This window comes from Cohnella faecalis (assembly GCF_003570905.1).
In the GTDB taxonomy this organism is placed as follows: Bacteria; Bacillota; Bacilli; order Paenibacillales; family Paenibacillaceae; genus Cohnella; species Cohnella faecalis.
Genome location: NZ_QXJM01000036.1, coordinates 1 through 98378, shown reverse-complemented (window position 1 = coordinate 98378; position 98378 = coordinate 1). Strand labels below are relative to the sequence as shown.

The 98378-nt window shown below is 54.2% G+C and carries 65 protein-coding genes, 2 rRNA genes, 9 pseudogenes, 1 riboswitch and 1 other annotated feature; of the genes and pseudogenes, 21 read left to right on the top strand and 55 right to left on the bottom strand.

The features are described 5' to 3' along the window. A pseudogene (locus D3H35_RS11180) lies at positions 1 to 803 on the top strand (toprim domain-containing protein); the annotation flags it as partial. Between the two features lie 41 nt (positions 804 to 844). Here D3H35_RS11180 and D3H35_RS34120 read toward each other — a convergent pair. After that, positions 845 to 1611: pseudogene (locus D3H35_RS34120) on the bottom strand (YheC/YheD family protein). 146 nt (positions 1612 to 1757) lie between these two features. On the opposite strand from D3H35_RS34120, the gene gyrA reads away from it, so the two are divergent. The 4 genes from gyrA to D3H35_RS11155 all read left to right on the top strand — a co-directional run bounded on the left by gyrA (position 1758) and on the right by D3H35_RS11155 (position 10464). Further along, on the top strand, positions 1758 to 4232 hold the full coding sequence (gyrA, locus tag D3H35_RS11170; RefSeq protein WP_119149320.1) for a DNA gyrase subunit A: 2475 nt from the start codon (positions 1758 to 1760) through the stop codon (positions 4230 to 4232). A gap of 10 nt (positions 4233 to 4242) precedes the next feature. Continuing rightward, positions 4243 to 5322: an HD-GYP domain-containing protein gene (locus D3H35_RS11165; protein ID WP_119149318.1), complete on the top strand. Its 1080-nt coding sequence runs from the start codon at positions 4243 to 4245 to the stop codon at positions 5320 to 5322. 412 nt (positions 5323 to 5734) lie between these two features. Then, positions 5735 to 7286, top strand: a 16S ribosomal RNA gene (locus tag D3H35_RS11160). Positions 7287 to 7541: 255 nt separating this feature from the next. Beyond that, positions 7542 to 10464, top strand: a 23S ribosomal RNA gene (locus tag D3H35_RS11155). Together the 16S and 23S rRNA genes form the textbook arrangement of a ribosomal RNA operon. A gap of 1032 nt (positions 10465 to 11496) precedes the next feature. Here the strand turns inward: D3H35_RS11155 and D3H35_RS30740 are convergent. Next, on the bottom strand, positions 11497 to 11661 hold the full coding sequence (locus D3H35_RS30740; RefSeq protein WP_158594071.1) for a hypothetical protein: 165 nt from the start codon (positions 11659 to 11661) through the stop codon (positions 11497 to 11499). Between the two features lie 264 nt (positions 11662 to 11925). On the opposite strand from D3H35_RS30740, the gene D3H35_RS34115 reads away from it, so the two are divergent. Beyond that, the gene (locus tag D3H35_RS34115; RefSeq protein WP_325050049.1) at positions 11926 to 12009 is read left to right on the top strand and encodes a hypothetical protein; all 84 of its coding nucleotides are present in this window, start codon (positions 11926 to 11928) and stop codon (positions 12007 to 12009) included. 605 nt (positions 12010 to 12614) lie between these two features. Here D3H35_RS34115 and D3H35_RS33465 read toward each other — a convergent pair. The 9 genes from D3H35_RS33465 to D3H35_RS11100 all read right to left on the bottom strand — a co-directional run bounded on the left by D3H35_RS33465 (position 12615) and on the right by D3H35_RS11100 (position 22526). Beyond that, positions 12615 to 12740, bottom strand: coding sequence for a hypothetical protein (locus D3H35_RS33465; RefSeq protein ID WP_267901377.1), 126 nt, complete (start codon positions 12738 to 12740; stop codon positions 12615 to 12617). A 23-nt stretch (positions 12741 to 12763) separates the two neighbouring features. Next, positions 12764 to 13195 carry a hypothetical protein gene (locus tag D3H35_RS11140; RefSeq protein WP_119149315.1) on the bottom strand — a complete coding sequence of 144 codons (432 nt, stop codon included), beginning with the start codon at positions 13193 to 13195 and terminating at the stop codon, positions 12764 to 12766. A 1-nt stretch (position 13196) separates the two neighbouring features. Further along, positions 13197 to 13532 (bottom strand): RHS repeat-associated core domain-containing protein, encoded by a 336-nt coding sequence (locus tag D3H35_RS34790; RefSeq protein WP_158594070.1) that lies wholly within the window; start codon positions 13530 to 13532, stop codon positions 13197 to 13199. Further along, positions 13450 to 18183 carry an RHS repeat domain-containing protein gene (locus tag D3H35_RS11130; RefSeq protein WP_158594069.1) on the bottom strand — a complete coding sequence of 1578 codons (4734 nt, stop codon included), beginning with the start codon at positions 18181 to 18183 and terminating at the stop codon, positions 13450 to 13452. The genes D3H35_RS34790 and D3H35_RS11130 overlap by 83 nt, the downstream gene beginning before the upstream one ends. A 236-nt stretch (positions 18184 to 18419) precedes the next feature. Beyond that, positions 18420 to 19514, bottom strand: coding sequence for a GntR family transcriptional regulator (locus tag D3H35_RS11125; protein WP_119149309.1), 1095 nt, complete (start codon positions 19512 to 19514; stop codon positions 18420 to 18422). Between the two features lie 486 nt (positions 19515 to 20000). Further along, complete coding sequence (locus tag D3H35_RS11115; RefSeq protein ID WP_233567870.1) at positions 20001 to 20642, bottom strand: LysE family translocator; 642 nt, start codon at positions 20640 to 20642, stop codon at positions 20001 to 20003. Then, complete coding sequence (locus tag D3H35_RS11110) at positions 20639 to 21316, bottom strand: HAD family hydrolase (protein ID WP_119149305.1); 678 nt, start codon at positions 21314 to 21316, stop codon at positions 20639 to 20641. The genes D3H35_RS11115 and D3H35_RS11110 overlap by 4 nt, the downstream gene beginning before the upstream one ends. Positions 21317 to 21400: 84 nt before the next feature. Continuing rightward, the gene (locus D3H35_RS11105; protein WP_119149303.1) at positions 21401 to 21823 is read right to left on the bottom strand and encodes a hypothetical protein; all 423 of its coding nucleotides are present in this window, start codon (positions 21821 to 21823) and stop codon (positions 21401 to 21403) included. A gap of 148 nt (positions 21824 to 21971) precedes the next feature. Beyond that, complete coding sequence (locus D3H35_RS11100) at positions 21972 to 22526, bottom strand: chromate transporter (protein WP_119149301.1); 555 nt, start codon at positions 22524 to 22526, stop codon at positions 21972 to 21974. A gap of 248 nt (positions 22527 to 22774) precedes the next feature. Here D3H35_RS11100 and D3H35_RS11090 point away from each other — a divergent pair, with 248 nt between their 5' ends. Next, entirely contained in the window at positions 22775 to 24721 is a 1947-nt protein-coding gene (locus D3H35_RS11090) for a hypothetical protein (RefSeq protein ID WP_119149297.1), read from the top strand. 301 nt (positions 24722 to 25022) lie between these two features. On the opposite strand, the gene D3H35_RS11085 is transcribed toward D3H35_RS11090, so the two are convergent. The 5 genes from D3H35_RS11085 to corA form a co-directional block, all read right to left on the bottom strand. Then, positions 25023 to 25883, bottom strand: a complete 861-nt coding sequence (locus tag D3H35_RS11085) for an ABC transporter ATP-binding protein (protein ID WP_119149295.1) — start codon at positions 25881 to 25883, stop codon at positions 25023 to 25025. 22 nt (positions 25884 to 25905) lie between these two features. Further along, positions 25906 to 26952: a taurine ABC transporter substrate-binding protein gene (locus D3H35_RS11080; protein WP_119149336.1), complete on the bottom strand. Its 1047-nt coding sequence runs from the start codon at positions 26950 to 26952 to the stop codon at positions 25906 to 25908. A gap of 33 nt (positions 26953 to 26985) precedes the next feature. Beyond that, positions 26986 to 27753 carry an ABC transporter permease gene (locus tag D3H35_RS11075; protein ID WP_119149293.1) on the bottom strand — a complete coding sequence of 256 codons (768 nt, stop codon included), beginning with the start codon at positions 27751 to 27753 and terminating at the stop codon, positions 26986 to 26988. Beyond that, positions 27743 to 27880: a hypothetical protein gene (locus D3H35_RS30735; RefSeq protein WP_158594068.1), complete on the bottom strand. Its 138-nt coding sequence runs from the start codon at positions 27878 to 27880 to the stop codon at positions 27743 to 27745. Before D3H35_RS30735 ends, D3H35_RS11075 begins: the two co-directional genes overlap by 11 nt. A 163-nt stretch (positions 27881 to 28043) precedes the next feature. Continuing rightward, entirely contained in the window at positions 28044 to 28997 is a 954-nt protein-coding gene (gene corA, locus D3H35_RS11070) for a magnesium/cobalt transporter CorA (RefSeq protein WP_119149291.1), read from the bottom strand. 141 nt (positions 28998 to 29138) lie between these two features. Here corA and D3H35_RS11065 point away from each other — a divergent pair, with 141 nt between their 5' ends. Together D3H35_RS11065 and D3H35_RS11060 are read left to right on the top strand one after the other, a co-directional pair. Beyond that, positions 29139 to 30182, top strand: coding sequence for a permease (locus D3H35_RS11065; RefSeq protein ID WP_119149289.1), 1044 nt, complete (start codon positions 29139 to 29141; stop codon positions 30180 to 30182). Positions 30183 to 30197: 15 nt separating this feature from the next. Then, positions 30198 to 31169, top strand: coding sequence for a TIGR03943 family putative permease subunit (locus tag D3H35_RS11060; protein WP_119149287.1), 972 nt, complete (start codon positions 30198 to 30200; stop codon positions 31167 to 31169). Between the two features lie 121 nt (positions 31170 to 31290). Here D3H35_RS11060 and D3H35_RS11055 read toward each other — a convergent pair. The 5 genes and pseudogenes from D3H35_RS11055 to D3H35_RS11035 all read right to left on the bottom strand — a co-directional run bounded on the left by D3H35_RS11055 (position 31291) and on the right by D3H35_RS11035 (position 37758). Then, positions 31291 to 32362 (bottom strand): annotated as a pseudogene (locus tag D3H35_RS11055) (ABC transporter substrate-binding protein). Then, positions 32359 to 33168, bottom strand: a complete 810-nt coding sequence (locus D3H35_RS11050) for an ABC transporter permease (protein WP_119149285.1) — start codon at positions 33166 to 33168, stop codon at positions 32359 to 32361. Before D3H35_RS11050 ends, D3H35_RS11055 begins: the two are co-directional and overlap by 4 nt. After that, the gene (locus tag D3H35_RS11045; protein WP_119149283.1) at positions 33165 to 33968 is read right to left on the bottom strand and encodes an ABC transporter permease; all 804 of its coding nucleotides are present in this window, start codon (positions 33966 to 33968) and stop codon (positions 33165 to 33167) included. Before D3H35_RS11045 ends, D3H35_RS11050 begins: the two co-directional genes overlap by 4 nt. Next, a complete protein-coding gene (locus tag D3H35_RS11040; protein ID WP_233567869.1) occupies positions 33958 to 35205 on the bottom strand; it encodes an ABC transporter ATP-binding protein in 1248 nt (415 codons plus the stop codon). Before D3H35_RS11040 ends, D3H35_RS11045 begins: the two co-directional genes overlap by 11 nt. Before the next feature lie 1431 nt (positions 35206 to 36636). Continuing rightward, positions 36637 to 37758, bottom strand: a complete 1122-nt coding sequence (locus D3H35_RS11035) for a P-loop NTPase family protein (protein ID WP_119149279.1) — start codon at positions 37756 to 37758, stop codon at positions 36637 to 36639. Positions 37759 to 37830: 72 nt separating this feature from the next. Here D3H35_RS11035 and D3H35_RS11030 point away from each other — a divergent pair, with 72 nt between their 5' ends. Next, complete coding sequence (locus tag D3H35_RS11030) at positions 37831 to 38385, top strand: hypothetical protein (protein WP_119149278.1); 555 nt, start codon at positions 37831 to 37833, stop codon at positions 38383 to 38385. A gap of 22 nt (positions 38386 to 38407) precedes the next feature. After that, positions 38408 to 39289, top strand: a complete 882-nt coding sequence (locus tag D3H35_RS11025) for a hypothetical protein (protein WP_119149276.1) — start codon at positions 38408 to 38410, stop codon at positions 39287 to 39289. Between the two features lie 77 nt (positions 39290 to 39366). On the opposite strand, the gene D3H35_RS11020 is transcribed toward D3H35_RS11025, so the two are convergent. The 10 genes and pseudogenes from D3H35_RS11020 to D3H35_RS10980 form a co-directional block, all read right to left on the bottom strand. Beyond that, positions 39367 to 40854, bottom strand: a complete 1488-nt coding sequence (locus tag D3H35_RS11020) for a peptidoglycan-binding domain-containing protein (protein WP_119149274.1) — start codon at positions 40852 to 40854, stop codon at positions 39367 to 39369. Between the two features lie 14 nt (positions 40855 to 40868). Then, positions 40869 to 41282 (bottom strand): hypothetical protein, encoded by a 414-nt coding sequence (locus D3H35_RS11015; protein WP_119149273.1) that lies wholly within the window; start codon positions 41280 to 41282, stop codon positions 40869 to 40871. Then, entirely contained in the window at positions 41279 to 45142 is a 3864-nt protein-coding gene (locus D3H35_RS11010; protein ID WP_119149271.1) for a S8 family peptidase, read from the bottom strand. The genes D3H35_RS11015 and D3H35_RS11010 overlap by 4 nt, the downstream gene beginning before the upstream one ends. Positions 45143 to 45478: 336 nt before the next feature. Further along, positions 45479 to 45853: pseudogene (locus D3H35_RS11005) on the bottom strand (allophanate hydrolase-related protein); the annotation flags it as partial. Positions 45854 to 45911: 58 nt separating this feature from the next. Then, positions 45912 to 46385 (bottom strand): GNAT family N-acetyltransferase, encoded by a 474-nt coding sequence (locus D3H35_RS11000; protein WP_119149269.1) that lies wholly within the window; start codon positions 46383 to 46385, stop codon positions 45912 to 45914. A gap of 29 nt (positions 46386 to 46414) precedes the next feature. Then, positions 46415 to 47764 (bottom strand): annotated as a pseudogene (locus D3H35_RS10995) (allophanate hydrolase); the annotation flags it as partial. A gap of 24 nt (positions 47765 to 47788) precedes the next feature. Beyond that, the gene (locus D3H35_RS10990; protein ID WP_411675144.1) at positions 47789 to 50383 is read right to left on the bottom strand and encodes a 5-oxoprolinase/urea amidolyase family protein; all 2595 of its coding nucleotides are present in this window, start codon (positions 50381 to 50383) and stop codon (positions 47789 to 47791) included. Continuing rightward, complete coding sequence (locus D3H35_RS34785; protein ID WP_411675143.1) at positions 50293 to 51414, bottom strand: ATP-binding protein; 1122 nt, start codon at positions 51412 to 51414, stop codon at positions 50293 to 50295. The genes D3H35_RS10990 and D3H35_RS34785 overlap by 91 nt, the downstream gene beginning before the upstream one ends. A gap of 18 nt (positions 51415 to 51432) precedes the next feature. Beyond that, the gene (locus D3H35_RS10985) at positions 51433 to 52089 is read right to left on the bottom strand and encodes an urea amidolyase associated protein UAAP2 (protein ID WP_119149265.1); all 657 of its coding nucleotides are present in this window, start codon (positions 52087 to 52089) and stop codon (positions 51433 to 51435) included. 83 nt (positions 52090 to 52172) lie between these two features. Continuing rightward, positions 52173 to 52901, bottom strand: a complete 729-nt coding sequence (locus D3H35_RS10980; RefSeq protein WP_119149334.1) for an urea amidolyase associated protein UAAP1 — start codon at positions 52899 to 52901, stop codon at positions 52173 to 52175. 84 nt (positions 52902 to 52985) lie between these two features. Next, positions 52986 to 53090, bottom strand: a riboswitch (guanidine-I (ykkC/yxkD leader). 1372 nt (positions 53091 to 54462) lie between these two features. Here D3H35_RS10980 and D3H35_RS10975 point away from each other — a divergent pair. After that, entirely contained in the window at positions 54463 to 54969 is a 507-nt protein-coding gene (locus D3H35_RS10975; protein ID WP_119149263.1) for a TlpA family protein disulfide reductase, read from the top strand. A 495-nt stretch (positions 54970 to 55464) separates the two neighbouring features. Here the strand turns inward: D3H35_RS10975 and D3H35_RS10970 are convergent, their stop codons facing one another. From D3H35_RS10970 to D3H35_RS34775, 10 genes and pseudogenes are all read right to left on the bottom strand, one after another. After that, the gene (locus D3H35_RS10970) at positions 55465 to 56796 is read right to left on the bottom strand and encodes an ABC transporter permease (protein WP_233567868.1); all 1332 of its coding nucleotides are present in this window, start codon (positions 56794 to 56796) and stop codon (positions 55465 to 55467) included. A 3-nt stretch (positions 56797 to 56799) separates the two neighbouring features. Next, entirely contained in the window at positions 56800 to 57477 is a 678-nt protein-coding gene (locus tag D3H35_RS10965; RefSeq protein ID WP_119149261.1) for an ABC transporter ATP-binding protein, read from the bottom strand. Beyond that, a complete protein-coding gene (locus D3H35_RS31320) occupies positions 57477 to 58436 on the bottom strand; it encodes a hypothetical protein (RefSeq protein ID WP_199728506.1) in 960 nt (319 codons plus the stop codon). Before D3H35_RS31320 ends, D3H35_RS10965 begins: the two co-directional genes overlap by 1 nt. A gap of 28 nt (positions 58437 to 58464) precedes the next feature. Continuing rightward, entirely contained in the window at positions 58465 to 60525 is a 2061-nt protein-coding gene (locus D3H35_RS10955) for an alkaline phosphatase (protein WP_233567867.1), read from the bottom strand. Between the two features lie 118 nt (positions 60526 to 60643). Further along, positions 60644 to 61516 carry a glycerophosphodiester phosphodiesterase gene (locus D3H35_RS10950; RefSeq protein ID WP_158594067.1) on the bottom strand — a complete coding sequence of 291 codons (873 nt, stop codon included), beginning with the start codon at positions 61514 to 61516 and terminating at the stop codon, positions 60644 to 60646. 223 nt (positions 61517 to 61739) lie between these two features. Next, entirely contained in the window at positions 61740 to 62486 is a 747-nt protein-coding gene (locus D3H35_RS10945) for a hydroxypyruvate isomerase family protein (RefSeq protein ID WP_119149257.1), read from the bottom strand. A gap of 17 nt (positions 62487 to 62503) precedes the next feature. Beyond that, positions 62504 to 63115, bottom strand: coding sequence for a fumarylacetoacetate hydrolase family protein (locus D3H35_RS10940; RefSeq protein ID WP_233567866.1), 612 nt, complete (start codon positions 63113 to 63115; stop codon positions 62504 to 62506). 356 nt (positions 63116 to 63471) lie between these two features. Further along, positions 63472 to 63615: pseudogene (locus D3H35_RS34780) on the bottom strand (sugar phosphate nucleotidyltransferase); the annotation flags it as partial. Between the two features lie 6 nt (positions 63616 to 63621). After that, the gene (locus D3H35_RS10930) at positions 63622 to 64581 is read right to left on the bottom strand and encodes a glycosyltransferase family 2 protein (protein WP_119149254.1); all 960 of its coding nucleotides are present in this window, start codon (positions 64579 to 64581) and stop codon (positions 63622 to 63624) included. Between the two features lie 3 nt (positions 64582 to 64584). Next, a pseudogene (locus D3H35_RS34775) lies at positions 64585 to 66830 on the bottom strand (glycosyltransferase family 39 protein). A 250-nt stretch (positions 66831 to 67080) separates the two neighbouring features. On the opposite strand from D3H35_RS34775, the gene D3H35_RS10920 reads away from it, so the two are divergent. From D3H35_RS10920 to D3H35_RS10915, 3 genes and pseudogenes are all read left to right on the top strand, one after another. Beyond that, a complete protein-coding gene (locus tag D3H35_RS10920) occupies positions 67081 to 67617 on the top strand; it encodes an MBL fold metallo-hydrolase (RefSeq protein WP_233567865.1) in 537 nt (178 codons plus the stop codon). Between the two features lie 14 nt (positions 67618 to 67631). Further along, positions 67632 to 67823 (top strand): MBL fold metallo-hydrolase, encoded by a 192-nt coding sequence (locus D3H35_RS32260; RefSeq protein ID WP_233567864.1) that lies wholly within the window; start codon positions 67632 to 67634, stop codon positions 67821 to 67823. 37 nt (positions 67824 to 67860) lie between these two features. Beyond that, positions 67861 to 68948: pseudogene (locus D3H35_RS10915) on the top strand (AbrB family transcriptional regulator). Between the two features lie 153 nt (positions 68949 to 69101). On the opposite strand, the gene D3H35_RS10910 reads toward D3H35_RS10915, so the two are convergent. Next, entirely contained in the window at positions 69102 to 69977 is an 876-nt protein-coding gene (locus tag D3H35_RS10910) for an AraC family transcriptional regulator (protein ID WP_119149252.1), read from the bottom strand. A 152-nt stretch (positions 69978 to 70129) separates the two neighbouring features. Between D3H35_RS10910 and D3H35_RS10905 the strand changes: the two genes are divergently transcribed. Then, positions 70130 to 71512 (top strand): MATE family efflux transporter, encoded by a 1383-nt coding sequence (locus D3H35_RS10905; protein ID WP_119149250.1) that lies wholly within the window; start codon positions 70130 to 70132, stop codon positions 71510 to 71512. Between the two features lie 537 nt (positions 71513 to 72049). On the opposite strand, the pseudogene D3H35_RS10900 reads toward D3H35_RS10905, so the two are convergent. The 4 genes and pseudogenes from D3H35_RS10900 to D3H35_RS10885 form a co-directional block, all read right to left on the bottom strand. Further along, positions 72050 to 72781: pseudogene (locus D3H35_RS10900) on the bottom strand (GTP pyrophosphokinase); the annotation flags it as partial. A gap of 185 nt (positions 72782 to 72966) precedes the next feature. Next, positions 72967 to 73902: a S66 peptidase family protein gene (locus D3H35_RS10895; protein ID WP_119149248.1), complete on the bottom strand. Its 936-nt coding sequence runs from the start codon at positions 73900 to 73902 to the stop codon at positions 72967 to 72969. Positions 73903 to 74000: 98 nt separating this feature from the next. Beyond that, positions 74001 to 76289, bottom strand: coding sequence for a carbohydrate binding domain-containing protein (locus D3H35_RS10890; protein ID WP_119149247.1), 2289 nt, complete (start codon positions 76287 to 76289; stop codon positions 74001 to 74003). 104 nt (positions 76290 to 76393) lie between these two features. After that, the gene (locus tag D3H35_RS10885) at positions 76394 to 77290 is read right to left on the bottom strand and encodes a LysR family transcriptional regulator (RefSeq protein WP_119149245.1); all 897 of its coding nucleotides are present in this window, start codon (positions 77288 to 77290) and stop codon (positions 76394 to 76396) included. Positions 77291 to 77415: 125 nt separating this feature from the next. Between D3H35_RS10885 and D3H35_RS10880 the strand changes: the two genes are divergently transcribed. Both D3H35_RS10880 and D3H35_RS10875 read left to right on the top strand, forming a co-directional pair. Then, on the top strand, positions 77416 to 78387 hold the full coding sequence (locus tag D3H35_RS10880) for a metallophosphoesterase family protein (RefSeq protein ID WP_119149243.1): 972 nt from the start codon (positions 77416 to 77418) through the stop codon (positions 78385 to 78387). 3 nt (positions 78388 to 78390) lie between these two features. Next, complete coding sequence (locus tag D3H35_RS10875; RefSeq protein ID WP_119149241.1) at positions 78391 to 79638, top strand: MFS transporter; 1248 nt, start codon at positions 78391 to 78393, stop codon at positions 79636 to 79638. Here the strand turns inward: D3H35_RS10875 and D3H35_RS10870 are convergent. From D3H35_RS10870 to D3H35_RS10840, 7 genes are all read right to left on the bottom strand, one after another. Then, a complete protein-coding gene (locus D3H35_RS10870) occupies positions 79583 to 80323 on the bottom strand; it encodes an alpha/beta fold hydrolase (protein WP_119149239.1) in 741 nt (246 codons plus the stop codon). The two genes, D3H35_RS10875 and D3H35_RS10870, sit on opposite strands and share 56 nt — an antisense overlap. Further along, positions 80316 to 81587 carry a M48 family metallopeptidase gene (locus tag D3H35_RS10865; RefSeq protein WP_233567862.1) on the bottom strand — a complete coding sequence of 424 codons (1272 nt, stop codon included), beginning with the start codon at positions 81585 to 81587 and terminating at the stop codon, positions 80316 to 80318. Before D3H35_RS10865 ends, D3H35_RS10870 begins: the two co-directional genes overlap by 8 nt. Positions 81588 to 81755: 168 nt before the next feature. After that, positions 81756 to 82985, bottom strand: a complete 1230-nt coding sequence (gntC, locus tag D3H35_RS10860) for a guanitoxin biosynthesis PLP-dependent (S)-gamma-hydroxy-L-arginine cyclodehydratase GntC (RefSeq protein ID WP_119149237.1) — start codon at positions 82983 to 82985, stop codon at positions 81756 to 81758. A gap of 42 nt (positions 82986 to 83027) precedes the next feature. Then, positions 83028 to 83268, bottom strand: a binding site (T-box leader). Between the two features lie 316 nt (positions 83269 to 83584). Next, on the bottom strand, positions 83585 to 85609 hold the full coding sequence (locus tag D3H35_RS10855) for a serine hydrolase (RefSeq protein WP_233567873.1): 2025 nt from the start codon (positions 85607 to 85609) through the stop codon (positions 83585 to 83587). Positions 85610 to 85718: 109 nt separating this feature from the next. Continuing rightward, entirely contained in the window at positions 85719 to 87968 is a 2250-nt protein-coding gene (locus D3H35_RS10850; RefSeq protein WP_119149322.1) for an ATP-dependent helicase, read from the bottom strand. A 145-nt stretch (positions 87969 to 88113) separates the two neighbouring features. Next, positions 88114 to 88590 (bottom strand): C40 family peptidase, encoded by a 477-nt coding sequence (locus D3H35_RS10845; RefSeq protein ID WP_119149234.1) that lies wholly within the window; start codon positions 88588 to 88590, stop codon positions 88114 to 88116. A gap of 307 nt (positions 88591 to 88897) precedes the next feature. Further along, on the bottom strand, positions 88898 to 89569 hold the full coding sequence (locus D3H35_RS10840) for a phosphodiester glycosidase family protein (RefSeq protein WP_119149232.1): 672 nt from the start codon (positions 89567 to 89569) through the stop codon (positions 88898 to 88900). Positions 89570 to 89863: 294 nt separating this feature from the next. On the opposite strand from D3H35_RS10840, the gene D3H35_RS10835 reads away from it, so the two are divergent. From D3H35_RS10835 to D3H35_RS10825, 3 genes are all read left to right on the top strand, one after another. Further along, entirely contained in the window at positions 89864 to 91120 is a 1257-nt protein-coding gene (locus tag D3H35_RS10835) for a ParB/RepB/Spo0J family partition protein (protein WP_119149230.1), read from the top strand. Between the two features lie 128 nt (positions 91121 to 91248). Then, complete coding sequence (gene trhO, locus D3H35_RS10830; protein WP_119149228.1) at positions 91249 to 92139, top strand: oxygen-dependent tRNA uridine(34) hydroxylase TrhO; 891 nt, start codon at positions 91249 to 91251, stop codon at positions 92137 to 92139. A gap of 235 nt (positions 92140 to 92374) precedes the next feature. After that, positions 92375 to 96292 (top strand): COG1361 family protein, encoded by a 3918-nt coding sequence (locus tag D3H35_RS10825; protein WP_119149226.1) that lies wholly within the window; start codon positions 92375 to 92377, stop codon positions 96290 to 96292. A gap of 534 nt (positions 96293 to 96826) precedes the next feature. Here the strand turns inward: D3H35_RS10825 and D3H35_RS10820 are convergent. Continuing rightward, a complete protein-coding gene (locus D3H35_RS10820) occupies positions 96827 to 98131 on the bottom strand; it encodes a hypothetical protein (RefSeq protein ID WP_119149224.1) in 1305 nt (434 codons plus the stop codon). Positions 98132 to 98133: 2 nt separating this feature from the next. Continuing rightward, the coding region (locus D3H35_RS30730; RefSeq protein ID WP_158594065.1) for a hypothetical protein at positions 98134 to 98378 on the bottom strand (245 nt) is incomplete at its 5' end.

Sequence of the window (98378 nt, the reverse complement as noted above, 5' to 3'; positions counted from 1 at the left end):
TCGCAAGGTAGTCGAGAAATCGCAGCAAGCCGCTCGTGCGCGGGAAGCGGCGAAAGAAGGCTCGCGAATTGACTCGCCGCAAAAGCGCTCTCGAAGTCAGCTCTCTGCCGGGCAAGCTGGCCGATTGCTCCTCGAAGGACGCGTTCCATCAGCGAATTGTACATCGTCGAAGGGGACTCCGCAGGCGATCGGCCAAGCAAGGACGGGATCGGCATTTCCAAGCGATTCTTCCTTTGCGGGGAAAAATTTTGAACGTCGAGAAGGCTCGTCTGGACAAAATATTGTCCAATCTCGAAATTCGGGCGATCATTACGGCGCTCGGAACGGGGATTAGCGACGATTTCGATATTACGAAAGCCCGTTATCACAAAATTTGCATCATGACCGATGCCGATGTCGACGGAGCTCATATACGTACGCTCTTGCTGACGTTCTTCTACCGGTACATGCGCAAGCTGATCGAGGAAGGCTACGTCTACATCGCTCAGCCGCCGCTGTTCAAGATCGAGCGCAACAAGGTCATTCGCTACGCCCAGTCCGAGAAGGAGCGCGACGAGATTATCGCTCAATTCGGAGAAGGCGTGAAGTTGAGTATCCAGCGCTACAAAGGTCTCGGAGAGATGAATGCGTCGCAGCTGTGGGAGACGACAATGGATCCGGACAGCCGGACGATGCTGCAAGTGCGGATCGAAGACGCCATGCATGCGGACCTTATTTTCGACACGTTGATGGGCGACAACGTCGAGCCAAGACGCGAGTTTATTCAACAACACGCTAAGATGGTCAAGAACCTGGACGTATAGACAAATTGGGGGGTATCTCTTCTGGAGATACCCCCTGCGGATTAACGGCGCTTTCGCCGGAATCGACCGTATGCGACACAGTAGCTGTAAATACGCTTAAATACGCTTCGGGACGGCAATTTTTTGAAGATGTACGGATCGGGCAACGTGTTGACTTCGAGTATCCATGGCTTTAATTGCTCGTCGATGGCGAAGTCGATTCCGATTTCCTTAATCCTCGGATATCTCTTCTCCAACGATGCAGCCACTTGAACGCTGAGCTTGCGAATCCCGTTGAGATAGGAAGGGAGCACGTGGTCCGGAACATGCGTTGCAAGTAGCCGTTCAATTGGCAGAGGGGTTCCTCCGCTATGATAGTTGGTTACGATTTTGCGAGGATGGCCCAGCCTGCCGATCAACCCCGTCGTTTCCCAGCGATTTGCGGGTTTTTTTGAACCATGGAGCGCAGATCGAATCGGCGGCCCTTGTGCTTAAGTAGCGGAATTCCTTGCTGGGCTAGGTAGCTTCGTTTGCGCTTCACGGCTACTAGCCGATCGTACATTTCATCGAATGAAAGGAACTCATACTTTTTTTCGCCGGATTGAAAAAAGTATGGTGCCGCTCCTTCCGTTCTCTTTTCCAACCGGATGACGCCCTTGCCGAAAGTGCCTTGTACCGGCTTCACGTAAATCATCTCGAAACGGTCGAGAAGCTCCTTCACGGTTAGGCGGTTAAAGTGGCTTGTGACGGGGACGTATTCGGCTACCGCCGGGTCTTTTAGAAGCGTCTCGGTTTTCGCCCATTTGCTGAGGACGCGCTGGATTCGCATGATGGGTTCATCCAACCTTTCCCTCGACATTATGCTATAATGGAATTATTCGTGCTTTTTAGTTTATGACGGAATATGCCGTGCCGTGTGTCGATTTAACGGCGCTCGTGCGAGTTGAAATTCGTATTTGACGTAGGAGGATCTACATGGCTGAAGAGCAACGCTTCCAAGTCCGCGACCGCGATATAGGGGTCGAGATGCGGGAATCGTTCATGGACTATGCAATGAGCATCATTGTAAGCCGGGCGCTTCCGGACGTGCGCGACGGTCTGAAGCCGGTTCATAGGCGTATTCTATATGCCATGTCCGAGCTTGGAATGGCACCGGACAAGCCGTATAAGAAATCCGCCAGGATCGTCGGCGAAGTAATCGGCAAATACCATCCTCACGGGGATTCATCGATTTATGAAGCCATGGTGCGGATGGCGCAAGACTTCTCGCTTCGTTACATGCTTGTCGACGGTCATGGCAACTTTGGCTCGATCGACGGCGATTTTGCTGCCGCTATGCGATATACCGAAGCGCGGATGTCCAAGATCGCATTGGAGATGCTGCGGGACATCAACAAGGAAACCGTCGATTTTATTCCGAACTACGACGGCGAAGAGCAAGAGCCGTCCGTACTTCCGGCTCGATATCCGAATTTACTTGTTAACGGCAATACCGGTATTGCCGTTGGGATGGCGACGAATATCCCGCCGCATAATTTGCGCGAAGTCATTAACGGCACGCAGGCGCTGATTCGCAACCCGGAATTGACCGCTGCCGATTTGATGGAGTTTATTTCGGGTCCGGATTTTCCGACGGCCGGCCTCATACTCGGTCGCCAAGGAATTCGTCAAGCTTACACGACAGGTCGAGGCTCCGTCACGATGAGAGCCCGCGCCGAGATCGAAGAGGTTGGCGGCAAAGCCCGGATTATCGTTCACGAGCTTCCTTACCAAGTAATCAAAGCCCGGCTTGTCGAGAAGATCGCCGAGCTCGTTCGGGATAAGAAGCTTGAAGGCATTACCGACCTGCGCGATGAATCCGACCGCAACGGAATGCGGGTCGTCATCGAGCTTCGGCGCGATGCCAATCCGAGCGTTGTGCTGAACAATCTATACAAACAAACAGCGATGCAATCCACGTTCGGCGTTAACATGCTTGCGATCGTGAACAAGGAGCCAAAGCTGCTTAACTTGCGCGATGCGTTGTATTACTACATCGAGCATCAGATCGAAGTTATCCGCAGACGGACCGAGTTCGATCTGAAGAAAGCCGAAGCGCGCGCGCATATCCTGCAAGGGTTGCGGATCGCGCTTGATCATCTGGACGAGGTTATCGCCTTGATCCGCGCATCCCAAACCGCTGAAATTGCCCGCGAAGGCTTGATTACCCGATTCGGTCTGTCGCATGATCAAGCGCAAGCCATTCTTGATATGCGGCTTCAGCGTCTGACCGGACTGGAACGCGACAAGATCGAGCAGGAATATGCCGAGTTGATGCAGAAGATCGCCGAATACAAAGCGATTCTCGGAGATGAGGCGCTCGTGCTGGACATCATTTACGACGAGCTCGAAGAGATCAAGCTCAAGTTCGGAGACGAGAGACGTACGGAAATTACGCATAGCGACGAAGAGATTCTGGACGAAGACTTGATACCGCGCGATGACGTCGTTATTACGATGAGCCATTCCGGTTATATCAAGCGTCTTCCGGTTTCGACGTATCGCAGCCAGAAGAGGGGCGGACGGGGCGTAACGGGAATGGGAACGAAGGACGAGGATTTCGTCGAGAACCTATTCATTTCCAATACGCACCATTACTTGTTGTTCTTTACGAACAAAGGCCGCGTGTTCCGTCTGAAGGCTTACGAAATTCCGGATCTTAGCCGTACGGCCAAGGGAACGCCGATCATTAACCTGATTCAGATCGAACAGGGAGAGACGATCAACGCGGTCATTCCGGTCGAAGCGTTCGAGCCGAACAAATACTTGTTCTTCGCTACCCGTAACGGGATTGTGAAGAAAACGCCGCTCGACGATTATTCCAACATCCGAAGAGTCGGTCTGATCGCCATTTCCTTGCGCGAAGACGACGATCTGATCGGAGTTAAGCTGACGGACGGCGAGCAAGAGATCATTATGGGAACGCGTCAAGGGATGTCCATTCGTTTCCCTGAGAAGGATGTCCGCTCGATGGGACGTTCCGCTACGGGCGTCAAGGGCATTCAGCTTGACGATGACGATAACGTTATCGATATGGACGTCGTCGAACCGAACGAGGATGTGCTGATCGTAACCGCCAAAGGCTACGGCAAGCGGACTCCGATGACCGAATACCGCATCCAAACGCGCGGCGGCAAAGGCATTAAGACGTTGAACGTGACGGAGAAGAACGGCGATATCGTCAGCCTGAAGGTCGTTCATGACGATGAGGATTTGATGATTATGACGACCTCCGGAACGCTTATTCGGACAAGCATGTCCGGCATTAACTCGATGGGACGTATCACGCAAGGCGTGAAGCTCATTAATATTCGCGACGAGGATGCCGTGGCAACGGTCACTCGCGCGCCTCGCAGCGAAGACGACGACCAAGACGAATCGGAAGACAGCATCGAAGGAGAGACGGAATAGGAGGGATAGCATGCCAATCATCCCCACTTCCCAGGTTCAGGCCGGAGATCGGCTTGGGAGCGATGTTCAAACGGCTTTGGGCAGCATCCTTCTGCAAAAAGGAAGGGCGCTGTCCGAGCGCGATCTGGAAATCTTGCAAGCGTACCTCATCGCTAGCGTGGAGGTATCACGGAGCGGTCTGGATGAGAACGAAATGGACCTGCCTGCGGACGAGCTTGCAGCGAACGCTTCGGACATCAAGCAGACTCCGCTTCAGCAACAATTCGTTCATATGGAGCTGTTGCTGAAACGAGTGTTCTCCATGGTCCAGTCCGGCTTGAAAATCCCGGTCCTGGACGTGCGCAACGGGCTCAGCGCTCTGCTCAGCCGAATAGACGAGTATAATATACTGACCTTCTACCTTCCGCCATCGGAAGGAAAGACGGACGTCCTCATTCGGAATAGCGTGTTGTGCGCGATGACTTCCTACACGCTTGCCAAGTGGAACAAGTTCCCGGAGAAGGACTTGTTTCCGATTGCTATGGCCGGCTTGCTTCACGACATCGGCAATACCAAGGTCGATTCCGCAGTTCTGCACAAGCCGTCTCGTTTGACCAACGACGAGATGCTTGAAATGAGGCAGCATACCCTTCACGGCTTCCGACTGCTTGAGAACGTAACTTCTCTCAATCAAGGCATCTGGCTATCGGCGCTTCAGCATCACGAGCGGATCGACGGCAGCGGCTATCCGATGAAGCTTAAGGGCGATAAGATTCACCCCTACGCCAAAATCGTCGCCATCGCCGATATGTATCACGCTATGACGTCCAACCGTCACTATCGAAAAGCCGAGTCGCCTTATCTCGTACTCGAAGAGCTGCATGCCGGTTCTTTTGGAAAATTGGATCCGGTATACGTGCAGACTTTCATCGAGAGGACGACCCAGTTCCATAACGGATTGTTCGTTAGGCTGAACGACGGTCGTTTGGGCGAGATCGTCTTTAGCGATCGGAATCATCCGACGAGGCCGATGGTGTCGATTCACGGACAGATCGTGAATTTGGCTCAAGACCGAAAGTTGTTTATCTGCGAAGTATTTACTTCGAATTAAGAGGCATATCTTTAGACCGAATCAGGCGGGTCATAGCGCTTGATTCGGTCTTTTCTTTTCTATAGGAATTCCTTTAACTACTTTCGTTACAAGTCGACATACTCACAGATTTCTTCTTTGTGTACTAGTGCGGACGGGCGGTCAATAGGGTATAGTAAGCGGCTAGAAAAAAGAATTCAAAATAAGTTAAAAAAACAGTTGCATTCGATATCTGAGCGTGATATATTATTTAAGTCGCCGCTGAGCGATACGAAAAAAAGCGAGGCTGAGAAGCCAAGCGATTGCTCCTTGAAAACTGAACATCGAGCGTAATACGGATCCCTGAAGACAAGGCTTAGGCCGAGTCGGAAGGACCAAAAAGTAAGACCAGCTTTGAAAGAGCCATCGAGGTTCTTCAATAAAGTGTAACACTTTAATGGAGAGTTTGATCCTGGCTCAGGACGAACGCTGGCGGCGTGCCTAATACATGCAAGTCGAGCGGATCTTGGAGGGAGCTTGCTCCCGATAAGGTTAGCGGCGGACGGGTGAGTAACACGTAGGCAACCTGCCCCTAAGACTGGGATAACATTCGGAAACGAATGCTAAGACCGGATACGCAAGCTTGTCGCATGACGGGCTTGGGAAACACGGAGCAATCTGTGGTTTAGGGATGGGCCTGCGGCGCATTAGCTAGTTGGTGGGGTAACGGCTCACCAAGGCGACGATGCGTAGCCGACCTGAGAGGGTGAACGGCCACACTGGGACTGAGACACGGCCCAGACTCCTACGGGAGGCAGCAGTAGGGAATCTTCCACAATGGGCGCAAGCCTGATGGAGCAACGCCGCGTGAGTGAGGAAGGCTTTCGGGTCGTAAAGCTCTGTTGCCAGGGAAGAATAAGGGTGTGTTAACTGCACATTCGATGACGGTACCTGAGAAGAAAGCCCCGGCTAACTACGTGCCAGCAGCCGCGGTAATACGTAGGGGGCAAGCGTTGTCCGGAATTATTGGGCGTAAAGCGCGCGCAGGCGGTCTTTTAAGTCTGGTGTCTAAGTGCGGGGCTCAACCCCGTGATGCACTGGAAACTGGGAGACTTGAGTGCAGAAGAGGAGAGCGGAATTCCACGTGTAGCGGTGAAATGCGTAGAGATGTGGAGGAACACCAGTGGCGAAGGCGGCTCTCTGGACTGTAACTGACGCTGAGGCGCGAAAGCGTGGGGAGCAAACAGGATTAGATACCCTGGTAGTCCACGCCGTAAACGATGAGTGCTAGGTGTTGGGGGGGTCCACCCCTCGGTGCCGAAGTTAACACATTAAGCACTCCGCCTGGGGAGTACGGTCGCAAGACTGAAACTCAAAGGAATTGACGGGGACCCGCACAAGCAGTGGAGTATGTGGTTTAATTCGAAGCAACGCGAAGAACCTTACCAGGTCTTGACATCCCTCTGACCGGTACAGAGATGTACCTTTCCTTCGGACAGAGGAGACAGGTGGTGCATGGTTGTCGTCAGCTCGTGTCGTGAGATGTTGGGTTAAGTCCCGCAACGAGCGCAACCCTTGAACTTAGTTGCCAGCACGTTAAGGTGGGCACTCTAGGTTGACTGCCGGTGACAAACCGGAGGAAGGCGGGGATGACGTCAAATCATCATGCCCCTTATGACCTGGGCTACACACGTACTACAATGGCCGGTACAACGGGCTGCGAAGGAGCGATCCGGAGCCAATCCCAGCAAAGCCGGTCTCAGTTCGGATTGTAGGCTGCAACTCGCCTGCATGAAGTCGGAATTGCTAGTAATCGCGGATCAGCATGCCGCGGTGAATACGTTCCCGGGTCTTGTACACACCGCCCGTCACACCACGAGAGTTTACAACACCCGAAGTCGGTGGGGTAACCCGCAAGGGAGCCAGCCGCCGAAGGTGGGGTAGATGATTGGGTGAAGTCGTAACAAGGTAGCCGTATCGGAAGGTGCGGCTGGATCACCTCCTTTCTAAGGAGCCCGCAAGGGCTAACAAAGTCCACAGCTCGCGTCAGCGAGGTGGCAATCCGTATTGCGCTCGAGTTCAGTTTTGAAGGATCAATTCCTTCAATTAGGTATCATCTTGTACCTTGAAAACCGGATAGCGAAAACGAAATGCGCGAAAGACATCATTCGCCTTACTTGCTGTTGGTTTGCAACGGAAGTTGTGAATCAAGAAGTTGACAACGGAGCATTAGCCTTTGGCTAACGCTAACAGTTGCAACAGGTTAAGCTAATAAGGGCGCACGGAGGATGCCTAGGCGCCAGGAGCCGAAGAAGGACGCGACGAACAGCGATATGCCTCGGGGAGCCGTAAGTGGGCTTTGATCCGGGGATTTCCGAATGGGGAAACCCAGCTGCGGTAATGCGCAGTTACCCTTGACTGAATACATAGGTCATTGGAGGCATACCCGGGGAACTGAAACATCTAAGTACCCGGAGGAGAAGAAAACAAGAGTGATTCCGTCAGTAGCGGCGAGCGAAAGCGGATTAGCCCAAACCTAAGAGCTTGCTCTTAGGGGTTGTGGGACGTCTCACATGGAGTTACAAAGGAGCAGGGTAGACGAAGAGGACTGGAAAGTCCCGTCAAAGAAGGTAACAACCCTGTAGTCGAAAGTCTGCTCCCTCCGAGACGGATCCCGAGTACCGCGGACACGAGAAAACCCGTGGGAATCCGGCAGGACCATCTGCCAAGGCTAAATACTCCCTGGCGACCGATAGTGAACCAGTACCGTGAGGGAAAGGTGAAAAGCACCGCGGGAGCGGAGTGAAAAAGAACCTGAAACCGTGCGCTTACAAGAAGTCAGAGCCCGATCTAGGGGTGATGGCGTGCCTTTTGTAGAATGAACCGGCGAGTTACGTTCACGTGCAAGGTTAAGCTGAAGAGGCGGAGCCGAAGGGAAACCAAGTCTGAATAGGGCGAATAAGTACGTGGTCGTAGACCCGAAACCGTGTGATCTACCCCTGTGCAGGGTGAAGGTGCGGTAACACGCACTGGAGCCCGAACTCGTGAGCGTTGAAAAGCTCTGGGATGACGTGGGGTAGGGGAGAAATTCCAATCGAACTCGGAGATAGCTGGTTCTCCCCGAAATAGCTTTAGGGCTAGCCTCGAGGTTAAGCATCATGGAGGTAGAGCACTGATTGGGTGCGGGGCCCGCCAAGGGTTACCAAGTCCAGTCAAACTCCGAATGCCATGTATGTATACTCGGGAGTCAGACGGCGAGTGCTAAGATCCGTCGTCAAGAGGGAAAGAGCCCAGATCATCAGCTAAGGTCCCCAAGTGTGTGTTAAGTGGGAAAGGATGTGGAGTTGCGAAGACAACCAGGATGTTGGCTTAGAAGCAGCCACCATTTAGAGTAGTAAGTGCGTAATAGCTCACTGGTCGAGTGACTCTGCGCCGAAAATGTAACGGGGCTAAACACACCACCGAAGCTATGGCATGTACAGCAATGTACTTGGGTAGGGGAGCGTTGTATGCGGGTAGAAGTCAGACCGTAAGGACTGGTGGACTGCATAGAAGTGAGAATGCCGGTATGAGTAACGAAAAGATCAGTGAGAATCTGATCCGCCGAAAACCTAAGGGTTCCTGGGGAAGGTTCGTCCGCCCAGGGTAAGTCGGGACCTAAGGCGAGGCCGAAAGGCGTAGTCGAAGGACAACAGGTTGAAATTCCTGTACCACCGTAAATCGTTACGAGCGATGGGGGACGCAGGAGGCAAGGACGCGAGCGGATGGAAGAGCTCGTCCAAGCAGCAAGAGGTAGCATAGGCAAATCCGTGCTACGTAACCTCAAGCTGTGATGGGGAGGGAAATTGCAGTACCGAAGGTCCCGTGCTCACGCTGCCAAGAAAAGCCTCTAGCCAGATGAAGGTGCCCGTACCGTAAACCGACACAGGTGGGTGAGATGAATAGTCTAAGGCGCGCGAAAGAACTCTCGTTAAGGAACTCGGCAAAATGACCCCGTAACTTCGGGAGAAGGGGTGCCCCGGTAGTGTGAATAGCACGAGGGGCCGCAGTGAAGAGGCCCAAGCGACTGTTTAGCAAAAACACAGGTCTGTGCGAAGCCGTAAGGCGAAGTATACGGGCTGACGCCTGCCCGGTGCTGGAAGGTTAAGGGGAGCGGTTAGGGGCAACCCGAAGCTGTGAACCGAAGCCCCAGTAAACGGCGGCCGTAACTATAACGGTCCTAAGGTAGCGAAATTCCTTGTCAGGTAAATTCTGACCCGCACGAATGGCGTAACGATCTTGGGCGCTGTCTCAACGAGAGATCCGGTGAAATTTTAGTACCTGTGAAGATGCAGGTTACCCGCGACGTGACGGAAAGACCCCATGGAGCTTTACTGGAGCTTGATATTGAACTTTGGTACGGTCTGTACAGGATAGGTGGGAGCCTTGGAAGCCTGAGCGCCAGCTTAGGTGGAGGCGCCGTTGGGATACCACCCTGATCGTATCGGAGTTCTAACCTGCCACCCTTATCGGGTGGAGGGACCGTGTCAGGCGGCCAGTTTGACTGGGGCGGTCGCCTCCTAAAGAGTAACGGAGGCGCCCCAAGGTTCCCTCAGCGCGGTTGGAAATCGCGCGAAGAGTGCAAAGGCATAAGGGAGCTTGACTGCGAGACCTACAAGTCGAGCAGGGACGAAAGTCGGGCTTAGTGATCCGGTGGTACCGAATGGAAGGGCCATCGCTCAACGGATAAAAGCTACCCTGGGGATAACAGGCTTATCTCCCCCAAGAGTCCACATCGACGGGGAGGTTTGGCACCTCGATGTCGGCTCATCGCATCCTGGGGCTGAAGTAGGTCCCAAGGGTTGGGCTGTTCGCCCATTAAAGCGGTACGCGAGCTGGGTTCAGAACGTCGTGAGACAGTTCGGTCCCTATCTGTCGCGGGCGTAGGAAATTTGAGAGGGCTGTCCTTAGTACGAGAGGACCGGGATGGACGCGCCGCTGTGCGTTGTTGTGCCAGTACCAGTTGTTCCGCCAGAAGCAAGCTGGTAGCCAAGCGCGCTGGAGCATCTAAGCGCTGAAGCCCGCCTCAAGACGAAGATTTCCCAGTATGTAAGACCCCTGGAAGAACACCAGGTTGATAGGCTCGGGTGGAAGCGCGGCAACGTGTGCAGCTGACGAGTACTAATCGGTCGAGGGCTTATCCTAACAAACACAGGTAAGACGATGTTAATCGCTCATTTCGTTTTCGCATCCGGTTTTCAGGGCGCAAGCCTTGAAACAACGCACGACTGCAACGTATAGCACAGCTATACAGCCTGCAGCCATGCGGCTCGTGACGACTTCGTCGCACGATCGGTCTGGTGAGATGAGAGCGGACTCGCGTACGCGTACCCATCACAACGACCGTAAGCCAGCCAGCAGCCAATGTACTTGGACCCAGGGTCCTGGGAGAGTAGGACGTCGCCAGGCAAACGAAAAGACACCTTCTTAGGAGGGTGTCTTTTTCTATATACAATGTTTGTTAGTGATTTCGCCGAGAGTATCCTCGTTAACCGGGAATCAGCCGGTTACGCGGGCGTAAAGAAGATATGCAAAGCCCAATAGCCATGCCTCAGCCGGTTGCGCGAGCGGAACGAGAGTGTGGAAGCCCAATAGCCGTGCCTCGAACGGTTACGTGGGGCAGAATGAGAGTATGGAAGCCCAATAGCCATGCGTCAGCCGGTTATGCGAGAGGAGCGAAAGTGTGGAAGCTCAATAGCCATGCCTCAGCCGGTTACGTAAGCGGAATGAGAGTGTGGAAGCTCAATAGCCGTGCGTCGAACGGTTACGTGAGCGGAAAAAAGGGTCAAAGAAGCGCAAAGGGGCGCTTACCTGTGGTAGTAGTATATTTCGTGTCCATCCAGACGGATGACGCCGTCTCCTTTTTCGCGTCTTAGCGACCACAATAGACGGACTCGCGGGGGGAGAGCAGCCAGAAGTGCCAGTACAACAAGGCAATTACCCACGCGGATGACGCCCAAGGATAGAACAGCCCGGTTACGCAGCAGCCTACGAGGATCAAATGAAAGTGAAGCCGCCGAAACAATCCGAGGTTCGAATCGAGGATGGGGAGCGGCCCGATCCAGGGCCAATCGCTTCGGAAGGTCCATTTTTTTTCGGAGGGCTCGTCGACTCTTCTCAAGGTTAGTCTAAGTACGATAGCGTGCACTACCAGCATAATAACGGAGGACGCGGCCGCTACGGCCAAGCCGAATTGCCGTAGACTACGGTTAAAGCGGCGGTGCCGAGCAAGGCGGTTGCCATATAGCTATATTTGGACTCGGGCCGGAGTGTAATTTTGCGAATGAGTCTATAATGGTAGATAGTCGGCTCGCTAACGACGGAAGGCGAGCTTGGAGACATGGACGTTCACTCCCTTGTTAAGTAGGGGTTCTTCTGAATTTACTATCGGCTTGATAAGCCTAGAATGTTATGGGGAGATTTGCTCAATAAAGCTATGAAAGACGTATTTTTTCATAGAATATGGGCAGACTGATAGCTATCATACTTAAAGGCTGGGATGTCCATGGAGCCGATCGAACGGAAAACCTGCATCATATGCGGAGAACAAAAAGAAGAAGGCATTAAGTTGTAACGGAATTTATATGCGTCTCCTGTGAGAGGGAGATGGTAAGCACGAAGGTGGAAGATCGCAAATATCCGTTTTTCGTTCAGCAATTGAAGCAAGTGTGGGTTCGTTTCCACGTATGAGACCAGCGAATGACAGATCAGGCCGGAGCCAGGAGGTTTCGGTTTTTTTGTATCTTGGTTTGGCATAAGTAGGGACGGTTGGTAAAATGGGAGAATAATCGAATTAATGGATCTACATCGCCATGCCCATTGTACGAATAGTACCCTTTTTGATATGTTGCATTGTCTTTCCTGAGAGCAGCTCGATGGGTGGCTAAAAAAGCCCCTACCAGTTTAAATTCTCTTTCAAAGCCCAGTTTACAGTGCTTTTGGACGGAAGAACGCAAATCGATCTCAAAATGAAATTAGCCGAAACTTGTCCCGATCAAAACGAAGGGCTTGGTAACCCCACCTCACTTATCCCGATTACGATGCCGGAACATCGAAGGAAGATGAAGTAGTGGATCCAATGCCCTGATTCCGTTCATAGGCCGTTTCGGCCCTTTCATTTCGACCAAAAACAAGTTATTCAGTTAATTCAACATAAGTAGTTTCTTTACATACACAACAACATTCACGCATTAAAGGCTCAAGTTCAAGTAAATCTGAAGTTCTTTTTTCCCATATCGGGTTTGACCAGTCTAACTGTCTAATCAACATTAATGCAAATTCATTTCCATACCACCCTAAGTCAGTACATACATGTCTTCATTGTATGAAACCTGAAATAGATCTTCTTCATGCAAATAGTTTGGGTTTTGTGTTTCATTGTAAGTTACTAAGCCTGGGCTAAAATCAATTCCTTCAAACATGTTATCCCTCCTTTACGATTTTTTCAATAGGCTTTAGCTTCTTCTTCGCTAATAGGATGTATGTATTTACCCCCACTTTCTTTTACCACCACATATTTTGTTTCTTTACCGAGATAAGCACCTACAATGTCATCGAACTCTAGTATTTTCCACGTAGATCCGTTACTATCTTTTACTATTTTACCTTGATCCCATGTAATTCTTTCTAGCATTCGTTTCGATCCCAGGCTTATACTTCGCTGAACCAGTTTTGTACTTTGAATAGCCTTTTTGTCCCACTTCACTTTACTATCCAAAGTATGTTTGTTTTTATATGGGCTCCAAGTAATGTCTTGTGTTTTCTTAAGTTTATTGTAGTAGGATGTAGCTTCCTCGCCGCTTTTAAACGTTATTTTACCTACTTTTAGCACATATGAACCTGGGCAAAAGGTATAATTGTTGCCGCAATATCCCAAGCTAAGAACCCTGCATTACTCCAACTAGGTCATTCCATAAATCAACGGCACTCCATCCGATACTCATTACATCTACAATAGTTTCCCAAAAATGTCCTGATGGGTCTGAATATATTAATGGATTATTGCCCACATACGTATACAAGTTCAACGTCAGCGGATTATCAATCTGCCCCTCATAGCTATCCTCATTAATGAACCTTCCAATACTTGGATCATAATACCTGGCTCGTAAATAAATCAAGCCCGATTCGTCATCCTGGATCTCGCCGGTATATTTGAAAGGTTGGACATCCCTTCCGTTTGGCTTGTGATATTCCCCAAATGTCGTAGTCATAGGAATTAATGGCCGTTCCGGCAGCATCGGTTATCCGGACTACATCGCCATGCCCATTGTACGAATAGTACCCTTTTTGATTTGTTGCATTGTCTTTTCTGAAAATCAGCTCATTGCCCCATATATTTCGAGCTTTGCTGTTTCCGTTGGAATCTAGTTCATCGATCACACGTCCATTCAAGTAGACAAATCGAGTTAATACGCCGTTTACCTTCTTGGTTGCCCTCAACCCGTCTCCATAATAAGTATACAACGCCTGATTGGTTCCGTTAGTGAACGTCTTTAATTGATCAAGAGAATTATAAGTATATGTGTCACTATTGGCGGTAAGTCTGTTTCCACGATTATCATAAGTGAAATTAATCGTATTCGATGGCAACGCTGCTTGAGTTAGTCTGTTCGAATTATCATAGGCAAAGGAATACGTTTGACCGTTTTGCTCAAAGGATTGAATGTTGCCCCGATCATCATAATGATATTCCTTTTGTGATGAAACATCCGTGGATATGCGATTCAGTCCGTCATACAAATAGTTAAATATTTGTCCGTTGCGATTAATGGTTTCAATATTGCCAAATGAGTCAAACCCGAAGCTCTCCGTCCATTCGGGAGCAGATGACGAGCGGGAATGGGTTACCGAGACAAGCTCGTCGAAGCCGTCGATCAATTTCTCCTGCACAAGTCCATTAGGATAAGTGACGGTATATTTATTGGCGTTCTGGCTTACATTGTATCCGTAGCTCACGACACCCATGTCAGGATAAGATACGGTTGAAATTCGATTTAAGGCATCATACGAATAGTTGACGGCCGCATTGTCAGGGTATACAACGGTGGATAAGCGGTCAAAAGCATCGTAAGCAAATGAATATTTTTTCCCGGCAACCGTCTGTTGATCAAGGTGCTTCCAGCTGTCGTAACGATACGTCAAAGTCTCGTTTTCACTGTTGGTTATTCCCGTTACGAGCCTTGACGTCGGATCGAATGTATTTTGAAGCCAATACAGCTCCGTCCCCGTTGCATTTTTAACGGAAAGCCGTTCCTGCTCATTATACGGGGTATACGAATAATTAGAGATTTGCCCCTCTTCGTCAATAACCTTCTCGACCAGACCGTTAGTTCTGTACTGATAGTTTTTAGCTTGTCCGTTTGCATTTGTGCTTTTTAGAAGCCATCCAAGCTCATTATATTGCTTCTGGTTTTGCAATACACCGTTAATTGAAATGCTTTCAAGCTGATTCGACGAGTTGTAGGTATACTTGTACTGTTGACCTTTCTCATCTCTAACATAAATCAAATTTCCTACTGCATCGTATTCAAACCAGGTTGTTTGGAGCTGACCGTTTGAAATAACTTGCCTCTTGGTAACTTGACCCGCGCCATTGTAATCTTGCAGCGTTGTTCTAGTTTTGCTGCCGCTTTTTTCTACTTGCTTGACCACTCTTCCCGCTCGATCGGCATAGCTCCATGTTTCCTTCCCGTCCTGATCGACCGTTTTCGATGTCATTTGCGGCAGCGAGAGCGATCCATCCGTGGCTGTGACGGAATTCGAGTAGTAATAATTTGAACTTTGTCCCAGTGCGTTTGTGACAGTCTGAATTTGACCGTCCTCGCCGTAACTGTAATACTCGCCTTTAGTTGGATCGTTATATGGCAGCGTTGCTTTAACAACCATCCCTGTAGAGTCGAATATCTTGGTTTGAATTACTTTGGTATTCGATCCGATTGCTCGTTGTATTTTTTCTTCTGTACCGTAAGGTGTGTACGTTGAGATGATCTTCTCGCCATCCGGCAATATCTTAGTTATCGTTCTATTCGAGTCATCGTACGTATATTGGATCGTTCTTGTTCCCCCTCCGGTAGAAGGGATGAACGATTCGCTCAGTTTCCTGTTCAGCGAATCGTACGTGTATACAACTTTGCTTCCGTCCGGATAGGTCTGTGATGTAACTCTATTCAATGAATCATAAGTATAACTATTTGATACTTCCGTTTTTAATGTCCCGTCCGATAATTTAACGGAAACAGTTTCTTTGATTACCAGAAACCCTCTCGTATCGTACAAGTAATTAATGACTTGCGTGGATCCATCCGCTGTAACGATCACTTGCGTAGGCATCTTCCTGACATTGTAAGACACATATTCCTCTGTCGAGCTTTTAACAACAGGCAACTGTGTCGCAGGATCGTTATAGGTTTGTTTTGTAGTTATTTTTTTTATAGTCGAGTCTGTGTTATATTCAAACGTATTTTCGGTTTTCGATTTCCCATCCGCCGAAACGATAGACTGATAGCTGACTTGATGTTTAATCCCATCGTATTGCGCCGTCATCTTATTGCCAAGCGTGTCTTCTTTATAAATCACATCGCCGTAGTCGTTATACTCCAGCTTCTGGATATTCGCAAAATTAGCAATGTTGCCAGGCAGACTTCTCCCGAAGTCATTGACCAGATTGCCTTGTCCCCCGTTCAATGACTTAATGAGATAAGGCTTGTTCGTTCCTTCGTCATATTGATAAGCGGTTATATTCTCAGTCGAATACGAAATGTTATTAGAACCGTCAGTTACATTCAAATTGTTCTGGGGCAGCTGGTTGATTTGCTTTTCCCAAAGCAATTTGAACGTTCCTTTGCTGGTAACCCTGAACTCCCGCTTAGCGCTGGTCGAAAAACCCTCGTAAATTTGAGTCATTGAGCTGCTCTGAATATCGCCATTCCGATAACTCGATGCATTAACAAGCCGATGAGCAGGCAAATACGTCGTAGCTGGAGTTACACTCTTGGGCCGATTCCATATTTCCTGGGCTCTGCTGTAATCTCGTTGATAATTGTTAGTGTAAATTTTGGTTTGACCGTTTGCATCTGTATACGAATAAAAAACATTGACTACCGGTAGATAGCCTATGTACTGCAACAAGTTCAAATCGCCGTAACTTCTAATAGTTCCTCGTTTCTGCTCGCTTTCTTCGTAATCGGTATATTGAGGCCAGCTTCTATCGTAGGTCGAATATTGAACTGTCGTCTTGAATCCGGTGTAATCTGTAATTTCCTTTAACAGCAGATAAGCAACCTCGCCGTAATAACCCTTATTTAACCTAACGACTTCTGCCGACTCTACGCCATTCCCGTTGCGATCTTTGACATCAAGAATATAGTTGCCGTTTTGATCGATAAAATATTTCCAGTCGTCCTCTAAATTAAAGTCGGCAAGCGTCTGAGTAGGGTTGTAGTACGTATACGCTTTTAATGTTTTATTCTGAAGGACATCTACTACGCTTTCTAGCTGGTAATAAGCCAAGCCTGCCGCTATTGTAGTTTCCCTTGTCAATTTGCGTATGGTCAGAGGCGTAGTTGTAGTAGTTCGCGGCACATTGTATTTCACATGCTTGATCAGCGTATTCGTTCGATCGAATACTTGAAACCCGGATACTTTTTTTCCGCTAAGCAGTATATCCACGTAAAACGGTTGACCCAAAGGATCGATAGTCAATTTTTCAAGCGTAGATGTGCTGGGATAGTTTTTGAAGGTATAGGTGACGAAATTTCCCTTTTTATTTCTTTTCATTTTAATCCGCATAGTCGCTCTATCAAAATAATAGGAAACATTATCGTCTACAGTAATGACATAATCGTCTTTTGTCTCCGAGTATGTCACGTTTTTATATGTGCTGTTTAACAGAGTGCTCGAAGCAAACGTATATGTGTTTCCATCATCCAATTGAAATCTACTATAGCCAACGTTGTACCCATAAAATGTTGTAAATTCATATTTTGAATTGTTTGTTTCTTTTTTATAAATACCATACTTATCAAAATAACCAATAGTCATTATTGGAATGTTTAATTCCCATCCAGGTGCAATTTCGTTAACCCCATAGGATGCAGGCTGCGCGCTTGTTGTATTGTTCAGATCCGCATCTTGAACAAAATCATATGGTTGATTTGAGTCGCAGCAACTTACGACCGGACGAGAAAAAAACGAAGACGACGAGTTGTAGCTTCTTTCCAAAACGATGTCTAAACCTACGTCACCTTTCAAAAATAAATCGATGTCGCTTTGATTAAAAGATTTCGAAACGGGGTCGACATCTCCCTCGAAAGACTGCTGATAATTAAAGCCGGCGTCTTTGGGAGAATAAGAGTACTCGGTAGAGGCTGCTGCAGCCGTTGCGTTAATCGATGTCGATGCCTTGGAATTTCCGTTTAGGCTTCTTTCCGTTGCTTCGCTTTGAATGTTTTTACTTACTTGAGGAACGAGATATTGTTTGACGAGCGGGACTAGTCGTTCAAGATTGGCTTGCTGGTCCTGAGATAATTGTAAATACATTTTTTTTAGCTTTGCATCGTCCAGGGAAAGAAAAATCGTTAATTCTTCTTGGCTTAACGAGCTGACAAGCTCGGGGTAATAATAGGCTGAAAGCAAACGCATCTCCGAAGTAAAGCGTTCTTTGATAGATTTAAGCTGCTGATCTGAAAAAACACTGTTGATACCGGACTCGTCGTTATTTACGGTGCCATTCTGCACTTCCGACCTTACGCTATTTGTCTGCGAAGCAACAGCTTCCGGCACGGTCTGCTCCGCATCGGCTATTTGAAACGAAGACAACATTATTGCAAATGACAATACAATTGCGCTTAACCTTTTCTTCATGCCTGATTCATTCTCCTCATTTTTGTAATTCTCAATAAAAAAATTCATTTTTTAATGTCATCTGTAATTATGTTGAAAAAATTGGAATTTTGCAATACGAGAACATAAAAAACTATTAACTTGATGTTTCATCGAATATTCTGGCAATCGATATATACGGTGGGCTCATTAAAAAATCCCTGAAGTCTGAGAGACTTCAGGGCTTCAAAGCAATTAATACCAAAGGTAGACGAATATTACTCATTCGAGGTTGTGGATTGACGGATAATGAGCTTCGGAGGGTATACAGCCCCTTGGTTGCCCGGACGTCCTTCTTTTTCGAGAATGGACATAAGAAGATTCGCCGCCTGTTCTCCCATTGCGGTTTGCGGATGCTCGATCGTCGTCAATTTGATTTCCGTTGCGGTCGCAAGGAACGAATCGTCGCAGCCGACCATTGACAGGTCTTCGGGCACGCGGAGACCCGTTTCTCTTATAACGTCCATTAGGGCAACTGCCAATTGATCGTTATAGCAGACGATAGCGGTAGGCCGTTCGGGGGAATTCAGCATTTGTTTGAGCGCTTCTGCTGGTCTGTTTTCTTTGTCCTCGGTCGTATAGCGAACGAGTAGCTCGGCTTCGACCGTAAGCCGCTGCTCCCGATGGGCGCGGACAAACCCTTTCATCCGATTGACCCCTTGCAGGTCGTCCGTCTTAAAGAAGCCCGCAATTCGCCGGTGGCCAAGAGCGAGCAAATGATTCGCCGCCGTGTGGCCGGCGCCTTCGTCATCCATTTTGACGCAAGGACATTCGATGTCGGAGTACCGTTCGTTGATCATAACAAGCGGGATGCCGTGATTTTCGAGCGCCATGTAGCTGTCGAAGTTCGGATTTCCTTCCGCGCTTTTGGTCGGCTCTACGATAAGACCGCTGACTGCTTGCCCCAGCATCATCTCGATGCTTTCGCGCTCCCGATCCTTCCGGTTATCCGTGCTGGACAGCAGCAACCGGTAACCGCGATCCTTGAGCGCAGCTTCGACTCCCCGGACGATCGACGGGAAAATGTAGTCGGAAATATAAGTCGTGATCAAGCCGACGGTCCGCGTGCCGCCGGTTACCCGTCGGTCGGCAGATAGGCGGGTAACGAACGTCCCTTTGCCCTGCTCTCTCGCGAGCCACCCATCCTGCACAAGCTCGCCGATCGATTGGCGCACCGTTTGGCGGCTGAGGCTGAACTGCTCGGCGAGCTCATTCTCCGAAGGCAGCTTGTCCCCCGGGCGAAAGCGTCCTCCCGCGATCCAGGACAATATTTGCTCTTTCAATTGCATGTATTTAGGAGATCGCGAAGACATAATTAGCACCTCATGGCGAGCTATTTTTCGAAAATAGGATGCCGCTATTATAACATACTCATGACTTGTACGTACCTTGCATGAGCGAGGGCAAACAAGCTTGAATGTCTCGTAGTAACTTGCTGGCGCATGGCTATTTTTCCTCGCACCCTCTCCTCGCGCGCCGTAACCCGCTGGCACATGGCTATTTCTCCTCGCATCCTCTCCTCGCGCTCCGTAACCCGCTGGCGCATGGCTATTTATCCTCGCACCCTCTCCACGCGCGCCGTAACCCGCTGGCACATGGCTATTTATCCTCGCATCCTCTCCTCGCGCTCCGTAACCCGCTGGTGCATGGCTATTTCTCCTCGCACCCTCTCCACGTGCGCCGTAACCCGCTGGCGCATGGCTATTTATCCTCGCACCCTCTCCACTCGACCGCATCCACCACCCGCGAAAAATAAAAAGATCGGATAACGGCCCTCGCCGAATCCGATCTTTCTTAATTTACCCGCCAAGCAGAAGCCATGCCGCCAAGCTCGCGTAAAGCGCGCCTTCCACCCTGCTCGCCCATCGTCTCATCCCGCCGCTTTGCAAAAATCGGCTGCCGATCCGATTGGCCAATACGGCGACCAAAGTAAACACAACGAGCGCCTGCAGCAAGAACACTAAACCAAGCGTCAGCATTTGAAGAGGAACCGATTCCCCTTCCGACACGACGAAAGAGGGGAGGAAAGCGACAAAAAACAGCGACACCTTCGGATTGAGAACGTTCATCCATATCCCTCGCCGATAGAGTCTCCCGAAGGACCGCTCGACAGCCTCGCCGCCTTCCGCGCCGTTACCGCCGTCGCCGCTTCCATCGGATGGCTTCCAGCACAGCCAAGCCAAGTACAGCAAATACAAAGCTCCTGCCGCTTTCACAAGATGGAGCGCCCAAGGCAAACTGTACACAACCGCGGAAATGCCAAGCGCGGCAGCGGTAATATGAACGAGCAGCCCCGAGCATAAGCCGAGCGCGACGGCAACGCCATCCCTTTTGGAGCCTGCGGCGCTCAGCCCGACAACGAAAAGAATATCCGGTCCCGGCATCAAAGTAAGAAGTACCGACGTGCCTAGAAAACCGGCCAGCATTCCAGCCTCTATCATATTGCGGAAATCCGGCCTTCCACTTGCTCGATCAGTTGCGCCAACGATTGATTTTCCAGTGTGCGAACGACCAGACTAGCTTCGGAAAAATCCATGTGCCGCGTCACCGCGTTCGGGACTACGATAGCGTGCAATCCCGCGTTCAGAGCGCCGAGCATGCCGTTTCGCGAATCCTCGACAGCGACCGCCTCTTCCGGAAGAACGCCTAAATCGGCTGCAGCCATCCGGTACAAAGCCGGATCGGGCTTCACCTTCTCCACATCGTCGCTCGAACGAATCGTTTCGAAATAGTGACGGATTCCCTGGTTGTTCAAATGAGTCTCGATCCAGCTCCGATCCGAGCTCGAAGCCAGACCGATCTTGAGCCCTCTCGCGCGAGCTTCCTCCAACGCTTCTTTAACGCCGGGAAGAAGAGCCGCTTCCCGAAGCAGCGCCAAGTGGCCCGTCTCGAATTTCTTTTTGAGCTCTTCGCGATCCAGCGCTAGTCCCGTCAGGCCGGACAACTCCTCGTAAGGATCGAACGGTCCGTTGTGCGTCCCGATGAGCAAGGCCCACTTTTCCAACGCGAGCTTGTGCCCGTATTCCTCGTATATGCCGCAAAAAGCCTCGTAAGCGTATTTTTCCGTATCCATTAATGTGCCGTCGAAATCGAACACTACCGCCTTGATTGTCACCGCTTTTCTCCTCCGCCTCTATTCAATCTGCGTATGAGCTCCGTTAGAAGCGACGCCTCCATAATGAACCCAGTATAACACGCTTCAACGATAAAGGGCTCCTCCCGAAGATGCCAAAAACACAAGCAAAAACGCCTTCAGCGTCCTCTGGACGGAGAAAGGCGTTTTTTTCGTAGACAGGCTGCCCTTATGGTCGTGTAACAATAGGACGCCTTCCCACTCTTTCGGCGAATTTGTTGTGTAGACGCTCATCAATGGGACGCCTTCCCACTCTTTTGGCGAATTTGTTGTGTAGACGCTCATCAATGGGACGCCTTCCCACTCTTTTGGCGAGTTTGTTGTGTAGACGCTCATCAATGGGACGCCTTCCCACTCTTTTGGCGAATTTGTTGTGTAGACGCTCATCAATGGGACGCCTTCCCACTCTTTTGGCGAATTTGTTGTGTAGACGCTCATCAATGGGACGCCTTCCCACTCTTTCGGCGAATTTGTTGTGTAGACGCTCATCAATGGGACGCCTTCCCACTCTTTTGGCGAATTTGTTGTGTAGACGCTGAAATAGGGTAGTGATTTTATACTTTCTTAATATGACGAAAAAATCACCCTTAGGGTGATCGGAAAAGAATATGCGCCTTTCAAGCGTCGGGGATAGGAGTTAGCCCGCATCCCTCATGAACAGCGCGCCGACGACAAGCGAGCCTGCGATACCCCAGACGGCATTCAGCTTCAAATACTGCACGCACACGAAAAAAACGGCAGCCAAGGCGAACGGCAAAAAGGCGATCGGACCGCCGCTCCGTTGAAAAGCGAATTTGGCGAAATCATAAGCCAGCATCGCGAGCATGACGAAGATGACCGGCTGTACCCCCTTGATCATGCCTTTGATATAAGCGTTGTTCTGAAGCTTGGACATCACGCCGACTAACAGTACCATTAGAAGCGCAGTCGGCAAGACGACCGCCGTAACCGCCGCGAACGCTCCCGCCCATCCGGCCACCTTATATCCGATATACGCAGCGAGCTTCGTTGCGATCGGACCGGGGAGCGTATTGCCGAACGCCAGCGCCTGTCCGAACTCCTCGGTATTCATCCAATGATAACGATTGACGACTTCGTTCTGATAGAAAGGGATAATGGAGGGGCCTCCTCCGTAGCCGAACATCGTCGAACGGCCAAAAGCCACGAACAGATCGAAAATTTCTTTGAACATGCAGCACCTTTCCTCTCCAAGCGCGCTTTTCGTTACCCTGTTCACGTTAATTAAGATTACATTCATCATAATGCGGGTTATTTGGATTGTCACTCTCCCTTCGCGCTTCACTCGCACCGTGCATAAAAATAAGCTCTTTTATTGGTTTTGCGATACAAAAGCCGGCTCGTCGGCTGAGACAACCATTATTGCGAAAATAGTCGAAACAGCGTACGATGGAAGTATCTTGAAAGATGGAGACGATAGACATGCCTAGAGCCCGCAGCAACGCCGTTTCCGGAAGCAATGCCCCATTCATCGGCGCACGGCCAAGCGGCGGAGCGCAACGGGGGCCCTTGTCTATCGGATCTCAGCGGCAGCAACAACCAGCTTTGCAAATGCAAGAGGAAATCGGCAATCAAGCTACGATGGATGCGATGACCGCTCCAGCAAGCGACGGCTACGTTGATTTTCCGCCGGCCGCGCCGTCGGCTGGCCCGGATTCCGCTCCTGCGGCCCCGGCGGCTTCGCCTAGCGCGGCCGCTCCTTTGCCTCCCGGCTACGTCGACTACTTGCCGCTCGGCGGCTCAGCTTCCGCCCCGGCGGCTCCGGCGGCTTCGCCTAGCGCGGCTGCTCCTTTGCCTTCCGGCTACGCCGACTACTTGCCGCTAGGCGGCTCAGCTTCCGCCCCTGCGGCTCCGGCGGCTTCGCCTAGCGCAGCCGCTCCTTTGCCTTCCGGCTACGCCGACTACTTGCCGCTGGGCGGCTCAGCTTCCGCCCCGGCGGCTTCGCCTAGCGCAGCCGCTCCTTTGCCTCCCGGCTACGCCGACTACTTGCCGCTAGGCGGCTCAGCTTCCGCCCCGGCGGCTCCGGCGGCTTCGCCTAGCGCGGCCGCTCCTTTGCCTCCCGGCTACGTCGACTACTTGCCGCTAGGCGGCTCGGCTTCCGCCCCGGCGGCTCCGGCGGCTTCGCCTAGCGCGGCTGCTCCTTTGCCTCCCGGCTACGTCGACTACTTGCCGCTAGGCGGCGGCGCGGCTTCCGCCCCCGCCGCTCCTGCGGCTCCGGCTCCGCAAGCGTCCGTCGCTGCAGCGCCGCAATCGCCCGTTCAATCCGCCCCGGCTCCGGCCGAAGGCTTCAAAATGAAAGAAATGGAAGCGTCCATGCCCGCTTTCGATAGCCAATTATTCCCGCCTCACCCTCACATGCATACGGCTCTGCCGTCCACGACCTTCTATGCGGACGACCAAGAGCTAGCTCCTTACGCTAGAGGATTCGATGCGCAAGGAAAGATGATTAATGCAGACGGAAGCGGTCCTCTGAGCACGATTGGAGCCGAACGACCTGCCGCGTTGGGCGCCAAAGGAGATCGTCACATTTTCACTATGGACGAGGGCGGAAGCTTCCATACCGCCGACGCGATCAAGGAGAACAAGACTCGTTCGTCAGAGGCGTTAGCGGCTGGACAAAGCGAGATGGAACGGTTCCATCATTCCAGCTTTCATTCCGGCAACGATGTGGCCGGGGCGGGAGAGCTGCAAATAAGAGACGGTCAAGTCGAGATGGTATCCGACGCTAGCGGGCACTACCGGCCCGGCAGCGAGCAAATGATGCAAACCGTCCAGCAGCTGGGCAGAAACAACGTCTCCATGGAACGGCTCGGAGTCGAATTCATCGGCAAGCAGAGGAGCCAGGATGAGAACGGGGCTTGGAAGACGGAGAAAAACTTGCAAGCGTCCGCCATGGAAATGCTCGGGTACGAAAACCATGCCAGCGTGAAAGATACCGAACGAAACATGCGCGCCGCTCACGCCAAGAAAGACGGCGTTATGCAGGAACTGCTCTCCAAAGCCGCGAGCAGCCCCGACGGGCACAGTCTGAAGCCATCGGACATCAAGCCGAAGCCGCGTCCGGAGGAAGCCGCTTCACCTATGCCGTCGGCGCCGGTCGCCTCCGAGGCTCCGACCCCTCAGCAATCGGCTCCCGTCGAAGATCACGTGTACGACTCCCCTGACTCGGAGAGCTACATCGCGTATAACAACATCGAAGCGGAAGCCCGAGAGAATGAAGCCGAGCAAGCGCCCGACAACCATACTTACGACGTAGTCGAGGAGAATCCTTACAACAACGTCTACGAATCTCCGGCACAAGAAGTCGAAGCCGAGGAAATGCCCGGCAGTCCCGTCTATGACTTGATTGAGGAACACACCTACAATTAAACGATAACCCTGCCCGGTTGCAGCTGCATGACCACAAGAAGCTATTTCACAAGATCTGAACAGATCCGTGAAATAGCTTTTTTAGCGAAGCTGCCTTCCGCAACCCAGTTCCGTGCCGCAGCATTCAAAAACGGTTCTCGAAGTGGGCAAATTCGGACTACAGCATTTTCCCGTGCTGACGCCTATAGCGAGCAGCCAAAAAGCAAGCCTCCATCTCCGCCGGTCAACGCGCGGGGATGGAGGCTTTTTCGTTCGAGCTTGGCCCTATTTTCGACGTTCTGCCTTACCGAAGCCGCCCGGCTTAGGACTCCAGCCGCTTAAGCAGGTGATCGCGCGCAGCCGCATAATCCTTGTGACTGCGCAGGCGAGTCACGCTGTCCTCCCGCTCGAACAAGGGATTGGCGATATCCGTGCCTATTTGGCCGGGAGAACCGTTCAGCACGACGATTCTCGACCCTAGATAGAGCGCTTCATCCACATCGTGAGTGATGAAAAATACGGTCAGCCCCGTTGTGCGCCAGATCGATTTGACCAGCGTTTGCAAGTTTTCGCGAGTAATCGCGTCGAGCGCCCCGAACGGCTCGTCCATGAGAAGAATTCGCGGCTCCGAGGCGAGCGATCTCGCGATCGCCCCGCGCTGCTTCATTCCTCCCGACAGTTGATAAGGCAAATAATCGGCGGCGGCGCTCAGTCCGACCTGCGACAGATAGCCGCTCGCCAGCCGTTTGCGCTCCGCCCGGCCGACCCGCTTCATCTTGAGTCCGAATTCCACATTGCGCTGAATCGTGAGCCACGGGAACAGATTGGCGTGCTGGAACACGACGCCGACTTCGGCGCTTGGCCCCGAGGATGGGCGTCCGAGCACTTCGACCGCCCCCGACGTCGGACGCTCGTAGCCGGCCAGCAAGCGAAGGAGCGACGTCTTGCCGCAGCCCGACGCTCCGAGCACGACGACGAATTCGCCTTCCCTGATGTCCAGCGACAAGCCGTCCAGTACCGTCTTGCCCGGTTTGCCGCGCCCGTTGCTGTAAGCGAGCGTCAGATTGTCCACGGAAATAAGCCGCTCTCCCCATGGAACGTCCGCCTCGGATGGATAAGCCTCCTCCGGCCCCCGTCCCCATTCCAGCTCCGCCGAGCCGCTTCGCGCGAAGTTCAGCGCCATGTTTACCGCCTCCCGATGATTTTTATTGCTTCAACGCTTCCTGATTGATTGCCGACTGGTAATCGGACAGCGACGGAGCTGACGGGATCTGCTTTTGGTCGACGAGGAACTTGCCCGTCTCCAGAAGAACGTCCGCGAAGCCGCTCTCTTCCTTCTTGCTGCCCAAATATTTGGCGTCCTGCTGCTCCTTCGACGTCAGCCACACAAGCTGCTTCGTCTGGGCAAGCGCATCGGCCTCGTCCGTGCTAAGCAGCGGAGCGAGAGCTTTCGCCGCTTCCTCCGGCTTGTCGCGATACAGCTTCACCGCTTCGTCCAGAACGGACACGTAGCCTTTGACGAAATCCGGATAATCGTCGGCGAAAGCTTTGCGCACGACACCGACGTCTGCCGTAATCGCGCCTTTCTCAGACAGCTGCTGCGCGGATACGAGTACGGAGCCTTCCTCCGCGAGCAGCTTCGCCAGAACGGGATTCCATACGAATGCGCCGTCGATATCCTTGCGCTGCCAAGCGGCCAGAATGTCTTGCGGCTGAAGATCCAATATCGTTACGGAAGCCGGATCGACGCCTTCCAGCTTCAGAGCGGACAGAAGGCTGAAATGAGCGGTCGAGCCGAACGGCGCAGCGACCTTCTTGCCCGCGAGGTCTTTCACGCTCTTAATATTCGAGGCGTTGCGAACCGCGAGCGATTCCGCATCGCCGATAATATCGTGCAGGAAGTACACTTGGTACGGCAGCTTGTTCGCAACTCCGATCGACACCGGCACGGAGCCTGCCAAGCCGAGATCGATGCCGCCTGCCGCAATGGCTGTATTCACGTCGCGGCCGGAATCGAACGGCTTCCAATTGATTTTTGTGTCGGGGAATTTCTTCTCCGCGAGCTGCTTCGCCTTAACGAGAAGCTCGGCGTTCGGAATGACCTGGAAGCCAATCGTCACTTCCTTCGGCAGCTTGCCGCTTCCTTCCGATTTGTTCGAGCCGCAAGCCGTGAGGACCAGCGACAACATCAAAACTAGCGCGAGTACGGACCATAACGCTTTTCTGTTTCTGTTTCTGTTTTTGTTTTTCATGACCAACCAACCTCTCCTCTGAATGAGTGAATATTATTCCTTGCCGTTCCATGGAACGCGGCTTCTCTCCAGCAATCGGATCGATCCGTCGATCAGAACGGCGATTAAACCCATCAGTATGATGCCGACGAAGATGACATCGCTGCGAAGAAACTTGCTCGCGTCCAGCACCATCCACCCCATCCCGGACACCGCCGCAACCATCTCGGCCGCTACCAGCGTCGTGTAAGTAACTCCGAGCGAGGTGCGAATCCCCGTAAAAATATCGGGAAGACACGAGGGGAAAATAATATGCGTGAAAATGTCCAGCCGCTTCGCGCCGAGCGAACGAGCCCCGTTGATCCGATCCTGCGGCACCCGAACGACGCCCGCTACGACGGCGATATACAGTGGCGCGAATGCCGCCAGCGCGAGCAGCGCGATTTTCGACGAATTGCCGATCCCTAGCCACAGCACAAGCAGCGTATAGTACGCCAACGGGGGCAGCGGCCGGTAAAATTCGATGAACGGATCGACGATCGCCCTCGCCTTGGCGAAGTGGCCGCTGATGAGTCCTAGCGGGATAGCCGTCGCCAGCGCGATAGCGAACGCAATACCGAGCCGAAGAAGACTTGCTCCGATATGCGTCATCAGCGGGCTGCCTTTGTAGCCGTCGCGGCATATTTCGACGAATGCCTTCCATACGGCCTGAGGCGACGGGACGAAAAGCGGATTGATCCAGCCAGCGGCGGTCACCGCCCACCAGGCCGCAAAAGCGATCAGTACGGCTGCGAGAGACAACCATCCGTTCTTAACGACCATCTCGTCCGCCCGCCCCTTCGCTGCGGATGACACGATCAAGCTCGCGTTCGCGTCGGCTTCGCCTGCCGCGAATCGTTCCGATGTGCCGTTCGTCGCCGTATGTCGGGATGAACCAAAACAGCCCCATCGTAATCCTCCTTTTTTTGCGAATCCGCCGCCTATCGAAATAAAAAAGAGACTCAACCCCTAAGCGCATGAAAGCGAGGGATTGAATCTCCGGCGGTCCAGTCGATTCATTCTGAACCGATCTTACTGCATAATACCAACTAAGTCAATCGGATTTTGTCAATTTAATCGAACCAACCCTTTTTCCGAAACCAGGCATACATTCCCCATGCGAGCGCACCCATAGCTCCAAGCACGGCAAAATAGCCCCAATGCCATTCCAGCTCCGGCATAAACCGAAAGTTCATTCCGTAAATTCCGGCGATTAACGTCAGCGGCATGAAAATCGTCGTAATGACCGTCAGCCTCTTCATGATCGCGTTCATCCGGTTGTTTTGGCGAGAGTTGTAGCTGTCGCGCAAATCGGCGGTCATCTCGCGGTTCGACTCGATCATCTCCGCCAGCTTCAGCAGGTGATCGTACACATCGGTGAAGTAAGCGTGGTGCTCCTTCACTCCCGTTATTTTGTCCGAATTGATGATTCGATAGAGCAAATCTCTCATGGGAATAACCGTCTTGCGCAGCCGCAGCAGAGCCGACCGGATATCGTACACCTGATCGATCTCCAGCCTTACTCTCGCTTCGCTGCCTGCGTCGTCCAGCTCGTTCAGCTGGTCTTCGATCCGGTAAAGCATCGGAAAATAATTGTCCACGAGCTTGTCCAATATCAAATAAGCCACATAGTTGTGGTCGTACTTCGAGTAAAAGTCGGGGCTTGCCATTTGGCGCCACGCGTCTTCGATTTCAGCAGACGGCTCCAAATGAATCGTCACGATCCCTCTCGGCCCGAGGAAGAAGTTGATCTCTCCCACCTTCGCGGAATCGCCCGGCTCGATGCCGTGCAGCACGAAAAAGTGAGTGTCTCCGTAATGATCCACCTTAGGCCGCTGAAGCAAATGCAAGGAATCCTCAATAGCGAGCGGATGAAAATGGAAGTAGCTGTCCAGAAGCTTGGTCTCTTCCTCCGTCGGTTTGTCGAAGTCGACCCAGAACCATTTGACGTCTTTGTCCGTCAATCGTTCGATCTCGATATTTTCCAATACCTGCAAATCTTCCGTCATGGCTAATATATGAAGCAAAGCCTATCACCCCTACCGTCATTATGCGCAGATGAGGACGAAGATGACAACCGTTCGGCTGCGGAACGAAAAAGTCTTCTATGTCGCCCCAGACAAGCATACGCTATACTAATAGTAATATTTCCGATTGGAGGTTCGACCTTGCCAAGCTCGATGTTTCGATGGAGCATCCATCTCTTGACGATCGGCTGCCTCTTCATGCTGTATCTCATCTTTACCGGACAGAAGATCGGCTCCTTGACGCCGCTGCCTTCCATATCGGCCGACCAATGGCAAAGCTTGAAAACCGTCTTCGTCAGCATCTTTCTGGAGGCGCTGCCTTTCATTCTGCTCGGCGTGCTGGTGTCTTCCGCGTTAAATCTATTCGTTTCGGAGGACGCTCTGCGCCGGGTAATGCCCAAAAATCCGGTTCTTGCCATCGTCGTCGCCTGCCTGTTCGGCATTCTTCTTCCGGTGTGCGAATGCGGCATGATTCCGATCGTCCGAAGACTGATTCGCAAAGGAATGCCCGTCTATGTAGGAATAGCCTACATCCTGGCGGCGCCGATTATTAACCCCGTCACGTTCTTCGCGACTTACACCGCTTTTCGCGGGCAGCCGGACATGGCATGGGAACGGGTGGCTGTCGGATTCGCCGTCGCCTTGTCCCTTGGACTCATCCTGTACAAGTCGGTCAAGAAAAACCCGTTGCGCGTCGATGCCCACCACCATCACGATCACAGGGACGAGCACGCGCACGTACATAATCACAATCACGACCATGGCCGCAAGGGCAGCCGTCTGCTGGACGTGTTCACCCACGCCTCGGACGAATTTTTCGAGATGGGCAAATTTCTGCTGATCGGCGCTTTCCTGACCGCCGTCATCCAGACGTTCGTCAGCCGCGCGGATCTCGTCGATCTCGGCGGCGGGGCTCTGGGCCCTCATCTGCTCATGATGGGCTTCGCTTACCTCATCTCCTTGTGCTCCACCTCCGACGCTTTTATCGCTTCGTCCTTCAATGGCATGTTCCCAAAAAGCGCGCTGCTGACGTTCCTCGTCTTCGGCCCCATGCTCGATTTCAAAAACACGCTGATGATGCTCGCGGCATTCCGAACGCGCTTCGTCCTGAAGCTGTCGCTGCTGATCGTCGTTGCGGTGCCCGTCGCCTCCATCGTTTTGTCGCGTACGCTCTTTCATTCTTGATTGCGGGAGGACTCCATGAAAAATCAAAGCTCCGAGCGCGCATTAGCGGCGCATCACCTGATCCGGGCGCTCATATTGGGCGGTATCGCCTTCTACATTATTCATCTGAACAACGGCGACCGGCTGACACTCTATATGGCCCCTCGCATGATTATTTATGTGAAAATAGCGGCGCTGGCTCTCTATGCGGTTGCCGCCGTTCAGCTCTATCACGCGGTCAGAGCGTTCACGAAACAGGCGGAGCCTGCTTGCGATTGCGGCCACGACCATGCTGCTTCCGCCTCGCCGCTGAAAAACACGCTCGTTTACGGCTTGTTCGTCGTCCCCCTCGTCGTCTTGTTCGCGACTTCCGACACGACGATCGGAAGCGCGATGGCTGCCAACAAAGGAATGAATTTGTCCACGTCCTCCGCGATCAAAAAGCAGGATACGGCGGCCCACCCCCCGGAGGCCGCTCCGACCGCAGCGAACGAAGCGCAGCCTTCGCCGGAGACGGCGGCTCCTTCTTCCGCGGATAAGGCTTCGCCCGCCGCGAATGGCGACCAGCCCCGGTTCCCGTCCGATCCTTTCACCGAGATGTATGCCAAGTTCGCCGAGAAGCTCTATGACGAGCCTGTCATCGAGGTCAAGGAGAAGGATTACATCGAGACGCTGACTACGCTCGATCTCTATCTCGACCAATTCGTCGGCAAGCAAGTGTCGATCGGCGGCTTCGTCTACCGGGAAGAAGGCATGAAGGCCAGCCAATTCATTCTCGGTCGGTTCGCCGTTCAATGCTGCACGGCCGACGCTCTTCCGTACGGAGTCATCGCCGATTATCCTCGCGCTTCCGATTACGGCAAGGATGAGTGGATTAAGATAACGGGCGTATTGGGCAAAACCGAGTATAAAGGCGTCACGGTCATGAAGCTGGAAGTCGCCAAAATTCAAAAAATCGAAGCGGCGGCAGACCCCTACGTTTACCCGGACATGGATTTCGGCATCTAGGTGTGCGGTTAAGCGAAGCGATTCGAGAAAATTCGAGCCGCGCTGAAAAAAGAAGCCTCCACCCCGCTTCGACAGCGGTTTTGGAGGCTTTCCGTTTGTATATGACGCTGGATCCTTTTGGTTATTTGCGATGCATCTTGAATTCCAGGAACAGCTCGTTGTAGTGGGCCAGCATCTTTTTCCCCAGATTGTCGTACACTTCCAGCTTGCGGGTCAGCTCGGACGAAGGGTAGAAACGCTCGTCTCCGGAAATATCCTCGGGGAGCAGTGCGAGCGCGTCCTTGTTCGGAGTGGAGTAGCCGACGTATTCCGTGTTTCTCGCCGCATGCTCGGGATCGAGCATAAAATTGATGAACCGATGGGCACCGTCCACGTTGCGGGCCGTCTTCGGAATGACCATATTGTCGAACCAAAGGTTGGAGCCTTCGTCCGGAACGACGTAATCCAGTTCCTCGTTTTCGTCCATAATTTCCGAGGCGTCCCCGACCAGACGAGACCGACCGCCGCCTCCTCGTTCGCGAGCAGCATCTTGATTTCGTCCCAACGATCGCTTTGACGTTAGGCGTTAGCTCGGTGAGCTTCTTTTTCGCTGCCTGCAGGTGCTCCTCGTTCGTATCGTTCAACGAATAGCCGAGACTGTTCAGCCCCATTCCCATTACTTCGCGGGCTCCGTCGACGAGCAGAATTTGGTTGTGCAGACGAGGGTCCCACAGATCGTTCCAGCTGTGGAATTCGAGACCGTCCACAAGCGCCGGATTGTAGACGATTCCGACCGTTCCCCAGAAGTAAGGAACCGAATATTCATTGCCCGGATCGAACGACAGGTTCATGAACTGCGGGTCGATATGCGACAAATTCGCCAGCTTCGCATGGTCGATTGGGAGAAGCAGCTCTTCCGCTTTCATTTTGCTGATTGCGTATTCCGAAGGGACGGCCACGTCGAACGTCGTGCCGCCCTGCTCGATCTTCGTCATCATCGCTTCGTTGGAATCGAACGTCTGGTAGATGACCTTGATGCCGCTCTCCTCTTCGAATTCCGCGATTAAATCCGGATCGATGTAATCGCCCCAGTTGTAGACGGTCAGCGTACGGCCTCCCGAGTACCCTTCCGACGAATTCAAGTACGAGGTTAAATACATTAAGGCAAAAGCTGCGACTAGAACGAGGACGAACATTCTGACGAGCGACTTCATGGCCGTCCCTCCAATGGCCCCGCCGCAGCCTTGCCGTTGCGACGATTGATCCAATAATAGCCGACGACGAGCAAGAGCGTGAGGAGAAACAACAGCGTCGACAAAGCGTTGATGGACAAGGATACCCCTTGTCTTGCGCGAGAGTAAATTTCCACGGACAGCGTCGAGAAGCCGTTGCCCGTCACGAAGAAAGTAACCGCGAAATCGTCGAGCGAGTACGTTAACGCCATGAAAAACCCGGCGAATATGCCTGGCTTGATGAACGGAAGGACGACCTTCGCGAGCACATCCCAGCCGCCCGCGCCCAGATCGCGAGCCGCGTCGAGCAGCGTCGGATTCATCTCCTGCAGCTTAGGCAGCACCATAATGACGACGATCGGCACGCTGAATGCGATGTGCGACAGCAGCACCGAGCCGAAGCCGAGCTTGACGCCGGCTAAAGTGAACAAAATCAGGAACGAAGCGCCGATGACAACGTCCGAGCTGACGATGAGCACATTGTTGAGCGCCAGCAGCGCGTTGCGGTTGCGGCTGCGCCGCACACGGTGGACGGCCAACGCTCCGATCACGCCGAGAATCGTCGAGATGACCGCGGACAGCAACGCGACGACGAGAGTGTTCAGCACGATAATAAGCAGCCGGGTGTCCGCGAACACTTCCTTGTACCAGTCGAGAGTGAAGCCGTCAAAGCCGCGCATCGTGCCGCCGCTATTGAACGAGTAGGAGACGAGATAGACAATCGGCGCATACAGAATGGCGAAGACAGCGACAAGATACAGCTTGGCGCTCCAACGATTTCTTTTCACCGGCTCACCTTCTTCCGCTGTCCCGTCACGATCATCATGGCGACCATGACGATGACGAGGAATACCGAAATAGTAGCTCCCATTCCCCAGTCCTGCGTAACGAGAAAATGCTGCTCAATCGCCGTCCCGAGCGTAATGACGCGATTGCCCGCGATTAGGCGAGTGATCATGAAGAGCGAGAGCGCCGGGATGAAGACGGCCTGGCAGCCCGATTTCACCCCGTCTATCGTGAGCGGGAAGACGATTCGCCGAAACGTCGTCCACGGGGAAGCGCCGAGATCGCGCGCCGCATGTACAAGCGACGGATTAAGCTCCTCCAACGAGTTGAAAATCGGCAGGATCATGAACGGGATGAAAATATAAACCGACACGAACAAAAAGCTGAAATCGGTAAACAAAATTTGCTGCCGTCCGATGCCGATCGAATCGAAGATCGCGTTCACGAAGCCGTAGGTGCCGAATATGCCGATGAACGCGTACGTTTTGAGCAACAGGTTAATCCAGCTCGGCAAAATGACAAGCAGAAGCCAAAGCCGCTTATGCTTCGTCTTGGTCAGGAGATATGCGGTCGGATAAGCGAACAGCAGCGAGAATGCGGTAATGAGCAGCGCGTACCAGAACGAGCTGAGCGCCATGCGCAAATAGACCGGCGTGAAAAAATGAGAGTAATTGCCGAGCGACCATCCGCCTTCGATATCCTGGAACGAATAGTAAAGGACGAGCGCGATCGGAGCGATGACGAACAACGCGATCCACGCCCCATACGGAATTAGAAAAAGGTTGCGGGACTTAGCGCGCATGGTGTCCTCCCGAGTGTCCGTTCGGAGCTTTCTCTGCGATCGTATCCGCAGTCTTCTTCGATGCTGTCTCCGGCCCGATCCCCTTGGCAGCCTCCCCTTTGACCGCCTTCCCTTCGTCTGCTATTTCCGCCTCCTCTTCCGTATCCGAGTAAGCCTCAAGCCGCTTGTCGAACTCCTCTTCCGTTTCGCCCAGCCGCATAATATGGATCGCTTCCGGCTCGAAGGCGAGACCGATTTCCTCGCCGACGGACACTTTGCGGGTCGAGTGAACGAGCCACTTGTTGCCCGTCTTGTCGGTACCTCCGATTTCGTAATGGACGCCGCGGAACAGTTGGGAATCGACGCGGATTCGAAGCTGGCCGCTTCCCGGAGCCGTAATTTCGAGATCCTCCGGGCGAATGACGATGTCGACGGTTTCGTTGTCGTTGAAGCCTCCGTCCACGCACTCGAACGTTTGACCGCCGAATTCCACCAGATAGTCCCGGATCATTCGGCCCGCAAGCAAATTGGATTCGCCGATGAAGTCGGCCACGAACCGGTTGATCGGCTCGTCGTAGATGTCCGTCGGCGTTCCGCTCTGCTCGATCTTCCCTTTGTTCAGGACGATGATCTCGTCCGACATGGCGAGCGCTTCCTCCTGGTCGTGCGTGACGAAGACGAACGTAATGCCCAGGCGGCGCTGAAGCTCGCGAAGCTCCACCTGCATCTCCGTGCGAAGCTTCAAGTCGAGCGCGGACAGAGGCTCGTCGAGCAGCAAAATTTCCGGCTCGTTAATAATGGCCCTCGCAATCGCGACTCTCTGCCGCTGTCCACCCGACATTTCGCTTATTTCGCGATTTTCGTAATCGGCGAGGCCGACAAACCGAAGCGCTTCCTTCACCTTTGCTTCGACTTGATCGTTTTTCAGCTTTCGAATGCGCAGACCGAACGCTACGTTCTCGAACACGTTCAGATGGGGAAACAGCGCGTAGTCTTGAAACACCGTATTCACTTGGCGCTTATTCGGCGGCACATCGTTGATTTTTTTGCCGTGAAAATAAATGCTGCCCTCGGAAGGCTCGGCAAAGCCGGCTATGAGACGAAGAATCGTCGTTTTGCCGCAGCCGGACGGGCCGAGCAGCGTGTAGAACTTGCCGTGCTCGATTTCGAAGCTGACGTCGTGAAGAACGACGCCGCTGTCGTACCGCTGAGTAACGTTGTCAAACCGGATAATCGCGTTCGAATTTACGACGGCCACCCTCTTTCGTTCCATCGGACTATTTTATCTTCATTATACAAAAAGGATGTAAGCGGAGGGTAAATTTGAGCATATTTCGCCTGTCGCAAAGCATACTACTTCCATTCCGGGTAGAAACGAGGTGGATTCTCCGATGTCCAAGCAGCAGGGGCACGCGCGAAAAAACACGCAGTCCAAATCATCCGACAAAAAAGGCAATTCCTCCGGCAATAATCATTGAGGCTAGGCGCGAGTCGGAAGGGAAGCTGTTTGTGAAGTGGCGGGACGCGAGTCAGAAAGGAAGCTGTTTGTGAAGTAGCGGGGCGCGAAATGGCAGTCGGTTGAGCAGCGGTTCGCAAAATGCAGTCGGCTGAGCAGCGGTTCGCAGAATGGCGGGGTGTGGAGCAGCGAATCACGGTGTGTGGCGAGGGGTTGAGCGGGATCCATTCCCTCTCGGCCCTTTTTTCGTATTGAAATGTAGAGCACGGTCGAATACGTTTGCTCAACTCAAGAAACAACTAGCACGATCACCACGTACAAAGCTCCTTAAACCAACTAGGTTTGTAACTAAAAGCACCACATCTCCAGAGCTTTCCTGGCGATGTGGTGAAATTGTGTTCGTTTGCGTCACTTCTCACGCGGTTTCCCGGCTACATGACGGAATTGTGCTCAATTGCGTCACTTCTCACGCGGTTTCCGGGGCGACGTCGCGGAATTGTGCTCAGTTGCGTCACTTCTCACGCGGTTTCCGGGGCGACGTCGCGGAATTGTGCTCCGTTGCGTCACATCTCACGCGGTTTCCGGGGCGACGCGGCGGAATTGTGTTCGGTTGCGTCACATCTCACGTGGTGTCCGGGGCGGCGTGGCGGAATTGTGTTCTTTTGCGTCACATCTCACGCGGTGTCCGGGTGACGCGGCGGAATTGTGTTCGGTTGCGTCACTTCTCACGCGGTTTCCGGGGCGACGCGGCGGAATTGTGTTCGTTTGCGTCACTTCTCACGCAGTTTCCGGGCGACGCGGCGGAATTGTGTTCTTTTGCGTCACATCTCACGCGGTGTCCGGGTGACGCGGCGGAATTGTGTTCGGTTGCGTCACTTCTCACGCGGTTTCCCGGCTACATGACGGAATTGTGCTCAATTGCGTCACTTCTCACGCGGTTTCCGGGGCGACGCGGCGGAATTGTGCTCAGTTGCGCCACATCTCACGCGGTTTCCGGGGCGACATCGCCGAATTGTGTTCGGTTGCGTCACATCTCACGTGGTGTCCGGGGCGACGCGGCGGAATTGTGTTCGGTTGCGTCACTTCTCACGCGGTTTCCCGGCTACATGACGGAATTGTGCTCAGTTGCGTCACTTCTCACGCGGTTTCCGGGGCGACGTCGCCGAATTGTGTTCGGTTGCGTCACTTCTCACGCAGTTTCCGGGCGACGCGGCGGAATTGTGTTCGTTTGCGTCACTGTCCCCGAGGTTTCCAGTCGCGGTTCTTCGCAAAAACCAGCCCCGTCTCCGTCCAACGATTGTTAAGGCTGGCGCCGCTTATGACTATTTGATTTTTCACGCTCGTATCGAGCAGAACCGGTAAATCGCGGATATAAAATTCCTTGGAGGATCGCGGATGCAGTTGGCGTTCGTTGCCTTCTGGGTCTGTCAGAAGCCACGCCCCTTCAACCTGCTTTATTTGAAGGGAAATTCCCAGAGCATCGTTGAAAAACTCCCCTCCCTCAAACTCCTCTTGCAAATCCGAAATAGGCGTCAGATCGAAAAAAGCAAGCAACCGCCGCTCGTATTCCTTCCAGTCCCCAGCCGTCACTTCGATCCCTAGCTTGGGACAAGGCGCTTTTTCGAACAACTCTTGCGCGGTCCGGTTATAATCATTCAAAAACTCGAAATAGGTTTCAACGCTATCCGCCCGCGCCTTATAGTAAGGTCTGGATCGGTCCCTCTCCCAAATATGCCGAAAAAACCGTGCTCCCCGCGCCGCCCTCAGATGGTCGATCGCATCGGCTACGGAATTGCGATACAAATAGACCAAACGGGGCTGAAGCGGAGACACAATATCCCATAACGCTTGCACAAAGCGATTAAGCTCCTCAGCCGGAGCGTTCTCCAATTGGAAGCTAAAAATCTGATATTGAAAAATACAGCTGTCGAGCAGAACGACTTGCTCCGGTTTTTCCGCTAGCTTCTCGGCAAAGCTCCTCCACTTTTCCAATGCAACGTCCATGTATTCTTCAAGCGAAAAATTCCATACGTCTTTTTCCCGAAGCTCTGCGAATGCCGTTTCAGAGACCCTATCCGAATAATTCCACTCAAGCTCAAGAAGATCGATTCCGACAGTTACGTCGCGGAACCGAACCATTTCGTCCAGTACCGTAAGCTCCCCGCCATGCCGATGCTTCCAGCTTCGATATTCATCCTTCTTCAAGCACGCTTCATGAAAAAACAAGACGGGATGCGGACGGTCAAATTCATGCACCCAACTTGTCGCGAATCCATTGCGTTCAAATTGGCGATACAGCAAGCCGGTATTAGTCGATTTGCCGACTCCGGGCAGGCCTTCCAAAAAAATAAGCATGGAACCCTCCTGCACTCTTAGCTCGATTTTTGCGCAAGAAACATAGCCTGGAAGGAATCCCGAGGCGCTTCGTTGAATCCTAGAGCAAAGGAATTTTTTCGAGAGGATGATTTTTTGGCTGGGAATTTGTTATATATGCCTTACACTTTCTTAATGATTATAGGTCTAATTATTCTATTTGTAATTATTATGTTAAAAAAAGGGAAACGGGCTGTCAAAGTTTTTTTGAGCATATCGGTACCGGTCCTTATTTTATTTCAATTTTACTTTTGGAATTTGGAATTTAATAACTATGTAAAAAGCTACTTGTTCCCCAGCAAAGCTTTCAAATGCGCAGACATAGAAGAACTGAAAAGCCTATCCATCCCTCTTCCCGAACGAACTGTATTTAAAGGAAAAGAAGATGGCTGTTCTCCGTTTTATTTAACCTATGTGAATGTTAATGGCTTTAAATCCTATTATCAGAAAGAGTTACAAACGCTGAAAGATACAGGGAAAATCCAAAATTATAGGTACGAAAATAAGGGATATCTCGTTGAACTGTCATCGGGTTCGAAGATCGATATTTTTTTTCACAGAAGAGAAGGCGAATCCGGGTTAATTTCAATCGATTATAATTCAAAATAACAGTTTTAGAGGAGGGAAACCGTTGCACTACAGCTTTTCAAAAGCGATAGTCATGAACGTGACGACCTACGACACATTAAACGATAAAGGCGAACCGCTTATTTTTTTGTTAAAAACCATATTTGCCGAATTTTTAACCTACACGGCCGCCGAACTGGTCGTCGAAATCGAGAAAATGAACGGGCGTTCCCTAAGATCGGTGCTCGACGACAAAAGCGTAAAAAAAATGTTCGAGCTGCTGCTGAAGGGAGAGGTTCGTTTTGTCGAAATTCGAGACAGCTATAAGATGGACGAGGATCCCTTCGGCGACGAGGACGAGATCAAACATTATCCGCCCGATTTTTCGCTCGCTATCATGTGCAACCATGCCGTCGATTACGCTCCGGAAGCTCAACGGAAATTTATTTTTCCGAACGGCCTCAGCCTTGCCTTAAACGACAGACTATTCCAAGGCTCGATTCCGTTAAATATTCAGGATACTTTTGTCGGAATTTTTCGAAGAACCCTTCAGAGCATCGGCGGAGTAATGGGGTACGTCACGTACGAAACCTCCTCCGCTTTCGTCGGCGGAGGATCGGCGTTCGAAAATTACCATCGGATAAACACCTCGCTGAAGCCCGGTTACCTTGATTTTATCGGAGGATATTTCTGGCTGAACTATTTGAACGACAATCATATTGCCCGGCTCGGAGGACCGGAATTCGTTCGCTCGCACGCCCCTTGCGAAGTCGTCGAGCCCCCTGGCTCCGGCTTGCTCCTGCGGCTTACCGAAAACATCAATCATTATTCCGACGACAGCCTTCGAGACTTGCGGGCGTTTCTTGCCCCTTTATTCCCTCCCGATACGGGAAAGAACGAGCCTCTGAAATTCGAGGAAGGTTATTTGCTTAGATTGGTCGAATAGCGGAAGAGAAAAAAGCCTCGCACTCCACATTGACGCTTGGAGCTGCGAGGCCTTTTCATAGCGTTCGGAACAATACGTTACGGCGCCAGAATGATAGCTACGCCTAGCGGACCGGTTTCCGGAATCAGGAGGACTCCGATAATAAATTTGCCAACCCGGTAAGCTCCGTAGCCTGCCGCGACAGCGCCTGCCGATACGGCCAGCGTTTGGGCATCGGGAGCCGTTTGTTTCTGTCTGGACTCTTTCGGACTTGGGGCCGTTACCGGCTGTCTCTTCGTCTTAACGTTCGTTTTGTAATAAATCATACCGCTTTGGAACTGCGCTTTGGGACCGACGGTTCTTCCCGCACGAACGGAAATGTATTCCGTAGCCGACCAGTTGACAGAGAATGGAGCAATTGCATAGCCCGTAATTAACGGAAAATAAGACCTCTGGGTATTCCCGCTCGCGATGATATACTTCTCAAGCTGAGCGGCACCGCCTCGATTGATGGAGGAGTTTTCATCCCATCTGCCGTTATCCGGCTTGACCTCCCAGACGTAACGTCTGTTCGTATCTACAATATCCGCATACCCGGCGCCGCCGAGCCTCCCTCCGTTAGGCACATATATCTCTTTGCAAATCCCGGAAGTTTTATCGGAGTTGCAAGGAGGCATGCCCGCATTGGCTTGGATTTGATAGACCGACGCTTGCTGGACTAATGCATGCTTCAGTCTAAAAATGTTGATCTGATTTAAGTTCCATAAATTTCTTACTCCGTTTGAAGTAGTCGCGAATATCGATGCGTAGGTTTGAGAGCCTACGATTCCGTCAGGAGTGTTCCCGGATAAACTTTGATAGGTTCTGACCGCGTCTTCAACCTCTGGTCCGTATACGCCGTAATTCAAATTGTCCGGCAATTCGATTAAATCGTTTAACTGCAAAGCTCTTTGAATAACGAGAACATCCAATCCGGTCATCGGACTGCTTGCATTATAAGATAAGTTGCGGCTCAGCGGAAAGCTCTTGCTGCTTCCTCCGAGCTTGATCTTCGCGTAGGCCGAATTCGGGTTCATTATGATATAGTCGGCTCTGGCGAGGTCGGCTTGAAAATGGAGCTCGTTCTGTATGGCGTTTTTCTCGGCCAATGTGCGAACTCCCCGCTGATATTCGGACTCCGCCAGGTCGTATGCAGTCGATACGGCACTGATTTTATCCTTAATGCTTTGGTCATAAATATAGACATCTTGCGGTTCTCCCTGCATAGTTACACCGTTATCGGGTACTGCAGGCTGATCGGAAGCAATCGTCTCCGTGCTTTTTACAACCGATCCGTCAGGCAGATAGACGTAACTGGTAATTTCTTTGGAGCCATCCTTATAATCCGTGTATTCTTTCGATATTTTTCCATCCTGTACCTCGTATCTCGTCGCCGAAGGCTGGTTATGGTTAATTGAAGCCTCGACGACCGGAGAACCAGCCTGTCCCTGCTCTTGGCCCGGTTCGGCCATAACGCTGCCGGCAGTAAAGATTAAACAGGCGATCAGCGTGCATAACAGAGCTTTAACGAATCGATTGTTCACCATATCATCACTTTCCTTTACTGGACTATTAGGGTGTAGGAGGCGTTATATAAATTCGAGTTGTAGGCTTTGACTCGGATGTAATAGGTTTGATTAGCCGTAAGAGTATAGGCGATGGAAAAATTAAGATCCGTCGAATCGTCGTTATCCGCGAAAGGATCATTGTTGGAATCGCTCAGCACGCCAACCGTATCCGTACTTCCGGTCGTCTTAATGACGTACGAGCGCGTCGTGCTTGGAGTAAACACAAATACGTCTTGATCGCCCGCATAATTGATAAGTCGAGTAATAGGACTGTTGAGGACAAGCGTATCTCCGGCTATGTTGTCGTCGTTTTGAACGACTCTAAGCCCATAATTGCCTGTTCCCGCTTCGTCATAGTGGAACACCTTTACGTAGTAGACTTGCCCGCCGTACAGCTCGCTCGTCACGTTAGAAGTATCGGCCCCAAATAATCGTCGCTGTATCCTAATAGAATTTGCTTTTGATCGTACACTTCGACTACGGTATCCGTGCCGCCTGTCGTATCAATACTATAAACTCCGTTAGAAGCAGGCTGGAAACGGAAGAAGTCAACATCCCCCGCATAGTTTATGGAAGCGGTCGTAGAGCTTCCGAGGCTTATTGGATATGCGCTGCCAAAGTCGTTGCCATGATCGTTAACGGCCAGCAATCTGGCATGCACAGCGATACTGCTGCTGTATGGCGCAAGCTTCAGGTAATAAGTGACCCCCGCTGACAGCGTTGCGCTTAATCTGGAAAATCCGCTTCCGTTCGAATCGTCGTCGAAAGCGATCTGAGAAGCCAGAGCCGCATCCGAATACAAAGTGAGCGTCGTATCGTTCGCCCCCGTCGCGGCTCCACCGTAAGGACCTGTAGTCAGAAGATACGGACCGGAGACCGTCGGTGTGAATTGATACGTTTGTGATACCCCAGCTGCCAAATCGACATCCGTAGGAGTGTTTCCAGCTAAAATTGCGTACGCAGCCGTTACCGCATTGGCCGTTAACCTCGCGTGAACTGCCCCGCTGCCATATCCGGCAATCTTCACGTAATACGATACTCCCGCGCTCATAGACATAACGATTTGCGAAAAGGTAGAGCCGTTAGAATCGTCGTTATATGCGAGTTGGTTAGTGAGATTGGCATCCGAATAAACGTATAGCAGCGTATCGTTGCTTCCGCCGGACGACGTGCCTCCGAAGTAGCCGGTAAACAGCTTGTACTGGCCGCTGCTGGAAGGAGTAAACTTATACACCTTATAGGTGCCGGAAGCCGAATCGACATCATAGCCGACATTAAGACTCATCGTGATTGGAGCAGGCGGCGCCACTACTGCTGACAATCTCGCATGTACGGCCGTGGAGCCGTAGCCCCGAAGCTTCACGTAATAGGTTGTTCCTCCCGTGAGATTCCAATTGATCTCCGAAAACGTCGTCCCGTTGGAATCGTCATTGGAGGTAATCGAGCTAGTTAAAGAGGAATTGGAATAGAGCTCAAGCACCGTATCGTTGCTTGTTCCGACTCCTCCATATGGCCCTGTAAATATTTTGTAGGTGCCGGTAGAGCTTGGGGTGAATGCATAAGCTTGATAGGCTCCGGAAGCCAAATCGACGTCAACGGACGAGTTCAGCGTCAAATTCGGCATTGAGACGGCCTTTGTCGCAACGGAGCTCGTCGAGAAAAGACTGGAGCCCGAACCGTTGACTGCCGCCACTCCTACGGTATAAGTCGTGTTGGCCGCCAAGCCCGAGAAGGTGTAAGAGGTGCTCGCGGTTGTCGTAACCGTTGTACCGTTTAATTGCAGCGTGTATGAAGTCGCGCCTGATACGGCAAGCCACGAAAGCGTTATGTTGTTGCTCGTGCTGGAAGCGGACAACCCGCTCGGTGCTGCCGGTGCGCCGCTGCCCGATTGCGTTGAGACCGTCATTGAACTGACGGCGCTTGAACCGCTTGCGTTGTTGGTCGAGACGCCAACCGAGTAACTGGTTCCACCCGCCAAGCCCGAGTAGGTATAGGAGGTTGAAGTCGTAGTCGTGACTAATGATCCGTTCCGATACAGAGAGTAGGATGCAGCTCCGCTTACCGGTGACCAAGATAATGTGATGCTGCTTGTCGTACTGCTGGCCGACAGGCCGGAAGGAGCGCCCGGGGCAGAAGATAGAGTAGTTGCCGAAATGGTGGAGTAAGAGCTGCTCCCGCTGGCGTTTTTGGCCCGCACGCCAAGAGAGTAGCCGGTGCCTGACGAGAGACTGCTAAACGTATAGGATGTGCCGGTTACATTGGCGAGGTACGTACCGTTGAGTGAAACGTCGTAGGACGTCGCGCCGCTAACGCCGGACCAGTATAACGTCAAGCTGCTCGATGTTGCCGAAGACGAGAGCCCGCCAGGCGCCGAAGGAGCCGGCAACGGATCGACGTAAATATAGAAGTAGTCCGGAGTAATAACAGAATCGTAGTAATATTTGATTTTATACAACCCGGTCGGCGTAGAGCTCGAACTATACCACGTATAGCTAACGGCAGCATTCGCGGCGACGTTGTAAAAAATCGTTCCGTCTATTTTCGTATCGCTCGGATTCATCACCCCGATTGTGACGGAAGGCTTGGCCGACGATACTTTCAAAGACACCGTCGCGGATTGCCCGGGATAAATATGCTGATTGTTTCCAACGATATCGTAAGCGGAGATGCCGACATCGCTTTGATCGGAAACCGCTGTGAAGCCCGGCAGAAGCTGGGCATAGGAGCTCGCGGCTTCTTTCATTGCCTCTTCGAGCTTGGAAAAATCAAGCTCTTTTTGCTTGAAGTAAACGTTCTCGTTCGCAAACTTCGTAACGACATCTTCCTTGCGAATGGAACTTAACTCAATCGGCAGAATATGGAGCTCTTTGTTTTTCAAGAGAAAGGCTTGATAGTCGTCTTCGATACGCTTCGCCAGCTCCCGCTTGCCTTCGCGCGCGGCTTCCTCCTTGAGAGCAAGCAATTCATTGCTTAAGGCCAGCAACTTGTCGTCGATAGCGTTAATGTTGAAGCCCGTCTGGGGCTGCTCGACAACGGGCGGTTCTTCAATCGGAAGGGAAGGAACGACAGGCTCCTCAACCGGTGGAATGGCAGATCTTACAATACCGAGCGCCTTGGCCAGATTCACCAAGCCATGCCCATATTGATTGGCAGACCCAAGCGGTGTCGCTGAAGAATACAGAGTCTTTTTAAGCTGCTCCACGGACATTTTCTTGTTTTTCGACAATAGAGCCGCGACTGCGCCCGTTACATGGGGAGCCGCCATCGATGTGCCCGACATCACGACATAATCGCCGTCTTTCGAAGTGCTTACAATTTCCTGACCCGGCGCAACTAGATCGATTTCCGATCCCATGCTGGAAAAGCTGGCCAGCCGGTGGGATTTAGTTACGGCACCTACAGATATCGTCTCTTCAAAGCGGGCGGGATACGTTTCGGTTTCTTCTCCATAACCGCCATTGCCCGCCGCCGCGACAACAACAATTCCGTTGTCCGTGGCCGCTTTAACCGCCATGTGCAGTGCTTCGCTGTACGGGTCTCCTCCAAAGCTCATGGAAATGACGTCCATCTTATTTTGAATCGCCCATTCAATTCCCTGAATAACCTGACCGTACGTTCCGGCTCCGTCTTTGTCCAACACTTTGACGGAATAAATATCGGCTTCTGGAGCTGCGCCTAGAACTCCGATACGGTTATCCTTGGCAGCGACAATTCCCGCAACGTGCGTACCATGTCCATTGTCATCCAAGTAGGAGGCAACTGAAGGCACAAAGGATATTCCGCCAACAACCTTGAGATCGGGATGCGCGGATATTCCTGTGTCGAGAATGGCTATTTTCGTATTTTTACCGGCTATATTCTTGCTGTTGGATAAGTCCGCTCCGATGGAATGGATTCCCCATGGCACGTTCTGATCGCTCTTCTTCATGTTGTCGATGAAAGGGTGACGCTTTTCGCCCTTTCCCCTGGATTCGGCGAATACGGGAGCGTCGCTTTCAACGAACGCAATCTCGGAATCTTTTAACAATTCTTTATAATCCGAGTAGCTCAAGTCAACCGAGATAATATTTAACGAATCTGTTTTTTTAGGTTTTTTGCCTTGAAGCTTTCTCTTCGAGATAAAAGCATCCGCATTGGCATTGTTCTTCAATTTGATGATAAACCCGTTCGGTTTGGCCGACTCTGCCGATGTTAGCGAAGGGTGAACCGTTGAAATAATAAGCAATAACGCCGTAATCAAGCATAGGAACCGGATAAGTCCTTTCACTAGACAAACCTCCTCGTCGCATTTTCTTAATGGCAAACCGACTTTCTTTTTTCTTCACCCCGGCAAACGCAACGGCCCCCAATCATTGAAGAAATGTACGAAAATAGACTGCACCCAATATCCTAGATGAAGGTACCCGATTTTGATAGAGTATTTTTTGTAATTATTTGTCGAATTTCCTTAAATATACTCTAAATCTACTCCCGGTATTTTTTTGATCTTTCTCTTTCCATTAACCGCAATAATGCAAAAAAGCCCGCTCGAAGGAGCAGACTTCTTGGCATAAGCACGGACAAACGAATTAAACATCCCCTAGCCTTCTCGCGACCACGTTCTCTATCTCAAATTCCGCCAGCCGCCCAAGCTCGAAATATCTTCCGCGCCCGCCAGCTCGGACGCATACCCTTCGCAAATGAAGCCGCATACTTCGGAGCCGTCGGCCAGCTCGACCTTTCCAATGCCTAGCGGAGCCGGAATTAAAGCGACGAAGGAACCAAACGCTTCGACGGGCATCTCCCATACTTCGACCGCGATCGGCGCGCCGCCCGAAATCCGCTTGATCAATCCCGGCTTCGCAGGCGTCGTCGGCAGCTTGAGCAACCGATACTTAGGAGCCGTTTCCGTCTCTCGGACAAAAATCGCACCGCGATCCAGCAGTTGTTTTTCGAGCGGATAGCCTCGCATATGCAGGCCGCAAACCGCGACTAACGTTTTTTCGGAGCTCATGTTTTCTTGCCGCCTTTCTAAATAGAATAGAAGCTCGGAACCGCTATGGCTGCAAAACCTTCTTCATGACGTACCACGCGTCCGTCTTGTTCGGGTACTCTAGCATTTCCACAACCTCGTAGCCTCTTTTTTCATAAAAAGCAATGTTGCCCGGCAGCGACAGCCTCACTTCAATCCGCGCTTCCGAGACTTGTCGATTTCGGGCCATATTCTCCAAGCAGGTCATGAGCTCCTGCCCGATTCCTCGCCCGCGCGCTTTGCCGCTGACAGACACTCGCCCGATGTACATGTAACTCTCTTCATAATAATATTGTGCCGAACCCAAAGGTTCTTTACCGTCCCAAGCAATCACGGCTCCGCCGCGGCCGGCTATTTTATTTCTAATATCCTCTACCTCTTCGCGCAGCGCTCCGGACGGAGGATTGAGTCTATCGCGGTACTCCTCGAACGCCTCGCGCATGAGCCGATGCACGAGAATAAGCTCATGGTCCTCGGCCGTTCGGATAAGGCAGCTCACAAGCGAGCACCCCCGGTCAACAAGGAGTCTGCGAAAGCTCCTGCCGCGCCCCGGATCAAATCTTCTCTTTCCGCCATGGCAAAAAAGGTAATTCCGAAGGGCAGATCGTCTGCCGCGTCGCCGGACGGAACTGCAACAGCGCACATATCCAGCAGGTTGCAATGGTTCGTGTATTTTCCCATATCGCGGTTCGTCGCAACGGGATCTTGCCTTACCTGCTCGCGTGTCCATGTACCTCCCGCAGTAGGCAGAACAAGAACCGCATCCTTCAACCGCTTCCGCGCTTCGAGCTTGAACGCCTGAAGCTTGTGCATCGCTTTGAACAGAGCTGCGGCCGTATGCCGCGAATCGGCTCCCGATCGCAAAATTCGCTCGGTGACCGGGAACACGTCTCCCGCCCCGGACTCGACGAACTCGGCAAGTCCCGCCCATCTCTCCGCGACCCACGGCCCTTCGTACAAGACGGCGGCGGCCTCGCCGTAAAGCGAGATATCGGTCTCTTCCACGGTAATACCGAGCCCCTTCAGCTTGAGGAGCGCAGCTTCCCAAGCCTGCTCGTAGTCCGCTGCGAACGGGCCGTAGAATTCAACCGTTCCGGGCGCGGGAACGCAAATTCGGGAAGGCAGCGCCGACGGTACGGGCAAGGGTAGCTCCCGCGACCACGGATCTTCGTCGTGCGGGCCGCGAACGACCCGATCAACAGCCGTGGCATCTTCCAGATTCCATGCGAAGACGGTTACGCAATCAAGGCTTTCGCAAGCGGGAACGACTCCCTTGACCGGCCATGCCCCCATACTCGGCTTATAGCCGACAAGCCGGTTCAAATGCGCCGGAACCCGGCCGGAACCAGCCGTATCTGTACCGAGGGAGAACGCCGCCTGCCCTCTCGCCACCGCAACTGCCGAACCTCCGCTGGAGCCGCCGCTAATGAGCTCGGGCCGCAGCGAGTTATGCGTTTCGCCGTAAGGGCTGCGAGAGCCGACCAGCCCCGTTGCGAACTGATCGAGATTCGTCTTGCCGAGCGGAATCGCCCCGGCGGCGATCAGCCGCTCGACGACAGCCGCATCCTCCGAAGGAGCGTAGGCGAAAGCCGGACAAGCCGCCGTCGTCGGCGCAGCCGTCCAATCGATATTATCCTTGATGGCAAACGGGATGCCCCACAGAGGAGCGTCTCCCGGATCAACCTCGCCCAGCTTGCGCAAATAAGGCTCGATCCGGCTCAGCTCGGGAGGAGTGATCCAAATGTTCATCTCTTCGTCCTCTTGGGAACGTCGGATGATTTCAACCACGACTTCCGTCGGTGTCGTTCCCCCGTTCCGATACAGCTCCCTGAGTCCTTCGATTGTGAGAGTATTCGGCAATACGGCCGTCTTTTTCATAGGTTCGCTCATCCTCCCCGTCTATCATCTGATGATGCTAACGATTAGCTGCCCGGAATGAACCGATTCGCCGGGTTCTACGAATACCGAGCCGACGATTCCGTCGCAAGGCGCCTGCTGGGCGAACTCCATCTTCATGCTCTCCTGAATGATAAGCGTATCGCCCTTCTTGACCGCTTGCCCGGCGGAAGCAAGCACCTTCCAAACGCTGCCCGGCATCGGACTTCTCACCGCGACGGCTCCGGCCGGCAATTCGTCCTCCTCCGCCGGCTTTGCCGCTTCCTGCTCCGACACATACTCGGCAAGGCCAAGCCGCTTCCAGCTCTCGCGCTCCTCTTGAAAAGCTTTTAGCTGAAGGCTGCGAAAAGCATCCGCGCTTTCCTTAATCGAATCGAGGAATTGCAAATAGTCCCCGAGATCGAACGTCGTCTCCGTAATGTCCGCTTCATATCGGCCGCGCAAAAAATCTTCCCGAAGAACGAGCAGCTCGTCGGCATCGACCGAGTAAAATTGAATTTGATCAAAAAATCTCAGCAGCCAAGGCTGCCCCGGCTTGAAGCTTTCGGTCGATCGGAGCCTGTTCCACATCTGCACCGTACGACCGACGAATTGATAACCGCCCGGCCCTTCCATTCCGTAGACGCACATGTACGCTCCGCCGATTCCGACCGCGTTTTCCGGCGTCCACGTGCGGGCCGGATTGTACTTGGTCGTCACGAGGCGGTGGCGAGGATCGGTCGGCGTTGCGACAGGCGCGCCCAGGTACACATCGCCCAGACCGAGCACCAAATAATTCGCCTCGAAAACGATTCGTTTCACTTCTTCGGTGTTGCTCAATCCGTTAACGCGGCGGATGAACTCGATGTTGCTCGGGCACCACGGCGCGTCGGGGCGAACGTTCTGCTGGTAACGGTCGATAGCGACTCTCGTCGCCGGATCGTCCCAGGAAAGCGGCAGCCGCACGATTCGCGAAGGTACGCGAATCGATTCCAGCGGCGGCAAGGACCGTTCGATTTCGACGATTCGCCGGCACGCTTCCGTTATCGTCATTTTGGCTGGGTCGATATGAACTTGCAGCGAGCGGATGCCCGGCGTCAAATCGAGCGCCGGAATGCTCCCGGCTTCCTTGATGGCTTGCATCAGGGCGTGAGCTTGAAACCGCAGCATCAAGTCAAGCTCCAGCCGCCCGTATTCCACCAGCAAATATTGATCGCCGCTGCAGCGGATTGCGAGCGGGTAGCGGCGCCCCTCTTCCATCCGGTACAAGATCGGATAATCGGAGCGGAAATCGGATGCCGCGGACGAAGGAAGAACGACCGGCTCCAGCTCCTCGCACTCTCCCGCTCCGATAGCTTGCAGATTCCTTTCCTGCGCCACGCGCAAAGCATCAGCTTCTTGCAAGGTGAGGAGCCGGAAGCGAAGCTTATCTCCCGGATGAAGCTGGCCCAGCTTCCACAGCTCTGCGGTCGCCGTCGTCACCGGGCAGACGAACCCGCCGAGGCTCGGACCGTCCGGCCCCAGAAGAATCGGCATGTCTCCCGTCAAATCCAGCGTCCCGACCGCATAGGCATTGTCGTGAATATTCGAAGGGTGAAGCCCCGCTTCCCCGCCGTCTTCCCTTGTCCAGAGCGGCGCGGGCCCGATCAGCCGGATTCCGGTGCGCGAGCTGTTATAGTGAACCTCCCAATCCGTCTCCGTCAATTGGGTCAAATAGTCCGGCAGCAAAAACTCTTCCGTGCAATGCGGTCCCGGAATGACGCCGATCGTCCAAGCTTTCGTCATCTCTGGACGATGCGCGACGGCCAAGGAGCTATCGTCGCCGGCCGAAGCGCCGACTCCCGCATTTGCGTTCACGTTCAGAACGTCTCCCGTGCGGATCGCCCGTCCGCCGTGACCGCCGAAGTTGCCCAGCGTGAACGTCGACGAGCTGCCCAATACGTCCGGAATATCGAACCCGCCGCCGATGAGCAGATATGCGCGCATCCCTTCTTTTGCCTCGCCGAACGTCAGCACTTGCCCTCTGCGGGCATGAACCGGCCGATACGCCGGAACCGGCTCATCGTCAAGCGCAGGCTGCATGTCAGCGCCCGTCACGCAGAAAATCATGTCGCTGCGGAACCGGAACGAACCGCCTCTCAGCGTCATTTCCAGCCCGGATGCGTTGTTGTCGTTGCCAAGCAGCTTATTGCCTATCCGGAACGACAACGGGTCCATCGGCCCGCAAGGCGGAACGCCGACATCCCAGTAGCCGACCCGGCCCGGATAATCTTGAACCGTCGTCTGAACGCCGCCGTCAAGCACCTCAAGCGCACGCTCGGCCGGCTCGAACCCGTTCAGCAATTGCGTATACACGTTGCCGGATACGCAATCTTCATTCGCAAGCAGCTGCTGCAAATATTGCAAATTCGTCGTAATGCCGTAAAACCGTGACTGCGAGAGCGCATCCGCAAGCTTGCGAATCGCTTCCTCGCGGTTGTCTCCCCGTACGATGATTTTCGCCAGCATCGGATCGTACAGCGTCGTTACCGTCAGCCCGTCCCGTACCCACGTTTCGTTGCGGGCGTCGTCCGAGAACAGCGCTTTATCCAGCTGACCGGCGCTGGGCCGGAAGCCTTGCAAGCAGTCCTCCGCATAGATGCGCGCTTGAATGCTGTGCCCTTGCGGCCGGGCGCAAGAGCTGCCAGCCCCGTCAATTCGTCCGCCGCCTCTCTCACCATCCACTCGACGAGATCGATTCCAAGCACCTCTTCGGTAACGCCGTGCTCGACTTGGAGCCTTGTGTTGACCTCCAGGAAGTAGTACTCGCACGTTTTTGGATCGTACAAATATTCCACCGTTCCCGCACTGCGGTAGCCGACCTCGGCCGCAAGCCTGCGTGCCGACTCCAGCATGGCGGCGCGCACTTCTACCGGCAAGTTCGGAGCGGGAGTTTCTTCGATTACCTTCTGGTTTCGCCGCTGAATGGAGCAGTCCCTTTCGCCCAGCGCAACGACTTCGCCGAATCGATTACCGAAAATCTGCACTTCGACATGGCGCGCCTTCGCAATATATTTCTCCAGGAAGACGCCGCCGTTCTTGAAGTTCGTCTCCGCCAAATGCCGGACCGATTCGAAAGCCGAGCCGAGAGCTTCCGCATCCGCACATACACGCATCCCGATGCCGCCGCCTCCCGCCGTGCTTTTCAGGATGACCGGATAACCGATTTTCGCCGCTTGCAGAATCGCTTCCGCCGGATCGACGATCAGCCCCGTCCCGGGCAGCATCGGAACCCCGGCGCGTTTGGCCGCTTCGCGGGCGGAATGCTTCAGCCCGAACGTCTCCATCTGCTCCGGCGTCGGCCCGATGAACGCAATGCCGCGTTCCCGGCAAGCCCGGGCGAATTCTGCGTTCTCGCTCAGAAAGCCATAACCGGGATGAATGGCCTGAGCTCCAGCCTCCTCCGCCGTCCGCAAAATCAGCTCCGCGTCAAGATAGCTGTCTTTGGCCGGACCTTCGCCGATCAGAACGGCCTCGTCCGCCATATCGACATGCAAGCTGTCTTGATCCGCTTTCGTATAGACGGCCACGGAGCCGATGCCAAGCTTGCGCAGCGTCCGCTCGATACGAACGGCTATGGCGCCGCGGTTGGCGATAACAATTTTGGTGAACATGGCGACCACTCCCCCCGATCAATCGTTCCAAATAAGAACCCGAATAGGCGTCGGGTTATAGGCGTTGCATGGATTGTTAAGCTGCGGACAGTTGCTGATCAGCGCCATCGTGCGGCCATGCGATTTCAACTCGACATAAGCGCCCGGAGAGGATACGCCGTCTGCGAAAGTGAGTCCGCCCTCCGGTGTAACCGGCACGTTCATGAAAAAGTTGATGTTCGGAGCGAGGTCGCGCTTCGAGTATTTGCCGCCATCTTCGTGCATAGCCAATTGGAGCATGAACGTGTCGCGGCAATTGTGCATGTGCAGCTTCTCGTGGGCGTAACGAACCGTGTTGCTCTGCGCGGAGCAAGAGCCCCCGAGCGTATCGTGACGGCCGCACGTATCGGCGACGATCGTCAGCAGCTCCTTGCCCGATTCCGCGCGCAGCACCGAGCCTGTCGACAAGTAAATGTTGCGCTGCCCCGCAATCGTCCGCACCGCGCTGTAATGATCCTCCGGATTGTCGGCGTCGTAGAACAACGTATCCGCCGCTTGATTGCCTTCCAAATCGACGATGCGAAGAACCTGTCCCGGTGCAAGCTCCCGCATCCATCCGTCCCCGGCAAGAACGATCTCGTCGTAGACGGCGGATTCGGATTGACGCGGGCTTTCGACTTTATTAAATAAGGCCATGGCTGAATTCCTCCCGATTAAAAATGATAGGGCTGCCCGTCACCGGCTTTGCAGCGAGTAATATTGCCACATGTTTTCGTACGTCACCGGCTTTGAAGCGAGTAGTACTCCCATGTATTTTCGTACGCCCGCCGATTTTCCGGTCGGAAGCTCACACAATAATCTTGATCGTTCGCCAATTCGGCCTCGGTCGCCGTTCGCACTTCCAGCTTCACCGGAACCGAAGGATAGGCCGTCCTCGGATCAAGCGGATTCGGCGTATTCGAAAGCACGATGACGACGTCCATCTCGGTGCGCAGCGTGACGGTCGCGCCTGCCGAACAATGCTTTGTATCGTAACGCATCTCTCCCGCATGGTCGCAGATCACCTTCGAAAATAGATTCACGTTCGGAGCAAGATCGCGAACGCCGAGACCGCATCGCACAAGCTCGACCGCAAAATTTTCCCGCCCGCTCCTCAGCCATTCGTTGCGATTCTCTTGATAGCGAGACAGGCCGTATTTGGCATCCGTCTCCTCCCGCGTCGTGTAGGCGGATATCGTATCGTGCCATCCGAGACTGTCTTCCACGATCCCCGCGAGCACCCGGCCGTTGTCGCTCATCAGCGTATGCCCGCGAGTCAGATGGGCCGTGTGCTGAGCCTTCAGCGTATCCGGCATGTTGTATCGCTCCGTCAGATCGTCCGCGTTATACAGCAGGAGCGACACGTTAGCCCCCGCCTCCAAAGCGGTAAAACGCAGCAGCTTGCCCCGGCCGATCTTGCCCGACCATTTGCCCCCCGGACGGATCGTTGCGCTCCATTCGTCGTTCATCATGTCGATTCGCTCCTTTTTCGGTTTGTACAGGTTCGTGGGTAAACAAAAAGGGAGACATCTCAAGACGGGTGTCTTGATGATATCTCCCAGGTTTTTATCCTTCCGTGTCGTCCCCCTCGTGCTCGGGAACGGTTTACTCTTGGACCAGACCCGACATGCGCCGACGGAACCCTAGTAAACTAAAGTATGCAGTTGTGTAACTAAACATAACATACCATCGTGCTAAGGAACCGTCAACCCCACTTCGAAAGAAGAAATAGCGCTGACACTCGTCAATTCTCGTCTTTCGAGTTATATTACCTAACACTTCAATGACAATAGCCCAATTATAGCCGGTTACTCCAACCATTCGTGCTCTCTCCAGACGAGTAGCCCAACTATAGCCAGTTACTCCAACCATTCGTGCTTCGTCCAGTCCAGTAGCCCAACTACAGCCGGTTACTCCAACCATTCGTGCTCTCTCCAGACGAGTAGCCCAACTACAGCCGGTTACTCCAACCATTCGCGCCCTCTCCAGACCAGTAGCCCAACTACAGCCGGTTACTCCAACCATTCGCGCCCTCTCCAGACCAGTAGCCCAACTATAGCCGGTTACTCCAACCATTCGTGCTCTCTCCAGACGAGTAGCCCAACTACAGCCGGTTACTCCCACCAATCGTGCTTCTTCCAGCCCAGTAGCCCAACTACAGCCGGTTACTCCAACCATTCGTGCTCTCTCCAGACGAGTAGCCCAACTATAGCCGGTTACTCCAACCATTCGCGCCCTCTCCAGACCAGTAGCCCAACTATAACCGGTTACTCCAACCATTCGTGCTTCTTCCAGCCCAGTAGCCCAACTACAGCCGGTTACTCCAACCATTCGCGCTCTCTCCAGACCAGTAGCCCAACTACAGCCGGTTACTCCCACCAATCGTGCTTCTTCCAGCCCAGTACCCCAACTACAGCCGGTTACTCCAACCATTCGCGCTTCTTCCAGCCCAGTAGCCCAACTACAGCCGGTTACTCCCTCCATTCGCGCTCCTTCCAGATCAGCAGCCCAACCACAGCCGGTTACTCCAACCATTCGTGCTCTCTCCAGACGAGTAGCCCAACTACAGCCGGTTACTCCAACCATTCGCGCTCTCTCCAGACCAATAGCCCAACTACAGCCGGTTACTCCAACCATTCGTGCTCTCTCCAGACGAGTAGTCCAACTATGGCCGGTTACTCCAACCATTCGTGCTCACTCTAGACCAATAGCCCAACTACAGCCGGTTACTCTCTCCATTCGTGCTGCCTCCAGACCAGTAACCCAACTACAGCCGGTTACTCCAACCATTCGTGCTCACTCCAGACCAATAGCCCAACTACAGCCGGTTACTCTCCATTCTCTGAGCGGAGGGGATAATGGTATAAATTTCGAAAAGCACATTTGTTTTCTAAGACGTCGCAGAGCCAAGAAGCCTGGAATAGTCCAGTACATAGAGAAATGGTTTCCTCTTCTTGCGCAACGCTTAATTAATACAGCGATAATAGTGCGGCTCTATGCTAATAAAAAAGGTTGGGGCGGCGATATAGCGTGAAAATTCGATATTTGTACGTGGGAGCGCTTATGCTGGCATTGTTGATCTACGCCGTGTGGCCTCAGCCAGCGGAGGAAGCGGAAGCGACGATCGGCGAGTCCGCCCCTCGGATCGAGCTGACTTCCTTAGACGGCCTGACATATGCGCTTCGTCCCTCTTCCGACGATAAACTGTTAGTCGTCAATTTTTGGGCTACCTGGTGCGAACCATGCAAGAAGGAGGCTCGGGAGCTTCAGGCGTTCTATGAAAAGCACCGCGATAAAGTCGAATTGGTTGCTGTTAATTTGACCTCGAAGGACAAAGAGGCCGACGTTCGAACGTTCGCAACGAAATACGACCTCCGCCTCCCTGTCCTGTTGGACGAAAAGTCGAAAGCCGCGGATGCTTATCATATTGCCGGCTTGCCGACGACCTACTGGATCGATTCGTCAGGCATTGTCGCCGGACGCAAGGTGGGCCCGGTCGACCGGCTCTTTTTGGAAGGGTTGTTGCCGGAGGAGTAACCTTCGCCGGTTGTTCGTAAAGGTTCATCGGAGTTGTGGCCGTTACAGTCACATTTCTCTCGTCACTTCGAATATCCGCCAGCGTTTTGTCCAATACGGTCACAATTCGCTCGCTTAGCCGGGGTTTCGCCGGAGTTGTGGCCATTACAGTCACATTTCTCTCGCCACTTCGAATTTCTGCTAGCGTTTTGTCCAATACGGTCACACTCTGCTCGCTTAGCCGGGGCTTCGCTGGAGTTGTGGCCGTTACAGTCACATTTCTCTCGCCACTTCGAATATCCGTCAGCGTTTTGTCCAATACGGTCACATTTCGCTCGCTTAGCCAGGGTTTCGCCGGAGTTGTGGCCGTTACAGTCACATTTCTCTCGCCACTTCGAATTTCCTCCAGCGTTGTGTCCAATACGGTCACATTTTGCTCGCTTCGACGGTGGCTCGCCGGAGTTGTGTTCATTTTCGTCACAACTCCAGCACGTTACTCTAGCAAACCGCGAATAACTAAGCGTTCAAGTACCTCGCCGTTTCGGTTCGATAGGCGCTAAACGCGGGAAAAAGGCCTGCCGCGATACCGAGAAGCGCAACTCCTCCGATAAACGACAGCCACTCCCATTCGAAAGCAGTCGGAATAGCGATGGACACTTGCGTGCCGATGTAGCGGGTAAGCAGCTCCGTCAAGCCATACCCCGCCGCCGTTCCGAGCGCGCACCCGATTACCATAACGAGTGCGGATTCGAGCAGCACGATCGTCATGACCGATAGACGGCCCGCTCCGATCGCACGGAGAATGGCGACGGTCCGCCTCCGCTCGACCGTGGATCCGTACAGCGCCAGCGCAACGGTAAGAGCCGCCATCCCAAGCACCACGTAGCCGACGTCCCGAAGTACCCGTTCTCCTCCGCCCATCATATCGAACAGCTTGGCAAGCACTTGCCCCGGCAATACCGCCTGCGCATCCTTACCCGCGTTGATCTCCTGATACAGCTTCAACAAGCCGACATAGCTTTTGGGCTTGATGAGAGCAGCCGTTACGCCGCGGTTTTCTTCGTCGGAACCGCCGACAGGATGTTCGCCGCTAATCTCCCCGTTTTCGGAATGAGCCGCTTCCGAGCCTTTGTCGTCTGCGTCGGCGCTCCCCGATCCGTTTTTTGCGCCTGCGCTCGCCGTCGCGCCGTCAGCCGTTTCTTCCTCATGCTCATGGGCAATCCAGTAGCTATCGATGCTGACATAGATGCCCTGATCGGACGGAGCCGATACGGCGTCGAGAACTCCGACGACCGTGTACGGATGCTCGGCGTGCTCCTCCGGTTCGGCGGCTGCGGCGACTCCATGCGCCCCGGCAAACCGATCGCCAAGCTTCAAGCCTGTTTGCCGAGCGACGTCGGATCCGATGATCGCCTCGAAGGAGCGCTCGAAAAGACGTCCCGACGATAAACGGAAGTAAGGGGGATCGACAGGTCTTCCTTTTAAGCCGAAAAACGATACGTCCGTCCCGACAACCCGAAACCCTCGATAGTTGTCTCCCAGCGCAAACGGTACCGCGAGACTGACCCTCTCGTCCTTCGACAGCTTCTCGTAAAAAGCTTGATCGATGTTAGCCAGAGGATTGTCCATCAAAAAAATCGTATTAAAAACAAGCTGGTTCGCGCTCCCCTTCGATCCGACGATCATCCCGTACGGCTCGCTGGCGCGGACGATTCCTTGCTTGATCCCGCCGGACAGCATCATGATGGACAGCGTTACGGCCACTCCTATCACGACTACCAGAATCGTTATGATTGTCTGAACCTTGCGGTTAGCCAAATTGCGCCAAGCCATGGAAATCAGAGACACCCGCTACGCCCCCTCTCTGGACAATTCCCGTATGCGGACGATCCGGTCCATTCGGCCCGCCAATTCGGAATCGTGCGTACAGAGCAAGAGCGCCGCCCCCTCCTCCTTGCATGCGTTCGCAAGCAGTTCGAACACGTTGCCGGCATTGGCCGCGTCCAGACTGGCGGTCGGCTCGTCCGCCAGCACGAGCGCAGGCCGGTTCGCCAGCGCTCTCGCGATCGATACGCGCTGCTGCTCACCCTGGCTAAGCTGCGCCGGCCGATGACGGAGCCGATGGCCCAAGCCGACTTGGTCGAGCAGTTCGGCGGCCCGCTCCTTCTTTTCCTTGCCGGTTAACGCGCTGCTTCCGAACTGCATAGCCGCAAGAACGTTCTCGATTGCCGTGAAGCCCGGCAACAAGTTAAAGCTTTGGAACACGTACCCGATATGACAGGCCCGGAACCGATCGAGCTCGGCTTCCGCGAGAGTCTCCAACCGACGGTCGAGCAGCCGGATCGTCCCTTCGGTCGGACGGATAATTCCGGATAGGAGATGCAGCAGCGTGCTTTTGCCGGAGCCGCTCGGACCGACCAGAGCGGCCTTCTCTCCGGCCGCCATGCCGAAGCTCCGAATGTCCAATACTCGCACCTGCCGCTTTCCTTCCACGGTGTAGGATTTGACTACATTTTCAAGCTGAAGCATTATTTCAGCACCTCGGTTTTATCCGCCATGATCCGAATCAAGCTGACGAAGCCCGTCTCGTCATCCGTCTGGGAGCCGACGCTAAGCGTGCCCGTTACTTTGACCTGGTGCTCGGTAGGCGTGAGCTCCTTGCCGTCCGGCATGAACACGACGACAATGTCGGTCGGCCAATCCGCATCCGTCGAGCAGAACGGGCATATCGCCAACGCTACCTTGGTCAATACGAAAAAACGTACGGTCGCGCTAAGAGGCGGGGCCATAAAGCCGGTCATTTCCACTTGTTGCCCGTTCAGCCGATTCACTTTGTCCGACAGCTTCATTCCTCTTACGGTCATTTCTCCATACAGCTCGGAAAATTTGAGCGTCTCCCGTTCGCCGTTCTTCTTCGGCGGTATCGAAGCTTGCGGAGAAGGGGATGCATTCTCAGCAGTCGAAGCAGCGCGATCCTCGCTCGGAGAGCCGATCGGACCCGACGGCGGCGTTTTCGGCCGGACGTTGGTCAACCCATCGGGCTTCGATGGAGAGGCCTTAACGCCGACTGACGCTTCAGACGGCATCTCAGCCTGAGCCTTAGCACCGCCGGATGCATCGGTCGACGAAGCGGCCTCGGCACCGCTCGAAGAATGAGGCGGCGAAGCGGCGGACTGCGTATCTGTCGACGTATCGGGCGGAGAAGATTCCCGAGCAGCGCTCGAAGTACCGGATGGAGAATAAACCGACGGATCGTTGACCGTCTCATCGGACGATGTTGGAGCCGACTGATCGGCGGCAGACGTATCGGATCGTGGCGAAGCTGTCTGAGTATCGGTCGCCGGTGTACCAGCCGCGCCTTCCTCCACGGACAAATCAACCGTCCCTTCCTTGTCGGGAAGAGACGGTTGACCGCATCCGGTAACGAGGAGAGCGACGGTTATGAAGCAGGCGGCCCAGACGGCAATCCGTTTGGGTACAAGCATCATTCGCAACGCCTCCGAATATGAATTTGGTTTACTTAGCGAGCGCGGCCAGCAAGGAGTTGCTCGTCACGACCGTTTTGCCCTGGCTGATTTTGAATTCAAGAGCGACGGCTTTACCGTTCTTCGTAGCCGTACGCTTAGCCAGATTCAGCACCAGGGTGCTGCCGTTCGCTTTTACGGTCGTGGTGTTTTTCGCGCTGTCATATTTCGCGCTGCCGCCGATTACGTTCAGGAACTCGGTCAACGATACCCATGTTTTCCCGTCCGGCTTCGCGCCGGTGAGACTCAAGCCGAGCGAGTTCACGATGCCGAAGAATACTTCGGTATTGTCCAGCGTCCCTTTGAAATAGCTAGCTCCCGGCCCGTAAGCCATCAGAGGAACGTCGTCGGCCGTATGGACCTCCGTCGAATCCACTTTTGGATCGAGTGTCCCGGTATGAAGGAATCGGTCCTTGTTTGGATCGTCCGGATTCGCGAGAGTGGCCGGGTTAGCCACGTACTTGCCGTCCGAGTTCACGGCCGGAGCTTGCGGAATAGCATTGAATTTGTAATCCTCGTAGTAGTCGGGCGTTGCGCCGAATACGACCGCAAGCTTGCGATCCGGGTTCGGGCTGTCCGGGAAGCCGTCTTTGTTCGCATCCGTGTAGGTCGGGAATTTGGCGGCCTCGTACGTACGGATCGCTTCGCGGCCGGATTTGCCGTCGCCTTCCCAATAGGTGCCTGCAATGCTGGCGGAATGGTTGTGATCGGCCGTGGCTACGATGAGCGTGTCGCCGTTCTGTTCCGCGAACTTTCTCGCGACGCCAATCGCTTTGTCCAGCTCGATCTCGTCATAGGCCGAACGCTCCCAATCCATTGCGTGAAGCTGCTTGTCGACGCTGGCGCCCTCTACCATCAGGAAGAAGCCGTTCTCGTTCTTGCTGAGCACGTCGATCGCTTTTTGCGTCATGTCCCACAGGTTCGGCTGATCGGTGAACGATTTGAGAGCTTCCTTATTGTTCGTGGAACGGTCGTAATAGACGTTCATATCGCCCGTATGGAACAAACCGAGCAGCTTGGACGGCGATTTGGCGGCCTTCAGCTGAGTAGCGTTCTCCGCGAACGTGTAGCCCGACTTTTCGAAATCGGCGATCAAATCCTTCTCGTCTTTGCGCTTGGAACCAGCTACCGATTTGGGCAGGAAGTAGGCCGAGCCGCCGCCGAGCACAACTTCCGGTTGGAGCTTCAACAGCATTTCCGCGATTTCCGGCTTGTCGGAGCGGCGGCGGGTATGGGAGACGACGGCTGCGGGAGTCGCATCCTCGATTTCCGAAGTCGTAACGACGCCGACGGACATGCCGCGCGTGCGCTTCAGCATTTCGGCCAGCGTCTCGACTTTAGGGTCGTCCAGAGAGCTTTCCGTATTGTCCGGATAGATGCCCAGACCGTTAACGGCCGATTTGTGTCCGGTGTTATAAGCGCTGGCGCTGTTCGCCGAGTCGGTTACGAGGGAGTCCATGCCCGACGTCGTCACAATCGCGCGCTGATCGAACTTGTCCATCTGAAGCAAGTCGTTGTATTTGCCTTCCGTCAGCCCCTTGGACATGATCCGGGCCATCGTAACGCTGGAAATGCCCATGCCGTCGCCGATGAAAAGAATGACGTTTTTCGCTTTTTTGCCGGCAACGTCGGCGGTTACGGCTTCGTATTTGACCGATTTCGATAGGGAGCCTGCTTTGACGGAGACGGTGTAAGTGCCGGCTTTGCCAATCGTGACGTCCCGAATCGTGAATTCGCGGGATTTGGCGGTGCTCGTCTTTTCGAATGCTTTGCCAAAAAACGCCGAAGCTTCCTTGCCGTTAACCGTAATGGCAACGTTGCCGGGATCTCCCGTCAAGTCGTTCAGCTCCACGCGGAAATCGAACTTGCTGCCCGCCAGGAATTTCGCTCTGTCGATCGGAGCGATATAGACGGATGGCTTCGCGACCGCCGTTGCGGCCGCCTGCTCGGCGGCGTTCGCTGTTTGCGGATACGTCGGCAACCCCGTTGCGCTGACGATGGCTCCGGAAGCGAGCAGTACTCCTAGCGTAACTTTGACCGCATTCATTTTCATACTGAATCGAGCACCTCCACATAATATGTATCTGTGCTCATATTAGGCGGGCAGTGTCATCGAAAATAGTAGATTTGATTAACCGATTATAAAATCTATCATCGGAATGTCTGCGGGGTCATCTCCATCCGTTGCGCGCCGATGTCACAACGTCCGGATAGTCGGTAATGAGGCCGTCCACCCCGTCGGCTATAAGTCCATTTACGTACTTGCGCTTGCGAATCGGCCATACGAAGGCGCTCATTCCTCTGGCGTGGATTCTATCAATCAGGCTTTCGTTAACCAGATTTCGAACGGGATTTACGAATCGAACCAGCTTCGCGAACTCGTCGAGCCTTCTATCGGTCGAATCGGAAGCTCGGGAGATGAGGAGGCCGAGGGGAACAAACGGAAGCAAAGTGTGAAAATGTCGAAGCGCCCGCAGATCGAACGACTGCACGATGACGCTGTCGCCGTCCGGAGCGTGCATTCCTCGAGCGGCGAGCTCGCCCGCTATTTTTTCTTCGATTCCCGGATACAGCTCCGGCTGCTTGATTTCGATCACCATACCGATTCGGCCGCGGTAGCGATCGAGTATTTCGCCAAAGGCCGGAATGCGCTCGCCCGCAAAAAACGGATCGAACCACATCCCCGCATCCAAGCTGCGGAGCTGGTCGAACGTCAGGTTTTTCACCTTTCCTTCTCCGTCCGTCGTTCGGTTCACCATCGTGTCGTGAATAACTACCAAATGCCCGTCCTTGCTCATCTGAACGTCCAGCTCCAAATAATCCGCCTTAAGCCTGACGGCCAGATCGAATGCCGACAGCGTGTTTTCCGGAGCGAAGCCCGAAGCTCCGCGGTGCGCTAGCGAGAGAACGTATTTGTTCGATTCGGAGGGGGGCGCAACGGCTTCGTACTCGGGGGAATGCGCAACGGCTTCGAACAGAGTGCTTTGAACGGCGAAAATGCAGCAGACTAACGCGATTATTCGGATTTGCCGTTTTTGTTTCATCGGTACCCCCGCTCTCATCTGTAGAAAGGCTCGGCAGCGGGTTGCTGCTTCGCGAACAAAAAGCCGCCTTCCGGCAGGATTCGCTCCGAAAGGCGGCATTATTCATATTCCGTTCATTTTTCTCGCATGCGCAAGCCGATTACTTCGATTCCGATAGCCGCGCGGCCCTTTCCCCGGTTGAGCCGCGGGTAATATCCGACCCAGACACACGGTACATTTACGCTTATAACCGCAGCTTCCGCAATCCAGCGGACGGCTCGTCTAACGGAAAATATTCAAGGCCCACATAGCCGTTGAAGCCCGTCTCCTTAATGGCCTTAAAGATGTACTCGTAATTCAGCTCACCGACGTCCAGCTCGTGCCGGCCCGGATTGCCCGCGGCGTGGAAATGCCCGATATAGCCGATGTTCTCAACAATCGCAGCAATCAGATTACCCTCGGTTATCTGCTGATGGTAAATGTCGTAAAGCACCTTCACCCGGGGACTTCCGACCTGACGAACAATCTCGAATGCTTCCGCGGAGGAGGACAAATAATAGCCATTGTGATTGACTTTCGTATTGAGCGGCTCGACGAGCAAAGTGACATTTTCCCGTTCAAGTATCGGCGCGCACGCCTTCAATCCGTCGACGATGGATTGCCGCTGCTCGTCATTGGACACGCCCGCGAGCGCTTGTCCGACCTGGGATATCAAGCTTCCGCATTTCAATTGCTTCGCCGCCGCAATCGATTCCTCCAGCCCATGGATGTACTCTCCTCGTTTAAGAGGATCGACCAGACTGACGAATTTGGTGCAGAACGTCGCAACTTTTACGCCTGCTTCCTCTACCGCGCGCCTCACCATGTCCAGATCCTTGTCCCACCACGTCCAAAATTCAATCGTGTCGTATCCGGCCGACTTGACGTCCTTGACGCTTTCGGTGAAATCCTTGCCCCGATAGACCGCATCCACGCAAACGGACAGCTTCATGCGCATCGCCTCCTAAGCTACCTTCTGTGTATGATGTGCTTGTAATAGCCCAGTTCGGGACTCGACAGCTCGATGACGTCCCCGTCGTTGCACGGCCTCGGGTTGGCCGGCGTTCCCGTCAGTAGGACATCGCCTTCGCGCAGCGTCATCATGCTCGATATGTGCGCAATCTGCCATGGCACGGAAAAAAGCATCCGGGACGTGTGATCGCGTTGGACGAGCTCGCCGTTTACCCGCATTTCCAGCGTCACATCCATCGGATCGATGCCGGACACGAACGGGCCTATCGGCGTCGTTCGATCGAACAGCTTGAACCGCCCATCGTGAAAATGAGCGCTGGCAGTCATATCATTGGCCAGCGCGTAGCCGGCAACGACGTCCAACGCCTGCTCCTCGGTCAAATTCGCGGCTTCCTTGCCAATGATGACCGCCATCTCCACCTCGCAAATGAATTCCGTCAGCCTGGTCGGCAATTCAATGCGTTCGCCTGTGACCAAGCTTTCCGGCGACTTCAGAAACAGCGTCGAATCCGTCGAATCCGCCAATCCCTTTTCCGCGCGAAACGCTTTGAAATTGGGGCCGATTCCGACAACCTTGCGCGTCTTCGCTATCCATTGCTCGATCGACAATCCTGCGCCTCCTTGCATGCATCGATGATGCCTTCTACTCTAAAACGCCGGGTTGCCTCTGTCAATGCAAGCGAAACCCGGCAGCAAGCGCTGCCGGGCGGATGTAAGCCAATCTTATCCTCTAAGAGGGAATGCCTCTGGATGCCAGCTCCCGCAAATACGGAAGAAGCTCGGGCCTCAAGTCTTCTCGCCTCAACCCGATTTCCAGTACGGCCTTCAAATAACCGAGGCGGTCGCCAATGTCGTACCTGCGGCCTTCCAGCTCAAGCGCAAGTAGCCCCTCCGTACCGCATAGCGCGTGCAGCGCGTCGGTCAGTTGATATTCGCCGCCCGCTCCCTTCTCCAGCTTTTCGAGCGCCGGAGGCGACCGCCTCTTCTACGATATATTGAATCGCCGGCTTGTCGACGATCGGCAGCATTTCCTTCGGCTGCGCTTTGGTCGCGGGAAGAAACCGCGTGCCGAGGCCGGCTGCCGGAATGACGGCTTTTCTTATTTTCATGACGGTTCACTCCTTCATGGCGCCCGGCGCGCCCCCGGTGAAATTTCTCACGATATACAGCGGACGCCCTTTCGTCTCGTCGTAAATTCGGCCGATGTATTCACCCATGATGCCCAGCATGAGAAGCACGAACCCGTTGAAAATGAGCATAATCGCAATGAGAGAAGGCCACCCTTTATTAGTTGCGTCGGTGAACAACGCCAAGTACAGCACGTACAGAAGGTACAAAAATCCCGCTCCGGATAGAAGAGCGCCCGCATAGCCCGCCAGCTTTAGCGGCTTGTAGGAGAATGACATGATTCCGTCCAGACACAGCTTGATCATCCTCTTCAGCGGATATTTCGTCTCCCCCGCCAGCCGCTCGTCGCGCTCGTACTCGACTGCCGTCTGTCGGAAGCCGACCCAGCTGACTAGCCCGCGGACGAACCGGTTATTTTCCGGCAGCCGCTTCATCTGGTCGCATACTTTGCGGTCCATGAGGCGAAAATCGCCCGTATCGACAGGAATCGCAACATCGGTGGATGCCCGCAGCACGCGATAGAAGAGACTGGCCGACCATTTTTTGAACCGCGTTTCCCCGTTGCGCTTCACTCGCTTGGCGTAGACGACCTCGAAGCCATCTTTCCAGAGCTCTATCATGGACAATATCAGCTCGGGCGGGTCCTGCAGATCCGCATCGATAATAATAACGGCGTCGCCCGAAGCGTAGTCCATTCCCGCCGTAATCGCGATCTGATGCCCGAAATTGCGGGAAAAATCGATCAGCTTCACCGACTCGTCCCATTCGCCGTATTGGCGAACGATATCGGCGCACCGGTCGCGGCTGCCGTCGTTGACGAACAGAAGCTCGTACGTCTCGCCCGTTCGGCTCATGACGCTCTTCAGCCGCCTGTACGTTTCTTCGATGACTTCCTCCTCGTTGTACATCGGGATAATAACGGAATAGCGGATTTCGTTCTCATTCATGTCTTAACCCCCTTGCTGCAAACTCACTTCATACAGCGTCGCGCGTCCGCCGAAGCCGCCGCTATTGCCGTCGTCGGCCGTTCCGTTCGTCTGCCATTCCGAAGAGGAGACGGCGGTTCCGTGCTCCTGAATCCATTGCGTGAGCTCGGAATTTCCGCCGCCGCGCCCGCCGCCCATGCCGCCGCTCGATAGCAGGAAATACTTCACTTCGCCCCGCGCCACCAAAGCTTCGAGAGACGCGGTCGTATAAACTTGATCGGAGCTGTTGAAGCCGTTCAAAATGACGACCTGCTCGCCTTTGTCGATCATATAAGGCGCCGCCGTTCCATAATCGGTTGCGGCAACCAAATAACGTTCGCCTGTATTGTTCTGCTTCAGATATGTCCAAAGCGCTTCGTCTATTCCCGAGCTTGAGCCGGGTCCTTGTCCTTGTCCTTGTCCGCGGCCCATTGCGAAACCGCCCGGCATACCGCCCCCGCCTCTGTCATCCGATGAGCCTGGCCCGACAATCGGCGTCATGCTGCTGATGCCGTAAGCGATCGGAGTCGTCGCCCAATAAGCGGGACCAATAAGAAGGACCAGCACGCCTCCAACAGCGAAAATGCGAACGAGCTTGCCCGATTTTCCCATCGAGCGCCAAGCGATCAGTGCAGCCGATACGATCAATCCGGCAAGAGCGACGCCTTTGGACCAACCGCCGCCAATCGTTCCGTCGTAGGGATGCATGATATACCATTGGAACGTCGTCGTGACGAGTACGGCCGCGGGAAGCAGCCAAGACGTCCAGCCCGTTCGGTCGCGGTACGCTTGCCACATCTCCGAGAACCCGGCGCCCGCCAAAGCCGCGATCGGAGGCGCGAGCATAATCAGGTAATACTGATGGAAAAAGCCCGCGATGCTGAAGAAGCCCATTACCGGAAGCAGCCAAGCGAGCCAGAACAGCGTTTCCCGCTGCTTGGCGGTCCAGTTCCTCCGGCGCAAGCCTGCCAGCAGCCCGACCGCTCCGATAAGCGCGAACGGTATGAGCCAGCTCGCTTGATCGGATAAGCTCGACTGGAACAAGCGAAGCGGGCCCTTCGTTCCCGTGCCGAACATGCCCCCGCTTCTGCCGCCGTTCGGACCACCGCCTCCGTTGCCGTCTCCTCCGAAGCCGCCGTTCGGACCTCCCCGTCAAAGCCGCCATTGCCACGGCCTCCGTTGCCGTCTTGACGGAAATTACCGTCCGGCGCAGCCGCTGCGTTGCCGTCGCTGCCGGGAGTGCCGACGTTGCCGCCGTTATCGTTCGTGCCTCCGCCATCATCGGGTTGCCGCCCGTCACTTTGAACTGCGCCGGAAGGCTGTCCCCCTCCATCGGCTTGCCCGTCCATGCCGTATTGTCCGCCCTGCCCGACTTGACCCATGAACCCTCCCGGAGCGCCGGAGAACCCGCCGTCGCGAGCTCCGCCTCCGCCCGTCGAGCGGTCTCCCGTCAGCCGCGATACGCCGTTATAGCCGAACGCGAGATTCAACACCGAGTTCGTTCCGCTGCTGCCGATGTAAGGCCGCTTATCCGCCGGAATCGAATCGACGACGACCGCCCACGACAAAGACACCACTAGCAGTACCGCCGTAGCTCCAGCCAGAATACCCGTTTTCTTTTTCCATCCCCACTTGGCGGCCAGCAGGTAGAACAGATAGAACGCCGGCAGCACCATGAACGCTTGAAGCATCTTCATATTGAATCCGACGCCTACCATCGCGAACGCGCCCAACACGCTCCATATGCTTCCTTTGCGCACTCCGCGAAACAGCAAGGCGACTCCGACCAGCAGCGCGAACACGAGCATGCTGTCGATGTTATTCGTACGGCTCACCGCCGCCGCGATCGGAGTGCACGCCATTGCCAGAGCGCCGATCCGGGCCGCCGCGAGCCCGAAGGTCGGCTTGACGAGCTTGTAGACGAGCAGCACGGACCCGACGCCAGCCAGCGCTTGAGGCAAAATAACGCTCCAGCCGTGAAGCCCGAACAAGTCCGCGCTCAGCGTCTGAATCCAGAACGTCACGGGCGGCTTGTCGACCGTCACCGAACCGGCGGAGTCAAGCGAAGCAAAAAAGAAGTTGTGCCAGCTCTGCATCATGGCCGCGACCGCCGTCGTGTAGTAAGTATTAACGTATTTGTCCGTCCAAATATCGTAGCCGTTCAAGAATGCCGCCAGCAATGCGATGAACGTCAACGGAATATCCAGCTTGTATTTCGCAAGCAATTTCATCGAACCACTCCCTATCTCTATCGCTGTGTCCATTGTGACTTGCGAATCTGAACCTGATATGAGAAGTAGCTGAAAATTTTCTGAAAGTATTCGCGCAAAAAAAAGCATGGCCCCGATTACGACAGCCATGCTCCGTTCGTGGCCAAGAACGAAGACGAAAAATTGACGAACCTGTCGCCGCAGGCGTATCGTAAGGAGCGACGGTTGTGAACTGGTTTTTCGAAAATAAGATTATGAAGGAGTGGAATACATGGCGAAAATCGCGGAAAATATCGAAGTGCTGGAGCTGAAGCGGCCCTTCGGCGGATTGCTTAACTTGACGGTCGTGCACGACTCCGATTCCGTAGTTCTCGTTGATACGGGGCTTCCCGGCCAATACGAAGACGTTATGGGACTGATCCGGCAAGCCGGAATTGCTGCAGACGGACCAAGCTCCATCATTCTGACTCATCAGGACATCGATCATATCGGCAGCTTGCCTTCTTTTTTGACGGTATACGGGCTGCCGGTCGACGTGTATGCGCACGAAGCGGACAAGCCCGTCATCGATGGGAACGAGCCGTTCCTCAAAGTACCGGCCGAACGATTAGCTTCGATCCTCGGACAGCTGCCGGAGGAGCAGCGGCGCCAGTTCGAAATGATTTTCTCGGCTGCCTCTCCTCCGAACGTGGATCGCTTGCTGTCGGACGGGGAAACCTTGCCCTTCGGAGGCGGATTAACCGTTATTCATACTCCGGGTCACACCCCGGTCATATCAGCTTGTACCACGCGGCGAGCCAAACGTTAATCGCGGGCGACGCCATGACCGTCCACGAGGGGGAGCTGCGCGGACCGAATCCGGACTTCACCCCGGATATGCCGCTGGCGATTCGTTCGCTTGGCAAGTTTTCCAAGTACGATATCCGTACGGTTATTTGCTACCATGGAGGCGTCTACACCCTCAATCCGAACGAGCGTATAGCGGAATTGGCGTCGCAACGGTCGGAAGACTGACGCTTTATCGCTGACGAAAGGCGGTTCTAAGCTTGTTATGAACAAGATTTTCGCAAGCAGGCAGGCCCGAACGACCTGGACCTTATTCGTCGCCATCGTCTCCGGCCTGCTGTTCGACCTCATTCATATGCCGATCCCCTGGCTGCTTGGACCGATGCTCGGCACGCTGGCCGTATCCAAAGGAATCAAATCCATTCCAATGTTCTGGCCGGGATCGGTTCGCAACGCCGGACTCATTATCGTCGGTTATTCGATCGGCATCTCGTTTACGTTGGAAACGCTGAAGGAAATCGGCCGACAGCTGCCCGCAATGGCGCTAATGACGCTGCTCTTGCTGCTCCTGTGTCTCCTTATCGCAATCTTGGCAGCCCGTCTGACGGATATTCCGTTTCCGACCGTGCTGACCGGCTGCATTCCCGGCGGATTAACCCAAATCGTCTCGTTAGCCGAGGAAACGAAAGGCATCGACGTTACGATCGTCACTTTTTTGCAGGTGACGAGGCTTATGATGATCGTCGTCTTCATTCCGATTCTCGCGTTCGGCCCGCTGTTCGGGAGCGTCGCAGAGGCCGGGGCCGGAATCGGCGCGTCGGCTGTCGATACGGTTTCGAGCGCCTCAAGCGCGCTTTTTCCCGAAATCGCGGTATACGCCGTCGTCTGCACCGGCTGCGCGTTAATCGGCCAAAAAATAAGATTCCCGACCGCCTTCCTATTGGGACCGATGATAGCGGCCGCGGTTCTGCATATCTCGGGGTGCAAGGGCAGCCTCTCCCTTCGGTCGTTATGGCGGCGTCTCAATTGATGATCGGCTGTTATGTCGGGCTGCTGTTAAAGCCGGAGAAGGTGAAGAATAAAACCCGGCTGGCCGTGACGGCGATCGGCAGCGGAATCGTTCTTGTGCTAGGCGCCTGCGGATTCAGCTTCCTGCTCTCCAAGCTGCATGCCGTGTCCGCGACGACCGCCCTGCTAAGTCTGGCTCCCGGCGGGCTGGATCAGATGGGCATCATCGCCCACGCACTCGGCGCAGACGTTATTACCGTCACTTGCTATCAGCTGTTTCGGACGTTTTTTATTTTTTTTGCGGTGCCTCCGCTGCTTCGCGCGATTTTTGCAAGGTTCGCCTAAGGAACCTGTCGGGGGGATTTTACCTGACGGCGAAACAGCTCGCTTTCGCATAACCTCGACTCTGCATCCCGCCCCCAGTTCCGTCACAGCTCCGTTTTATAAGAAACGGTCTCCTATCTCGCTCTGGCTTCCGCCCCGGCTCCAAGTATACGGCTACGAGAAACGCTGCCGGTATTGGCGCGGAGAGATTCCCTCCGTCTTATGGAAGCATGAGCTGAAATAAGCGGCTTGGCTGAAGCCGACCTCCTCGGCGATGCGAGCGACCGTGTAATCCGTCTGCATCAGCAGCAGCTTGCTCTGCTCGATTCGGTATCGCAGCAAATATTCCATCGGCGAGCATCCGTACTCCTTGTTCATGCAGCGGGCGATGTATACCGGGTGAAAATTGAGGCTCTCGCCCATCTCCCGCGCGGTAATCTCTTCCCGATACCGGCTGCGCAAATAGGCGGCGGCTTGTTCGGCGCATACGGTTGAAGGAGTGGAACGTTCCGTTACGACGCTGGCTGAAAGCTGTCGAACCGCTTCCTGAAACAAAATTTGCTGCTTGAACCGGGATGCGCTCCTATGGCCTTCCGGCCCAAGCGCGGCGATCTGCTCCAGAAGCTCCTCCAGCTTGCCGATCTGCAGGAGCTTGACGTATTGGGGAAGCGCCACCGTAAACGGGCGGATGTCGAAAACATGAGAGTCGGTCCCTTCTTCGTATGGCTCGGGCTCATGTCTGGCGGAGTCTTCGCTCGCAGCCGTCCAGCTTCCGGTCGTATGAAAATGCAGCCAATAGTATTCTGTTTTCTCCTTGCAGTCTTCCGTTCCGTAGTGGTGACAGTCCGGACGAAGAAGAAGCGCGCTTCCCGCCGAAACCTCGTATTTTCGATCTTCCTCCCCGATATAGAGACACCCTCGGCGCACGACCAGTAAATCGAACACCCTAATGTTGCGCCTAGCCATATGACGATCCCCGACAGCAAATTCCGTGTATCCGCTTGCAATGTAATGAAGAAGCGGAGGTACGGTAAATTCCAGCAGCTCCATCCCCGTCACCTCCCATCGAAGTTTGAAAAATGAAAATTCCGGTTGGAATACTGACACACGTCCATCCTTATTCCCACTATAATTTGTTTTGCGTTAGAAGTCTAAACCGATGACTCAAACCTTTACACCATGAACATATCGGAGTTGGAAATATGAAATCGCTTGATTCAAGCAAAGATAAATACGGCTTGTGGACGTTAGCTTGGCCGATCTTTATCGAAGTTTTTTTGCAGACGCTGCTCGGTACAGTCGATACGATTATGGTCAGTCGGATTTCCGACGATGCCGTCGGCGTCGTCGGACTGGCGGGTCAGCTGTTCGGAGCGCTGACGACGCTGTTCATGACAATTGCCGGAGGCGCGGGCATTCTGATCGCGCAGAAGCTCGGCTCCAAACGCGGAGAAGACGCCCGTACGATCGGCATTATGGGCGTGACCGCGAGCACCGCGATCGGAGCAGCGATCAGCGTTCTGTTAGCCGCGCAGCCTGCCTTCTTCGGGCGATTGCTGAATCTGTCGGACGAGCTGCTTCCGCTATGGAACGTCTACGTCTCCAACATCGGCGGAGGGCTGTTCCTCACCGCCATGATCGCTGCGCTCGGCACGGCTGTACGCAACACGGGCAACACGAAAGCCCCGATGTTTACCGGCATCGGGATGAACGCGCTTCATATCGCGTTGAATTATTTGCTTATTTTCGGAGCGTTCGGATTTCCCGAGTGGGGACTGTTCGGGGTTACCGTGTCGGGTAATATAAGCCGTCTAATCGCCGCTGCCGTGCTGCTCTACGTATTTCTGTATTCGTTCGATCGCCCGATCAGGCTCGCCGATTTCCGGGTCTTCGACCGAAAGCTGTTCTCGGAAATTTTTCAAATTGGCTGGCCTCTCGGCGTCAATATGTCCGGCTGGGTATTTTCTCAACTGGCGATTTACGCGTTCCTCGCCATGCTTGGAGCACAGGAGCTGGCCGCCCGAACGTATATGAACACGCTGGAATCGTTCTGCTTTATGCTGGGCTACGCCTTCGCGCTGGCCTGCCAGATCCGGACCGCCCACCTGTTCGGAGCGGCAAGAACGAAGGAAGCTTACTCCGGCGCGTTCCGCGCTCTTTACATCGGACTTGCGGTCGTGACGGGCAACGCCTTGCTCTTGTTCGCTGTCGGCAAACAGCTTCTCGGCTTTTTCACTTCCGACCCGGCTATCGTCTCCATGGGAGTGTCGCTTCTGGCGCTCAACCTGCTGCTCCAGCCGGCCAAGATGCTCAATATGGCGCTCGGCGACGCTCTCAACGCGGTCGGGGACACCCGGTTTACCATGTATATTGCGATCTTCTCCATGTCCATTATCGCAACCGGCTGCTCTTACTGGCTCGGCATACACGCGGGCTGGGGTTTGATCGGCATTTACTGCTGCATGATTGCGGACGAGCTCGTTCGCGGCTTCCTCGTCCTCCAGAGATGGAGGGGACGGAAATATTTGCTCAAAGCGGAACGGACGCGGCAGCTCGAAACAACGGAAGCCGCGCTGTCGGTGTGAAGGCTCTTGTTGGTGTTACGGCGCTTGGTGGTGTTACGTCGCTTGATGGTGTTACGTCACTTGATGGTGTTACGGAGCTTGGTGCGACATAGGGTGAGCTAACAGAGGGGTATGAGAAAGCTTGCGTCCCGGGACGATTCGTACGAGGATAACAAGAAGCGGGCGGCAATTGTTATGCCGTAAATAGAACGATATATTCGTCTTATTCCGGTCCCCTGAGGGTAGCGAGAACGGAATAAGACGATTTTTTGTCGTTATTATCCCCTATTGGTGAAAAAATGAAGCAATCGGGCGCAATAAAGTGAAATCTTCGTCTTATCCCCGCCTCAGAATCGATTCCGCCGAGAATAGAGCGACTTATTCGTCTTATTTTTTTCGATACGCCGCTTCGGCCGCAGCCTCTATATTCGCCGCAACCGCCGCTTCGTCCACAGCCTCTATATTCGCCTCAGCCGCAGCTACTACATTCGCCGACGCATCCGCTCCATCCGCAGCTTCTTCGTACGCCGCTTCTTCTATTCTGGCCGTTTCAAGTCCGTCGCCGAGCATTTCGAGCAGAGCGCCGGGAATCGAAAACTGCTGATTGTCGATAATGAAACGACGGAAGCTTTCCACCTCGTCCTCCGCCTGCTCTTCCTTGATCGACTCGATTTCCTTGTGAAGACGCTCCATCTTCCGGTCCAGCGCCGTCGCGGAATCCGCCGCTTCCTTCAGCTCCCGCAACAGCCTTGCAGGCACCGCTTCGTTATATTTATAAAAAATCTTGTGCTCGAGACTTGCCCAGAAATCCATCGCAATCGTCCGAATTTGAATTTCCACGCATACTGCTTCTTGCCTGTCGGACATATACACCGGGATTTCGACGATCATATGGAAGCTCTGATAGCCGTTAGGCTTCGGGTTCTCGATATAGTCCTTAACCTCGACAATTGTCAAATCGCGCTGATTGCGAAGCATATCGAAAATACGGTAAATATCCGAAATAAACGAGCAAGTGATCCGCAAGCCTGCAATGTCCTTGATGTGCGCCTTGATGCTCGGGAATGTGAAGTCGCAGCCTTTGCGGCCAATCTTGTTCATGATGCTTTCCGGCGATTTGAGCCGGGATTTCGTATGCTCGATCGGATTGTAGTCGTGCAAGTACTGGAACTCTTCCTTGAGAATTTCGATCTTCGTCTCCAATTGATCCAGCGCGAACTTGTACATCATCATAAACCGCGTAATATCGTTCTTAAACCGTTTGATTTGCTCGATCGGATGCGTACTCATCAGGTTCATCGGGTTCTCCTTTGTTGGGGAAGAGGCCGCTAGACGAGGCTCCCTCTTACCGCCGCGAATAAAAGTATATATCCTCTATTTGAACACAAGATGAACGAAAATCAAAACGAAGCAGACCGCAACCGAGCGATCTGCCTCTTTTTTATCTTATAACTGCGTCATTTTCGAAGATTACCTCAGACCATGCCCGGATAACGAACCGCCGGTTCAAGCAGCGCAATCGTCCCCTCCGCCCCATCCATAACGGCATTCGCTCCAATAGGAATCGCAGCCTTATAAACGCCGTGGCCGGAAGCAAGATTGGAGATGAGCGGCTTGCCGAGAGGCACGAGATAATTGTCGATCAGCTCTTCGTACGTTACGCCGTAGGCTTCGACGCAGCCTGTGCACTCTCCGATCAGAATTCCGGAGCAGTCGTTCAATTTGCCCGCCAGCCGAAGCTGTTCGAGGTATCGATACACCGTATTAACGGGCTCGTGAGTTTCCTCGATGAGCACGATTTTCCCGCGTGTATCGATTTCGAAAGGGGTGCCGAGCATGCCGACGAAGGAGGTCAGATTGCCCCCTACGATCGGCCCCGTTGCGATTCCGGGCACTTTGCCCGTCATGGGCTTTCCCGGCGGGTTCAAAATCGGCCTTGGCGCTTCTATGGAAGAGGTCGCGGTAAAAAATTGTTCGAAATTGTAAGCCGGAGTCTCGCTCTTGAAGTCGATCAGCAGCAGGCTGTGCAGAGAGATCAGGTCGGCTTGCTGGTACAGCGCGTTAAGCAGCGCCGTAATATCGCTGTAGCCGGATACGATTTTCGGATGGTTCGCGATATAGGCAAAATCGAGATAAGGAAGAATGCCCTCGACGCCGACTCCGCCCCGGGTCGGCAAAATCATTTTGACGCGCGGATCGGCGAACATCGTCATCAAATCCTCGGCGCGCCCCGCGGCGGGTCCGGCCAGGAAGCCGGTCGCATCATAGACATGACGGCCGAGGACGACCCCGAGTCCCGTTCGCCGCAAGACGTCGATTCGGGCGTCGATCACGGCAGCCTCCAGCGGACTGCCCAGCGTGACGATGCCGATGACGTCCCCCCGCTGCAATGCCAATGGCTTCGTCGCCACCCGATCGCCTCCCGCCATAGCCCGCTATTACACATCGTATGATGGGAGCACGAAGATATTCGTTTTTGCGATCGGATCGCCCGCAGCGCTAAATCAAGTTAAGGAGTTCCGGCGGTAATCGTTCCGCTATCAAAGGTAGAGGTGCCGATATTAAAGAAGTAGTTGCCGCCTCCATTGTTGTCCCATGTACCGCTGCCATTGTTGAACACCGCTTCCAGGCTCGTTGCCGAACCGATACTGACGGTATACTTGTTATAGCCTGCGAACTCTGAGGTCGGCATCGCTACGCCCGGCACAGACGTCCACGTTCCGCCTGCCGGACGATAATGAATGTACGGCGTGCTGAAGCCTCTTTTGTAATAAACCGTGACCGTATTGTTTACCGGCACGCCCGATGTAATCGTTCCGGCAATGAACGTCGAGGTGCCGACTGGGAAGAAGTAGTTGCTGCCTCCGTTATTGTCCCATGTTCCGCTGCCGTTGTTGAATACCGCTTCCAGCCCCGTTGCCGAACCGACATTGATCGTATATTTGTTGTAACCGGGAACCTCTGACGCCGGCATTGCAACTCCCGGCGCAGTCGTCCACGTTCCGCCTGCCGGACGATAGTGGATGTATGGCGTCGAGTAGCCCTGCTTATAGTAGACCGTTACGATGTTGCTAGAATTAGTAGAAATAGTAAGGCTGCTTGGCAGCGATTTATTGTTCGCCGCATCGACTGCTTTTACCGTATAGACGTAAGCTTGGCCTGCACTCAGCCCCGTATCCGTATAACTGGTTGTCAACGAGGTTCCGACCAATACCGAATCGCGCAATATTTCATAATGGGCTACACCTACATTGTCCGTAGAAGCGTCCCATGACAGGCTGATGCTCGTTGTCGTTTTGCTTGGCGATATCAAATTCGCCGGTTGGCTTGGAGCCGTTGTATCTACAACCGGTACCGGCAGATTATCAATAATATTTTTCAGGTTCGGCAGATAACCGATCTTGTCGGTCGAAGGGCTGCTTGAAGGCGTGTTAAGAACGGGATCCCTTAATATTTCCCTGAGCTGGCTAGGTGAATAAGTTACACCGTACTCCGCCTTTACGATGCCTTGAAGCGCGATAGCCGCTGCCGTTACGATCGGCGTTGCCGAGGATGTTCCATTGAAGCTGGTCTGGTAGCCTGTTGTTGCAGAAGGGCTTGCCGCCGCGAGCGTATGAACCCCTGTCCCCCACCCATAAGCATCGATACGGTTTCCGTAGTTGGAAAAATACATCCGTGTATGCGGCACCGTATCGGATGCGGCGCCTACCATAATCGCGCCGGAGTCTTTAAAGTCGGGGCTTGTCCGATTTAGTATATATTTACCGCTGGAATCCTGGAATGTATCCAGATTTACGGTGCCATTGCCTGCGGCTGCTACTACGGTAATGCCATGGTTAATGGCATATCGGATCGCATCGAATTCCGCGGAATACACTTCGATAGGCACGTAGCCGGAAGCTCCAGGATAGGTAGTCTGGATTTCGATCAGAATAACGTCTCCAGCGTCAAGCGCATCTGCGGCCACAATAAGCGCTTCCGCAATATTGCCGTATTCGCCGGTCCGCCACCAGGAAGATACCATCGGCTGAGCCTTGCTCGCGAGTCCAATATTTCCGATCGTGTTATCCACCGCGGAGATGACTCCCAATACGGCTGTTCCGTGGTCGGCAGACGTTGCTACGATTTGGCTGCCTGTAAGCAACGGTATACTGTGGGCGGTCAGATCTTCATGCCCCAGAGCCCAGCCGCGCTCTACGTCCACATAGGAAATACCTTTTCCATCCCCGCCCTCGTATTGCCATGCATAGGGAGCATTAATGCCTTGGGATGCCGCATTTAAATAGGATTGATAGATATTGTTCGGATCATTGCTCGGCAGAACCGGCGTTGAGTTGGACGAAAGCGACGGTTCTTCAATGACGATCGGCTTCGAATAAGCCTCCTCGACAAGCTTGGAATTATTCAGCTTTTTGAGCAGCTTCTCGCTATCTGCGCCTTCCGGAACAGTAATCGTATAATAGTTCTGGAAAATAGCTTTCGCTTTATCGACGTTTTTAGTTTCACTATCCATAATTTTGAATAAACGATTAATTTTTAAATCTGAATACTCAGATAAAATGCCGTTTAGATCATTATCCTTTTTCGCTTTAACTTCGCGCTCTACCCCGTCTTTATAGGGCACATTGACATCCGCTTTGAATTTGACAACGATTTCGTTAGAGGCGGAATGTACAGCTTCTTTGTCCCCGCTCGTTTCTTTGGCTCCGCTAGCGATGACTGGAACATTGTTGAATGCGATGATAGACGTGAATGCAACTGCGAACATAAAAAAGCTTAATAATCCTCTTCTAATCATTATTTCTCTCCTCTACTCTAGTAAATTTGCATAGTATCTATGCCTTTATTTACTATAAATACAGGATTTGTATCCGTCAATCGCCGGAGCGCCACGGAGGAAAGTCACCTGCCCGGTTTCCCCAAATGCTCGCGAACGAGCCGGACGAATTTTTCCGTAATCGGCGTGAGCGCTTGATCTTCGGCCGTACAAATCGCAATCGGCCGTTTAAGATCGACGCCATCGACGAATACTCTCGCCACCTCGCCCTTTGCAACGAATTCCTGCACGGCCATGGCCGATATCACATTTGCCCCGTAACCCGCGCTTACAGCCTTGATCGACTCTTGCAAACCGTTAAACTGCATGCCTATCTTCGGCTGCCTTACGTTGAAGGTGCGGCACATCGACAGAAACCGTTCCCTCGTCGAGCTCCCTTCTTCCCGAATGACGAAAGTCTCCTCCATCATTTGCTCCAACGTCACGTTTCGGTTCGCGAACGGATGGCCTGCCGGAACGATGAACCACAGTTCGTCGTCAAGCAGATGCTCCCACCTCATATGTTGACGCTCCCAGCCGCCCCCAATGATTGCCACATCGGCCCTGTGATTGACAAGCAGCTCGAAAGCTTCCTTACTGTTGCCGGTTACGACTTTGATATTGACGTTCTCGTTATCGGATTTGAACAAAGCGATGCACTTCGGAAGGAGCGCGGTTGCCGGAAGATAGGTAGCGGCAATTGTCAGCTCTCCGGCGGTTCCGTCCAGCAAATCTTTGACTCTCGTCTCAATTTCATGCTCGGCTGCCGTTATTTTGCCCGCCAGTCGATAGACTTCGTTCCCGGCGAACGTCAAGCGAATCCCTCGCCCCTCGGGCCTAACGAGCTTTACGCCAAGCTCCTTCTCCAAATTACGGATATGCTGGGTCACGGCAGGCTGGCTAATGCGAAGCTCCTCCGCCGCCTTCGTCACGTTACCGATCCGGGCCACGCAATGGAACACCTTAAGCGCGTGCAAATTCATACGAACGCCGCCTCTTTCGATCGTGATTAATAAGAATGACTTATGAATTGATCATCATTATATATTAGTTTCGAGCCTTTGACTGTATTATTTTGTAACTATCACCGGACGGGAGAGTGGGGAAAATGAGCCGTTTGCGCTTTAACGAAGACGGAACGTTCAAGATCGTGCAATTTACCGATATTCACTGGCAGAATGGCGAACCCGCCGATTGGCGCAGCCTTGCCCTGATGAAAGAAATCGCGGCAAACGAAAAGCCCGACCTCGTCGTTTTTACTGGCGATGTCATTCATTCCGAGCTGACGGCCGACCCGAAGGCGGCGTTCGCGGATGCCGTATCCGTCGTTACCGGCGAAGGCGGCGTTCCATGGGCGTTCGTCTTCGGCAATCACGATGCGGAGGAAGGCGTCTCGCGGAACGAGCTGATGGAGCTGGCACGCAAGCTGCCGGGCTGCATGGCGGAGCAAGGCCCCGTCGATGTCCATGGCGTCGGAAACTACCGGCTGTCCGTACACCGTTCCGCTGCTCCCGAAGAAGTCGGGGCTTCGCTATATCTCTTCGATTCCGGAAGTTACGCTCCGCAGGAAATCGGAGGGTCTGCCTGGATTCATCGCAGTCAGATCGATTGGTACGTTCGAGAATCGTCCAGGCTTAAAGCCGGCAATCGAGGCAACGTCGTTCGTTCGCTGGCTTTTTTTCATATTCCGCTTCCGGAATTCAACGAGGTGTGGGACTTTCGAGCTTGCTGCGGTCACAATTTCGAAGGCGTAGGCTGTCCGAAAATAAACTCGGGGCTATTTCATGCCTTTTGGGAGAGGGGCGATGTGAAGGGAGTTTTCGTCGGACACGATCATGTCAACGATTATTGGGGAACTCTTCACGGAATCCGGCTCTGTTACGGCAAGGCGACCGGCTACAACGGTTACGGCAGCGAAGGGCTTCCTCGCGGAGCCCGCATCATCCGGCTCCATGAGGACGAACGGCCTTTCGACACTTGGCTCCGACTCGATAACGGACAGGTCGTCTATGAGCAGCCGGTACACATTCCTGCGATTCAGGATTTGATTCTGCAGTCCAATAAGCGCCTTCGGTCGTAAGGGATGGCGGCCGACGACAAAAAAATCGTTCTCCGAATCGCCTGGATAACGGCTCTCTGCCTGATCGGGGATTCCATGCTGTATATCGTTCTCCCGCTGTATTGGAAAGAGGCCGGACTCGGTTCGCTCTTCGAGGTCGGGCTCGTTCTGTCGGCTAACCGATTGATTCGCATCCCTTTGAATCCGCTCATCGGTTGGCTCTACGGCCGCATCGGCATTAGACAGGGGCTCATTCTCTCCATCGTAATCGCCATTGCGACGACCGCTTCTTACGGGATCGCGGAGGGATTTCTATTCTGGATCTTCGCGAGGTGCTTATGGGGCGTCGCTTGGTCGTTTTTGCGGCTAGGCGCTTATTACGTCATCATCGAGCTTCGTTCGAGCAACGAGCTGGGCCGGTTGTTCGGAATATACAACGGCAACTATCGGCTCGGAAGCCTGTTCGGCATGTTGGCGGGAGGAGGCTTGGCCCAGCTGTACGGTCTCCGTCAAACCGCATTGGCTTTGGCGGTTTTCGCATTTTGCGGGATCGCGGCAGTGTACAGAAAAGGGGTATTCGAAGCGACGGGAGGAGCTGACCCTATCCCCAAGAGGACGGAAGCGCGGTCGACGATTTCAAGGGGAATAGGACGACGGTTCATAACAGGCGGGGTGATCGCACTTCTGCTTTCATCGTTTACGTCTTCTCTCATCTACGAAGGAATGTTCACTTCCTCGCTCAGCCACTTTACGGAGGCGCGGCACCCCTCGACAACGTTCCTCGGGTTATCCTTCGGCAGCGCTCTGCTGGCAGGAGGACTCCAGGCTTTGCGGTGGGGATGGGGACCGGCGCTGTCTCCGTTTATTGGCGCGCTGTCAGATCGAAATGGAAGCGCGGTTCCGATGATCGTCGCCATCTCCCTCTTCGCTTCGGGGCTCTTCCTGCTTTTTCCGATGTCATTGCCGTCAACGTTATGGATCGTAGTTACGATTGGCATCCTGTTAACCGCGACAGGCATGAGCACCTTGCTAGATGTCCTGGCCGCGTCCATCGCATCCCGTCATCCGGGGACGGAAAGAAATGTCATGACTGTCTATTCCATGACGCTCGATCTCGGTGCGGCGCTCGGTCCGGTCGCGGCATTCTGGGCGATTCAACGGACTAACGGCGCGACACTGTACTGGGCGTCGGCGATCCTATTATTTTCGCTGTCCGCTAGTTGGCGCTTTCAATCCGTTCGAGGAGCCAAGGCCACACCGCGTCGGTCGTGATTTCCAGATTGGTCATGCCCATTTCATTGAGATAAGGCGGCCGGTCTCGAAAATAATCCGGGTGGCCGCCCGCGATCGACACTCCGCGGAACGAGGCAGGGGCATGCCTGTCCATCCGCCATGCCGGAAGGCGGCGACCGTCCGTCGTCCAGCCTCCGAACGAGCCGATCCGGCAAACCGGGTCGGTCGGCTTTACGTAGGCTCTTCCGTCCATGACCGGGGGCGACGCGTATACATAGAGCACCGATTCCCGCAGTCCGGCCGGTATTCGGCATTTGGGAGAGCCTATCATGGCGACCGGACAAGGCGTTCCTCCGTCTCTTTCCAACAGCAGCTGCGCCGCTTGGACGGCGGCGATCCCTCCCGCGCTATGACCGACCAGGATGTTCGTAACATGGACGGAGGCTTCGGAGTCTATACGATCGGCGTCTATCGCAGCCAGCGCTCGATTGGCGCCGATCGAACGGAAGTATCTGCCCTCGCGCCCTCTTATGTCGCGGCCAACCTCCCTCAATTGGGGAACGAGACTCCTTCCCCAATCCCCGTAAGGAAACAGGAGCTTCGATCGCACATCGAGCCCCGACTCCTCGATCAAGCGATGAATCGTTAGGCGGAAGCCGTCCAGGAAGTGCGAAGCCGTCGCTACTCCCGCCAGCATATACAGTCGTATCTCTCGTTTATTCATGCGTCTCCTCGAATTTCCTGGCGGCGATTATTCTCTCCAAATCGTTTGGATGCGTGTCCCGGAAAAGCCGAACGAGCAGCGGAGGGTTCACATCGCTAAGCGAAGCGACGGCCATCTTCTGCGTCATGGAGACGGACCCTTCGGCGCTGCCGGTCAGCTTCATCGCATACGCGTCTGCGGACGACTCGGCGCTGCGCGACACGAGATTCGAAAGCGGAAGCGATGCGAACGACATCACGGACAGGAGCAGCAGCAGCAGAGGCAGCGCCGCCATATCCGAGACCGAGCGGATTCCCCAGCCTTCGCCCCATTTTCGCAAAGCTCTTACATACAGCCATCGTCCAATTAAAATGACGACCAACGAGGAGCCGACAGCGCCTGCCGCGCTCCATTCGAGATGATGCATCCTGTAGTGCCCCATCTCGTGCGCCATGACGAGCAAAATTTCCTTTTCGTTCAACCGCTTCAGCGTCGTATCCCAAAGAACGATGCGCAGCGAGGAGCCGATCCCGTTCACATAGGCGTTCATCGCGTTCGTCTTGGCGGACATGTTCACTTCGTACACGCGATCGGCCGGAATATCCGCCTTGGCGGCGAGCTCGAGAATTTTGCCCTCCAGCTGCGGGTCCGACAAACGGGAAAAATGGTTGTAGACCGGGTCGATTACGACGGGCTGGACGTACATCATGAACAGCGTGAACGGGACGGATAACAGCCACAGCTTCAGCCACCAGCGCCCTCCCCGCGAAATAAGCCAGAAAGCGACCGCCGATACGGCCAGCGCCGTTACGTAGCCGATGCCGAACGCGACCAGTTTGTCTCTGATCCACCCGGATATCGGCTGCGTCGTAATGCCGTATGTCTTGGACATCCCATATCCCAATATTCGCAACGGCAGATAGAGGATGAAAGCAGCAGCGTCAACTAATAGCACGAATAACGGAAAACGGACGTAAACGGGAAGGCGGCGGCGTTCGAGCGCGTCTCTCCAATATCGGGCCAAGCCACCGCTTAGCAGCGCGATGTAAATAAACCACTCCCAAGGTCCGCTCAGGAAAAAAATCCAATTCCGCGCCGCGTTCAGCATCTCGCTGTCTGTCAGCTGCGACTGCGTGAAGAAGGCGGCCGGATCCGCTTCCGTTCCCTTATAGGCAGCCGGAACGCTGTTCGGCGACGTGTACCAGACGTAAACCGCCATTACAACGGCATAAACGAGGAGCAAAAGGGAAAATCGAACGACAGCCGATCGGTTTCGCAAAAGCATGCCGGCATTCTCCTTCATCGTTTCACGGATGGCTTCATCATACCACTAACGGGTGCCGCTCACGAAACGGGCTCGCCGCCCACAGACATTCGCGCGAGGCGCTGCATGCAGATCCAAGCGGGCACCATAGGCCGCTGGCAGCTCTATTCTATTCCGCCTCCCCTTCCGTTATCCGTTCGCAAGCACGACGTCCGGCGAAGGCACTTCGGATTCGCGTTCCTCCGCAATTCGCGCCAGAAAGCGCTCCATCCTCTCCAATGCCTCCGTCAGCTTCGCTACGGAAGAAGCATACGTACAGCGGATAAATCCTTCTCCGCCCGGGCCGAACACGTTGCCGGGAACGGTCGCCACGCCCGCTTCGTTCATGAGCCTTTCGGCGAATTGGTCCGAGGTCAGCCCCGTATGGGCGATGGATGGAAAAGCATAGAACGCGCCTTGCGGCTCGCGGCAAGGCAATCCGATTCGTCTCAAGCCCTCGACGAACATCCGGCGTCTCTGATCGTAAGAACGGATCATATACTTCATTTCCTCCAAGCCCGCCTGCTTAAGCGATTCGACCGCCGCGATCTGCCCGATCACAGGCGCGCACATGACCGTATACTGATGAATTTTGAGCATCGCGCCGATGAGATCCCGATGACCGCAAACATAGCCGACCCGCCAGCCCGTCATCGCGAAAGCCTTGGAAAATCCGCTGACGAGCAGCGTTCGCTCCTGCATGCCGGGCAGCGAAGCAATGCTGACGTGCCGTCCTTCGTACGTAAGCTCGGCATAGATTTCGTCGGCGATAACGATGAGATTGTGCTCCCGAATGAGCTGGGCTACCGGAATCCAGTCCTCCCGCGTCATAATGGCTCCGGTCGGGTTGTTCGGAAAATTCAAGATAATCGCCTTCGTACGAGACGTAATCTTCTCCCGCAGCGAGGCAGCCGTCAGCTTGAAGCCGTCGCGCGCGGACGTCTCAAGCTCTACCACTCGTCCGCCGTGCAGAGCGGCTATCGGCGCATACGCGATGTATGTGGGAACGGGAACGATGATTTCGTCGCCCGGAGCAATCAGCGCGCGCAGCGCCAGATCGATCGCTTCGCTGCTGCCGACCGTAATCATCATTTCGCAGGATGGCTCGTACTCGAGACGAAAGCCTTCTTTCAAGTAATCCGCAATCGCCTGCCTAAGCTCGGGCAATCCGGAGTTAGGCGTGTAGGCCGTTCGGCCGTTCTCCAGCGCTTGGATGCAAGCTTGCCGGACATGCTCGGGGGTGACGAAATCGGGCTCCCCTACCCCTAGCGAAATCAAATCTTTGCTCGCCCCCGCCAAATCGAAAAACCGGCGGATGCCGGAAGGCGGCAGCGTTCTCGCGGTTTCTGACAAATGTTCGTTCATCGACATAGGATTCATGCCCGTACCCCCTTTTGTGGAAAACAAAAAGCCCGCCCCTGTAAAAGGGACGAGCTGTTATACCCGTGTTACCACCCTGGTTCCGCATAAGAAAAAAAGCGGCACTCTACGCGTATCCAACAATACGCGTTCCCGTTAACGCAGGAAATGCGGCAGAGCTTACTAGTGTTCGGCCTGCTTCTCGGAGACGGCTTTCGGTCAAGGCCCGGACGTTGGTTTGCAGCTACCCCAACTCTCTGTAGGAACGGACGATTAACGTACTGGTTCTCTTCATTGAACGTGACAGTATGGAATTACCTGTTACTATACGCAATCTTCGTTCGGAATTCAACCCCTTTTCGCGAAATCGGGCAGAGGCTGACTGTGACGCTATTAGTCACGCCGTCTGCGAGGGGGGCCGTTGGCTGCTGCGGTTCATTTAGCCAACCTTTGTTGGGTTACTCGGGTGAAAATCGCTGCTGCGGCTCATTTAGCCAACTTTTGTTGGGTTACTCGGGTGAAAATCGCTGCAGCGGCTCATTTAGCCAACCTTTGTTGGGTTACTCGGGCGAAAATCGCTGCGGCGGCTCATTTAGCCAACCTTTGTTGGGTTACTCGGGCTATTGAATAAGCGACACTTCCGGAAGCTGCAGCAAGAACATGATGGCCGCAAGCTCCTGCACGTTCAGCGATTTTTGAGAGCCGTAGTTCGCTTGGCCGTTGCCAAAGCTGACTTCCGGGCCGTGAATTTTGAAGTCGATCAGCGCCTTCACGGAAGTCTCCGCCCATTTCGACGTTCCGGGGGCAAGAGCCGTCTGGCTGTCGGCAATCCGGACTCCCGAAATTTCGAGAAGCCTCCGCACAATGACGGCCGCTTCCTCTCTCTTGATCGGACGCTCCGGCCGGAAGTAGCCGTTGCCCGTCCCGTTCAAGAGCCCGAGCTCAAGCGCCGCCTGTATGTCGGCACCGTACGGAGAAGCTGCGACATCGCGGAACGATGCCGATCCCGTAGCTGCCGGCAAGCCGAATTCGCGAACGATCTCGTGAACGAATTGTTCTCTCGTGACCGGGTTTTCCGCGCCGATCGGCTTGGCGGGATCGGCCGTCAACAGTCCCATCGCCTGCAAGCCGTGAATGTATTTCGCATACGGATGATCTTCCGGTACGTCGGGGAAGCCCGCAGCCTTAGGCAGCTTCGCCGCGTAGCTTCCCGGGTTGCTATATTTCAGGTAATCGACGTTGCCTTGATCGTCGAGCTTGAACGCGAACGGATTACCGAGCTCGTCGACGAACAGCAGCTCGCCGGATTGCTTCAGCTTGATAAAAACGCCCGCGCTGTTTCCCGCTGATAACGTGCCATCCGCGTCCGCCCGGACGCTGGTCAGCCGACCGTAGCGAAGATCCGAATAAATTCCTTCGAACCTCTTCAGCTCCGACTGCGGCCGGGCTTTGTACCCGGCATCCCCGAATGTCGTCTGTCCCGGGTAATATCGATTCATAAACTCGCGGAAAAGCTCGATGCTCAGACCGGAATTCGTATTGTAAGTGACGAAGACCCCGGTTTTCTCCTCCGGCAGCAGCCACATGAAGGAACTGAAGCCCGGAATGGCACCGTCCTTCGTAATGACGTTCCTGCCGTTGGAGTAAAGAAGAGGAGGAGCTTCGAAGCCGTACGCGATATCAGGGACGTCGGCGTTAATGGCGACATGGAAGGTCGACATCGCCTTAACCGACGACGGCGATAAGATCGATTTCCCGTCCGCCGCCGTTCCCCCGTTAAGGAAAGCGAGCATGAACCGGGATACGTCCTGGGCAGTCGTAATCATGCTGCCCTCCGGAATGACGCTCGGCGTCAATCGATAGACGGGAACGGCAGAGCCCCCGCCATCGTAAGCCGTCGGAAGCCTTCCGAGCAGTTCTTCGGTCTGCAAATAGCTGGTGGACGTCATGCCGAGCGGCTGGAACACGTGCTTCGTCATGTAATCGTTGAACGGTTCTCCGCTTATTTTCTCGACGAGGTACCCGGCAAGCTCAGATGCAAAGTTGTCGTACATGTACGAAGTTCCCGGCTCTCTGACGACCGGAGGAAAGCTGGCAAAAATGGCTTCCTCCAGCGTCCCCGGCTTCTGGGACGGATCAAGCAAAAAATTGGCGTTCGTCGGTTCCCTCACCTCGAATCCGGTCGTATGGGTCAGCAGCATCTCCACCGTCACCGGCTTACCGAACGGATTGACCACCTTGTAGCCGCCCAAATATTTCTCGATGTTGTCCTGCAGCGACACCTTGCCCTGATCCACCAGCTGCATCAAACCAAAGACGGTGAACACCTTGGACACGGAGGCGATGCGGAAAGTCGTGAGCCCGGGGTCGACCGCCGCGTTGGAAACATCGTCCGTGAATCCGTATCCTCGCTCCGCCAACACTTTTCCGTCCTTGACGATCGATACGGCTATCGCGCTCGCTTGCCGCTTGACGTCTTCCTGTTCAAAAAAACGGTCCAGAAAAGCGGAGGCATTCTGAGAATCGATAGAGTCGGTTTTGGCTGCAGATTCGGCTGCCGCGGCGAACCCCGCATACGAAGCGCTTGCCGCCGGAATTCCCAGCGCGAGCGCCGTCGCCAGCACGCAGGCTGCCGTTCGTTTCATTTTCACTACGAGTACCTCCCCAAAAGCGTAAAAATCCGCCAAATTATAATCTAGCAACTATGATTATAGCTGCACTCGACCCTCTTATATCTGGACTAAAGACCAGTATTTAGTAGTCTTTGGTCATGATTTTCTCCAATAGTCCCCTTTCCAGACACGCTGCGACTGAAAGCTCTTTCATTTCCGAGCTTACTTTAATTTGAAGTCGGTCTCCCTCTACCTTCACTATTTTGACGGCTCCGAACACGCGATGGGCAACCGACCGTCCCGGCACCAACAACGCCTTGTCCCGGATCGCATTCGGGTTGCGCGGCTTCGAACGCTCCTTGACTGTACCGACGTTGACGCTAACGCCGCTCTTGCCCGCCGCCGCTTCGGCTTCCTTCGGAGGGCTCTGTATATTCCGCACCCCTGCCAGAAATCGGGACTCCTTCGCTTCGGCGCCGTCTCTCATCTTATAAGAGAGCAGCTCCAAATGCCGCTTCGCCCGCGTCATGCCGACGTAAAAGAGCCGAACCGCCTCTTCCATCGCATCCGTGTACTCTCCTTGCACCTTTTTGGCGTCTTCATCCGACGGAATAATGCCTTCCACCAAATCGATCATATAGACCCGTTCGAATTCCAGCCCCTTCGAGCTGTGAAGCGTGGAGAACGTAACCGCATTGGCGTTCTTATTGAACTTGGACGTCTTCATGACCGTCTCGAGATGCTTCAGCCGCTTCGCGAATTCCTCCATCGTCTCCAACGACTCCGCAATATCTTCAAGCGTGTTCAGTATGCCAAGCAAAACCTCTTTGCGGAACCCGAACTTATCGCACATTTTCTCCAAAGCCTTCTCGTATCCCAGCTTGTACCGAATGACGACAATGGCCTTCTTGGGCGCCATTCCGCTCATATGCTCGAACGTTTCTTTGCAGCCTTGCAGCAGCTTGATTTGATATTCTTGCAGATGTACGTAATTAATTAAATTATCAAATACGGACTCGTTGTTCGCGAACCCTTTGACGGCGGCCATCTGCTGCTTGGTGATGTACCCGGCGCATTTCGTATGAATCCGCTCAAGAATGTCCGGCCGCTTGTCGGTGAACGACATTCTCATGAAATTAAGAACGTCCTCCACGACCCAATGGCTAAAAAAACGATTGTCTCCATCCTTCATATAGAAAGGAATGCCTTGCCGATCGAATTCGTTCATCAAGGCGATGGAAGAAGAGTTGTTCCGATACAAAATAGCCGTCTCACGCCAATCGTCGAGCTTCGCGATCCTCTCGGCGAGATGCTTCGCTTGGACCCGATAATCCGGCAGGCTTTTGATTTTGATCGGTTTGTGCGTTTTATTTTTCGTAAACATGTTTTTGTCGTAGCGATTTTTGTTTTGCTTAATAAACCGATTCGCCACGGAAACGATGTCCGGAGATGAACGATAGTTCTGCTCCATCTTCAGAATCGCCGCCCGGGGATACGTCTTCCGAAAATCGAGCAAATACTGGGGCTCGGCCGCCCGCCACGTGTAGATGCTCTGGTCATCGTCGGCCACTACGCACAGATTGCCATGCTCACGAACGAGCTTTTCGATAATGGCGTGCTGCACGAGCGACGTATCCTGGCTTTCGTCCGTCATGACGTAATCGTACCGCCGCTGGTAGCGGGCAAGCAGCGCCCTGTCGGTCTCCAAAGCGTCGTTGGCGATAGTCAGCATGTCGTCGTAATCGACCAGCAGCTTGCCTGTGCCTTCCCGCTTGAACCGCTCGTACTCCCGCAGAAGCTTATCCGCTTCCTTCACGTCGCATTTGACCTTGGCCCATTGATTTTCCGGAACGAGCTTGTTCTTGATATAGCTGATGTAACGGGTCAGTTCCTCCATCTGATCGTCCGTGATGCTCTCGCCCGTCAGCGACTTGAACAACTGCCGCAATATGAATTTCTTATGAAGCACGAGCTGATCGGGACCGGATAGCTCCAGCTCCTCTAGATCCATCTCTCCCTCGATCAACTGATAAGTAATGCCCGTCTTATAAAAATGGTCTCGCGCCACCGCGAAAGCCAAGCTGTGAATAGTGGAAAAATCGACGCTTCTCGCAGCAGCCGCATGATCCGGGAAAAAGCGGTCGAAGCGCTCCTTCATATCCTTCGCGGAGGCGCGGCTGAACGTGACGGCTTTGATTCGGGAGGACGGGACTCCCTTCTCCTCGATTAGAAATCCTATTCTCATAATGATCGTGGTCGTCTTGCCCGACCCCGGAGACGCAAGCAGCAGCAAGGCTCCCTCCGAATGAAGGACGGCTTGCTGCTGGACCTCGTTCAACGCGACTCCGATTTCCGTTTGTTTGCGGGTAAAAAAGTGTCTGTGCGTATGCATAAGCTTCATTATAACGGATGGACCTCCTCCGGGCATGAAAAAAAGAGCGGCAAAAGCGAAAAAAGACCGGAAACCGTTCGGCTTCGCCGAAGGGTCCCGGTCTGTCTGTTCGGTTAAAGATGAATCGCGGCGCGAAATGCCGCGATTAAAGCACCCGACGGGCCGTCACGTACGCTTTGGTCCAGTAGGACGTATTCATGCTGGACACCGTCACACCTTTGCTGCTGCTCGCGTGCAAGATTTTGCCGCTGCCCGCGTAGATCGCTACGTGGCTGATGCCGCTTCCTCCCGTGTTGAAGAAGACGAGATCTCCTACGCTCAAATAAGCTTTGGCGACAGGATCGCCGACTTTGGATTGCGCTACCGACGTGCGGGGCAGCTCCAATCCGGATTGCTCGAATACGTATTTAACAAACGAAGAGCAATCGAAGGCATACGTGATGCCGGTCGGCGCGCCGAATTTGTAAGCTGTTCCTACCAGCTCTTTGCCGTTCGCCAGCAGCTCCATCGACTCCGCCGTCGCCGCGCTCGCTTGCGGCGTCCCGCCAATCGCGGCGAACCCGAACCATCCGGTAGTGACTAGCGCGCTCATCAATGCCCACTTGGCTAATTGCTTCTTCATTCGTTCATTCCTCCGATTCCTCTGGTTGCCGTTTCTCGTCTAGCTGACTGGAATCACTATAGCACAGACAAAACAACATAAATTTTTCCAAAAAGAATGAAAAGGCCGTAAATTCAAAAGGTTGCACCTATTTCTTAGAATTCGGTGAGAATTTGTTAATCTAAATGAGAAAGACTCGCGTTGCGCATTGAGAACGCATGAAAGGCTAAATTTCTCTGCTCGTTCCGGGGCAAAAGCTTTATGGCAAAAAGGGGCTATCTCCAAGGGCCGGAATGAACGGCAGCCTTGGGAATAGCCCCTTTAATGATCATCTAATCAAGCGAAGCATCTCGACGACCGGACGGCCGTCGCCCTGCAGCTTTCGCTCGCGGCTGTTCAACTGCGACGAGCCGTCCCCGTCGAGGAAGATTCCGTCCACGAGCTTGCCGCCCCCGACTGTCTCGACGATCGCCTCGCGAAAATCAGCCAAGGTTCCTCTATTTTCGCTGACGATAAGGTACAGGTTGCCTTCTTCGTCATACGCGGCGGCCGAACGAAGCCGCTCGTCGTCCGGGAACGGAGCGTTCTCCGCCGCAGCTTGCCCGAGCCATTCTCCGTCGCGGCCAAGTCCCATGCTGATGCCGCCCTGCGCCCAATAGGAGCTCCTGTCGGTCACCTGCAAATCCGCCGAAGCGCGCACGACCTGCACGCTCATCCCTTCCGTTTTTCCGTCCCATACGAGCGTTCCCCTCGCATACTTCACGTTCTCGGCGCCCGAGCCGTACTTCGCCGCCGCACCGCCGACAGGCCTATCGTTCACTACCGCTATGCTCAACAAATCGTTCTGGTAGAAGAAGCCTCCGTTGATTCCGTAAAAAGAAGTCAGCGTCACGTTATTCCGCGAGACTTCTGGCACCGCGTTGGATGGCCGCGTGCGCAACGAATGAAGCTTCACGCCGTTCGTCGCGGTAACAGTCGCATATGCGTAGTCGCGCGGCATATTGGGGGGCTCCTTTTCCGGATCGGGCCCGTTCGCGGCGAAATAAGCGAAGAGCGCGGCGAGAGCCGCCAGCAGCCCGATGACGATAGCCAGCTTGGGCCTCCGGCGAAGCCGATGTATGAACGATGTTGGGAGTGCGGATGGCGACGGATCGATTGCGTTCCCCTACTTTGCTGTGGTCTATTTTTTATCTATACTAGATGACTCGCCGCTTATCTTCAACGATCCCCGAATATTCCCATCTATTATCCCCTGATATATAATAATTTCATATTGAAAAACAGGAGAACACAAATGGACATCATTGAAATCTTAACGGATTTGATCGATGAAGATACGGACCAGCCCCGGTATCAGTTCAATGAAGAGTCGCTCCAGGAGTTAATGAACAGCATTGAGGAGCTCGGCCTGCTGTCGCCTATCAAGGTGCGCACGACGGGCGACGGCCGATATAAAATCATTTACGGAAACCGGCGCTACAAAGCGTGCAAGACGCTCGGACGTCGAACGATTCCGTGCATCGTGTCCACGGTCACGGACGAGGTCGAAATCTACCTGGAGCAAATCGCGGAAAACTTGACCCGGGAAGGCTTCTCCCCGATCGAGGAAGCGGAAGCGTTCGACAAGCTTCTCCACAATCCCGCCTTCAACAGCTCGACCAAGTTTTTGGCCGGCAAGCTGGGCAAGCCGGAAGCGTACATCAAGAACAAGTGCGAGCTGCTTAGATTCGGCAATGCGGTCAAAAAGCTCATCGTCCACGGAACGGAAATTCGCAAGGACGCGCTGACGGAGGACCAACTGCTGCCGCTGAAGGATTTGGCGATGGAGCATCGCGATTCGCTCGCCCTGATCGTCGCCCGTGACGCCATGCCCGTAACGGATGTGAAGAGGATCGCCAAGCTGTTCAAGGACCCGGGCATTTCGGAAGGGACGAAGAGCAAGCTGCTCTACAAAACCGGATACGAGCTGCTTGAAACTTGGTCCGTCTACGACCATAACCGCAAGGAACGGGAGAAAGCGGCCAAGGAGAAGGAAGCGGCGAAAAAACGGGCGGCGGAGCAAAGAGACGACGATGACGGAACGGACGAAGACGAGGAAAACGCCGGGACGGGCGGAAAGCGCGAGGCCAGCGCGGCGGGAACGGCCGGTCTGTCGGCAACGGCGGGCGATGCGAGAATGAGCGGAGCGGTTGACGGCGCGAGGGCGAACGGGATGGCAGCGGTGGCTGACGGATTGAGAACGACCGGGACGGCAGCGGCCAACGGAGCGGCTAGCGCAGCAACGGCTGCTGACGGAGCGAAGACGACCGCAGCGGGGGCGGCCAACGCACCATTGGAGCCCGCCATCGTAACGACTTTGCGCCAATTGCACGCCTCGCTCCCCGATCATCGCATTTTGCTGGAAGTAACGAAGAATTCCATCGGGGAATTGTCGTTCCAACAAGAGGAGCCCTTCCGTCAAAGCATCGATAGGGCAATCGACAGCCTGGAGAAGCAACTTGCGGAGTGGAAAAACGTCAGGGAGCTGGTAAAGTCTACTTTATATACGTAAGCGTTGACTAAGTCCGACCGATCCCCTACACTGAAGGCATGAGCTTAAGAACGAAGCGGAAGAAAAAGGACTCCCTTTTCCTTCCGCTATTCTCTGTTCCCACCCCAAGCGAGAGGTGCATACTAACGATGAGCGATTATCGCATATTGCTTTTTTATAAATACGTCCCGGTTCCCGAGGCTGAAGCGTTCGCATCGGAACATCTGCAATATTGCAAGGAGCTCGGAATCAAAGGACGGATTCTGATCGCCGACGAAGGGATTAACGGCACGCTGTCCGGCACGATCGAGCAAACCGATCGGTACATGGAGGATCTTCGCCGGAACCCTCTGTTCTCCGATCTATGGTTCAAGATCGACGAGAGCGAAGGTCACGCCTTCAAGAAACTATTCGTCCGATACAAGCAAGAGCTTGTCACGCTGCGTTACCATACGAAGCTCAACCCGGTAACCGACGGCGGCGGAAGGCTGAAGCCCAAGGAGTTCTACGAATACCTGGGCAGAGACGACGTCATCGTTCTCGACGGTCGAAGCGACTACGAATACGATCTCGGCCATTTTCGCAACGCGATCCGGCCCGATTTGGAGACGTTCCGCGAATTTCCGGAATGGATTCAGGGCAACCTGACGGAATTCAAGGACAAGACGATTCTGACCTACTGCACCGGCGGCATTCGCTGCGAGATGCTGACCGCCGTCCTTAAGAACGAAGGGTTCAAGGACGTGTACCAGCTTGACGGCGGCATCGTGACGTACGGCAAAGACCCCGAAGTGCAAGGCCGCGGCTTCGACGGCAATATGTACGTATTCGACGAACGCGTCTCGGTGCGGGTGAATCAGACGGACGAGCACATTCTCGTCGGCAAGTGCCATCATTGCGGCAATCCGACGGACCGTTATGTCAACTGCACGGACGACACTTGCCACTTGCAGCATCTAAGCTGCGAGCAATGCGAAGAGTCGACTCAAGGCTACTGCTCGACGGAGTGCGAGGAGCACGACAAGGCGACATCGGCGTAAAAATGATTAGGCGAGAGCACCGAACCTTCCATGGTTCAGGTGCTCTTTTTTTCGTTTTGCTGTGTGACTCCCTGCTTCAACTCATGACTTTTCACGTGCCCACGGTAACTAAACGATATGACAACCGCCGGATTATAATGAGCCACGACAGGATCGGACAACAGTTACATGACCATGATCCTCGATGCCGCTACCGCGTGCCGTCACCTCAAATCCGAAACAAAGGAGATTCACGATGCTCAAAGAATGGTATTCAAACTCGCGATTATCCAAGCTTATTCTGGCTTTCGGGCTCATCGCCGCCCAATTGTTGTCCTTCTCCCCCGGCAGTCGTGCGAATACGGCCTCCGAATTGAAGACGACGGTTCAAGCAAGCTCGCAGGCAGCCAAACCGGGAGACGAGGTCGCCTTGAAGGTGCTCGTCGACTCCGGCATCAGCCGCTCCATCCATATCCAGCTGCAGGTGGTCGGCCCGAACGGGACCGCCGTCTATCAGCAATGGGCCTACGACAAACCTGTCGCAGCCGGAGGCGTTAACGAGTACCCGTTCAAGTGGACCGTTCCCGAAGGGCTGCCGGCGGGCAATTACGCGGTCAGCGTAGGGATATTCGGAGCGAGCTGGGATGCAATGTACAGCTGGGATTCGGGCCTCGCGGTCATCCAGATCCAATCCGGCGCGACCTTGCCCGGGTTTACGGCTGAAGCGGCTGTCCCGCCTTCGGTCGAAGCAGGCAGTCAAGCAACGATCAAAGCGACTCTGGTTAGCGATCAAGCGACGGCCGGAAAAGTGGCCTTGGCGATTCACGATTCTTCGAATGCGCTCGTCCATGAACAATCGTTCGCGGGCGTGACCTTTGCCGCGAACACGGCAACATCGGTATCGACGGTTTGGGCGGTTCCGGAAGATGCGGTGTCTGGCGCTTACCGGATTGAACTGACGGTTGTCGGAGCGGACGGCTCGACGGTCTATTACCGGAACGCCAGCTTCGGCTCGATCCAAGTAGCCCAATCCGATCCAGGGGCAGGCGCAACGTTCCAGACTCGCGCCGTCATGGACTCGACTACCGCGGAGTCTGGAGAGAAGTTCGATTTCTCGGCTGAAATCAAGGCTGACCGGAACGCCTCCGTCCTGGTCGACGTCATCGTCAAAAACCCGTACACGAACGAGCCAGTGCTCCAAGCCGTATTCGAGCGCCAAGCTTTGACCGCGGGCGGCATTCTTTCTATTCCGATCTCATGGAACGTTCCGGCGGATGCGCCGTCCGGACGTTATCCGATCGAAATCGGCATCTTCGGCAACGGCTGGCAAGGACCGTATCATTGGAACGCGAATGCCGGATACGTCCAAGTCGGCGGCGGCTCCGTGCCGCCAATCGAATTCGTCGCCAATACGGCTGTCGCTCAGTCCGTTGTGGAAGCCGGATCGCCCCAGAGCTTTGCCGTTACGGCGACCGGCAGCGCCGACGCAACGGCGATCGTCCAAGTCAAAGTCTTGGACCCTCAAGGGCTGACCGTGTTCCAGCGCGAGTTCCCGAACGAGCGTTTTATCGCTCGGCAAGCGAGAAGCTTTAACGCAAGCTGGCCTGTTCCGAGTACGGCGGCTCTCGGAACGTATTCGGTCGAGACCGGCATTTACAGCGCCGATCGTTCCCACACCTACTACTGGAATAGCTCCGCCGTACAATTTGCCGTGGAAGCCGGCACCCCTCCGCCGACGCAGCCGGACAACGGCGCAACGGCTGTATGGACGACATCGGTCGTTGCAGCGGAGACCGCCGAGGCCGGCTATCCGACTACCGTTACGGCTAACGTTGCAAGCGATGATTATGCGAAAGCGCTCGTCGACGTCGAAATCTATGACGAGCATGGCAGCAAAGTATATCAAGCTGTTTTCGATCATCAATATTTTCAGCCTAACGCTGCGAAGAGCTTCCCGGTCACATGGAGCATTCCTGCGTCGCAGCCGCGCGGCCAATACTCGGTCAGCATCGGCGTATTCCCCGAAAGCTGGGGTACGGCATGGAAGCACCATTGGAACGGCGGTGCGACCGATTTCGATGTCAATTGGGGAATCGTCCCGGATATCGCGCATGAGAGCAACGCAGATTTGGAGGCTATCGTGCCGGGGCAAAAGCAAACGATTCGGACGCGGCTAACGAGCAGCGAGACGCTTCCCGCTACCGTCCGGCTTGAGCTATTCGATTCGGCAGGCAGCCGGGTCGCCAGCGCAGAGTACATGGCGGACGAATTCGTCCAAGGGGTCGCTAACGACTACTCCATGGATTGGACTCCTGACGCCAACTCTGTCAACGGCACGTATAAGCTGAAAGTATCCGTCGCCAAGGCGGACGGCGTAAGAGTCTTCTATTCGAATCCGGAAGCGGTGCAGTTCTCGCTGTCGGGAGGCATCGATCTGACCTATTCGCTAAGCGCCGCAACGGAGCAAGAGGAAGTGAGCGCCGGGCAGACGCTGAACGTCTCCGCTTTCGTCGGCAGCACGGTTCCTTCCGTCGTGTCGATGAAGATCAACTTCATCGACGTGCTCACCGGCAAGATCGTCCACAGCGAATCGGCCTACAACAAGCCTATCGTTATCGATCAGGAAACGGCTGTCGATATCGATTGGACACTTCCGAAGTGGATTCGAATGAACGAGGAAAAAGTCCGTTCCGGCGCGGAGCCGCTCATCCAGTACATTCTCGACGGCGACTACCGGGTCGACATCGAGCTGTACAACGCGGACATGAGCCAGCGGATTGCGACGCATAACGGCGCGGCCGCGTTCAAGGTCGTATCGCCCGACGACGCTCCCGCTCCTCAGCCTGCCGAAGCTCCTGCGCTTCCTGACATTATGAAGCTCGGCGTTTTCGCGACCAATAACGACGATCACGGCATTACCGGCTGGATGCCGGAAACGGGACTTCCTTGGAACTTTGCTTACCGTTACTTGAACGGAGGGGCGAACAACCAGGAGGGCTGGACTTCGTGGGATCCGTATTTCGTCGGCAGCTGGCAAGGCGCTTACGCTTACGACTATGCGAAGAAAGCGACCGATCGCGGCTACACGCCGGTGTTCACGTTCTATCAGATGCTTCAGAGCATATCCGGCGACTGCCTGAATTGCGACGAAACGAAGGACGACATCATCACCTTGAACGATCCGTACGCTATGCGGGCTTACTTGGAAGAATTCAAATTGTTAATGCAATTAATCGGTACGGGCGAATATAACGGCAAGCCCGGCATCGGCAAAACGGCAATCGTCCATGTCGACCCCGACTTGGCGGGGTACGCCCAGCAAGCGGTGCTCGACAACGACCGCTGCTTCGGCCAATGCACGGGCAAAGGCAACAACCCCGCGTTCCTGAAAGCGGCGGTAGCAAGCACCCGCATGCCGGAGCTCGCCGATCTGCCGAACACGTATCAAGGCTACAATTGGGCGTTGCTTCGCCTACGCGACCTATATGCCCCGAACGTCATTATGGCGCCGCACGTCAACAGCTGGGGAACTCTCATCGACGTTGGCCGGGACACGAACCCGAATCTTGACGTAACCGCCCTCGGCAAGCTGGCTGGCGAATTCGCCAACCTGAGCGGAGCGAAAGTCGTTCCGGCAGGCATCAAGCCTTACGAATACATTTTCAACGACATCGATGACGACGATGCGGGCGGCTCTAGAGGCTACTGGCTCGACCGCACGAACTTGACGCTGCCCAACTTCCACCGGTGGGAGCAGTTCGTGAAGGCCGCCGTCGAGACGACCGGGAAGAAAGCGATGATCTGGCAAATCCCGGTCGGCAACCAAGTGTACCGGGCGATGGACAACACCCCCGGCCACTATCAGGACAACAAGGCGGAATACTTCTTCGAGCACATGCAAGAGCTCGTCGACATCGGCATCGTCGGCCTCATGTTCGGCCACGGCCAGCCCGGCTCGACCTCGCACTACAACCGGATGGACGACAACGGCGGCGCTCCCGCTTCCGCCGACTATTACAACCCGGACCCGCTAACGTTCTCCGACGGCTGGGGAGACGGCAGCGTCCACACGAACGACAAAGAAGCCGACTCCACCGACGACGATGGCGGCTATCTGCGTATGCAAGCTACGGAGTATTATAAGCATCCGATTCCGGTTTCGAATCGGTATTAGGAAGAGGGGCTGTCTCTCAGGTCAATTCGTGTGACCTTGTGAGACAGCTCCTGCAAGTTCGACCTCACTTCCCGCCGATAGTACGGTACCTCGTCCCACTGTTGCGCTCTCGATCACACTTCCCGCCGAATGTATGGTACCTCGTCCCACTGTTGCGCTCTCGATCACACTTCCCGCCGAATGTATGGTACCTCGTCCCACTGTTGCGCTCTCGATCACACTTCTCGCCGATTGTATGGTACCTCGTACCACTGTTGCGCTCTCGACCGCACTTCTCGCCGATTGTATGGTACCTCGTACCACTGTTGCGCTCTCGACCGCACTTCTCGTCGAATGTAAGGTACCTCGTCCCACTGTTGCGCTCTCGACCGCACTTCTCGTCGATTGTATGGTACCTCGTCCCACTATTTCGCTCTCGATCACACTTTTCGTCGAATGTACGGTACCTCGTCCCACTGTTGCGCTCTCGATCACACTTTTCGTCGAATGTACGGTACCTCGTCCCACTGTTGCGCTCTCGACCGCACTTCTCGCTTACCGGATTCCATCCGGATGCTCAGCCAGTCGATGATCCTTTGGAGACCCGGCGCGAAGCTTCCGCAGCTGGCCCAGACTCGTGAAGTTGCCGACGACCAGAAAATCGTGCGGCGTTTGCACCCCTTTGGACGTATCCAGTCCGATAACGTTATGACCCGGCGCCAGCAAGTTCGTCGCATTGAAAAAATCCAAGCCCGGCAAGTGAAGAGCGATTGTGGGGAACTGAATTCGCTCTCTTAAGTTTCTGTCGTAAAAAGCAGGATAGGAGCTCGAGCATCCGCCCATGCGTTCAAAGAAACTGCATCCTTGCGCCTTTAGTTCAACTGTAAATTCGGACGGATCGACGGAAATGTGCGACCCGATTACGTCATCCGCGCTTAACGATAATGGCACGGGGAATTTATGGAGCTTGATCGTAACATAAACGCCGCCGTAGGTAGAGTTTCTCGTAAACGTTATGCTTTTGCTCCACTCCGAAAGCGTATATCCGCCAAATTCAAGCGAAATTCCGCCTTTCTGCAACGTCATATGGACGGGATTGCTTTGCATGCTGATTTGCAGCCCTTGATAGCTGTGATTTTCAAAGAAGCTTTGCCCGCTTTTTCCAACGGCAATAATATTTTCGTCTTTCCGCAATACGGCGGACACGCCGCCCCCGCTAACCGGGTTGGACAGCTCGACGGAAAAGCCGCAAGCCTCTAGCTGAGGCCTTAAAAACGATTGCGTAATTAACCGGTTGGACAAAATGATGCTGGCCGTATAGCCTTGCGGAATCGGATATACGGCGGTATCGCCCGGCTGAAACGAAGGCGACGGATTGCCCGGCGGATTGCCGCTTTCATTCGTCTGAATGTACAAGCTCAAAACCCCGTCGTCTCCGTCCCCCGCCGAAGCAAACACGAACGACTTCGGCGTCAGAATCGTTCCGCCGGATTCCGGCCGCTTGTTGTTTATCGAGGATAGCGCATAATCGATCGCCTGAATGTGTGTTTGAAAGTAGTCTTTCAATACAGGCAAGAAGTAAGTGACCAAAATATCGTGGTCTTGCGGATCCGGCGCCGGAACGATTTGATACAAGGTTCCCTTCTCCGAATTGAAATGCACAATAATATGATTGTCGTGCGGGTTGCCGTCACTGAACGTCACGACATTGTCATGCTCGATGACTTCGCCGGTGTCCCCCTTGATCGCCGCGAGTGGAACGATGGCCTGTACGCTGTACCTGCCTCCCGGGATCGGAATCGTTCTTTTCTCAACATCCGCCATAATAATTCGAGCGAAGCTGCCTTCGTTGATAGGCATCGTCAGCGTCGCAAAGCCGGAACGCCCGGCGATGAAGCTAAGAACGGGCGATGCAAATGGATGTCGTATCGGACGGTATACTTCATTTCGGTAATCGGATCTTCCCGCTCCGTCGTCAGCACGACTTCCCTGGCGAGCTTCCCCGCTTCATACTGCGATTTCAAAAAAGCGTTCAACTGATGAACGCTGTACGAACAAAACGTCCAGCCGGCCTCTTCCAGCCGTTCAGATAATTCGTTGAGGGGCC

What these genes read in the sequence shown, in the direction of transcription:
- D3H35_RS10950 (WP_158594067.1), bottom strand. Translation starts at nt 61,516, where the DNA reads ATGAAACAAAAACGGCAAATCCGAATAATCGCGTTAGTCTGCTGCATT.
- D3H35_RS30740 (WP_158594071.1), bottom strand. Translation starts at nt 11,661, where the DNA reads ATGTCTCCAAGCTCGCCTTCCGTCGTTAGCGAGCCGACTATCTACCAT.
- D3H35_RS11075 (WP_119149293.1), bottom strand. Translation starts at nt 27,753, where the DNA reads ATGGTCGTTAAGAACGGATGGTTGTCTCTCGCAGCCGTACTGATCGCT.
- D3H35_RS10825 (WP_119149226.1), top strand. Translation starts at nt 92,375, where the DNA reads ATGCTCAAAGAATGGTATTCAAACTCGCGATTATCCAAGCTTATTCTG.
- D3H35_RS10955 (WP_233567867.1), bottom strand. Translation starts at nt 60,525, where the DNA reads ATGAAAATGAATGCGGTCAAAGTTACGCTAGGAGTACTGCTCGCTTCC.
- D3H35_RS10845 (WP_119149234.1), bottom strand. Translation starts at nt 88,590, where the DNA reads ATGAAGAAGCAATTAGCCAAGTGGGCATTGATGAGCGCGCTAGTCACT.
- D3H35_RS34785 (WP_411675143.1), bottom strand. Translation starts at nt 51,414, where the DNA reads ATGTTCACCAAAATTGTTATCGCCAACCGCGGCGCCATAGCCGTTCGT.
- D3H35_RS33465 (WP_267901377.1), bottom strand. Translation starts at nt 12,740, where the DNA reads ATGTTTGAAGGAATTGATTTTAGCCCAGGCTTAGTAACTTACAATGAA.
- D3H35_RS10890 (WP_119149247.1), bottom strand. Translation starts at nt 76,289, where the DNA reads ATGATTAGAAGAGGATTATTAAGCTTTTTTATGTTCGCAGTTGCATTC.
- D3H35_RS10980 (WP_119149334.1), bottom strand. Translation starts at nt 52,901, where the DNA reads ATGAACGACGAATGGAGCGCAACGATCCGTCCGGGGGGCAAATGGTCG.
- D3H35_RS10855 (WP_233567873.1), bottom strand. Translation starts at nt 85,609, where the DNA reads ATGAAACGAACGGCAGCCTGCGTGCTGGCGACGGCGCTCGCGCTGGGA.
- D3H35_RS10985 (WP_119149265.1), bottom strand. Translation starts at nt 52,089, where the DNA reads ATGGCCTTATTTAATAAAGTCGAAAGCCCGCGTCAATCCGAATCCGCC.
- D3H35_RS10920 (WP_233567865.1), top strand. Translation starts at nt 67,081, where the DNA reads ATGGCGAAAATCGCGGAAAATATCGAAGTGCTGGAGCTGAAGCGGCCC.
- gyrA (WP_119149320.1), top strand. Translation starts at nt 1,758, where the DNA reads ATGGCTGAAGAGCAACGCTTCCAAGTCCGCGACCGCGATATAGGGGTC.
- D3H35_RS10850 (WP_119149322.1), bottom strand. Translation starts at nt 87,968, where the DNA reads ATGCATACGCACAGACACTTTTTTACCCGCAAACAAACGGAAATCGGA.
- D3H35_RS30735 (WP_158594068.1), bottom strand. Translation starts at nt 27,880, where the DNA reads ATGGGGCTGTTTTGGTTCATCCCGACATACGGCGACGAACGGCACATC.
- D3H35_RS11105 (WP_119149303.1), bottom strand. Translation starts at nt 21,823, where the DNA reads ATGAGCGTCTACACAACAAATTCGCCGAAAGAGTGGGAAGGCGTCCCA.
- D3H35_RS11080 (WP_119149336.1), bottom strand. Translation starts at nt 26,952, where the DNA reads ATGAAAAACAAAAACAGAAACAGAAACAGAAAAGCGTTATGGTCCGTA.
- D3H35_RS11020 (WP_119149274.1), bottom strand. Translation starts at nt 40,854, where the DNA reads ATGGTGAACAATCGATTCGTTAAAGCTCTGTTATGCACGCTGATCGCC.
- D3H35_RS10820 (WP_119149224.1), bottom strand. Translation starts at nt 98,131, where the DNA reads ATGCCTATCAACGAAGGCAGCTTCGCTCGAATTATTATGGCGGATGTT.
- D3H35_RS34115 (WP_325050049.1), top strand. Translation starts at nt 11,926, where the DNA reads ATGGTAAGCACGAAGGTGGAAGATCGCAAATATCCGTTTTTCGTTCAG.
- D3H35_RS10885 (WP_119149245.1), bottom strand. Translation starts at nt 77,290, where the DNA reads ATGAATTTGCACGCGCTTAAGGTGTTCCATTGCGTGGCCCGGATCGGT.
- D3H35_RS10910 (WP_119149252.1), bottom strand. Translation starts at nt 69,977, where the DNA reads ATGGAGCTGCTGGAATTTACCGTACCTCCGCTTCTTCATTACATTGCA.
- D3H35_RS31320 (WP_199728506.1), bottom strand. Translation starts at nt 58,436, where the DNA reads ATGATGCTTGTACCCAAACGGATTGCCGTCTGGGCCGCCTGCTTCATA.
- D3H35_RS11165 (WP_119149318.1), top strand. Translation starts at nt 4,243, where the DNA reads ATGCCAATCATCCCCACTTCCCAGGTTCAGGCCGGAGATCGGCTTGGG.
- D3H35_RS10930 (WP_119149254.1), bottom strand. Translation starts at nt 64,581, where the DNA reads ATGAATGAGAACGAAATCCGCTATTCCGTTATTATCCCGATGTACAAC.
- D3H35_RS10835 (WP_119149230.1), top strand. Translation starts at nt 89,864, where the DNA reads ATGGACATCATTGAAATCTTAACGGATTTGATCGATGAAGATACGGAC.
- D3H35_RS10905 (WP_119149250.1), top strand. Translation starts at nt 70,130, where the DNA reads ATGAAATCGCTTGATTCAAGCAAAGATAAATACGGCTTGTGGACGTTA.
- trhO (WP_119149228.1), top strand. Translation starts at nt 91,249, where the DNA reads ATGAGCGATTATCGCATATTGCTTTTTTATAAATACGTCCCGGTTCCC.
- D3H35_RS11115 (WP_233567870.1), bottom strand. Translation starts at nt 20,642, where the DNA reads ATGATAGAGGCTGGAATGCTGGCCGGTTTTCTAGGCACGTCGGTACTT.
- D3H35_RS11060 (WP_119149287.1), top strand. Translation starts at nt 30,198, where the DNA reads ATGAAAAATCAAAGCTCCGAGCGCGCATTAGCGGCGCATCACCTGATC.
- D3H35_RS10880 (WP_119149243.1), top strand. Translation starts at nt 77,416, where the DNA reads ATGAGCCGTTTGCGCTTTAACGAAGACGGAACGTTCAAGATCGTGCAA.
- D3H35_RS11035 (WP_119149279.1), bottom strand. Translation starts at nt 37,758, where the DNA reads ATGCTTATTTTTTTGGAAGGCCTGCCCGGAGTCGGCAAATCGACTAAT.
- D3H35_RS10840 (WP_119149232.1), bottom strand. Translation starts at nt 89,569, where the DNA reads ATGCCGCGCGACTACGCATATGCGACTGTTACCGCGACGAACGGCGTG.
- D3H35_RS11045 (WP_119149283.1), bottom strand. Translation starts at nt 33,968, where the DNA reads ATGCGCGCTAAGTCCCGCAACCTTTTTCTAATTCCGTATGGGGCGTGG.
- D3H35_RS10945 (WP_119149257.1), bottom strand. Translation starts at nt 62,486, where the DNA reads ATGAAGCTGTCCGTTTGCGTGGATGCGGTCTATCGGGGCAAGGATTTC.
- D3H35_RS34790 (WP_158594070.1), bottom strand. Translation starts at nt 13,532, where the DNA reads ATGACTACGACATTTGGGGAATATCACAAGCCAAACGGAAGGGATGTC.
- D3H35_RS11125 (WP_119149309.1), bottom strand. Translation starts at nt 19,514, where the DNA reads ATGTCTTCGCGATCTCCTAAATACATGCAATTGAAAGAGCAAATATTG.
- D3H35_RS11090 (WP_119149297.1), top strand. Translation starts at nt 22,775, where the DNA reads ATGCCTAGAGCCCGCAGCAACGCCGTTTCCGGAAGCAATGCCCCATTC.
- D3H35_RS11085 (WP_119149295.1), bottom strand. Translation starts at nt 25,883, where the DNA reads ATGGCGCTGAACTTCGCGCGAAGCGGCTCGGCGGAGCTGGAATGGGGA.
- D3H35_RS10875 (WP_119149241.1), top strand. Translation starts at nt 78,391, where the DNA reads ATGGCGGCCGACGACAAAAAAATCGTTCTCCGAATCGCCTGGATAACG.
- D3H35_RS10865 (WP_233567862.1), bottom strand. Translation starts at nt 81,587, where the DNA reads ATGCTTTTGCGAAACCGATCGGCTGTCGTTCGATTTTCCCTTTTGCTC.
- D3H35_RS11100 (WP_119149301.1), bottom strand. Translation starts at nt 22,526, where the DNA reads ATGTTCAAAGAAATTTTCGATCTGTTCGTGGCTTTTGGCCGTTCGACG.
- D3H35_RS11130 (WP_158594069.1), bottom strand. Translation starts at nt 18,183, where the DNA reads ATGAAGAAAAGGTTAAGCGCAATTGTATTGTCATTTGCAATAATGTTG.
- D3H35_RS10965 (WP_119149261.1), bottom strand. Translation starts at nt 57,477, where the DNA reads ATGCTTCAGCTTGAAAATGTAGTCAAATCCTACACCGTGGAAGGAAAG.
- D3H35_RS10870 (WP_119149239.1), bottom strand. Translation starts at nt 80,323, where the DNA reads ATGAATAAACGAGAGATACGACTGTATATGCTGGCGGGAGTAGCGACG.
- gntC (WP_119149237.1), bottom strand. Translation starts at nt 82,985, where the DNA reads ATGAATCCTATGTCGATGAACGAACATTTGTCAGAAACCGCGAGAACG.
- D3H35_RS32260 (WP_233567864.1), top strand. Translation starts at nt 67,632, where the DNA reads ATGACCGTCCACGAGGGGGAGCTGCGCGGACCGAATCCGGACTTCACC.